Raw genomic sequence first — 115,343 nt, 5'->3', positions numbered from 1 at the left:
AGCGCGGCGGCGCCAACGGCGCCCGGATCCGCCTGGAGCCCCAGCGCAGCTGGGAGGTCAACCAGCCCGAGCAGCTCGCCCCGGTCCTCGAGAAGCTCGAGGGCATCCAGCGGGAGTTCAACGAGGCCGGCGGCGCGAAGATCTCGCTCGCCGACCTGATCGTGCTGGCAGGCTCGGCCGCCGTCGAGAAGGCGGCGCGCGACGCCGGCGTCGAGGTGACCGTGCCGTTCCACCCCGGCCGCACCGACGCCAGCCAGGAGCAGACCGACGTCGAGTCGTTCCGGGTACTGGAGCCACGCGCCGACGGGTTCCGCAACTACCTGCGTGCCGGGGAGAAGCTCCAGCCGGAGGTGCTGCTCGTCGACCGTGCCTACATGCTCGACCTGACCGCACCCGAGATGACCGTCCTCGTCGGCGGCCTGCGCTCCCTCGGAGCCAACTTCGGCGGCACCCGGCACGGCGTCCTCACCGACCGGCCCGGCGTGCTCACCAACGACTTCTTCACCAACCTGCTCGCCCCGGGCACCAGGTGGAAGGCGTCGGAGTCCGAGGAGAACGTGTACGAGATCCGCGACTCGGCCACCGACGAGCTGAAGTGGACGGCCACCGCGGTCGACCTCATCTTCGGCTCCAACTCCCAGCTGCGGGCCCTCGCGGAGGTGTACGCCAGCGCCGACGCTCGCGAGAAGTTCGTGGGCGACTTCGTCGCGGCCTGGACCAAGGTCATGGAGCTCGACCGCTTCGACCTCGCCTGATCCAGTCCGCACCGGCGAGCCCGGCCGATCCACCGTCGATCGGCCGGGCTCGCCGCGTCCCATCGCAAAGCCGCGCCGCGACGGACCTCAGTCACCGGCCGGTGGCGCCACCTCCTTGCGGAGTTGCCGTTTCACGAGCTTGCCGGTCGGCGTGCGGGGAAGCGTGTCCACGAACTGGAAATGGCGAGGCAGCTTGAACCGCGCGATCCGCTGTTCCAGATATCCGCGCAGCTCCTCGGCCAGTTCGTCGCCGGGCGTGGTCCCGGCCGCGGGTTGCACCACCGCCATGACCGCCTCGCCCATTTCCGGATCGGGCACCCCGATCACCGCGATGTCGTCCACCGCCGGGTGCAGCGCCAGACCGTCCTCGATCTCCTGCGGATAGATGTTCACGCCACCGGAGATGATGACGAACTCCTGCCGGTCAGCCAGATACAGGTAGCCGTCCTCGTCGACGCGACCCAGATCGCCGGTGGTGGACCAGTTCGGGTGCTTCGGGTGTTGCGCGGCGCGGGTCCTTTCCGGGTCGTTCAGGTACTCGAACGGCATCTCGTCGCGCTCGAAGTACACCACTCCGACCTCACCGGCCGGCAGTTCGGTGCCCTCCGAGTCGCAGATGTGGATGACGCCGAGCGCGGCGCGGCCCACCGAACCCGGCCGCTGCAACCAGCTTCGCGGGTCGATGACGGTCAGGCCGTGTGCCTCCGTCGCACCGTAGTACTCGTGCACGATCGGACCCCACCAGTCGATCATGGCCTGCTTCACCTCGACCGGGCACGGCGCCGCCGCGTGCACCGCCACCCGGTGACTGGACAGGTCGTACTGGTCGCGCACCTGCTCGCCGAGCTTGAGCATGCGCACGAACATGGTCGGCACCCACTGGCTGTGCGTCACCCGATACCTCTCGATCGCGGCCAGCGCCTCACGTGGGTCGAACCGCTCCATCAGCACCACGGTGCCGCCGAGCGACTGGACCACGGCGCAGAACCGCAGCGGCGCCGCGTGGTACACGGGTGCCGGGGACAGGTACACGGTGTCCTCACCGAACCCGTACAGCGGGCCGAACGCGGCGACCAGCGGGTCGCCCGGCTCGCTCACCTGCCGATCCGGCAGCGGCGGCTTGATGCCTTTCGGACGCCCCGTGGTCCCGGAGGAGTACAGCAGGTCCGAGCCGCGCGGCTGATCGTCGAGCGGGGCGTCGGACACCCCGTCCAGCGCGGTGGACAGCGCGGTGAACCCATCCGGTGCCCGGCCCTGGTGCAGCGAGAGGCGCAGCGGGACGGCGGCGTCCGCCGCCGCGTCCGCGGCGAGCTGTACCACCGTGTCCCGGCCACCGGTCACGATCACCTTTGCGCCGGAATCGGTGAGGATGTAGCTGACGTCCGCGACGGTGAGATTGTGGTTGATCGCGGTGATGTACAGGCCGGACCGCTGCGCGGCCCAGTAGACGATGAACACCTCGGCGAGGTTCGTGGCGACCAGCGCGACCACGTCACCGCGGCGCAGCCCCTGCTCGTGCCAGTAGCGCGCCAGCCGTGCGGAGGAACGGTCCAGCTCGCCGTAGCTGAGTGCGGCCCCGGTCCCGCTCATGATGACGGCGGCCCGGTCCGGCGCGCTGCGCGCATGGGTTCCGGGAAACATTGCGACCTCCTCGGGTCGGTAGGAAAATCAGCGTCCGAACTGGCCGTCGTCGACCTTGATCACCGTTCCGGTCACGGCCTCCGACGCCGGTGAGGTGAGATACAGCAGCGTGCTGTCCAGCAGGCTCGGTTCCGGCAACCGGCCGCGGGGCAGTTGGTCGGACGGGTCGCCGACCCGCGAGATCATCCCGGCCATCATCTCGGAGTGGAACATCCCCGGGGCCATACCCACGACGTTGATGCGATTGCGCGCCCATTCCACCGCGAGCACCTCGGTCATCCGTGCCAACGCCGCCTTGGTGACCGAGTACAGCGCCGCCGTCGGAGTGCCCGAGTAGTGGAACGCGGTCATCGACGACACGTTCACGATCCGCCCTGGCCTGCCGTCGGCGATCATCCGGCCGCCCACCTCGCAACTGAGCAGGAACGGCCCGCGCAGATTGGTGCCGATGACCAGGTCGGCGTCCGCGGCCGACACCTTGTGTGGCCGCACCCCGTACGGAACGCCTGCGTTGTTCACCAGGGTCGTGACCGGGCCCAGCTTGTCCTGTGCCTCGTCGACGGTCGCGGCGAACGTCTCGGGCTTTGTCAGGTCGAGGCGAACGCCCACGGCGGTACCGCCGGCCGCGGTGATGTCGGCGCACACCGCTTCGATGCGGTCGGTGCGGCGCGCCGCGAGCGCCACTTTGGCGCCCGCGGCGGCCAGTACCCGCGCGAACCGCTCGCCGAGTCCTGACGATGCCCCCGTGACCAGCGCTACCTGGCCTTCGAGCAGGTGAGGGTCGCGCTGGCGCACGCTCTGTCGCTCGGTCACCAGTCGAAGTTGTCGAAGTCGGGCACGCAGCCTTCCAGGCCCGCGGCCATGTTGCCGAACATGGCGCCGAAGATCGTCGGCTCGTCCAGGCCTTCCACCGGAATCACGGCGCGCACCTCCGCGATCGCCTCACGCGGCGGAATGCCCTCAACGGCCACGTTCTCGATCTCCGCCCACTTCTGCGTGAAGTTGCGGAACATCGGGGTGACCGTGTTGGGCGGGATCACGTTGGCCGGGTCGGCCATCGCCTCCTCCAGCGTCACGAACTCCACGCCGAGCTCCTTCAGGCCGGCGAGGACGCGGTCCGCGGCGTCCCCGGTCACCGGCGTGCCATGCAGAAGTCCGATGTGGACCTGCTGGCGCCCGAGGGCCTGGTAGGACAGGTTCACCTGGCGTTTGAACTGATCGATCGCGGTTTCCACGAACTTGTCCAGGATCCAGTTGCGGACACCCTCGTCCTTGTTGTGCAGCGCGCGCAGGTACGGCACGGCGAACTGGGCGTCGTAGAACCAGTAGGACAGCGGGGCCGCCAGGTAACCGGCCTTGGCGAGCCACGCCTGCACCTGCGCGGTCTTCTCGGGCGAGTTGCCCCACATGTCCATGCAGTAGCGGAAGTACTTGCTGGGCGCGCGCTCGATGTAAGAGCCGATGACATCCTCGCTGCGCTTGATGTCGTCGATGTACACGCTTGGTTTCACCCAGTTCAAGCTGGCGTGGTAGTGCGTGTGGTTGCCGACGTGGTGGCCTGCGTCCACCCACTGGTCGAAGACCTCGGCGAACGCGGGCTCGTCGTCCACCGGCGCGGTGGACGAGAACGAGTACACCGGTGGGTGGCCGTGGTTGGCGAACGCGTCGATCAGCAACTGCGCGGTGCGGGCGGGTGGGTGGCTTTCCGGGTATGGCATGCCCTTCCACTGGAAGAGGTCGTCCACACTCATCGCGACCTTGACGGGCTCGCCCGACGGGGACAGCACGGTCATGAGCACAGCTCCTTTGCTGGCGGAAACTCAGCTGGTGCTGTCACGCTAGGAAAGGCGGTCCTACTCGGGGTATGTCCGCGCCGCCCACAGTGCGATGGGCGCACTGCACATATGGCCATCGCCGCACCTGTGACTACCATGTGACCATGGTCACGGTCGGCGGAGAGTTGTCGGAACTGGAGTCCGCCCTGGCAACGCGATTTCGTGCGGATTCGGCGCGCATGCTGGCCGAAGTCGCCGACGCGATCATCGCACGGTTCCCACGGCTCGCCGATGACACAGTGGTGCCGACGGGCTTTCTGCACACCACGTTGGCTTCGCACGCCGCTACCTTCGCGCAGCTGCTGGAACGCAGTCCTGCCGTTGCGCCACCCGAGGTGAGCGAGCTCGGCAGGACGCTCGCGGCGATCAGGGAACCGATCACCACCCTGACCCGGGTCTTCGAGATCGGCCACGAGACCTTCTGGCAGCTGCTGGTGACGATGATCTCGGAGTCCGAGAACCTGCGCGGCAGCGAGGTCGAACTGTTGCGGTTGCTGACCGTGCGGCTGTTCGACTACATGCAGGTCAACACATCGGCCGCGCTGCGCGCGTACATTCAGCGCGACGGCGAGGAGACCAAGGCCACGCAACGCCGAAGGCTGGCCGTAGTGCGCGGCAGCCTGCGCGGTGAGGTGGCCGACCAGGAGCTGGAAGGCGTGCTGGGGTACCGGTTGTTGTCCCAGCACGTGGCCTACGCGGCGCGCGGTACGGCGCTCGAGGCCGACGAGCTGAACACCGTCATCGAGCAGCTGCGGCGCGGTGTGCGGCCGATTCAACATGTGACGCTGTACGACGACGACGTGTTGTACGGCTGGTTCACCCCCCGCGATGCGACCTGGCATGACCGGCTGGCTGAGCTGTCCGTGCCGAAGGCGGTGACGGTGGCGTGCGGGGCTGCCCGGCATGGCCCGGAGGGGTTCCGGCAGTCTCATCGCGATGCGCTCGAGGTGCTGCGCGTCGCCGACGCACTGGACGCGAGCGGGGTCCGGCACTACGAGGAGTCCGCCGTGCTGGCGCTGGCCACGCACGATCCCAGTGCCGCCAAGGCGTTCGTGGACCACCAGCTCGGTCCTCTGGCTGAGCCGTCCGAGCAGACCCAGCACCTGCTGCGCACCCTGCAGGTGTATCTGGCCGAGAACGGCAGTCCGACGCGTGCTGGCCGGCGGCTGCACACGCATCGCAACACCGTGATCCAACGGATGGAACGCGTGGAAGCCCTGCTCGGCCGGCGGCTGGATCCGTCGAGCCTTGCTCTGCGGGTGGCCGCGGAGCTCTCCACGATCACGGCCTCGAGGTGTTCGGCACCCCGCGCCGACACCGCGTCCGAGCCCAGAAGCGCACGCTGCTGAGCGGCCGCTGATCGCCGCACCCCTGTGCGGGTCAGGCGGCTGCGCAGCGGGGCGCCGCCGTGTTCGACCAACGCAGTGAAGGCCACCATGCCTGCGTTGAGCGCAGTGAAGGCCACCTTGCCTGCGCGCACCCGTCTCGCGCCACCGCCGGATCGGCCATGATCGCGTGCGTGTTCATCGCCACCGGACATCTCGTTCCACGCCTAGCGGCGTCTGGGCCCGGCCCGCCTCGAACTCAGCGCGACCCCTGTGCGGGTCAGGCGGCTGCGCAGCGGGGACAGTTCGGTTCCGACGCCGGAACCAGGTGGTGGCACGCCGGGTCATAGTGGCTCCTCGAGACCCACCGGATCGGCCCGACGGCACCGAGCACCAGCGCGAGCAGCCCGAACAACACCCATCCGGCCACGAGCAGGCCCACGCCCACGACGGCGGCGGCCAGGATGGCCAGCGTCAGGAACGTCGACGTGGAGTCCTCCGGCGGGGTCATCCGGCGCAGCCACTTGTCGAGCCGGGGATCGTCGGCGCGAAGGCCGTGTTCGAGTTCGGCCAGCGCGTGTTGTTCCTGCTCACTCAGCGGCATGGCCTGCCACCCTGGAATGGTGCGCTGAATTGCACAAGAGACCTTTTCTCCTTCGGGGCACAGGAGGTCGTAGCGGGGGCTACCTCCGTCGGAGACATCGTGGTCAGCCCTGGATCTGGCCGCAATGACGGTGGTCACAAACGCCACAAAGAATGAGAAGCGATAATTGCAAGCTCGCGCATTGGATAATGATCGACACTTTTCGTCAGCACCGGTTTCACCCGGGGCTCACGCGGGGACCGCCGAGCACCCACGGCTCCGCCGGTGCTCGCCCCGCACCGCGCGAGCCGCGCCCGGTGCGACCGAGGATCCGCGCCTCGGACGCTGAAGGGCGGCGGCGAAGTTCCTGGGTGACCGTTGACGTCCGGCGAGCGGGACGACCGAGCGACTCCCGGCCCACCGCGCGAGGGACTTTCGCCCCTGCCGGGGAGGGCGGCGCGGCGCGCACGCTGTGGCCCGTGATGCTCGTCATCCTCCTCTGCTTGCTCGCCGCGGCGGCCAACGCCGCGGGTTCGGTGCTGCAGCGGCTCGGGGTGCGCACCGTGCCCCACGGCATGCGGATGTCGGTACCCGTGCTGCGCATGCTCGTCCGCCGGCCGGTCTGGGTGCTGGGTGTGGCGGCGATGCTCGCGGGGCTGGCTTTGCAGGCCGCGGCGCTCGCGTTCGGCCCGATCGTGCTGATCCAGCCCCTTCTGATCAGCGAACTCGGCTTCGCACTGGTGCTGTCGGGGGTGGCCTTCGGCAGCAGGCTCCGCCCTCGGGAGTGGGCGGCGGTGCTGAGCACGGCGGGCAGTGTCGCCCTGCTGCTCGTCGCACTGGCGCCCGCCGGTGGCGACCCGAGCCGCGCCTCGGCAGATTCCTGGCTGCTCGGGTGTGTGCTCACCGTTGGCGCGGTCGCGGCTCTGGTGACGCTGGGCCACCGCAACCGGCACGCACACCGCGCGGTGTACCTCGGGATGGCGGCGGGTGTCTGGTTCGCGTTCACCGCGGCATTGGTGGCGGCGATGACCGACGCGCTCGGTGACGGCGGTGTCGCCGCGCTGGTGTCGGCCTGGCAGACCTACGCCATGGTGCTCGCCGGGCCCGCTGGCTTCCTGCTGTTGCAGAGCATGCTGCGCGCCGGAAGGCTGGAGGCCTCACAGCCCGCGCTGGTGCTGTCGAACCCGCTGGCGGCACTCGGCTGGGGCGTCGTGGTTTTCGGGGAGACGGTCCGTGGCGAGGCATGGATCACCGTCGAGGTGCTCGCCGCCGTCATCATCGCCGTGTCCACGGCGATGCTCGCGCGTTCCTCACTGCTCACGGACGACCGCGCCCCGGCACCCGGACGGGGAAGCGACAGCGACCAGCAGCAGCCGCGGTTCTCCGCTCACCGGGCGGCGACGACATAGGCGGTGCCCAGGCACCGTCGTGCGCCGCGGCTCACCGTGGTCTCCGGGTGCTCCCGCCACCGGCGAGACCACCTCCGCACGAGGCGGTCGAAAGGCGGCAGAAGCGGTGTCACGTCGTAGTAGGCGATGTCGACCGGACGCAGCCCGAGGTCGCCGAGCAGACGGCACAGTCGTCGCCGCGACAAGGCGCGGATACCGGTCCTGCTGGCCGCATGCCTGCGCTCTGGCGGCGTACCCGCCCACCGCTCGACACGGCCCAGCAGGCGGACCGCCGGCCAGTAGACGGACCACTCGAACAACCGGTACGGGCTGCGCGGGTTGAGCATGGTGACCACGACGAGGCCGCCGGGACGGAGCACCCGCGCCAGTTCACGCAACGCGCGCCGTGCATCCGTGTACTCGAGCACTCCCATCGCGACGACCACGTCGAAACTCCCTTCTGGAAACGGCAGCTTCTCGATGTCCGCCACCGTCAAGCGGAGATCCGCCGCGTCGGCGAGTCTCTCGCGAGCAACTTTGATCATCGCCGCTGACTGGTCACACCCGGTCATCCGGAAGTCAGCCGGGCGCGTATCGACAAGATGGCGCAACAACACACCGGGGCCACAGCCCGCGTCGAGGAGATCACCACCACGACTGTCGCGCAGGACCTCGTCGACAATGTGCAACCGCGAGTGAAGATATCGTGCACCGGGGCCCCAGCCTTGGTGCGACGCGGCGTACCGTCGTGCGTCCGTCAGAGTTTCGTATTGGGCGGCGGCAACGGTTTCGGCGCGCTCGCGTCGTCCGGTGAAGCCGCCTCGCCGGGATCGGATGACGGGCACATCTGCCTCCATCGGTTTGACCTTCCTGCCGATAGCCGGAGATGCCGGTGATCAGTGCTGGCCCGCCACGAGACGACGAGCAATAGTCAGGAAGTCGCAGCCCAGGACCTGCCGTTACGGCTACGACAGAACAGTGGAGTTGAAGCCGGCAACCGCGGATTCCGATCGCATTCGGGTAGCCACCTTCCGTTCGCCCGACGTTCCCACTGGAGACCACTTTGGACCGATCCCGGTGTTCGTGGCGTTGGAGAAGCTCACGGATGTCACCTTCCCGTGGTGCTCCGTCGAGGCAGGATGACCCGGGGCGCGACCCCGCTGTCGGCGTTGACCACGAGCAGGGCGACGAGGCCCAGCGCGGCCAGCAGGGCCATCGGCCCGGTCATCGATCCGGTCACCGGCCCTGGCTACGGAAGCGCGTAGGGCGCCGCGATGGCGCGGCCGGTCGCGCCCCTGGGACTCCGGGTACGCAACACCAGGTCGACCACGGGCTCACCCTCGGACGGCCGCTCCACGGCCAGCGCGACGACGACGAGTGCGCACGCCGCGGTCACGCTGAACGCCGCCCACTGCCCACGTATGCCGTGCCGCACCAGCCCGCCCGCCACCGCGATGCCGAGCACGACGAGCATCCAGACCGGGGACCACGTCGACGATCCGCCTGCGCACCACCGCCTGCCGGCTCCCCGGCCTGACCGGGCGAACGCGAGCAGCTCACCGAGCCACCCGCCGAACAGAACGGTGGCGACGACCGACCACAACGAGCTCCCGTCGTTCCCCTCAGCCACCCGCATCGATCTGCCAGCCGGAGCGAGCCAGCGCGCGGCGCGCCCGCTCCAGGCAGACCGAGTGCGCACCCCTCCGGGCGACCTCGTTCTCCGTGGAATCCGCGTTCTCCCGATCGTCCTTCAGCGCCAACCCGCACCCTGTCGATGAGGTGTGGGGGCCGTCGATCTGCTCACTCACCGCCACCGAAACACCCTTCGACTCGTCAGCCGGTCGTACGCGCCATGACCGCGTTCCCGCGGAGACGGCCGATCTGTCGCAGGCTCGCCTCGATCAGCTCCGCGGCAGCGCACTGGTGTTCCACCAGCCCCACGGTCACCGCCGTCCTCGCGCAGTAGGACACGCCGCTCCGGGGTGAGGGCTGGAGGAATCCCCCGGACATCACCCGGACGTCGGCGGCCTCGGCCAGCAGGTAGCCGGCGCCCACCGCGTCGCCGTTGACGGCGGCCACGACGGGGAGTGGATGGGCTCGCAGCTCGCGCAGCACGCGCCACAGGTAGGTCCGTGCCCGCGTTCGGCCGGGGCCGATCATCGGGTCCAGGTCGGGGGCGAACACGCCATCGGCACCCGTGAGGACGATCGGATGGACCGCTCCGACGTAGGTGATGGCCGCGCTCAAGCCTTCGAGCACCTCGCCGGTGAGAACCGGCCCTGTCCGGGTTCGGATCACGATCGTTCCCGCCTGGTACTCCAGGTCGATCATTCGCGGCCTCCTGTCGTGCTCGGGGCCTGCCGCGCCTGGCGCCGCCGTGATCGGGGGGCACCAGGCGCGGGTCGGCCTAGTAGATGTTCGACGGCCGCACCATGCCTTCGGCGAGGTCGCCGAAACCGGGATCCACGATCGCGCCGGGGTTGACCAGCACCTCCTCGACAATCGCGGTCTCGGTGGTGATCAGGAGCGCCGCAATGGATGCCGCGCTCTCCAGCGCCGAACGGGTCACCTTGAGCGGATCGACGACACCGGCGGCGAATAGGTCGCGGTACTCGCCGGTGAGCGCGTCGAACCCGCCACCGTTGTCCATGGCGGACACGTGGTCCACGACCTCGTCGCCGTCATAGCCCGCGTTGGACGCGATCCACCGCAGTGGCTCCCCGAGCGCCCTGCGCACGATCTCCCTGCCCTGCGCCGCGTCGCCGTCGAGACCGACCAGGTCCACCCAGCGCGCGGCCTGCGCCAGGGGGGCACCGCCGCCGGCCACGACTCCCTCCTCCAGCGCCGCACGCGCCGCCGCGAGCGAGTCCTCGACCCTCAGCATCCGCTCCTTGAGCTCGACGCTGGTCGCCCCGCCGACGCGCACGACGGCGATCCGGCCCGACAGCCTGGCGATGCGCAGCTTCAAGCTGTCCTGGTCATGCTCGATCCGGGCTCGCTGGAGCTGCTTGTCGAGCTGGCCGATCCGGGCCCGCACGGTCGCCTCGTCACCGGCGCCACCGATGATCGTCGTCGTCTCCTCGGTGACCGTGATGTGTTCACAGCGCCCGAGATCGCGCTCGGTGACCTCGGTCAGGGTGACACCGGAGTCCTCGCTGACCACGCGTCCGCCCAGCGCGGCGGCGAGATCCTCAAGCTCGGCCACTCGCCGGTGACCGAAGCCGGGGGCGCGCACCACGACAGCCGGGCAGGTGCCGTGCACGTTGCCGCTGACGATCATCTGCAGGGCCGGGCCGTCGACGTTCTCCGCGAGAATCACCAGCGGCCGGTCGAGACGGCGGGCCGCCTCCACGGTCGGCATCAGCTCCTGCACCTGGCTGATCTTCTTGTTCGTCAGCAGGATGACCGGGTCGTCGTAGGAGGCTTCCATCCGCTCCCGGTCGGTGACCATGTAGGGCGAGGTGTAGCCGTGGTCGAACTCGATCCCGTCGACCAGCTCGACGCTCAGGCCGGTCTGCTCGGACTCCTCCACCTCGACGACACCCTCACGTCCCACCGCGGCCAGCGCCTGCGCGATCACTCGGCCGATCCGCTCGTCGTCGCTCGCCGCCAGTGTCGCGATCCGCTCCAGCTCCGTCTCTCCCGCGACCTGGGTCGCCGACTTGCGAAGCCACTCGACGACGGCCTCGACCGTCTCCTCGATGCCGCGGCGCACCCGCATGGGGTTGGCCCCCTCACCGAGCGCGGCCATGCCCTCCCGCACCATGGCCTGTGCGAGCACGGTCGCGGTGGTGGTGCCGTCGCCGACGGCGCCGTTGGTCTTCATCGCGACTTCCTTGACCAGCTGAGCCCCCATGTTGGCGAACGGCTCCCGCAGTTGCACCTCCCTGGCGATGGTCACGCCGTCGTTGGTGATGGTCGGCGGTCCCGTCAGCTTCTCCAGCACGGCGTTGCGCCCCTTGGGCCCCAGGGTGACCTTCACCCCGTCGGCCAGCGTGTTGACACCGAGCTCGAGCTGGCGCCGCGCATCGACACTGAACCGCAGCTCCTTCGCCATGGTTGCTTCCTTTCCTGATCAGGGGATGAGAATCGCGCGGCCACGAACCTTGCCCGCGTTCAGGTCGTCGATCGCCCGCTGGCACTCGTCCAGCCCGTACCGGGCTGTGTGCAGCTTCACCTTGCCCTGGGCGGCGAGCACCATCAGGTCCTGCAGATCGGTGTACGAGCCCACCAGGTTGCCGATGAAGTTGATCTCCGTCGAGATGATGTCGATGGTCGGCACGTCGATGTTCTCGCCGTACCCGATCACGTAGTAGTTGCCCGCGCGGCGCAGCATCCGCACGCCTTCGGAGGTGGTGCCGCCTTCGCCGACGAAATCGAGTACCGCCTCCGCACCGTGGCCGCCGGTGTACTCGAGGACCTGCTCGACGTGGGTACCGTCGGCGACGACCGTGACGTCGGCGCCGACCTGCCCGGCAAGCTCGAGCGCCTCGGGGTTGCGGTCGACCACGATGAGGGTGGCCGCGCTCATCGCCTTCATGCACTGGATGCCGATGTGGCCGAGGCCGCCGGCTCCGATGATCACGCAGGCGTCGCCGGGACGGAGGGCACTGGCAGCCTTGGCGGCCGCGTGCTGGGCGGTCAGCCCTGCGTCGGCCAGCGCGGCGACGTCGGCGGGTTCGAGGCTGTCGTCCAGCTTCACGCATGACCGGGCCGACGTGAGCAGGTACTCGGCGTAGCCGCCGTGGGTGTCGATGCCGGGGAACCGCGAGCTCTCGCAGTGCACGTCGTCGCCGAGGCGGCAGGCCCGGCACAGGCCGCACGTCATCAGCGGGTGCAGAATCACCTTGTCGCCCACCGTCACGTTCGTCACGGCGTCACCGACCGCTTCCACCCAGCCGGCGTTCTCGTGCCCGATCGTGTAAGGCAGGGTGACGCCCGACTTCTCCGCCCACTGGCCCTCAAGAATGTGGATGTCGGTGCGGCACACCCCGGCTGCGCCGACCTTCACCACGACGTCCAACGGCCCGGTGATCTTGGGCTCGTCGACGTCCCGCAGTTCGAGATTCTGGTGGTACCCGGTTACCTGTGCGGCTTTCATGCGTGGCTCCTGGAGTTGGTGACGACCGGGGCCGCCTGGTCGGCGTCGGCGTACCGGGTTGCGAGCAGGCCCCGGCAGAAGTGGGCGTTGCCCTCGATGGACACGCGGGTGGTGGCCGCCAGCCGCAATCGCAGCGCCACGTCGGTGGTCGCGATCGGCGTGCCGTCGTGGTCGACCAGCACGCGTGCGTGCGGATGGTTGGGCAACCCGATGGCCTCACGCCGTCGCAGCAACGCCGACTTGAGCGGGTTCACGGGCAGATCGAACAACTCCAGCAGCGGCAGCTCTTCGATCGTCCAGGCGCCGCTGGCCAGCAGCGACCGGCAGCACCGTTCCATCGCGGCCAGATGTGCCTTGCGCCGGAAGGTGCGGCGGAGCTCGTCGAGACTGTCCTCCGCCTCCACCCCGAAGGTTCCGACGTACCCGAGCCCGGCGGCGGTACCCTGGTTGATCTTGTCGGAGTCATGGTGGTCGTCGAGCAGCACCCGCACCCGGCCTGCTTCCGGCACCGCCGCCAGGGCGTCGTAGGCATCGGCGACCATCAGGTAGGCGAAGTTGGGCGCACAGAACGAGGTGGGCAGCCGCAAGTGCACCTCGACGCCGCGGTCGTCGATGGTCACGGACCGGACGAACCCCAGTTCCGTCACAGGTTCGTCCAGCTCCGGGTCGATCACCGTCGCCAGCGCCGCGAGAACCTCGGCCTCCACGGACCGGACCGTTCTCGTCATCACACACCCGCCCCCGTGACCTCACCGGGCAGCCGGGACTGCCGGGGCACGTCGAGGTCGTACAACGCGGCCGCGTTGAGCCCGAGGATCTTCCTCTTCTGTTCCGGGGTGATCGCGGGATACTCCGTCATGTCCTCGGGGATCTGGAAGTCGACGAACTTCTCGACGAGCCACTTCGGCGTCCACAGGGCGTAGTCGCTGCCGAACAGGATCCTGTCCTCGCCGATCCAGTAGAGCAGCTCCCCGATGATCTGGGCGAAGTACCGCGGCCGGGTGTGGATGAAGGGCATCGCGACCGCGAGTCCACCGTAGACGTTCGACTCCTGCGTCGCGATCCAGCAGAAGTCCTCCAGCCGGGGCAGGCCGACGTGCTCGACGACGAAGTTCAGGTCGAGGTAGTCGGTGGCGACCCTGTCGATGTCGGCGACGTCGAACGCGTCCCGGTCGAGCGGGCGGATCGTCGGTCCCTTGTGGACGTGGATGTTCCTGATTCCGAGCTCGAGGCACTCCTCGAGGTAACGACGCGACCACGGCTCATCGAGCTTGTAGCCTCGCGAGTCGCCGTGCCACTCGGCGGTGTAGAGCTTGACGCCCCGCAGGTTCATCCGCTCGGCGTCACGGCGCAGCTGCTCCAGGCCGGCCTCACCGTTGCGCGGGTCGTAGGCGTGGTTGTAGGTCAGCTTGTCGGGGTACCGCTGGGTGAGTGCGAGCGCCTCCTCGGTCTGGCCGAAGCCGTTCTTGTAGAAGTCGCTGAGCAGCGTCGCCTGGAAGATGGCGTGGTCGACGTAGCCCTCCTGAAAGAGGTCCTTCATGAACCTTTCGGCTCCGTAGTAGGTGTAGGTGTCGTAGTCCCAGACGACCTCTTCGGGGCTGAGGTTCCTGTGGTAGTCGTAAAAGCAGTCGATGAACTGCTTGCCGTGCACGTTCTTGTGGTTCGACGCCCGGCCATCCCAGATGTGGACGTGCCCGTCGACGACGTAGTACCGCTCGCCATCCTTCTCGTACATCGAAGCTCCTCACCCTGTGCTGTGCTCGTGTGCTGTGGAACGGTGGTGGCGGGACTCCCCCTTGCGAAGGTCCCGCCACCACCCGGATCGGTCTGCCCGGCGTCAGCCGTGTGCGAGCAGGTCGAAGCCGATGTACTCGGCGGCGTCCTCGGGGTTGGCGAACAGCAGTGTGCGGTCGTCCAGGTGCACCATGCGGCCGTAGTGCGTCGAGCTGATCTCCTCGAAGATCGAACCGTCGAAGGACTCGCCGAGTGCCTCGGTCAGCTCGTCGTAGTCGAACTCCAGTAGCCTGGTGCCGTCCACCCGGATCATGGAGGGGTACTCCACGAGCGAGACGCCCTCCTTGGTCGCCATCACGTCGGCGACCACCCGCCCCACCGGGGTGTTCATCAGGGTGACGCCGCACATGTTCGACGACCCGGCCTGGGAGCCGAACTGCATGCTGTCGCTCACTTCTCCAACTCCTTTGGTACGTCGAGCCCGATCTCCTCGAGCAGCTGGCTGAACTTTTCCTTGGTCGCGCCGAGCGAGTCGGCGAACGTGAGTGTCTTCTCCGCCGGCTGCGACCAGATCGGCTGTAACGCGTGGGCGGCGTCCAGGCACGGCGGCACCCACTTCGCCAGCCACTGCCCGAACAGTTCCCGGTTGCTCTCGCCGAACTGCTCGTCACGCGTGAGCAGCCGGAACAACGCCCGCGTGTAGCCGAGGTCCCGGCTGTAGTCGTGCTCCCCGGTGCCGACGATGGTCGGCGTGATGTAGTCGCCGTTCTTGGCGGCGATCTGCATGACCAGCTCGGACCGGAAGAGCTGACCGACGAGCTGCTCGAAGACGACGTTGGTGCCGAACAGCAGCTCGGCCCAGTCGCCGACGGCCGTGAGCTCCTCGACGACCTTGCGGGTCGGCTGCCATTCCTCGGCCGAGGCCCACACCTGCTTGTGCACCGATCCGTCGAAGGTGTCGAGCGACTCGGACAGGTCCAGGTTGAACAGCGCGAGGTCCTGGGCGAAGCGCATCTTGTGCGCCGCGTTGACGGCCACCGCGGTGTTGATCATGTTGGTCGGGCCGGAGCGCTGGATCGAGGTGAACACGTGCAGCGCCATGCCGTTCTCCGCGTGCATCCAGGCGCCCAGGTTGCTCGCGATGAACTTCTGCCACGCCGTGTTCCAGTTGCCGTAGGCGCCGGCGCGCTTGGCGTTCTCGAGGCACAGGGAGACCTGGCGCACCACCGCGGAGTTGTTGCGGTAGATGGTCTGCTCCCACTCCTCGTTGGGGTCGAGGAACGCGTGCCAGTCGGACGATTTCGCCGCCGTCCACTCCTGCGGGTAGCCGCCGGGGCCGTCACCGAAGCCGTAGATCCACCCCTGGCTGAGGTGCCGCTCAGGATCGGGCTGCACGTCGACGGTCACGTCCTCGTACACGGTCGCCCGCAGCTTGGCGGGCTTGAAGTAGTTGTAGGTGCGGCTCTTCGAGCTCGGGAACTCGAGGGCACCCGCCTCGGAGTCGGTGAACTCCACCTTCGGGAAGCTGCGCACCTTCGGCGCAGACGTTGCGCTGTTCGCCATGTGACATCTCCTCTGATATCTACTCGTCACGAACCGACGTGGTGAACTTGTCGTAGAACACCTGGTCGTCCGGCACTCCCTGCCGGGAGGCCAGCGCCAGCGCGGCGTCCACCATGGGCGGCGGCCCGCACAGGTAGACTTCGGCCCGGTGCAGCTCGGGCTCCCGCGCCTCGACCACGTCGGTGACCATCCCGCGCTCGGCGGTGATGCCGAGTCCCTCGACGCCGTCACCCGACTCCGAAAGGGCGACGACGAACTCGAAGTCGTCCAGCCGTTCACCCAGCGCGCGGATCTCGTCCAGATAGAACAGGTCCGCAGGGGTGCGGGCGCCGTAGTAGAAGCGGATCCGGCGGGCGTCCCCGGTCGCGCTCAGGTGCCGCAGCAGGCCGAGGACGGGTGCCATGCCCGCTCCGCCCGCCATCAGTACCAGGGGCAGTACGTGCCCGTTCTTGAGGGTGAAGTTGCCGTACGGTCCCGTCAGGTCGATCGTGTCACCGACCTCGATGCCCTCGTCCAGCAACGAGGAGAACCGGCCACCCGGGTACTTCTTGATGACGAACTCGATGTGGTCGCTTGTGGACGGTGTCGTCGCCATCGAGAAGGAGCGGCGCTCGTCCGTGCCCGGGATTGTCAGGTCGGCGTACTGACCGGGCTTGAACTCGTACGCGGCCGGGTCGACCGGCTTGAGCTTGAGGCCCACGATGTCGTGCGTGTGCGGAACGATCTCCACGACCTCGGTCCGGATCTCCTGCAGCGGGGCGGAGTTGAGCAGCTCCTCCTCGTCGAAGTTGAGCAGCTCGATCGTGCAGTCGCTGAAGGCGTGTGCCCGGCACAGCAGCACGTAGCCCTCCTCGACCTCGGCATCGTTGCAGGCGAACGTCGAGTAGCGCTCCATCTGGATCTCGCCGTCCAGTACGTAGGACTTGCACGCCGAGCACTGACCCTCGCGGCAGCCGTGCATGAGGTGGATGCCCTGGCGGAACGCGGCATCGAGGATCTTCTCGTCCTCGCGGACCTCCATCTCGATGTCGACCGGTTCGAAGGAGATGCGATGTTTGTCGGCCATTGGTCTCTCGATTCTCGGGAGCGGACGGCGGCGGCGCCTCGGGCCGGCGGCCACCGCCGTCCGCTGGTCCTCCTGGAGGCCGTCAGGCGGGGCACACGTTGGGGTTGGCGCGGTAGGCCGCCGCCCACTCCTCGCGCTCGGAGTCGGTCATCTCGTTGAGGGTCACGTTCGGGCTGGCGAACCGGATGCCGCGGAGGTCGTCCAGCGTCCACAGCTTCTTCTGGTCGTCCAGGTCCAGGTGCGGCTGCGGAATGAGGGTCTTGCCGTCGTCGCGGACGTATCCCAGGTCCTTCACGATGTCGGCGAGGTCCCGGTCGTGGTGCAGCGTCTCCCACTCACGCTGCCCGGTGAGCCTGCCCATGTTCGGGGTCTCGCGGCCCTCGTACTCTGGGCGGAAGGCGACCTTGTCGGTCCAGGCGCAGGTCTCCGAGCAGTAGGTCCGCCACTGCTCGTCGACCTTGTCGACCACCAGGTCCTCCCGGACGAGACAGGGCACCATGCAGGTCCAGCAGCGGTGCGGGTACTCGTACCCGACCTCCTCGAAGGCGATCGGCTTGTTCCGGCCCGGATACCGCAGCCGGTTGTAGGACTCCCACCACTTGCCGAACTGGTTGTACCAGCCCGGGTACTTGTCCTCGAACCATTCGAAGTCGGCGTCGGTCATGCCGTCGATGCGCCAGTAGTTCACCGGCCAGCCGGTGGCGAAGAACTGCGCCACGCGGTGCACGTAGAACTTGTTCGTGATGCGGTTCCACGCCTCCTCGACGAGGTCGTGCGGGATCACCAGCCCGTACTTCTCCAGCGGGAGCAGGTAGCTGCGGTAGTAGTCGTCGTAGATCCAGCGGCGCCACATCTCGGCGTAGGACTCGCGGTCCTTGCGACGGTCCTTGGTTCCGTACTCGATGAAGGTGCCGATGGCGGCGTCCACCACGCAGTGGTTGTTCCACCAGGCGTAGCGCAGGTCGCGTTCCAGCAGCGGGCGGTTGCGCTCGTCGGCCAGCGCCATCAGGAGGATGGAGTAGCCGTTGCTGATGTGACGGGACTCGTCGGACTGCACCGAGTGGAAGACCGTGGGCAGCAGGTAGTCGCCGTTGGCGGCGGCCTCGTCGGGCATGGCCACGAACAGCGTGTTGGTGAACGCGGTCTCCGCGACGACCGTCAGATAGATGTTGGCCGCGGTGATCGCGTCACCGGTGATGAACCCTTCGCCGAACTGGCGGCCGATGGTGCCCGCGTAGTTGTTCGCGAACGCCTTCTCCGTGATGTCGAACCCGGCCGGGTCGATGTAGTTGTTCATGTAGAGCTTCTTGAGGTTCATCTGGATCGTCGAGTGCCGGACCTCGTCGATCATCTGCACCGCGAGTCCGTTGTGGATCTCCGGGTTCGGCACCGCGTCGATGGCCATCGGCATCGCCCGCGCCGCGGAGATCTCCGGAAACGGGATGATGGACAGGAACAACTTCTGCCACTCCAGCCAGCGCTGCTGCACCTGCCGGAACATGTTCCCGCGAATCGCGCCGTCCATGGCCCCGAAGACGCGGTTGTCCTTCTCCTCCTCCATCGGGAAGTACGACCGCATGATCTGCTTGAGCGGGTCCTTCTTCGGTGCCTTCTCGAACGTGTAATCGGTGCCGAAGCGAGTCGCCGGTGTCGCGAACGTCGGCTCCCAGGACAGCTCCGTGATCTTGTTGTGCGCCTTGGTGAGACTCTGCCTGCTCAATTCAGCCTCCTCGAGAACCGGGGTCAAATTGCCCGGCGGTCGTCACTGACGGAGGAGAGTGTGTTGCGCATCGCAGGTACGTTCTGTCTCAATGTGAGACTGCGCGCCCAACGGGTGCCCGCCACGATGGCTGTGTAGGTCGGGGCGGGCCCCAGCACGCAACGTCAAAGGAGACGGTGGTGACGACGCACGGACACAGGTCGGACTCGCAGGTCAGCGTCCTGCGGGAGAAGTTCCTCGAACGTCCTCTGCCCGAGCTTCCCGGCGTGCGGGACATCATCTCCGCCTCCTGGCGGCGCGCGCTCGAACACCAGGTCGACGCCGAGGAGCCGGACCCGGTGTTCGTCGCCGACCGCGACGAGGAAAGCATGCTGGTCCGCAGTGCCACGCCGATCCTGGACAACCTGTGCACCGAACTCGCCGCACACCCGGTCGCCGTCCTGCTCACTGATGCCGACGGCCTGGTCGTGCACCGGTCCAGCGTGGACCGGTCGCTCGACTCCGGCCTCGATCGCATCTCGCTCGCACCCGGCTACAGCTACGCGGAGGAGTCGATCGGGACCAATGGGATCGGCACCACGCTCGAATGCCAGCAACCGGTGCTCGTGTCGGGATTCGAGCACTTCAACAGCCGCCTGGCGGACTTCGAGTGTGCCGGAGCACCGATATACCACCCCGTGCGCGGACAGCTGGTCGGCGTACTCGATCTGACCTCCTGGGCGGGCACACCGGGTCCCCTGCTCCTGACGCTGGCGCGCCGGACGGCCAAGCAGATCGAGGAAGCCATGCTCGCCGGCACGGGCGCCCGCGAGCTGGCGCTGTTCCGCGAGTACCTCGTGTCCTGCCGCCGGGGCTCGGGCGCGATCCTCGCCGTCAACGAGGACGTGGTCATGGTCAACAACCACGCCCGGGAGCTGTACGACGCGGCCGACCGGGCGGCTCTGATCACCCACAGTGCCGACGTCGCCGGATCGTCCACACCAGTCACCGTTCTGGCCGATCTCCCATCCGGCGTGGTCGCCCGGCTGGAGTACCGGCCCGTGTACAGCGGCTCGGTGCTCGCGGGCGGGGTGTTCCGCGTCAAGAGCCAGGCAGCCTCGCGACGCACGGCCGGCCACGCCGATCCGCGGTTGACCGGAGTGGTCGGCGGCAGCCCGGCCTGGCGGCAGGCGTGCTCCGCCGCGCAGACGAGCTTCACCAGCGGCAACTGGCTGGTGCTGATCGGTGAACGCGGCACTGGGAAGGCAGCGCTCGCGCAGGCCGTCGCCCGCCATCACGCACCGGGTGGGCACCTGATCGTCCGCGACTGTGAGGGCGTGGACGACTTCGAGGCATGGGCGGCGGCACTGGCCGACGAGGTGATCGGAGGAAACTCACCGGCGGTGGTCCTGCAGCACGCCGACACACTCGGCACTGAAGGCATGCGGCGCCTCACCGACGTGTTCACGACCTGGCAGGCCGCTGCCCCGGCCGAGGCTCCCCAGTGGGTCGCCGTCACGCTCAGCGACGCACCACGCGACCCCGATGCCGCCGGATGGCTGATGCCCTTCTTCGCGCACACCGTCGAGGTGCCACCGCTGCGTCACCGCACCGAGGACCTGCGCCGCCTCGTGCCGCACCTCCTGGCGCGCCACGCGAAAGGGCGCCACCTGATGCCCTCGGACGCATGCCTGCGCCAGCTCATGCGCCTGCCGTGGCCGGGGAACGTCCGGCAGCTGGACCGCGTACTGGCCGAGGTCTCCCGGCACCACCGCTCCGGCACGATCGAAGTCACCGACCTTCCCGCAGAATGCCGCACCGTCACACGACGCCAGCTGACCCAGCTCGAGTCGATCGAACGGGACGCCATCGTCCGCAGCCTCGCGGCCAACCACGGCAACAAGGAGCGCGCGGCGGCCGACCTCGGCATGTCGAGGGCCACCATCTACCGCAAGATCCGCTCGTTCGGCATCGTGCCCGGCCACTGACCGGAGCCCCTCACACGGGTGAGACCTGCCGCTCGAACGGCGGATCAGACGTACGGTCGGAGGTTCGTTGTCGCCGAACGAGCACAGGCAGTCGTGGAGCGAGACGCCCCTGGGGAGATCTCGTCCTACGTGGCCGGATTGGACTTTGCCATGGCGGAACACAACCGAGAGCCGTGCGCTGCCGAGCCTGGTTCGAGTGCGCTTTCTGTCGAGGTCGTCCGCCGTGAAGCCTGCTGTGTCGTGACCCTGGCGGGCGAGATCGACATGGCCACCGTTGACCAGGTTCAACGCGCGGTGGGCGACGAGCCCGCCGGAGCGACCGAAGCACTGATCGTCGATTTCTCCCTCGTGACCTTCTGCGGCTCCAGCGCCGTGAGCTACCTGCTCCAGCTCGCCGAGCGCACTCGCGCGCGCGATGCCCAGCTCGCCATCATCCCGTGCCGCTACCTGAACCGGGTGCTCGAGATCGTGGGCCTCCAACGAGCAATGCCGACATACGACACATGCGCGGATGCGATCGCGGCCACCGGCTGCGCGCGACACGGCGTCGCGTAGGGGCCCTCAACGTTCCGCCGGGTCGGCCGCCCCGACGTGGAGCGACAGCGCTGGCGGTGCCGCCACCGGGGCGAGCGGATCATCGGCCGGAGGAGCCTTCTCGACGATGGACGGTGCGCCGCGTACCGCACTCGCGGGAACGCCCTCCGGCAACGACCGCGGTACCTCGTCCGGCCCCGGCCCAGCGCCGGGGACGGAGAGCAACGGGTCAGCCGCTCCGGGCGGGGAGGGCGTGTCCGCGGGAGGATCCGGGTGCCTCACCCGGTACGCGCAACACGCGGTCCGGCGAGCAGGGTCGTCTCCCGCCCGCGACGCCACCGATCGCTCGGCCGCTGTCGCTCCCTCGAACTGGTACGGCAGAGCAGTTGTCTGCGGTGCGACGACCGCGGTCACGCCGAGTGTGATTCCGACCGCGATCTTTCCGCCGCCGGAGGCGACAGCTGCCACGACGGAGGAGTGCGAGGCCACGGCGCTGGGCGCGACGGAGACGGACGGGCTCACCGGCGATGCCACGGCCGGCGCCGCGCCACACAACACGGGGACGAACACGCCGGGGAGCGCGTTGTTGACTTCCTTCAGCGCCGTGGCCACGTCACGGCATGCCGGGCAGTTGTCGAGGTGCCTGGTCAGGACCCGAGAACGCCCGCCGCGCAGTTTGCCGCGCACCCAGGTGCCGAGGTCAGCGCGGAAACGCTCACAGTCGGAGTCCACCGCATACGGCACGTGCGCCTGCAGGAAGGCCTGCCGAAGCCCCTCACGCGCGCGGACAGCCAGAGCCGCCGCGGCGTTGGGCTTGATCCCCAGCATCTTGCCCACTGTCGCCGCCTTGCGGCCTTCGACCTCCGAGTACCACAGCACTGCCCGCCAGCGCGCGGGCAGGCTGGCGAAGGCGGTCCGTGCGAGCTCCGCAGCCCGGCGGTCCTCGGCCCGCTCGTCGGCTCCGGCGGCGAGCATCACCTCCGGCACGTCGGCATGCAGCTCCACCCGCCTGCCGCGGCGTCGCGCGGTGGCCACCACGTTACGTAACGTGGCCAGGAGATACGCGCGGAATCGCTCATCGGGACCGCCACCCTGACGGATCGCCGAGAACACGCGTGCGAACGCGTCGGCGACGAAATCCTCGCGGTCCAGAGCGCCTGCCTCCAGCAGGCTCGCCACTCCCAGCGCCGCACCGACGTGACGCTCGACCAACTCCGCGTAGGCATCGACGCGGCCATCGCGTACCGCGGCAATCAACGCAGCATCGTCAGCTGCCTCATCGTCGCAGGTCATGGGAGCCTCCGGTCCGTCGTGGCGAGCCATCGACGGAGGGACGGCACAACTGCCTGGCCATGACGGTAAACCCGTGCACACCATGCCGCACATGCCACCTCGCCACATCGACAAGTGCGCAGCACAGCGCGTCGAACCCGGGCCGCCGGACCGCTACTGCCGCACCGGCTCCGCCTGCGTCGCGGCAGCGGCGGATGCCGCCACCTCGCCCGGCTCGTCCACCTCACCCGCGACGGCGTCCGGGTCGGACTCGTCAGCGAGCGGCCATCCGTGCCGGCCGACGATCTGATCGAACAGAGGCGTCGACTCCCCTTCGCCGCCGTGTCCCGAGCCCGCCGCATGATCGCCACTCATGGCGCCCCCTCTACATCGACAATCCGTTCCGCCTTCACCCAGCTCGGTTCGCGATCCGCGGCTGAATCAGGCGCCTTCACCGGAACCCACCACGTGGTCGTGTACTGATCGAAAACCGGCTCGGCCACCACTGTCGCCCTGCGGCAAACACGACTCCAATCGCGACGATGGGCAGCCAGATACGTCACTCGATCACCGATCCGCCAACGGCCGTGACCGTGCCCGGTCATGTCCCCTCCCACACAAGCTCGCTCCGACAACCAGCGGGAAACGGCCACGCGAGACTAACAGCTCCGGGCTACGACGGAAAACGAGTCACTTGCCCGGGGGATAACGGGCGATCGGTTAACGGCGCGAAACGAGAACGACAGGCGAACGAGGAAAAGAGCAAATCGGACAACGGATTCGAGCTTCAGCCATGCCCGTCGCTGTCACCTCACCGTGAATCATTGTGGCGAAATCACTCCCGCGTCATTGTCTGCTTGGTCGATGAACCACTACCGGAGACCTCACTCACCTCACGATCACGACGAGCTCGTCGAACCCGTCCGCAGTGAAGGCCACCCTGCCTGCGTTGAACGCAGTGATGGTGGCCTTCACTGCAGAAGGCGGAGCGATGAAACGGGCCGTTGCCGGGCATGGTTCTCGTCAGCCGACCGCGGCCGTCCTCGGGGTCGGCGCCATGATGCGGGCGATGTTGTCCGGCGCGAAGAACTCGGCCGGTGAGATCGTTCCCGCGGTGACGCTCACGAAGTCGGCCATGGCCTCCTCGTCGCCCGCGAGAGCGCCGAACAGCTGTCGCATCTCGGGTGGCGGTGGCTCCATGGTCGCCAGCTGCGTGGCGAACTCATAGATCGGCAGTCCGCGTTCGTCACGTACTCGCTGGTAGCCCGCCATCGCCACGTCGTAGGTTCGGAGGCCGCGCAAGTACTCGTCCAGCGCGTCGGCGCACAGTTCGGCGCTCGCGAACGCGTCGCTGATGCCCTTCGGGACGACCGGGTCCTTGTTGTAGCCTGCGTCGCCGACCAGCGCCCACCCAGGACCGTACGGCTTGCGGAAGTAGTTCCACACCCCGCCGCCGAGGAACGGTTCCACCCGGGCGGCGGCACGGACGCGCTCGGCGAAGGCCGGCGCCAGCTGGGCCGTCTGCCAGAAGCCGGCCTCGGGGTCGGATTTGAGCGCCCGCATTTCCGCGACCGGCCAGCCGAAGACGACGAGCGTCAGATCGTCGTTGGTGGGAATCGCGCCCATCGCGCGGCCGGGCCGGATGATGAACTGCACGCCGTCCACCGGCAGGTCGCGGAAGAAGGTGTAGTAGCCGTACTGCAGCCTGGGTTTCTCGTTGTACTGCTCCGCGCCCACCCACTTGGCGACGTGTGAGGTACGCCCATCGGCCCCGATCACCACGCGAGCCCGCTCGACCACCGGGTGGCCGTCCGCGCCGTGGCCACGGATACCGACGACGCGACCGCCCGACACCAGCAGCTCGTCTACGTTGAAGTGCTCGCGGACCTCGGCGCCCGCGTGAGCCGCCGCGTCGACGAGGATCTTGTCCAGAATGCCGCGGCGCGGCGCGTACGCGGTGCTGACGCCCTCCACGGGGCGCGGCGTTCCGCCCAGTACCACTTCCCCGAAGTCCAGCAGCCATGACCGAAGCGGCGGGCACCCTGAGGCGACCACCCGCCCGAGCAGTCCCCATCGCTCGAGGGCGGCCACTCCTGGCGGCTGAATGATCAGCGTTGACAGCGTGTCGCTCGGGAACGTGGCCCGGTCCACCAGCAGCACGCGGTGACCCGCGCGCGCCAGCAGCATGGCGGTTGGCGATCCGGCGCATCGGGCGCCCACGACGATCGCGTCGTACTCAGCGGCCATGGCGTCCTCCTCGTGCATCGACGTCGACCACCAGCGTGGTCACGAGGGCGTTCCGCGAACGTTCCGTCACGTGCTGGCAGGGTGCTGCCTGGCGAGGAACTTCGCCCGCAGACGTTCGGCCTCCGGCCGCCAGATCACCGAGCTGGTCAGCGTGCTGAGCTCGTCGGCGACCTGCAGGCCGGTGTCCGGGTCGCCGGCCACGTCGCACGCGGCCAGCAGGATGCGCAGCAGGGCCGACCGCAGTCCGGGCGCGGCCTGCTCCCGCACTCGCGCGGCCGCCACGATCCGCCGGATCCGCGCGATTCCCTCGGCCGGCCGGCCGTCGACGACCTCGAGGTAGGCGGCGAGAGCCGCGATGGCCGCGTCGATCTGCTCCCCCGCCACGGGCGGTGCCACTGCCTTGCCCCGCTGCACGAACCGCCGAAGCGCCGGCACCTCGCCCATGTCCAGCGCCAGCAGCGAGGCGAAGAGCAGCGTCGTCATCAGGCTGTACGGGTGCGCGATCTCCTCGGCGCGGGCCAGTCCCCGGTCGCGAGCTCGGATCGCGGCCTGCTCGTCGCCCAGGAACCAGTAGGTCAGCGCCAGCCGGGTCAGGCAGATCACCAGGGGGTCCTGCCCGTAGCGGAGCAGGTGCTCGCGACGGTTCTCGTCACGATAGGTCGCCACCGCGCGTTCCAGGTGCATTCGGGCGGCCGTCAGCTCGCCTGCCCAGAACGCGGTGACGCCGAGCACGTAGTCGCCCTCCACGCGCAGGACATCGTCGTCCTCGCGCTGCCCGCGATCGCGTAGTGCGGTGCCGTGCTCCCGTGCGGCGGCGAAGTCGCCGAGCGCCAGGCTGCCCAAGCCGAGGGATCGCAGCAGCGGCGGCGACGGCTCGGCGCCCAGGGAACGGCACAGCTTCAGCGCGCGCCGGTGTGTCTCGTGAATCCTCGCCGAGGCGTAGCCCTCGCTCGCCACCAGTGGAGCGAGCAACGCGTTCGACAGGTCGAGCTCACAGGTCCAGCGCCGTCTCGACTCGGGCAGGGAACGCACGAGCTCCAGCGCACGGGTCAGATGGCGGGCCGACTCGGCATGCGCGTAGAGCTGCTGGGCCACCTCGGCGGCGTGAGCGTACGCGGCGACCGCCTGCTCGATCCGCTCCGCCTCCTCGTAGTGCCGCGCCAGCCGGCCGCTGACACTGCCAGGGTCCTGCTCGTAAGCGGCCTCCAGCGCTCGCGCGACCCGTCCATGCAGATAGCGACGTCGCACCGGGCTCAGCTCCGCATACACCGCCTCGCGAATCGTGTCGTGGCTGAAGTCGTAGGCCCTCGTGTCGTGCTCACGGATGATCCGGCGCCGCCACAACTCGTCCAGCCCTCGGATGACGACGTCCTCGCTCACCTGCCCGGCCAGGGCGAGTACCTCGGCGGTGAACTCGCGGCCGACGGTCGCAGCGACATCCACCAGCTCACGCGCCGCTGCGGAAAGCTGCGCCACCCGCGCCTGGACCACCGCCTGCACCTTCGGCGTGAGCACGTCGCCCGCACGCAACGCCTCGACGATGAACAGCGGGTTGCCCTCGGTCTGCCGGTAGAGCGCCGCTATGTCCGCGTCGGCGAACCGTTTCCCGGACAGCTGCTCGGCCAGTACTGCCGTCTCGGACCGGTTGAGCCGATCGAGATCGATCTCGGTCACTCTCTCGGCCAGCCGCAGGGCGTTGAGCAGCTCGCCGACCGGGGTCGCGGTCTCGATGTCCTCACGCCGTGCCGTGGCGACCACCAACAGCGGGGCCGATGGCCGGGTCCGCACCACATAGTGCAGCAGTCGCAGTGCTTCACGGTCCCACCACTGCACGTCATCGGCCACGAGCAAGACCGGAGCACCGGACGCCAGCAGAGCCTGGACCACAGCGTCGTACAACCGCTGCCTCTGCTCGCTCTCCGGTAACCGCAGTGGGCGCGGCACCGTGGCCAGCAGCTCCGGCAGGAGGCGTGCCAGCTCGGTGAGATACGGCGCGGCCAGGGCCCGCAGACCCGCGTTGAGCCGCTCCGACCGAAGCCACGCCACCACGGGGCCGTACGCCAGCGCACCCTCGCCGGGATACGCGCGGGCCACTGCCGTGACAGCGCCGCGATGGGCACACCACGCCCGGAACTCCTCCGCCAGCCGGGTCTTGCCGATTCCGGGCTCGCCGGCGAGCAACACCACTTGAGCCGCTGTGCGCGCCTGGCGCCATCGGGCCGTCAACGTCGCGCGTTCCGCGGACCTGCCGACGAACGACGTCCCGCCCACCCGCGAGATCTGCTGGACGTCGTCCTGCGACAGCAGCGCGTCGTAAACCGCACGCGTCACCGCCGCAGGCTCGATGCCGAGTTCCCGCTCCAGCGTCGCCGCGCACTCGTGGTACACCCTGACGGCGCTCGTCCGATCACCCTGGGCATCGTGCAATCGCATCAGCAGCCGATAGGTCTCCTCGCGCATCGGCTGCTCCCGCAGGAGCCGCTCGGCATACCGCACCGCGCCGGTCAGGTCGCCGCGCTCGTGAGCCGTCGCGACCAGCCGCTCCAGCGCCTCGACGAAGGCGTGTCGCAGCCGAGCCCGCTCTCCCTCCACCCACTCGTCCGCGCGGCCCACCAGTAGGTCGCCGGTGTACAGGCGGACGGCAACGTCCCAGGACTCTCTGCTCAGCGCCGCCTCGAACTCGGCCACGTCCAGGCGGTACGGCGGGTCCGGCCGCCAGCTCAACGTCCGCTGTGTCACCTCGAGATGCCGGTCGATCTCCGGCCACGAACGGCGCAGGTTGTGCAACACATGCCGCAGGTTGGTCAGCGCCTGCGCTTCAGTGGAGTCTGGCCACAGAGCGAATGCCAGCCGCTGCCGTTGCAGCGACTGGTGCCGGTGCAACAGCAGGAAGGCCAGCAGCGACTCGCCGCGAGCGGAATCCAGGTGCATCGGGGCCCCGCCTCGGTGCACCTGAAACTGTCCGAACAACCGGATCGCGAGCGGCGGATCCGTCACAGTTCCGGACCGTAGGATCCTCGGCCGCGTCTGTCTACGGGCGCACGAACCCATATCTGTGTTCCGAGCAGACCGACACCATTTCCCGCGCTCGACATGGCGCTGGCTTTCGAACGGCGAGCACGGCTGGGCGTTGGCCGTGGAGGCACGCTGCCGCGACGAACTGGTGGTGCTTTCCTCCCGGACACTGATCAGTCCGAACTCCGCCGAACGGCTCGACGACGATCTCGTCGACACCACCGACGGAGGAACGCCGGTGGTGTCCTGCCGCCACCGCGCCGAGGTCCTCGGCGAGACCGCAGTGGCGGCGGCCGAACTCGCATTCGCCCACGAGGGTCCTGCCACCTCGGCCGGACCACAGATCATCGCCAACGCGGCCTGCTGCATCGACCGGCCGTCCACCTGACCGCGGGCGAAGCCGGTGTCGCAAGGGGCATTTATGTCCACCCTGGGCTTGACAGAAGCTCCAGTATGCGCTATAGAAATTAGCAGAAGCGGTACATGACCTGGTGTCCATGAACGAGGTGCCGGGGAGTGATCGACGATGCAGGACACCACGCGCCATGCGGCGACCAGTGACTTCACGGAGCTGGTCTGCGCTGATCCGGCGTGGCTGGACGCGGAGTTCGACGCGATCGTGGCCGCCAACTTCGCTGACGTTCCCCCTGTTCCCCCGACGCGGCCCGGATCCGCGGGCCCCCGACGGCCGGGGCGCACGCCGCGGCTTCCGGCCGTGGCCCGGATGAGCGGTGGTGTGGTGACCGGGGCGGTGGAGGGACGACACCGGCAACGATCCCCTCCGCGAGAACCCGCCTTCGCGTCCACGAAAGCAGAACGGTGAACTCGGAAGGCAGGTGATGCCGCGGTTCATACCCCTCGCACCAACCGGTCTGTTGTGGTGGGCTGTCCGCTCCACCCGGCCGGCGAGACCCGATGGTTCCCGGCCCGCGCCTCGCGACGCAACCCGGCGGCAGCCCACCCGCCTCCGGTCGGCGGGTGCGAACCGCACCCTTGCATTTCTCGCACAATCCTTGCGACAGCTTCCCTTCGACACCGGCCCGGCCCCGCCAGGGCTGCGGCGGGGCCGGGCCAGCCTCGGCAGTGCGCAGAACGCCATCGCCGGATCGGCGAGGCCGAGCAGATCAGCGCCTGAGCCCGCGCACCGCGACGGCCACGACACCCGAGCACACGTGGGAAGGAACCGCCATGCTGGACCACGCCAACAGCCACGACGTCGCCGACCAGCAGCGCCCGGCCCATCCCGCGGTCGCCGAACCCGGGGATGGTCCCGAGGCCGCCGGGTCGCTCGACGCCGACCCGGCCGACCTCGCCGACCAGCGTCACGAGGTGCCGATGCTCGACGAGCCCGAACCCTGGCTCTGACACTCCGCAACCGTGTGCCATCCCGGCATCACGACATCCGTGGGTGAGCAACGATGGGCAGAACCCGAGTGGCCACGATCGCCACCACGTTGGCCGGCACGTCCCGGGCGATCCACCGCGCGATCCGCGCCACCGACCCCGCCAGGGCGGCGAGCCTGACGCAGTTGCGGGACACCGGCTGGGAACTCACCCAGCTCACCGCGGAACTGACCGACCTGGTCGCGCTGCTGGCCGATTACACCGGCCGACACACGGACCAGCCCGAGCGGGTGCGTCGAGCCGACGGCGGCCCCGCCGGTGAGGACCTCGCCCACGCGAGCCGGCACCTGACCTCGCTGCGCCGATCCCTCGACATCGCCCACACCGAGGCCCGCGACTACTACACCGCGCTCAGCCACCTCAACCCAGCACAGCTACCGCCATGAGCAGCATCCCGTCCGACCCGCACACCGTGCTCGGCCTTGAGCCGGGCGCCGGCACCGCCGAGATCACCACGGCCTACCGGCGGGCCGTGCGCGCCTGCCATCCCGACGGACCCCAGCCCGACCCCGAGCGACTCGCCGCCGTCCTCGCCGCCTACCGTCTGCTGCGCGACCGGAACACCCGACGCCAACGCGAGCACCAGCGCACCGGCCATGGGCAGGAGATCCCCGTCCGCGTCCACCCGCACGTCACACCATCGGGGCCGGCACTGCGCGCCGGGCCGGTCCGCCATCACCGGCGGGGAACCGCGGTGACATGACCCGCTTCGGACTGCTGGTGACGAGGGCTCAACGGCCAAGGACCCGGAAGTCCTCGAAGCCGTCGTCATCCAGCGGCCGCGGACGACGGGCGGCCGCACGGGGGCGTGGCCTGCCGTCTTGAACGACGGCAACGGCCGACGGCGCCCGCGGGCCCGGATCGACCGGCCGCTGGTCGCCGAACATGCGCGCGTTCTCGGCCAGCACCTCGTCCAGTAACTCGGTGTCGCCGAGAACCCGGCGCACCATCTCCGCCTGAGCCCGTGCGGCCGCGGCCCGAGCCTGCGCGATCGTGTGCAGGAGGCCGGCGGACAGTTCCGCGGGCTGCACCGCGCGGACCTGGCCGGAGAAGGTGATCTCCTTGACCGAGCCATCCGGCCCGGCGACCACGGTCACGACACCATCCGGCGAGGTCGCGGTGCCCGTGGCCGCGTCGAGCTCCTCGGTCATCCGCCGGTAGGCCTCCGCACGCGTCCGGTTCTCCGCGGCGGCGGTGTCGATCGCCTCGATCCGCCGCAGCAGCCGCTTGGCCGTTTCGCTCATGGCATCCCTCCCGGTGCTGTCGTGCGCTGTTGCGGCCTGATGGTCTCGATGAACCGCTGGTAGTCGTCGATCACCTGCGGGAACTGCTCCAACCGCGAGGTCAGCACGATCCGCAGAACGGCCCGTCCCCCGGCGCCCGCGAAGGCCATGAAGACCTGGTACTGCACCAGGTGCTGCCGCTGGCCGGACAGATCCACGGCCAGGCGGACGGCCTGGGTGTAGACGGGGTTCCACGCCGTGCCACGCTCGCTGGTGCGGCCGACCTTCACCTCGTGCGCTCCGGATCGCAGCCGTTCGATGGACTCCTCGGCGATCCGGGACAGTGGAACGTCGGCGTCCCGCAGTTCACCGGCGATCGTGATGTTCGGTGTGAACCCGCCGCCCCCGGCCCCAGGGTGCAACGCGACGAACGCGACCTCCGGAGTGCCGATCTCGTCCGGGTCGACCGATCTCCAGCCCTCCGGCAGGGAGAACTCGATCGGAACGGGAAGCATCGTGGTCATCTGTTCACCTCTCTCGTCGCTCGCCGGCGGACGGGGTCAGAAGCCGAGGACGGCACCGACGGCGCCACGCATGTCGCTCGGGGCACCACCGACCGTCTCGCGGACATCGGAGGCGACGCCACCGACCGCACCGGCCGCCTCATTGACCGCCTCGGCAACCCCGCCCGGATCGATGGTCACGTCGAAGCCGACCCTGCCACCCACCCCGAACGCGGCGCCGGCCGAGGCACCAACGTGGAACTGGCCATCGTCGCCCATGCCGAACTGCGCGCTGCCCTCGACGCCGACACCTGCCCATGCCTCGCCGTTCACACCGGCACCGACGCCCGCCACCTCTGCGCCGACCTCGCCGCTGGCCCGGGCACCGGCGAACGCCTCACCGCTGACTTCGGCGCCGCTTAGGCCGACGCTGCCCCGCGCGGACGCCTCAGCGCCGGCCATCGCCTCGCCGCTCGCTGACACTCCGGCGTGAGGGCCCAGGTTCAGCTCGCCGGCCGCTTCGGCACGTGCCCCGACGAACGCCTCCGCATTGCCCTGCGCGCCAAAGGCGTCCACGTTGCCCTCGGCGCCGGCGGAAGCGCCGACCATGCCGGCGGCGGAACCGGCCGCGTCGACCCCGTGGCCGAGGTCGACCTCACCCTCGACGCTACCCCTCGCCAAGTACGCCTCGGCGTTGGCGCCCGCGGTGACCCCGTTCTCGGTGACCTCGTTGTAGGCACCGGCATTGGCGCCGAGTAGCGAACCCTCCGCGCTGCCCCGGCCGGAGATCCCGCCGGCCGCAAAGGATCGCTCGGCCTCGCCACCGACCCACTCCGTGGCGGCTCCGGTTTCGGATCTGCGCACATTCAGGCCCAGCGCGTCCGCGAACGGCACCTCGATGCCGAACTCGGCGAGCGTCCGGCGGATACTGTCGTGCATCAGGCCGTCGGCCTGGCTGCCCCACTCACGCCGGTAGCTGCGGCCGTGATCGTTCTCCTGCCAGCCACCGGGGTCCTGTTCGACCCACCGGCCCGTTGCCGGGTCCCAGTGGCGCTCCATCTCCCGCCGCCCCGCGCCCCACTCGTTCTGGCCGAACGTCCGGGTGTAGCCGCCTTCGCCGTCCGGTTCGAACCCGAGCGCACTGGCCACCTCACCGCCGGCCTGCTCAACCTGCTGTCGTGCGGCGTTCAGGATGGCCTGTGCCTCCTGTGCGGCGGCCACACCGGGATCCTGGAAAGGTCCGAGGGTCTGCCCACCTGCCTTGGCGGACTGCGCCAGTGCGTCGTACCGTGCGGCGGCGGCGCGGCTCGCGGCCTGCGCCTGGTGGTACAACTCGATCGCCCGCTGAGCCTCACCCTGGCCCCAGGTCAGCACGTCGGCGAAGTCGCACAGTGCCTGTCCGCCCCGGCCGGCGGCCTCGACCACGTGCGCCCACTTCGGCGGCTCGTCGCCGAAAGCGGACCGGAACGCCTCACTCGCCTCACCGACCCACTGCACCGGATCGATCCGGCCGAGCCTGGCGCTGATCTCGTCGGCCGTGGTGATCGTGCCGACCAGTTCCCGCAGATCACTGGAGATCGTCGCCGGATCGCCCGGTATCAGGTCACTGGGATCGTCCGTCTGCCCCAGCTCAGCCACTAGCGCACCGGCCCTTCGCCGACACCGGCCACGGCGGACGTGCCTGCGTCGTCACCGTTCAGGACATCGCTGATGCCGCCGCCCACCGCGCGGAGGGCGCCGCCGAGCACACCGCCGTCGTTCTCCAGCACGTCCCCGAACGTGCCCAGCGTGCCGCCGGCCTCGGTTTCGGAGTCGAGGTACCTGCCAGCGGCCTCACCGAGCCGCACGCCGAAGTCCTCCGCCTTGTCCCGCAGCGCCTCGACCTGGCGCCTCAGGTGGTCGACGTACTGTTCCCAGCCGGCCTGCACCCCCGGATGGCCGTAGTCGCCACTCGGTCCTCGCCAGACCATGCCGGCCACGCCGGCGACGGCGTCGCCGATCATGCCCGCCGTCTCCCGCAGCTCATCGGGAACCGCACCGAAACCCGCCACCTGCCCAAGCCCCCTGTCAAATCACCGCAACGGACGATTGCGCTTACCCTGCCGGGTCACCGTCGCCCGCTGTGTCTGCCGGGCACCACCGCCCGAGACACCGGGCCGTTGAAGCTGTCCCCGAGTACGACGGCGCTCACGCCGGTAACCGATTCGAGCCTGTCAGGAGACGTTCGCGGTGGACCACACCTGTTGGGACCGGCGAGATACCCTCAGGGTATGGCCGTGGATCTCCGGATCAAGCGAGCTGGCGGGGCAACCCGGTGCACGTGGTCCATACCGGTACCGGCTCCGGGCCACCCTTGCGGCGATACCGGGTTCCGCGAGAGCCGGGGCGCGGTACTGGCTGGCGTCTCCCGGCTGTCCAGCGGCGGATCGACGTGACAGCGGAGACCGGCGCGCTGGACACGAACGTACCGCGAGCGGCCCGCTCCCGGTACGCGGATTCGCGGTACGGACGCGGATGACGAGCAGGGCCCTGGCGCCTCGCGCCCTCCGTGCTACCCCGGCGAGCCGGGTGAGCAGCCCGTCGCTACCGGAAGCCGGACCGACACCGGTGATTCTCCGGTTGACCGGGCGGCCGGGCGACGCCACCGACCGTCCACACCGGACTCGCGGGGAACGTCCGTCAACTCACGACGAGAGCGCCGCCAGCCCCGCCAGCTCCGTCGTCACGGCCGGCCATGCCGCACTGAGGGGGTCGATGACCTCGAAGTGCGCGGCATCCGGCACCACGACGAGCTTCGCGACCGGATGGGTATCCACATAGGATTCACTGACCGCCACCGGCAACCCGTCCTCGGCTCCGTGCACGAGCACGACCGGTCGCTCCGGCGCTGCCATCCGCACCGGGTCGAGGTCGGCACGTTCGTCCGGCGGCCCGCCCAGGAACGCGGCCACCGCGCCGTCCCCGAGCCCGAGCCGATGCGCGAGCATCAGGTCGGCGACGGGGGCGAGCGCCAGCGTGCCGAGCAGGCCGGGAGGCGGGCAGACCGACGATGCCCAGAGGGCGAGATGCCCGCCCGCGGAGTGCCCGGCGAGCACCACCTCGCGCGCGCCGAGCTGCCCCGGCAGCTCGGCCAGCGCGGCCCGGACGTCGGCGACCAGGTCGTCCGGCTTGCCCGGCACCCGGCGGTACTCGATGGACACCACCGGCCAGCCGTCCTCGCGCAGGGCCGTCGCGAGCGGGCGCGTGTGCGTGCGGTCGTACTCCGGAGTCCAGTACCCGCCGTGGATGAACACCAGCAGCGGGTGCCGTGCGGCACCGGGCAGCCAGGCGTCGGCGACGTGTTCGGGCGCGTCGCCGTAGCGCAACGTGCGGTCGGGCTCCGGAGCGGAGCGCGTGAGCACGGAACGGTCCATCACGGCCTCCCACACTGCGTCGTCGTGACCATCGTCGTCATCCCCGCCCCGCCGACCGGTCGAGCGCGGGCAGCACCCTGTTCCCGATCAGCTCGATCCCGCGCTGGGTGTCGAGCCCCTGCGGGGTGCCGAACTCGACGCGGGCGGCGCCCGCGTCGATGAGCCGCTGTGCCTGCGCGGCGACCTGGTCGGGCGTGCCGGAGAAGGCGAACAGATCCAGCAGCTCGTCGGGGATCAGGGATCCGGCGCCGTCGTGATCGCCGGCAGCGACGCGCGCCTTGATCTCGGCGAGCAGTTCGTGCGGTACGTCGACCGTGGGATCGAGGTCACCGACGACACCGAGGTACATGGCGACCTCCCGGCGCGCGCGGCGTCGCGCCGCCGCGCCGTCGAGGTCAACGACCGTGACCGCGCCGACGACAATGCGCACCTCGCCCGGTTCTCGTCCCGCCGCCCGCTCTCCCGGTCGGAGCCGCGCCCGCATCACCGGCAGCATCGCGGGGTTCGCGGTGCCGCCGATCTTGATCTCGTGGGCGAGCGAGCCCGCCATCGCGACGGCACGCGGGCCCCACGCGCCGATCAACAACGGCGGGTCGGCCCGCTGGGTCTCGTACCGCAGGGCGACGCCGGGGGTCAGCTCGAAGACCTCCCCCCGGAATCCGGCACCGTCGCCGGCGAGCAGCCGGTAGATGAACTCCACCGCCTCGCGCAGGTGGGCGAGCGGCCGCGGCTGGGTGAGCCCGATGTCACCCAGCCAGGTTCCCCGCGCCAGGCCGAGATACGCGCGCCCGTCGGACGCGGCGTCGAGCGCCGCGAGCTGGCCGGCGATCTCGTACGGGTGCATCGAGTACGGGTTCCAGCAGGCGGCGCCGAGACGCACCCGGTCGGTGACCCTCGCCATCTCCAGCAGCGCGGGCAGCGGCGGCTGGAACAGCAGATCCGCGAACACGCTGAGCACGTCGATGCCGTGGGCCTCGGCGGCCGTCGCGAGCCGCGCGTACTCAGCGAACGAGAGGTTGCTCTGCAGGCCGAGCCCGATCTCCACGTCCCTCATGTCAGGTCGCCGGAGTTCAGGGCGCACCGCCGTGTCCGGTCGACGCGCATGACGAGCCGCTCCTCGGGGTCCGGGCAGGCGACGTGACAGTCCCGTTCAAGCCAGTCACCCTCGGGCAGATCGCGCTGTTTCGCGGGCAGCAACGGCAGCGCGGCCTGCAGAGCGTAGACGCAGAAGTGCTTGCCCTCGGGGATGCGCAGCTCCGCGCTGTTGGTCAGCTCGAAGTAGTCGCCGACCTCCATCCCGCACACCGAGCGCCCCTCGATGCGTTCGACGGTCACCCGCAGGTCCCACAAGCTCATGTCCGGTTGTGTCATGCTGCCCTTCCCGTGTCGTCGGCCTCCAGCCAGCAGGCGACCGTGTGGTCCTCGCCCGCGAGTTCCGGTTCCTCGGCGCAGGCGGCGAACGCCTGCGGGCACCGGGCCCGGAACCGGCACCCGGTGCGCACGGCGGCGGGGTCGCCGACCTCACCCGCGAGCGCGCGCGGCAGCCCGGCGTCCGGGTCCGCGCTGGGGATCGCGTCGATCAGCGCCCGCGTGTACGGATGCTTCGGCTCCCGCCACAGCCGCTCGGTCGGCCCGGTCTCGACGATCCGGCCGAGGTACATCACGGCGGTCACGTCGGCGAGCCTGCGCACCAGCGCGAGGTCGTGCGAGATGAACAGCATCCCGACGTCCAGCCCGCGCACCAGCTGGGAGAGCACGTCCACCACCTGTGCCTGCGACGACACGTCGAGCGCGGTCACCGGCTCGTCCGCGATGAGCACGTGCGGGCGGGCCGCCAGCGCGCGGGCGATCGCGATGCGCTGCAGCTGCCCTCCCGAGAACTGGTGCGGGAACCGGGTCGCGGCCGACTCGTCGAGCCCGACGCGGGTGAGCTGGTCGAGCGCGTACCGCTCCCGCTCCGGCCCGCGCCCGACGTCTGGTGGCACGCCGTCCAGCAGCTGGCTCAGCACCGTGCGCCGCGGGTTGAGCGACGAGTACGGGTTCTGGAACACCATCTGCAGACCGATCTCGGCACGCCTTCGCCTGCGCCTGCCCAGTGGCGTGACGTGCTCGCCGCGCAGCCGCACGTCGCCGCCCGCTGGCGCGGACAGTCCCGCCGCGACCCTCGCGAGCGAGGACTTGCCGCACCCCGACTCGCCCACCAGACCGACGATCTCGCCGGACCGGACGTCCAGCGACACACCGTCGACGGCGCGGACCCGCCCGCGGCCCGGCGCACGGTGCTCGACGGCGATGTCGGTCAGCTCCAGCAGGGTCATCGCGGCACCTCCGCCGTCTCGGAGCGCGCCGCGAGCAGCGCGCGGGTGTAGGGGTGCCCGGGCGAGCGCAGCAGCTGCGCGGTCGGCGCCGACTCGACGACCCGGCCGTTCTGGAACACGCACGTGTGTGTCGCGAGCGAGGCCAGCACGCCGAGGTCGTGGGTGATGAACAGGACGCTCAGCTCGAACTCGGAGCGCAGGGAGTCCAGCAGCGCGAGGATCCCCGCCTGCACCGTGACGTCGAGCGCGGTCGTCGGCTCGTCCGCGATCAGCAGCCTCGGCCGGGCGGCGAGCGCGGAGGCGATGGCGATGCGCTGCAACTGCCCGCCGGAGAACTGGTGCGGGTACGACCGCAGCGCGCGCACGGGGTCTGGCAGGCGCACCTGCTCCAGCAGCTCGACGGCCCGCGCCTTCGCCTGCGTGCGGGTGAGGCCCAGGTGCACGCGCGTGTGCTCGGTGAGCTGCCTGCCGATGCTGAGCATCGGATGCAGTGCGGCGGTGGGGTCCTGGAACACCATCGCGATGCCGTGCCCGCGCAGCGCGTGCATCGCCTTGCGGTCTCGGTGGTCGAGCTCGGCACCGTCGAACCGCAGCGTGCCGGACACCTCGGCTCCGGCGGGCAGCAGGTCGAGCAAGGTACGGGCGGTCATGCTCTTACCCGAGCCGCTCTCCCCCGCGATGCCGACGATCTGTCCGCGCCGGACGGTCAGCGAGACGTCGTTGAGCACCGGCACCGGGCCGTCCGGTCCGGGCAGGCTCACCGCGAGGTGTTCGACGGCGAGCAGTTCGTCGCTCATGTCAGCGCCCTCCCACGAGGTTGGAGTCGAACCGGTCGCGGATGGCGTCGCCCAGGATGTTGCACGCCAGCACGACGGTCAGGATCGCCAGGCCGGGGAACACGCTGACCCACCACATGCTGATGTCGTTGGAGCCGAGCGCCACCATCGCTCCCCACTCCGGCGCCGGCGGGCGCGGGCCGAGACCGAGGAACGACAGCCCGGCGAGGAGCAACACCGCGTTGCCAAGCTCGAGCGTGGCGAGCACGATGGCGGGCCCGACACTGTTCGGGATGACGTCGCGGCGGAGCACCGTCACCGGCCCGACGCCGAGCATCCGGGCGGCGGACAGGTAGTTCTCGCCGCGGATGCTCAGCACGGCGCCGCGGATGACCCGCGCGTACACCGGCCACGACACGATCACCAGCGCCAGCACGGCGTTGGTCGCGCTAGGTCCGAACGCGGCTGTGACCGCCATCGCGAGGATGATCTGCGGGAACGCGAACACCAGGTCGGTGACGCGCATGATGATCTCGTCGGCGACCCGGCCGAGGTAACCGGCGATGAGGCCGAGCAGGCCGCCCACCAGCAGCGCTCCGGCGACGATCGCGAGCGCGAGCGGGATGGACAACCGGGCGCCGTGCAGCACGCGGCTGAGCACGTCACGGCCAAGCTCGTCGGTGCCGAACGGGTGTGCCGCCGACGGCGGTGCGTAGATGTCGGCGCTCTGCGCGAGCGGGTCGTAGGGGCTGAGCCAGCCCGCCAGTACGGCCACCGCGAGCCACGTGGCGAGCACGACGAGTGCGGTGACCACGACGGGCTGGCGCCATACGCGGTGCCGCCGGGTTCGGCCCCCGATCCGGGGCAGGACGGTCGCTGTCATGAGAGGCGGATCCTCGGGTCGGCGAGGCCGTAGAGCAGATCCACGGCGAGGTTGATCAGGATGTAGGTCGCGGCGACGAACAGGGTCACGCCGAGGATCGCGGGCCGGTCGAGCGCGCTGGCGCTGGTGTAGGCGTAGTTGCCGAGGCCAGGCCAGGCGAAGACGCTCTCGATCAGCACCGTGCCGGCGAGCATCGAGGCGAATGTCAGCCCGGCCATCGTCATGATCTGCACGAGGCCGGCGCGCAGCAGGTGCCGGAACAGCACGGTGCGCGACGGCAGGCCCTTGGCGTGTGCGGCCGTGATGTAGTCCTTGCGGAGCACCTCCAGCAGTGCCGAGCGGACGAACCGGACGAGCGTCGCCGTGGTGACGAGGGTCAGCACGAGCACCGGCAGCGCCGCGTGCTGCACGGCGTCCCAGGCCAGCATCAGGTCACCGGCGAGCAGGGCGTCCACGGGATAGAGCCCGGTGACCGAGGGCGGCGGGGAGAACTCGGGACTGAGCCGACCGCCGCCCGGCGACAGGCCGAGCACGAAGAAGAACAGGTACAGCGCCAGCAGGGACAGCCAGAACGGCGGCGTCGACAGCCCCAGCAGCGAGCCGACCCGCACCGCCTGGTCGGCCGCCTTGCCGTGGCGCAGCGCGGCGAACATGCCGATGCCGATGCCGAGCAGGACCGACAGCACGATCGCGGGCAGTGCGATCTCGAGCGTCGCGGGGATGTGGTCGAGGAGGTCTTCGAGCACGGGCCTGCCGGTGTGCTGCGAGGTGCCGAGATCACCCTGCACGAGGTTCCCGAGGTAGGTCAGGTACTGCACGGGCAGCGGCTCGTCGAGGCCCCACCGCTCCTCGAACGCCGCCACCGCCGCCGGGTCGCCGAGCGCCTCGTCGGACAGGTTGGCTGCCACGGGGTCGCCCGGCACGGCCTGCACCAGCAGGAAACCGATCAGCGTCGAACCGAACAGGAGGCCCACGGCGATCGCGAGCCGTCGCGCGAGGTAGCGCACGATCGGTGGGACACGCGGGCGCCGCGCGGGCGGCGCGTTCGTCTCCAGTGTGGTCACGGGTTCTCCTCCCGGGTCGGCGCGCTCATGCGGCGGGCCGGACGGCGGCCAGGTCGACGATCCAGCCTGCCGGCGTGTACTCGGCTCCGGTGACCTCGGGCGTGCTCACGACCGTGCCCGAGTTGTTGCCGAGCAACACGTACGGCGCGTCGCGGTACATCGCGTGTTGCCAGCGCACGACGGCGGCGTTGCGTTGCTCTTCGGTGGTGGCTGCGAGGAAGTCCTCCGTCGCGGACAGCACGTCGGGGGACGCGTTGTCCTCGGTCCAGTTCATGCGCTCGGCGTTGACGCCGCCCGGCGACATCACGCGGACCATCGAGTCGGCCCTCGGGTAGGTCAGCGCCTGCGGGGTCATGCCCATCTGGGCCTTGCCGCCGCGGTACTGCTCCAGGAACGAGTTCAGCGGCAGCGGCCTGAGGTCGATGGTGATGCCCGCCTTGGCCGCGTCGCCCTGGACCTTGGTGGCGATCGTGCCGAGGTCGACGCCGCGGTAGGTGATGGCCGGGTAGATGAACTCGATGGCCGGGTTGGTGATGCCCGCATCGCGCAGCAGCTTCCTGGCCAGGGGCAGGTCCTGCCGGAGCGTTTCCTCCTTCGGCAGCGTGCCGGGGTACGCGGGCGCGATGAGCCCGCGCGCGGGCCCGCTGCGGCTGCCGAACAGCTCGGCGAGTCCCTGGTAGTCCAGCGCCGCGCGGACCGCTCTGACGAACTCCGGTCGCGAGCCCACCGGCGAGACCGCGGGATCGGTGTTCACGAACGAGAAGTACGCCGTGTCGGGCTGCTGCGAGACCTTCAGCGAGGGCGGCAGCCCCTCGAGCAGCGTGCCGGCGATGTCGAGCGCGATCTCCGGGCTCGACGATCGGGTCAGCGTCAGCTTCTGGTTCTGTGCCTCCATGTTGCGGATGACCACCCGGGAGTAGCCGGGCTTGTCACCCCAGTAGTTCTCGTTGGCTGTGAGCACCAGCTGCTCACCGGGCTGGTTCCGCTCGAGCACGTAGGGTCCGCTGCCTGCGGTCTCACGGTCCAGATAGGACTGTGCGCGGTCGTTGCTCGCGGCGCTGGCGTCGGAACGTCCACCGTGCTCGGCGACCACGTCCGCGTTCACGATGGAGGCGGCGGGCATCGCCATGAGCACGGGCACGTTCGGGTTCGGTGTCGGCGAGGTGACCACCACCGTACGGTCGTCGGGAGCGCTGATCTCCAGTCCGGCGAAGTACGCGGACGCGCTGCCTTTGAGGTTCACGAGGCGGTTCAGGGAGAACTCGACGTCCTCCGAGGTGACGGGCGTGCCGTCGGAGAACGTTGCGTTCTCGCGCAGGGTGAAGGTGAATCGGGTGGCGTCCCGCGAAGCCTCGTACGACTCCGCGAGGCCCGGCTTCGGCTCGGTCACGTCGCCGCCCTCGAAAGTGAGCAGGGACTCGTAGAGGGCGTGCACGGCGAGGTAGCCGGTCTGCTCGTACACCAGCCCGGGGTCGAGTGTCTTGTACACAAAGGACGTGTCGACGACGAGCGTGTTGTCTCTCGCCGCCGAACCGGCCCGGCCTGCCGTGCACGCGCTCAGCACGCAGGTGACGACGGCGGCAAGGGACACGGCGGCGAGCAGGAGACGGCGCCGGGCGGGGACTCGGAACCGACGGGGCATGTTTCCTCCGGAAGAGTTCGCCGAGCGGAGATACCGGAGTCAAACCCGCCACGGAAGTATAGTCAAGATGTACTGTTGTTTATCTTCAGTAAACTAGCGTCGAAAGCTCCGCGGTTCCCTCCGAATAGGGCACTATCGGACAATCGCACCAGCGAAAGGACGGCGAACACGTGCTCGGCAACCGGATCCGGGATCTGCGCAAGGAGCGCGGGCTGACGCTGCGGCAACTGGCGGCGCGCATCGAGGTCACTCCCGGCCTGCTGAGCCAGATCGAGAACGGCGCCACCGACCCGAGCCTGACCACGATCCGCAAGCTCGCCGGCGCCTTCGGTACGTCGCTGGCGGAGATGTTCTCCGACGACGCGCCCGCCGTGCACGTCACGCGGCCCGGCCACCGGCCACAGCTGCGCCGGTCCAACGGCCACCTCCTCTACGACCGGCTCACCCCGGGGCGCGGTGACCTGGAGGTGCTACTCGGCCAGCTCGCCCCCGGTGAGGCGACCTGCGACGAGCCGTGGGGCCACGCGTCGACGGAGTGCGCGCTCGTGCTGGAGGGCACGATCACGGTCGAGGTCGGCGGCGGCACGTACACGCTGGACAAAGGCGAGAGCGTCACGTTCGACTCCCGGCTGCCCCACCGCTACGTCAATACGGGAAACCGGCCCGCCGAGTTCGTCGTGTCCGTGACGCCGCCGAATCCGTGACTACCCGAGTGCGGCGGGCTCCCTTCGCGCCGCCACCGCACGGGCCCGGTCGTCCCGGACCACCTCGCCTCCCTTGAGGACCATCGAGATCGACCGGAACGCCGAGGTGTCCGCGAGCGGGTCCTGTTCCAGGACGAGCAGGTCCGCGTACTTGCCCTCGGTGACCGAGCCCAGCACGTCGTCGGCGTCCAGCCAGCGCGCGGGCGCGATCGTCGCCGCGCGCAGCGCCTCGCGGGCCCCGAGCCCTCCGTAAGCCATGTACTCCAGTTCCCGCACGGCGGCGCTGGTGCCCTCGAACCGCCAGAACGGCGGCATGTCACTGCCGAGCAGCACCTCGACCCCGGCCTCCAGCGCCCACCCGTAACTCTGCAGGTGCCGCTCCCCCGCACCGAGGGAACGCTGCTGCATCCACTCCGGAACGCCGAGCTCGTCGAAGAACTCCTTGCACCGTGTCACCACGAGCGTCGGGACGTAGGCGCAGCCGCGCTCGGCCATGAGGCCGGTCAGTTCCCTGGTCAGCTCGTAGCCGTGCTCGACGCAGTCCAGCCCGAGCTCCACCGCTTCCCGGATCACCGGCCACGGACCCGCGTGGGCCGTCACCTTCCGGCCCCACTCGTGGGCGGTGGCTATGACGGCGGACAGCTCGTCCGTGGTCACCTGCCGGGTGTCGATGGCCTCGTGCCTGCCCGAGATGCCGCCGGAGATCATCACCTTGATCAGGTCGGCGCCGGCCTTGATCTGCGTGCGCACGCCCCGGCGGAACTCCGTGGCGCCGTCACACTCGAACGCGCCCGACGACCCGTGACCGTGCCCGCCGGTACAGGTCAGCGCCCGGCCCGCGGTGAAGATGCGCGGACCCGGGACGAATCCGGAATCGACCGCCGTGCGCAGCGCGAAGTCGGCGTGGTCCTTCTCGCCGACACACCGCACCGTCGTGACTCCACTGTGGAGGGTACGCCGAGCGCCGTCGGCCATGTAGAGCGCGAGGTCATGCGGGCCCATGCGCTTGACGCGTTCCCCGAGCGCGCCGGGCAGGGACAGCGAGAAATGCGTGTGCATGTTGATCAGGCCTGGCGTGACATACGCCCCGGCAAGGTCCAGCTCCACGCAGCCCGCCGATCGGGCTCGGGCGCCGAGATCGGGGTCCGTGCCCACCTCCTTGATCCGGTCGCCCTCGACCCACACGGCGGCGTTCTGGAGGGGAGCCTCGGCGAGCGAGTCGACGACCGTGCAGTCTCGCAACAGGTATCCGGGCGCCGTTTCAGCCATGGGCAGCTCCTTGTCGTGTCGTTCCGTCGGTGTCCCCGCGAGACACCGAGTCAGTCGTGGTCCATCCACACGGGACGCCCGCCGACGGCGACGAGCGCGGGCCGCAGCGACGGCCAGCCCTCCGGCGCGCAGCCGAGCGGGTTCTCCGGCCACACCACGAAGTCGGCGACGGCCCCCGGCGCGAGCACCCCGACGTCCCGCAGCCCGATGTGGTGCCCGGCCTCGCGGGTGTAGAGCGAGAGCGCCTGGTGCGGTGTGAGCGCCTCGTGCTCGCCGAGGCTCGAACCGTCCCACGCCTTGCGGGTGACCGCGATGGCCGCGCCCGTGAGCGGGTCGCACGGGTGGGTGTCGGATCCGCCCGCGAACCGCGCGCCATGGCGCGCCATGGTGCCGAAGGGCACGGCCTGCTCGGCCAGCGGGCCCCACACCGCGCGCATCTCCCGGACGTAGGTGTAGGCGAGCGCGGGCTGCACCGAGATCCCGATGCCGAGCTCGGCGCAGGCGTCGAGATCGCGCTCGGTGATGAGGAAGGCGTGCGCGATCGACACCTGGCCGGGCGTGAACGCCGCGCCCTCGGCACGCAGCTCGCGCACGGCCGCGGTGACGGCGGCGATCGCCCCGCCGCCCATGGCGTGCACGCAGGCCGGCCAGCCCCGTTCGGCACACAGGCGCAGGACGGTGCGCAGTTCGCCCGGCGAGTAACGGGCGTTGCGGTCGCTGCCGGGTTCCTCGGCCGGGCGTAGCCACGCGCCGGTGAACTCACCGTCGAGGACCAGCTTGAGCGCCCACGCACGGAGCCGGTCGTCGCCGTCCCCCGGCAGCGCCGTGCTGTGCAGGACACGGTTCAGCTCGGCGTCGAACTCGCCGCGCCAGTCGAAGCGGTTCATCAGCAGGACGCGCTGGGCGAGCACGTCTCGGTCGGCGGCCGCGCGGTACAGCTGCCAGGCGGCGTCGAATCCCGCGGGGAGGCCCGGATCGACGACGGTCGTCACGCCCATCTCGAGCAGCCGCCGGGAGGCGCGGGCCAGCAGGTCGAGTTGCTGCTCGCGCTCGTGCACGCCGGGCCGGTACAGCGCGTCGTTGACCAGCCGCACGCGTGGCCCGTACAGGTGGCCCGTGTCCGGCTGCCACTCACCGTCGCCCGCGTCCGCGAGCAGTCCGGCAAGTGCCGTCGCGGCAGCGGTGTTCAGGGCACCGTGGTCGGGCCTGCGGTACAGAAACACCGGATGGTCCCCTGCGGCGGCGTCCAGCTCGGCGCGCGTCGGGAGTCGGCCCTCGGCGAGGTTGCTTTCGTGCCAGCCCCCGGCGTCACCGAGGCAGCGGATCCATGCGCCCGGCGCGGCGTCTGCCGCCCGCTCGCGCACGCGCTCGCACACGTCGGCGATGTCGCGGGCGTCGCCGAGCGCGAGCATCGAGAGCTCGTGGGAGACCTTCTCGAGGTGCATGTGGGTGTCGCAGAAGCCCGGCAACACGGCCGCCCCGCCGAGCCGGGTGCGGCGGGTGCCGGGTCCGGCGAGTGGTGCCAGCTCGTCGTCGGAGCCCAGTGCCACGACCCGCCCTGCGGTGACGGCCAGCGCCGATGAGGCAGGGGTCGCCGGATCGAAGGAGACGATCTCCCCGCCGGTGAGCAGCCAGTCGACGGACACGCGATCACCCTCCATTTCGGACCCGTGGCGAGCGGCGGGCTCGCGACTGGCCCATTAGAGCCGGGTACCGAGCGTATAGTCAAGATGCACAGTATTTAGTCCAGGTAAAACCGTGCGCGAGGGGACAGCCCGACCTACTTGTCCTGGACGCTCACGACGCGGGTGTGCTTGACCGGCGTCGAGAGCACCATCGTGCTCGACGGCCTTCCGTAGACCGCCAGCCGGTCGATCAGCGCTTCGAAGGCCGTCATCGACTCGGCCGCCACCTTGAGGATGCTGCACATGTCGCCGGTGACGCGGTGGATCTCACGCACCTCCGGCCACTCCGCCACCTCGGGATCCCGCAGCACGCAGCGCGGGCCGTAACAGGACATGTGGATGAAGGCCGACACCGTCCAGCCGGCACTGCTGAGATCGACGTGCGTGTGGTAGCCGGTGATCACCCCGGTCTCCTCGAGCCTCCGCACACGCTCGGTGACCGCCGGCGCCGAGAGGTGCACCCGGCGGGACAGCTCGCTGAACGACAGCCGAGCGTTGTCCTGCAACTCCCGCAGGATCTCCCAGTCCATCCCGTCCACCCGTCGATCCTCTCGTTCGTTAAGTGATCGGGAGGATATGCCAGGAAATCGACGGTGAAAAGCCCGGATCGCCCTCGAGACCGCCTTCCGTCGGCGCGTCCGGCAGACGAAGATATCCACCATGATGTTCACGACCGAGGCGCCCGCCGGCCCGAAGTCCGGCTCCTCCTGCGAACCGCGACCCTGACCGGCGCACCACCGGTGGGAGCTCGCTGAAGGAAAGGCCGTGCATCCGATCTGAAAGTGACCCGTGCCCACAACCTTGGAACCGCAAGCACGGCCACTGATGAGCCTTGAGAAGACCATTCAACGCCCGTGCTCACCTTGAGAGCATGAGAACCCAGCAGAGAGGAGGAGATCCGTGCGACACACCTCGGAGACCCCGGCCGTCACGGCGTCGAACGAGTCGGAGCGCACCCGCCGCACGGCGGCCAACGGCGGCGACCCCACGCTCGACTTCGAGCGCGTCCCGTACGACGACTACGTGCACGCCAGCACGCTGCACCGCCTGCAGCGGACACTGAGCGACGACCCGGGCGAGATGTCGTTCCTGATGATCAGCCAGGTCATGGAACTCTACTTCGGACTCGTCCACTTCGAACTCGGCGTGGCCCAGGAGCGGCTGCGCGCCGACGACGTGTGGGAGTCGTTGCTCCCGCTGCGCCGCGCCGCCCTGCACCTGGAGGGGCTCAACGCCGGCTGGCAGACCTTGCGCTGGATGACGCCGGGCGACTTCAACCGGTTCCGCGACCTTCTCGGCGAGGGGTCCGGGTTCCAGTCGGCGATGTACCGGAAGCTGGAGTTCCGGCTGGGACTCAAGACGGCGTCGCTGATCCGGCCGTTCCGCAACGACCCCGCCGTCCACGGCGACCTGGAGAACGCACTCGCGGCGCCGAGCCTGTGGGACGACGTGATCCGGGTGCTCGCCCGCCACGGCCACGACGTCCCGGGCTCCGTGCTCAGCCGGGACCTCGCCGAGGAGCACACGCCGGACCCCGCCGTGGAGTCCGCCTGGGTACGGATCTACGACGACCCCGGACCCGGCAACCACCTGAGGATGCTCGGCGAGGCCCTGACCGAGGTGGCCGAGCAGTTCGGCGACTGGCGCTACCGCCACCTCCAGGCGGTGCAGCGCTCGATGGGTGCCCGCGTCGGCACGGGCGGCTCTAGCGGCCTGGCGTGGCTGCGGCGCAGCATGGAGCGGGTGGTGTTTCCCGAGCTGTTCTCGGCCAGGACGGTGATGAACTGATGGACACGACCGAAGCCGGGGCCCGCGAGCTGGACCTCGGTGACCCGGGGTACCGAGATCGGTTCGCGATCCCGCCCGCGGACGGCGGCGGCTACGCCGAGACGGCCTACTTCGCCGGGAACTCGCTGGGGTTGCAGCCGCATGCGGTGCGGGCGGAGCTGCTGGAGGACCTCGACGACTGGGCGCGGCTCGGCGTCGAGGGGCATCTGGAGGCTCGGCGGCCGTGGCTGCCCTACCACTCGCTGCTTACCGAGACCGCGGCGCGGCTCGTGGGTGCGCTGCCGAGCGAGACCGTGGTGATGAACTCGCTGACGGTGAACCTGCACCTGCTGATGGTGTCGTTCTACCGGCCGCGTGGACGGCGCACCAAGATCCTCATCGAGGACTCGACGTTCCCCTCCGACAGCTACGCGGTGCGCAGCCAGGCGCGGTTCCACGGCCTGGACCCGGACACCACGGTCGTCCGCCTCGGCACCGGCGAGGTGCTGGACTTCCTCGCGCGTGAGGGCGACACGGTCGCGCTGGTGCTGCTCGGCGGGGTCAACTACCTGACCGGTGAGCTGCTGGACATCCCCGCGATCACCGCCGCCGGGCACGCCGCGGGCGCGGTCGTGGGCTGGGACCTCGCGCACGCCGCGGGCAACGTCCCGCTGCGGCTGCACGACTGGGGCCCGGACTTCGCGGCCTGGTGCTCGTACAAGTACCTCAACTCCGGTCCCGGCGCGGTCGCCGGGGCGTTCGTCCACGAGCGGCATCACGGCGATCCGGGGCTGCCGCGGTTCGAGGGCTGGTGGAGCACCGAGGAGACCACCCGATTCGAGATGGCGCCGGTGTCTCGCCCACCGTCCACTGTGGAGGCATGGCAGATCTCCAACCCGCCGATCCTGGCGATGAGCCCGGTCCGCACGTCACTGCGCATCTTCGACGAGATCGGCATGGACGCCCTCCGGGCGCGCAGCCTCCGCCTCACCGGCTACCTGGAGACGCTGCTGGACGAAACCGTCGCGAACGGACCGGTCACCCTGCTCACCCCGCGCGAGGCCGACCGGCGCGGGTGCCAGCTGTCACTGCGCGTCGACGACGCCGCCACGATCGCCCGCCGCCTGCGCGCCGAGCACGGCGTCTGCGCCGACGTGCGCAACCCGGACGTGGTGCGGATCGCGCCGGTCCCCCTCTACTCGACCTACCACGACTGCTGGCGAGCCGCGACCGCGCTCGCCGCCGTGATCGGAGACCGGCCATGAGCGAGATCGCCGTCGTCGGCGGAGGCCTCGCCGGCAGCCTGCTGGCCTGTGTGCTCGCCCAGCGCGGCGAGCACGTCGTCCTGTACGAGCGGCGGCCCGACCCGCGTGGCGGCGTTGCCGAGCGGGGCCGCTCGATCAACCTGGCGCTGTCCGAGCGCGGCCTGGCCGCACTGCGCGTGGTCGGGCTGGACAAGCAGGTACTGGCCGACGCGCTGCCCATGTACGGGCGCATGATCCACCCGGTCACCGGAGAGCTGGACTTCCAGCCCTACAGCGCCGACGGCGAGCGCGCGATCAACTCGATCAGCCGGGGCGCCCTCAACAACATCCTGCTGGATGCAGCCGAGTCCGGTGTGGACATCCGGTTCGAACATCGGCTGTCCGGCCTGGACCCGGTGACCGGCGAGCTGACGTTCGCCACACCGGCGGGCGAGGTACGCGCCCGGGCGGACGTGATCCTCGGGGCCGACGGGGCGGGCTCCGCCGTCCGCGGTCAGCTGGTCGCGCACGGCGTGACCACCGAGACGCTCGACTTCCTCGACTACGGCTACAAGGAGCTGACGATCCCGCCCCGCGACGGGGATTTCGCGCTCGACCCGCGGGCCCTGCACATCTGGCCACGCGGACGGTCGATGATGATCGCACTGCCCAACCCCGACAAGTCGTTCACCTGCACGCTGTTCTGGCCCACCAGCGGCACCTCCGCGTTCGCCTCCCTGTCCAGCCCGGCGGCGATCGAGCGGTTCTTCGCCGAGCACTACCCCGACGTGCCGCGACTGGCGCCCGGACTCGTGGACGACTACCAGCACAACCCGGTCGGCCTGCTCGGCACCGTGCGATGCGCGCCGTGGCAGTCCGGGCGGGTCTGTCTCATCGGCGACGCCGCCCACGCGATCGTCCCCTTCTACGGGCAGGGCGCGAACTGCGCCTTCGAGGACGTCGTGGTGCTCGGCCAGTGCCTCGACCGCACCGGCGGGAACTGGGCGCGAGCCCTGCCGATGTTCGAGTCGTCGCGGCGCGCCGACACCGAGGCGATCGCCCAGATGGCCCTGGCGAACTTCGTCGAGATGCGCGACAAGGTCGCGTCTCCGCTGTTCCGGCTCGGCAAGCGCATCGAGCACACGCTCGAACGGCTGGCGCCCGGCCGCTATGTCTCGCGGTACGAGTTGGTGTCGTTCTCCACCACCCCCTACGACCGCGTGCGGCGGCGCGTCCGCGCCCAGCACCGCGTGCTCGCGGCCGCCGGGCTCGGGCTCGCCGCGGCGATCGCGGGCGGGGTCGTCCAGGCCAGGAGGAAACCGTGACCGTTCGCAACCACATCGACGGCGAGTTCACCCTTTCCGCCCGTACCTTCGCCAACACCAGCCCGGTCACCGGGAAGATCCTCGGTGAGGTCTCCGAAGCAGGCCGCGACGACGTCGACGCCGCGGTCGCCGCCGCGAGGGCAGCCCTGAACGGGCCATGGGGCCGCACGAGCGAGCTGGACCGCGCGGCCGTGCTTCGCCGGGTGGCCGACGAGATCGAGCGGCGCTTCGACGACCTGGTCGCGGCCGAGGTCGCCGACACCGGCAAGCCGGTGAGCCAGGCCCGCACACTCGACATCCCCCGGGGCGCGGCGAACTTCCGGGCGTTCGCCGACATGGTGAGCACCGTGCCCGGCGAGTCGTTCCTCACCCCGGCTCCCGGTGGCGGGAAGGCGCTCAACTACGCCGTCCGCAAGCCCGTGGGCGTGGTCGCCGTGATCGTGCCGTGGAACCTGCCGTTCCTGCTGCTGACCTGGAAGGTCGCGCCGGCGCTCGCCTGCGGCAACGCGGTGGTGGTCAAGCCGTCGGAGGAAACGCCGTCGTCGGCCACGCTCCTGGCGGAGATCATGGCCGCCGCCGGGGTGCCCCGCGGCGTCTACAACGTCGTGCACGGGTTCGGTCCGGACTCCGCGGGCGAGTTCCTCACCACCCACCCCGGCGTGGACGCCATCACCTTCACCGGCGAGTCCGGCACCGGCCGCACGATCATGAAGGCGGCCGCGGACGGCGTGAAGGCGGTGTCGTTCGAGCTGGGCGGCAAGAACGCGGGCATCGTGTTCGCCGACGCCGATCTGGACGCCGCTGTGGCGGGCGCCGCGCGGTCGTCGTTCACCAACGGCGGGCAGGTGTGCCTGTGCACCGAGCGGCTCTACGTGCAGCGGCCGGTGTTCGAGGAGTTCACCGCGCGGCTCGCGGCGCACGCGTCCGAGCTGCGGTTCGGTCTGCCCGCCGACGACGGCGTGACCACCATGCCGCTCATCTCGCGGGCCCACCGCGACAAGGTGCTCGGCTACTACGAGCTCGCCAAGGCCGAGGGCGCCACGGTGCATGCCGGCGGCGGACTGCCGGTGTTCGGCGACGAACGCGACGGCGGTGCCTACGTGCAGCCAACCGTGCTGACCGGGCTGCCGCCGGGGGCGCGCACGAATCGCGAGGAGATCTTCGGCCCGGTCTGCCACGTCGCGCCCTTCGACGACGAAGAGGAGGCCTACGCGCTGGCCAACGACAGCGACTACGGGCTGGCGGCCGCCGTCTGGACCCGCGACGTCGGCCGCGCGCACCGTGCCGGAGCCGCTCTGGACGTGGGGCTGGTGTGGGTCAACACCTGGTTCCTCCGGGACCTGCGCAGCCCCTTCGGCGGGATGAAGGCCTCCGGGATCGGCCGTGAGGGCGGGCACCGCTCACTGGACTTCTACACCGAGACCACCAACGTGTGCGTCGACTTCCAAGGAGGACGGCCGTGAGCCAGGCCAGAACCGTCGCGGGCAAGGCGACACCACGGGGCAGGTTCCCCCACGTCAAGGTGTCCGGCGGGTTCGCCTACGTGTCCGGTACCAGCAGCCGCAGGCCCGACAACACGATCGAAGGCGCGAGCGTCGACGAGCTGGGCACCACGACGCTCGACATCCGGGTACAGACGCGGGCGGTGCTCGAGAACATCCGCGACCTCCTCGCCGAGGTGGGCGCCGACCTCGGCGACCTGGTGTCGGTGACGACGTATCTGGTGTCGATGAACGATTTCGGCGGCTACAACGAGGTCTACGGCCGGTTCTTCGACGAGAACGGTCCGGCCCGCACGACCGTCGCCGTGCACCAGCTCCCCCACCCGCACCTGCTGATCGAGATCTCCGCCATCGCACGGATCCCCGAGGAGGAACGATGACACCGAAGACGGCACGCGAGCATCGCATGTCCCCCAGTGCCCGAGGAACGCTGCGGGAAGGAGCCGAGCGATGACACAGCTCACCGAGCCGATCGACTTTCCGGGCTGGCTCAAGGAGAACGAGTCCCACCTGCGCCCGCCCGTGAACAACAAGCAGATGTTCCCGGCCGGTCAGGACTTCATCGTGCAGGTGGTGGGAGGGCCCAACCAGCGCACCGACTTCCACGTCGACCCCTACGAGGAGTACTTCTACCAGGTCAAGGGCAACATGCACGTCAACGTCGTCACCGAGGACAAGGGCGTGCAAACGGTGCACATTCGAGAGGGCCAGATGTGGCTCCTGCCCGGCAACCTCCCCCACTCCCCGCAACGACCCGAACCCGGCTCGATCGGCGTGGTCATCGAGCGGGTCCGCGAGGAGGGCACCCTCGAGAAGTTCCAGTGGTACTGCCCGGACTGCTCCGCGCTGCTGCACGAGGTCGAGCTACAGGTCCGCGACATCGTGGCCGACCTGCCGCCGGTGTTCGAGAAGTTCTATGCCGACGAACGAGCTCGCACCTGCGACGCGTGCGGCGCCCTGCACCCGGGGAAGGGCTAGTCCGGCATGGCGGACAGTGTCGTTGAGGTCGTTGACGTCCACACCCATCTGGTGCCCCACGGCTGGCCCGACCTCGGGCCGGGCTGGCCGTGGCTGCGGATCGACTCCGAGCGGGACGCGATGATCATGGTCGGAGAGACCGAGTTCCGGCCCGCGGGTCCGCAGGCGTGGGACCCCTCGACCCGGCTCGTGGACATGGACCACGACGGGGTGAGTTTGCAGGTCGTGTCGCCCACGCCGGTCTTCTTCGGCTACGACCGGCCCGCGGCGGAAGCGGTCAAGGCGGCACGGATCCTCAACGACGTCACGCTGGAGACCCTCGCCGGGCACGATCGGTTCGTCCCGTTCTGCCAGGTGCCGCTGCAGGACCCGGACGCGGCGTGCGAGGAGCTGGACCGGTGCCTGGCCGCAGGGCACGCCGGGGTCGAGATCGGCAACCACGTGGGGGACAAGGACCTCGACGACGCGGGAATCGTCACGTTCCTCCAGCACTGCGCCTCCATCGGAGCGCCGGTGTTCGTGCACCCATGGGACATGCCCGGCGGGCCCCGGCTGGACCGCTGGATGGCTCGGTGGCTGACGGGAATGCCTGCGGAGACGCACCTGTCGGTGCTCGCGATGATCCTCGGCGGCGTCTTCGACCGCGTCCCGGACACGCTGCGGCTGTGCTTCGCACACGGCGCCGGGAGCTTCCCGTTCTGGCTCGGCCGCGCCGACAACGCCTGGCACCGCCGGGGCGATCTCGTGCGGGGCCGGTCCGAGCGGCCGCCGAGCGAGTACACACACCGGTTCTTCGCCGACTCGGTCGTGTTCGACCCGGCGGCGCTGCGCCTGCTCGTGGACACCCTCGGCGACGATCAGGTCCTCCTCGGCAGCGACTACCCGTACCCACTCGGCGAACGTCCGGTGGGGAAGGTCGTGCACGAAGCCGGGTTCCTCACCGAAAGGCAGCGGGGGAAACTGCTGGCGGGCAACGCCATGCGGTTCCTCGGACGGGGCTGATGGACCGTTCTGCCCACCTGGACGCCGCCGCGCGGCTCGTCATTCTCGCTGGCGTACAGCACCTCGAACCCGTATACCCCACCGGCACCGCGTGGACCGGCGTCCTCGCGGAAGTGAAAGGGCTAAGCCGTTGACGCTCTGGACCGTCGACCACGCCGCACACGTCCTCGCCGAAGCCGAGCGAGCGCGCACCGAGCGGCCACCCATCACCAGTGAATGGCCGGAACTGGATCTGCGCACGGCCTACCAGGTCCAGCACCGGCTCATCGACCACAAGACCGAGAACGGAGAGCAGGTCGTCGGAGTCAAGCTCGGTCTCACCTCCCGCGCGAAGCAGCGACGCATGAACATCGACTCGCCGCTCACCGCGTGGCTCACGGACCGGATGTCACTCCCCGCCGGCCAACCCCTCGACACGGCGGCCCTGATCCACCCCAGGGTCGAACCAGAGATCGTATTCGTGCTCGGCCACCGGCTCGCCGGCCCCGGCGTGACCGCCACCCAGGCGCTGGCAGCCGTCTCGGAGGTCCGTGCCGGACTGGAGGTCATCGACAGCCGCTACACCGACTACAAGTTCACCCTCCCCGACGTCGTCGCCGACAACGCCTCCTCCGCGGGTTTCCTCGTCGGCGCGCAGGCACGCCGGCCGGAGGAGCTCGCCCTCGAACTGGAAGGCTGTGTCCTCGACGTCGACGGCGAGATCGTCGACACCGCGACCGGCGCGGCAGTCCAGGGACACCCCGCGGAGGCCCTGGCACTCGCGGCCAACTCGCTGTGGGAGCGAGGTGTCGCGCTCGAACCTGGCTGGATCGTGCTGACCGGCGGCCTCACCGATGCCGTGCCCGCACGACCCGGCTCGTCGATCACAGCGCGATTCGCCCACCTCGGTACGGTCACACTCGGCTGTAGCTAGGCCGCGCCCGGCGGAGCACGCGAGGCGAAACGACCACGCCTCAATAGCCGCCGACCAGCAGCCACACGGCTCCCGCAGCGCAGGCGATCGCGACGAGGACCAGCATGAGCATGCCCACGCCGCGTTTGGACACCTTCATCCCCGAGCTCCGTTTCACCGGCTTGCCGGCCCAGTGTCGGCGTCGGCGTGCGGCCGCGCAACCGCACGCTCGTGGAGGCCGTCGGGCAATGGGGCGGTGGCGCTCAGGTCCCCCAAGGCCACCTTTGTTGCGTTCAACGCAACAAAGGTGGCCTTGGGGGGCAGTGTGCTCGTTTCCAGGCCGCCGAGCGCAGCAGCCGCAGCCCGTTGAGACCGACGATCACGGTGGAGCCTTCGTGCCCGGCCACCCCCAGCGGCAGTGGCAACGTGCCGAGGATGTCCCACAGGGCCAGCACCGCGATGAAGCTGCCCGCGATGACCAGGTTGGCGACCACCACGCGACGGGCGCGGCGGGACAGTGCGATCACGGCGGGGATCGTGGTCAGGTCGTCGCGCACGACGATGGCGTCGGCGGTCTGCAGGGTGAGGTCGGACCCGGCGCCACCCATGGCGATACCGGTGTGCGCGGCCGCCAGGGCCGGCGCGTCGTTGATGCCATCGCCGACCACAGCCACCCGCTGCCCCCGCGCCTGCAGTTCGCGGACCGCCGTGACCTTGTCGTCCGGCAGCAGCTCCGCCCGCACGTCCGTGATGCCGACCTGGCTCGCCAACCTGGCGGCGGTCACCTGATTGTCGCCCGTGACCAGCACGGGAGCGGCGCCGGTCAGCTCTGTGACGGCGGCGACCGCCGGTTCGGCTTCCTCGCGGACCTGGTCGGTGATGCCCAGCACGCCCACCGGCCGGTGCTCCCACAGCACGACCACAGCGGTGTGGCCACGCGCCTGGATGCCGTCGACGACCTCCCGCGCGGTGTCCCCCGCGGACCCCGGATCGAGCAGCGCGGCCGGTGAACCCACCTGGACCAGGGAGCCGTCGACGCGCGCGGACACGCCCCTGCCCGGCCGGGCGAGGAACTCGCCAACGGGCGGCAGGTCGAGGCGTCGGGCCCGGGCGGCGCGCACGATCGCCGCGGCCAGCGGATGCTCACTGGGATGTTCAGCGGCCGCGGCATAGCGGAGCACCTGCTCGGCGGTGAGCTCCCCACCGGGTAGCACTCGGACGTCGGCGAGTTCGGGCGTGCCGCGCGTCAGCGTGCCGGTCTTGTCGAACGCGACCCGGGTGGTCGTGCCCAGCTGTTCCATCACCACCGCGGACTTGACCAGAACCCCGTGCCGGCCGGCGTTGGCGATCGCCGCCAGCAGCGGCGGCATGGTCGCCAGCACGACCGCGCACGGTGAGGCAACGATCATGAACGTCATCGCCCGCAGCAAGGACTCTCGCAGCGGCTCCCCCAACCACAGCGGGATGACAAACAGGGCGACGGTGGCGATCACCATGCCGATCGAGTAGCGCTGCTCCACCTTCTCGATGAACAGTTGAGTACGAGCCTTGGTCCTACTGGCCTGCTCGACCAGCCCGGCGATGCGGGCCACAACCGAGTCCTCGGCACGCCGGTCGACCCGCACCCGCAACACCCCGGTGCCGTTGAGCGTGCCCGCGAACACCTCGTCCCCGGCCGCCTTGTCCACGGGCAGCGGTTCACCCGTGATGGTCGCCTGGTCCACCTCGCTGGCCCCGGCCACGACCGTGCCGTCGGCGGGCACCTGCTCCCCCGGCCGCACCAGCACCGCATCACCGACAACCAGGTCAGCGGCCCGCACGGTCTCCTCCGTGCCCCCTTCGGTCACGCGAACCGCGGTGTCGGGGGCCAGGTCCAGCAAGCCGCGCACCGAGTCCTCCGTGCGCGCGGTCGCCAGCGCTTCCAGGGCACCTGAGGTGGCGAAGATGACGATCAGCAACCCGCCGTCCATCACCTGGCCGATCGACGCCGCCCCGATCGCCGCCGCGACCATCAGCAAGTCCACGTCGAGGGTCTTGTCCCGCAGCGCCCGCAAGCCCGCCAAGGCGGGCTCCCAGCCTCCGGTCACGTAGCAGGCCAGATACAACGCCCACGACAGCCCGGACGGGCCGCCCAGAAGCTGGACAGCCAGCCCGGCCAGGAACAACGCGAGCGCAGCCGCAGCCCAGCGCACCTCGGGCAAGGCCCACAGTCGAGTCCTACGCACGGGCGGCAGGGCCGGACGAGCGGACGCCGAGCGAGTCAGCGTGGCACTGGGCGACGTGGCCACGAGTCACCTCCGGGGACGACGGACGACTCCCCGACGATAACAGAACACATGAAGACGTCTTCATTTATGGGCAAACAGCGGCCCCTCACCGTGTGACCCGCACCACTGCAGCGCGATCGAAAGCGCTGATCGCCCTCCCCTGTGCCGGCCGTCGTCGCACCTGGCCGATCGAACCCACCCGAGCCCGGTCGCGACGACCGCGCGCGGGATCGCCGACCTCGTGCGCGCCAGCCTGGGTCTGGATCCGCGGGCGTCCGCGACCGTGCGGCAGCTCGCCCGCGCCGAGCCCGGGTGTCCGCCGATCGAGGCCAAGGTCATGGTGCTCGGCGCGGAGTCAGGTCGGTGGACGATCCACGCCGCGGTGTCCGAAGTGGACGACCAGCACGTCCGCCCCGGCGCCACGCACGGCCCGTCAGGCTCCACCGGCAGCCGGGCCCGGCGCGGATGCCGCTGCTCGCGTTCCAGAGCAAGACAGGCCGGCCAAGCCATCGACCTGGTGGCTGACGATCTCACACCGGCTCGCAGCACCTCCCTCGATGAGTTCGGTGGGTCGGCGCGCGTGGCCCGTCATCACCGCCGGGACGCGACCTGGCCCGGTCGTGCCAGCAGATCGGCTCGACGGCAGTCGCAGCCGGGTGTCCCAAGTGGATGATGATCTGGGTCATCACCCAGAGCCTTCGGCGGGTCGGCGCGCCTCCGGTACTCGACAAGGTCGGCGATCGTGACCAACTTCAGGTCGTGGTCCTTCGCGAAGACGGCCAGCTCGTCGAGGCGAGCCATGCCGCGGTCGTCGGCCGGTGAGACGATGCGGCTCAACGCCGCCACCGGCGCCCACCCCGCCAACCCGGCCAGGTCGACCGCTGCTTCCGTATGCCCGGGCCTGCGCAGCACCCCGCCAGGGCAGGCACGCAGTGGTACGACGTGGCCAGGACGGGCGAACGAGTGCGGCGACGCGCCGGGGTCGGCCAGCAACCTGATCGTGCGAGCCCGGTCCCGGGCGGAGATCCCCGTGGTCACCCCGTCACGCGCGTCCACCGTGACCGCGTGGGCCGTTCCGCGAACGTTCTGGTTGATGGCCGTCATCGGCGGGAGCCGCATCCGGTCCGCGGCCTGGGCGGGCAGTGCGGTGCAGACGAACCCGGACGTGTGCCGGACCGCGAACGCGACGAGCTCCGGGGTCGCCGCGGCCGCCGCGAACACCAGATCACCCTCGTCGTCCCGATCGCCATCGGCAACGACGACGACCGGTCGGCCCTTCGTGATGTCCGAGATCGCCTGCTCAATGCCGTCGCCACGGAACATCATCTCCTCCTCCAGCGGGGTGCGACCCCGCCTATCCGCGCGTGTACAGCCCATGCAGGATGACCTCCAGCAGCTGGTCGGCCACCTCGCGCGGGCTCAGTTTCCCGTCAGCGACGTACCAGGACGGCGCCCAGTTCAACGTGGACAGCAGCACCCGCGCACCCAACTGGGGGTCGGCGTCGAATGCCTTGCTTTCGACACCGTCGGCGATCGCCAGGCGGAAGCCGTCCTCGTAACGTTCCCGGAGCCGGATCACCTCCGCCTGGTTGGCGTCCCCGAGTTTGCGCCATTCGTCGAAGTAGACCCGCACGGCCGGACGACGATCCCGGATCATCTCCAGATGCGACCGGCACCGGGCCCGCAGCCGCTCCTCGGGGTCGTGCACGCCTTCCGTCGCTCGGTCGGCCCGCTCGAGGAAGTCGTCGGCGACGTCCAGGATGATCTTGTAGAGAACATCCTCCTTGCTGGAGATGTGGGAGTAGAGGCTGCCACTCTTGATCCCCATCCGGTCCGCGATCAAGCGGACGGTGGTCTGCTCGTAGCCGATCTCGCTGATGAGCTCCGTCGCGATCTCGATGAGATCGCGACGGCGAGGGGTATCGCGCTGTCCTCGTTCCGATCGCATTATGGTCGTTCACATTTCCGTTCGGCTCGGCGGTGCGGCGAATCCGGGCACCTGGCGGGACTCATGATATTGCACGAAGAACCAGCCGCTCGGACGCTTCCGCAGCAGGTAGGTCTGGCGAATCTGCCCGTCCATGGGCTCGTCGTCGGGCCGTTCGATGCGGCACCAGAACCGAACGTAGGCGTGCGCGAACTCCCCGCACACTTCGAGTTTGCGGTCCACGACCCGCGTGTCGTACAGGCCGCGGATGACGTTGGGAAGGTTCCGGATGTAGCTGTGCAGCGCATCGCGGCTGTAGATCGCGTGGTGCAGCTCCTCGGGCTGGTACACGATCGTCTCGGCCTCCGGATCCCACAAGGAGACCATCAGGTCCGCGTCGAACGTGCCGACCGCTCGCGAGAAACTCCGCATCACGGCGGTGACGGCCTCTTCTTCGCTGCCTGGGATGGGCTTCGTCGCTGTCATCATCACTCCTCGGTATGTTTGTCGTGTCAACGAAGGGGGTTGGCCGGACGCCGGCTCGTCCAGGTCAGGACGCTCTTGCTCTCGAGGTATTCGGAGAGCGTCTCCAGCGCGAACTCGCGGCCGAACCCGGATTGCTTGAATCCGCCGAACGGCACGCCCGGGAACGTGGTGTAGGGGTGGTTGATCCCGACCGTGCCCGCCCTGACGCCCGCCGCGACGCGCTGGGCCCGGCCGGGGTCACCAGTCCAGACCGTCGCGAACAACCCGTACTTGGTGTCGTTGGCGAGGGCGACCGCCTCCTCCTCGTCGCGGAACCGCTGGACGGTCACGACCGGACCGAAGACCTCGTCCCGCACGATCTCGGCGTCCCGCGGCGCGAGGACCACCGTGGGTGGGTAGAATGCACCCGGCCCAGCCGGGACCACACCGCCGAGCAGGACCTGGGCGCCGGCGGCGCGGGCCCGTTCGACGAAACCGTGCACCCGCTCTCGATGGGCGGTGGAGATCAGTGAGCCCACCACCGTGTCCGGATCGAGGGGATCGCCCACACGCAGGGTTCGCGACTGGTCGAGGAAACGCTCCAGAAACCGGTCGAACACCTCGTCCTCGACGAGCACGCGCGACCGGGCTTCGCAGCTCTGTCCCGCACAGGTGAAAGCGCCCCAGACCGCGCCCGGCACCGCGTCGTCGAGGTCCGCGTCGGCGAACACGACCGTGGGGCTCTTGCCGCCGAGCTCGAGCGAGAGCCGCTTGACCGGATCAGCGGCAAGCCTCATGATCTCGCCGCCGGTCGCCGTCGAGCCGGTGAACGCCACCCTGTCGACACCGGCGTGGCGGACCAGATGGGAGCCCACCCGCGGCCCGTCGGCAGGTACCACGTTCAGCACTCCGGGTGGGATGCCGGCGTCAAGTGCCAGCTCGGCGAGCCGTAGCGCGGTCAACGGTGTCGCCGGATCCGGTTTGAGCACCACCGTGCAGCCCGAGGCCAGCGCCGGCGCCACCTTCCAGGCGGCCATCAGGAGCGGGTAGTTCCACGGCACGATCTGGGCCACCACGCCCACCGGTTCGCGGAATGACTGGAACGCCAGTGCGCCGTTGGGTCGCGACGACTTCCCCTCGATGGCCGCGGTGGCCGCCGCGAAGTAGCGGAACGTGTCGACGGCGTGCGAAACCTCGGCTCGTACCGAGGTGATCGCCTTGCCCACGTTGCGCGCTTCGAGCATCGACAGCGCGTCGTGCTGGGCCTCCAGCTCGTCGGCGAGCCTGTGCAGCAACCGGGAGCGGGTCACGGGCGACGTGCGCCGCCACGGACCGTCCAGCGCGCGACGCGCAGCCAGCACCGCCGAGTCCACGCACGCTTCATCGGCGGTCAGGAGCCGGCCGAGCGGCTCGCCGGTCGCGGGTTCGCGCAACGCGGTGTGCACCCCGCTCCCGGGCTCGACGGCGCGCCCTTCGACGAAGGGCAGCGACGGCGGATATGTCGTGGTCATCAGCTCACCTGCCATGCGGTCGCTGGCATCGCCCCGGCGCTCGGCTCCCGGTCGACCCACCGCCGCTCGGTGACCTGTTCGAGCAGTTCGGCTGCGTCGACGAGGACTCCCTCCTGGTGCCACGGAGCGTGGAACATCAGCCCGACGGGCAGCCCATCGCGGTCCAGTCCACAGGGGACGGTGATCGCCGGTACGCCCGTGAGGTTGGCGAGCCCGGTCGTCCGCATCGCGGCCAGGTCGGCGGACACCGTGCCGGAGGGCAGCGCGGCCCGCGGACGGTCGAGCAACGGCGGGGGCGTGGGGACGGTGGGCCAGGCGACGAGGTCCACGCTCTCGAACGTTGCCTCGAGCTCGTCACGTGCGGCCTGCCGGGCAGCCCTGGCGCGCCCGACCTCGTGTTCGGGCACACCCCGCGAGGCTTCCAAGGCCCGCTGGATCGTCGGGTGGAGTGTGGGAAGCACGGTCCTCCTCCAATGGGGCGTCATTCGGGCCAGCCGTTCCGCGCCGAGCACGGTCGCGGCGGTTCGTGCGACGTCGACGGATCCGGACAGGGTGATTTCGACGATCTCGCAGCCGGCTTCGCCGAGGTCCTCGATCGCGCGGCGACAGGCGGCCAGCACACCCGGCTCGACGTCGCTCCAGTAGGCATCCACGGGCAGCCCGATGCGCGGCCGACGGTTTCCCGGTGGCAGCGACTTCGACAGCAGCACCTCGGTCGCGAGACGGCAGTCGGCGGCGTCCCTGGTGATGGGGCCGATCGCCATCATCGACGACGCACCGGCGCAGCCGTCCGAGGGCACTGTCCCCCAGGTCGGCTTGAGCCCGGTCACGCCGCAGTACGACGCGGGGATGCGGACCGAGCCGACCGCGTCGGTGCCGATCGCGAGCGGCACGAGCCGGCCGGCCACGGCCGCCGCCGATCCGCTGGACGACCCACCGGGACAGCGCGTGACGTCCCAAGGGTTACGGCACGGGCCGTACGCCGAGACGTGTCCCGTCGTTCCGAAGCCCAGCTGGTGCATGTTGGTCGCGAAGGCGACCGTGCAACCGGCGTCGCGCAGCCGCCGGAACACTCCGCTGGCGCCCGCGCCTGGCCGCCGGTATGCCACGGGGGTCGCGTCCTTCGGCGCGTACCAGGGCAGTGCGAAAGTGTCCTTCACCGCCACCGGCACCCCCGCCAGCCTGCCTCCCGAGCCCGCATCCGCGCGGGCTTCCGCGTCGAACGTCGCGCAGGCTGCGTTCAACAGGGGATTCACCCGCCGCACCCGATCCACTGTGGCCGCGGCCAGCGACCGCGCCCCCACCTCCCCGCGCGTGAGGGCGCCGATCTGCTCGCGCAGGCCGAGACGCGTGAAGTGCTCCGTCACGGCGACGTCCCCAGTGCGCAGGCGGGTTGCCGGACCACGTGGGCGGCCACCTCGCCCGACGCGGGGTGGAGCCAGCCCTTGGTCTCGGCGTACCGGAGCATGCGTGCCAGGTTCTCCGCCCGCGGACCGGTGCGGTAAGCACCAGCGTCGCGAAGCCAGCCCGGATCCACCCAGGCGTGGTTGCTGCCGTCGAAACGTACTTCTGGCACCTCCTGGTCCGCCCGCGCCGGGTCGACGTCGTCGGCGAGGACGACGGCGAAAGCGCTGAAATCGTCCGCGTCGAGCAGTCGCAGCCGCAACGACCCCTGGTGCTCGTCGATCACCACGCGCATCAGGACTCCTTCCCCTGGAACGCCGGCAGGACCTCCTCGGCGAACAGCTGCAGCATTTCGAGGCTGACCTCGGAGCCGTGCGGGGCCGGGAAGTAATCGGTCAGGATGAACTCGCTGACCCCCAGCTCGCTGTGGAGCCGGCCGATCTGGTCGACGATCTGGGCCGGAGTGCCGTTGAACGCCATCGGGTGCGGAAGGTTGTAGGGCGGCACGCTGTACACCAGGGAATCCCACTCGGACATCACGTCGGCCCGCTTGCGGGCGGTCGCCTCGTCGGCAGCGATGGACAGCGTGCCGCCGGCGATGATCCCTTCCCCGCGCCGCGGTGTCCGCCCGGCCTGGTGCGCCTCGTCGGCGTAGACCTCGAGCATGCCCTTGACAAGATCTTCCCGGGGAGTCAGGCACATGATCGTCGCACCCTCGCGGGCCCAGAACCGCACGGTCGCGGACCGGCCCGACATCGGAGCGAACACTCGCGGGTGCGGCGTCTGGTACGGCCCGGGGGCGATGCTGACGCCGAGCAGGTTGTCGTCCTCGTCGACCCCGGCGCCCCAGGTCTTGGTGTGCGGGTAGGGCCATTTCGTACCGGGCACGGGGAACTTCCAGAACTCGCCGTCGAAGCTGAACACGTCCTGCGTCCAGGCCAGTTTGATGATCTGCCAGCATTCCTGAAGGGCCCGCAGGTTGCGTTCGTCGGCCTCCGACTTGTCCGAGCGAGTGGCGCGCATCGGGATGTGCTGGCCGTACTGGTCTGCCCAACGCGGGGTGTTCCCACGGGAGAAACCGGCGAGCGCGCGTCCGCCCGTCAGCTGGTCCAGCTGGGCGATCTGGTCGGCCACCAACAGGGGGTTGGACACCGGGAGGGTCATCCCGAGCTGGCCGACCTTGAGCCGTTCGGTCCGGGAGGCGACGAAGAGGTCCAGGAGCACCGGGTTCGCGGTGACCTCCGGGATGCCTTCGATGTTCCCGTGCTGTTCGCTGAAGAAGACGCCTTCGAAACCGGCGCGGTCGGCGAGTTCGGCGTGAGCCGCGAGCTGCTCCAGCATGTGCTGGTAGCGGTCGGTTCGCCGGCCTCCGAGTTTGATGGGCTTGTCCATCCGTTCCCAGCTGAACGGGTTGAACATCAGGTAGAACTTGATCACGAGCTGCTCCTCGTCTTCGCGGGTCGTCGTCCGATCGCCTTGTCGCTAGGCCACGGTGGTGGATCCGGGGGATCCGCCGATGCCCCAGCGACGAGCGGGTATTTCTTCGAGGACCACCCACGTCTGCGCGCGGACCGAGTCCCCCAGCACGCCGGTGATCGCGTCGGTCAGGGAGTCGATCAACCGGGATTCGGTATCCTCCGAGAGCCGTCCCTCGAAAAGCTTGACCTCGATCAAGGGCACTGTGTCACCTTCCTTCCTGGCGAGTCAGATCGCCTTCCCGGGCTTCGTGGTCCGTGGACAATGGACCTTCCGGCATCGAGTTCCGGATGTGGCGGTGGCGAACGGCTGCCACGCAGCCGAGGCTGACGAGCGTCGTCGCGGTCAGGTACACCGTGATCGGCAGCGACGAACGCCAGCTGGCGTAAAGGCTGGACGCGACGGTCGGCGCGAGGCCGCCGCCGAGCAGCGCGCCGATCTGGTAGGCCAGCGACGCGCCGCTGTAGCGGACCCGCACCGGGAACAGTTCTGTGTACAACGCCGCCAGCGGGCCGTAGACCGTCCCCATCGCGACTCCGGTGACGAGCAGAGCGATCAGGATGACCACGGAACTGCCGGTGTCGACGAGGGGGAACAGGGCCGCCGCCGCGGCGGTGAGACCGATCGAACCGTAGAGGAGCACCTTCCGCCTGCCGTACCGGTCGGACATCACCGACGCCGTGGGAACCGTGACCAGCCAGGCGCACGAGCCCAGCAGGATGAAGGTGAGAACCAGGCTCCGGTCGAGGTTCAGCGCCTCGTCCGAGTACGCCAGCAGGTAGGCCATGTAGATGTACCCGACGGCGTTGATCCCGATGAAGGCACCGGCTCCCAGCGCGACCGCTCCGGCGTTGTGCCGGAGCACGGCGACGATCGGCAGGCGTTCGGTGCCGCTGGACTCCTTCTCCCGCTCGAAGTCGGGGCTCTCGGTGATGGTGAAGCGGATGACCACGCCGACGACCACCAGCACGGCGCTGAAGAGGAACGGCACCCGCCAGCCCCAGGTCAGGAACGCGCTGTCGCTGACGCCCGCGGTCACCCCCAGAAAGGCGACGTTGGCGAGGATCAGGCCGGCCGGCACGCCCATCTGGGCGAAGCTGCCGTAGAAACCCTTCCGGTTCGGCGGTGCGTGTTCGACCGCCATCAGCACCGCGCCACCCCATTCGCCACCGACCCCCAGGCCCTGGATCAGCCGGAGCGTCACCAGGAGTACGGGAGCCCAGGCGCCGATCGCCTCATAGGTGGGCAGCAGACCGACGCCGACCGTGGCGATGCCCATCATCAGCAGCGAGGTCACCAGCATGGACTTGCGGCCGATCCGGTCGCCGAAGTGGCCCATGACGATCCCGCCCAGCGGCCGCGCGATGAACCCGACCGAGAAGGTCGCGAAGGCGGCCAGTGTTCCGGTGACCGAGGAGAAGGCCGGGAAGAACAACGGGCCGAAGACCATCGCAGCGGCCAGACCGTAGACGAAGTAGTCGTACCATTCGATCGCGGTGCCGATCAGGCTCGCAATCGCGACCTTCATCGGCCGGACCGGGCCGGGGGCTGTCCCGGACGAAGTAGCGTTCATCGGTACTCCAGGGCGGTCGTGGGCGTTGCGCGCCGGTCGACAACGCGCTGGATCTTTCCGGCCGAGCGGCCGAGGGTGTCGGGTTCGGTGACGTCGACGTCGACGGTGACGCCGATTCCGTCCTTGACGCGGGCGGCGAGTGTGGTCGCCGCGGCGCGGCGGTGCTCGGTGGAGGTCCCCGCTCGCGCCTCGACACGCACGGTCATGCGGTCGAGCCGGCCCTCGGTGGTGAGCACGAGCTGGAAATGCGGGGAGAGGTTGTCGGTGCGGAGCACGATCTCCTCCACCTGGCTCGGGAAGACGTTGACTCCCCGGAGGATGATCAGGTCATCGGTGCGCCCGGTGACCTTCTCCATCCGGCGCAGGCCGGGCCGCGCCGTTCCGGGCAGCAGCCTGGTGAGATCCCGGGTGCGGTACCGGATGACCGGGAACGCCTCTTTCGTGAGCGAGGTGACCACCAGCTCACCCGGTTCCCCCTCGGTCAGCACCCGCCCGTCGACGGGGTCGATGACCTCCGGGTAGAAGTGGTCCTCCCAGATGTGGAGGCCGTCCTTGGTCTCAACGCATTCCTGTGCCACGCCGGGGCCGATCACCTCGGAAAGGCCGTAGATGTCGACCGCGTCGATGCCCATGCGTTCCTCGATCTCGCGGCGCATCTGCTCGGTCCACGGCTCGGCGCCGAAGATGCCAACCTCGAGTGAGCTCGATCGCGGGTCGATGCCTTGCCGCTCGAACTCGTCGAGCAGGGTCAGCATGTACGACGGGGTCACCATGATCACCTCCGGGCGGAGGTCGGTGATGACCTGAACCTGTCGAGCCGTCATGCCGCCCGAGGCCGGGATCACGGTGCAGCCGAGCTTTTCGGCGCCGTAGTGCGCGCCGAGTCCACCCGTGAACAGGCCGTAGCCGTAGGCGATGTGCACCTTGTGCCCCGGTCGGCCGCCCGCCGCCCGGATCGACCTGGCGACCAGGCCGGCCCAGGTGTCGATGTCGCGGGCGGTGTAGCCGACCACGGTCGGCCGACCGGTGGTGCCGCTGGAGGCGTGGATGCGGCTGAGCCGGTCCACGGGTACCGCGAACATGCCGAACGGGTAGTTGTCCCGCAGGTCCGACTTCATGGTGAACGGGAACTGCGCGAGATCTTGAAGGGTTCGCAGGTCTTCCGGGCGCACGCCTGCTTCGTCGAACTTCCGGGTGCAGGCGGGGACGTTGGTGTAGGCGTGGTCGAGTGTCCATCGCAGACGCTGGAGCTGCAGGGCCCGCAACTCTTCTACGCCAAGGCGTTCGCCCGGATCCAGGGCTCGGTCGATCGTCGTCATGGTTTCTCCTCGCCGTCCACTAGGGGCGTCCAGGTGCCGAAGCTGCGCTGGAAGTACACGAGTGGCTCGTGGGCAGGGGGCGACACATCTCCTTCTCGCACCTCCGCGATGAGCACGACGTGGTCACCCACGGGAACCGCTTCCAGAAGGGAACAGTCAGCCCAGGCCAGGGAATCTTCTGTGAGGATCGGCAGTCCGCCCGGACTCGGATGCCAGCGGACCGCGCTGAACTTGTCCGCCTTCTTCGAGGCGAACAGGATTGAGGTGGCGCATCCGGAGTTCCGTAGGAAATTGACCACGAATTCCTTGCGGGACAACAGCGACGGGAGTGTCCGGCTGCCGCGGTCGACGCACACCAGCAGTGCCGGTGGGTCCGCGGACACGCTGCACAACGCGGTGGTGGTGAGCCCCACCGGCTGCGCGTTTTCGTTGAGTGTGGTGATGACTGCTATTCCGGCTGGAAAGGCACTCATGATCGACAAGAACGTGGCGGGATCGATTCGATCGTCCTGACGCGTCACATCCATGGCGCAGTGCTCCCTGCTGTGCGGTGGACCTGCCTCGCTCGCCGGCCGACGACGCCTGGTCCAAGGCGTCCGATCCGGAACCGGTGGCTGGGTGGATCTGTTGTTGTCTCCCCGCGGAACGACTCCTGATCGGCCTACGGGGAGGAAGCTAGCGACCGCTAGTGTGGAGACTAGCGCTTGCTAGCCTCTCGTGTCCAGACCCGGATGAAGACGACTCCCCCACGAGCGGAAACGTGCCCAGGCCGGCTCGCGCCAGATCGCGACGGTGATCAGCTCGTGGACCGCCTCGCGGGGCGTCAAGGATCGTCCGACGTCGGAGCCATCGCCGACATCGAGCTCCAGGACCAGCTGGCCCATCTCCGCATCGAGGGGTCACCCTGCATGGCGCCACCTGATCGCCAGGGCCTCTCCTCGACCGAGTCAGCGGCCGGGCGGCTCGACTTGCGCGCCCCATCGAGAACGGCCGCTAGGATCGTCCTACTCAGCCGCGAGCGACAGCACTGACACTGGCCCAGAGGGAGAGGTGGGTTCCTTGGAGAACGAGCGCCATTCCCTCATCGCGCCCCTTTCGTCCTCGGGGCGCGCCGACGAGATCGCTGTGCGTATCACGGAGGCGATCCAGCTGGGTTTGCTACATGACGGCGAGCGGTTGCCGTCAGAATCGGAGTTCGCGGCGCAGTTCGGCGTTTCGCCGGTCACCCTACGCGAGGCCATCGCCGATCTGCGTGATCGGGGCCTCCTCGAAACGAGGCGCGGACGCTGGGGTGGCACGTTCGTCAAGCGGTCTCTGGAACCCGACGAGGGGCCGGACATGGACCGGCTGAGGAGCAGCGGAGCAGCAGCCCTGCGGGACATTGCCGATGAGCAGGCCGCCATCTCGGGTCTCGCTGCCCGTCTGGCTGCCGAGCGCGGATCCTCGTCCAATGTAGAGCGCATCTTGATGCTGGCCGAGCAACTGGCGACGGCAGCAAGTAGAGGCGCGCGGATGAAGGCGGACAGCAGGTTCCACATCGAGGTTGCGATCGCGACCCGCTCGGAACGTCTCACGCGCCGTGAAGTCGCCTTGCAGGCTGAGACCACCGGAATGCTGTGGGGCTCCCATCTGGCGGAGGTGGAGGTGGAGGCCATAGCCGCCGAACATCGTGAGATCGCCGCGGCGATCGCAGACGAGGACGGGACCAAGGCGGGATTCCTAGCCGAGAGGCATGTGCGTAACAACCTGCGCCGGCTTACGTCCGGCCATCTCGCCCTCGCCGCCGCCGGCAAAAGGCCACCACAACGATCGCGGAGGGCCAAATGAAGGAACTGCGAAAAGGCGCGGATCAAGTTCGGCGTGAGCTCGACGAGCAGATCAACGCCTGGCAGCGCCCCGTGGCAGACCTTGCCGACGCCGTGAGACAGCTCATTGGCCGGAACGAGCAACAGGGCGGACAGGCGACGCTAACCGAGAAGAGCATCGTCTCTCTCGTGCCGCGCGTGGAACAACTGATCAGTTCGGAAATCGGAGCAATCGGCGCTGGCTTCATAGCCGCACCAAGTGTGGTCGAGGGACGCAGACGCTACATGCTCTGGCTGCAGGAACGGGATGGCGTTCCCAGGCACTTGCGCTTGAACTTCGATACCGAAGACCTCGACGCGTACGACTACGAGCGAATGGACTGGTATACCGCTCCCCGAAATAGTCGCACCGCACGCCTGACCGGCCCTTTCCTCGACTACTCCGGTTCCGACCATCTGGTCGTGACTCTGACGGTGCCCGCGTGCAGCGGGGGCGACTTCCTGGGTGTGGCCGGAATCGATCTCAGCGCGCACGCCGTCGAGGATGTCCTCGTGGACCACCTACGCGTCCTTGACGATGCCGCGGTCGTCTTCAATGAGGAGCGGCTGGTGATCGCGGCGAACTCGACGCGATGGATGCCGGGTGAGCGGATCGCGAATTTCGGCACCGCCACGCCGAATCCGGATCCCCAGCTCACTGTTCCGCTCGTGGAGTGGTCAGGTTGGACGATAGGCATCAGGCAGACCGTGGACGCATGATCAGGTGCGGCAAGCGTCGTTTCGGCTGCATGCTGTGCGTCTTGCTGGTGGCGTAGTCCGTCGGCATCGCGCCGGGGAACACCAGCGCCCCAGTCTTTGAGCCGAGGTGGCTGGAACCAGGACGTCGACCCGGCCGAACCAGACCAACGCGGTGCCGACCAGGCCCTGGCGATTCGGTTGGCGCGCGACGTCCGTGGTCAGCGCCGCCGCGCGGATGGCCGAGGTACGCGACCAGCTTCCGCGTGCTGCGGGCGCTCGCCGCGGCGTGCGCCCGCAGCACGGCGGCACCCGCGTCCGCCAGCGCGACAGCGACGCCGAACCCGAACCCGATCGGACCCGGACCCGGACCCGGACCCGGACCCGGACCCGGGCGACGCTCCCCTTCGTCGGTCCTGCGGCCAGACCGAAGCCGTCTCGGCGCACGCCGCCGATCCGTCCAGCCGTCGCCCTTCAGCACACGTGGAAGTCGACACACCGATGTTCTCACAGGCCTAGACTTCATACCTACAGATCTGTATGTTTGGAGCCGTCCAACAAAGGTCTCGTCAGAGGGCAGGGCAATGTCGCTCAAGCACATGACGGAGGAGTGGTCGCGGCCGGGCGCACGCTCGCTCGCCGGCCGGCGTCCGGGTCAAGTCGATCAGGAGGTCGAGTCCGCCCCTTCGCGGCACCTGCCACAAGCGCGGTGGATCCGGCACCAGGGCCGGAGATTCGGCGCGACCGACAGCTCCCGTCCGGGCGCTCTGTACGAGACCTGCGGCTCCAGCATCCTTGTCGGATCACTTCATCGCTCACCGCGGCCGCCGGCGCCGTTGGCGGTCGCCGAAGCCGGAGATCGCTGACCGCTAAGCAGCGCTACCCAGTTCGGCCTACGTGGCTCGCGTGTCGCGGTCTCCCTCCGCCTCGACGTGAGCGCATCAGCTAGCCATTCGGTCGCCGATGGCGTTTTACACAGCTACTGAATCCGCATTTGCACAGGTAGATCTTTCAATCCGACAACTCTAACTATTTGACCAGCGAGGAAGCCGAGCTGCGGTAGCTCTCGATCAGCTAAGGAGGAGCGTCATTGTGGCGGTCACACGAGTGGCACTGGTCGGCCTAGGGGCCACGGGGTGCGCGATCGGTACCCTGCTGGCGGCCCGGGAGGACTGTGTACTGGTCGGTGCTGTCGATCAGCGCCCCGACACGATCGGCAGGGATCTCAGCGAGTTCCTAGGTCTTGGTCGGCTGGGCATCGCGGTCACCAGCGATCTCGGCGCCCTTCCCGCGACTGATCTCGCGGTGGTCGCGACGACATCGGACCTCGATCGCGTCGCGCAGACAGTGATCCCACTGCTGGAGCGCTCGATCAATGTCGTGAGCATCTGCGAGCAGCTGGCGTACCCATGGGAGAGCCACCCCCAAATCGCCAAGCAGCTGGATGCGGTAGCGCGTGAGCACGGGGTGACGGTGGTCGGCACGGGTGCCAACCCGGGAGTCCTGATGGACACGCTTCCCATGCTGATGAGCGTGCTGACTCGACAGGTCAACCGGGTGGTCATACGTCGGCGCACCAACATGTCGCGCTACGGCGCGATCTTGTCGAAGTTCGGGCTCGGGCTGGAGCCCACCGCCTTTGCCGCTGCGCGCAACAGCGGGCAGGTGATCGGCCACGTCGGTTTCGAGCAGGCGATCGGTGCGCTGGCCGCCGGCCTCGGATGGGAGCTGGACACCATCGTCGTCGATGACGTCGAGCCGAGTGTGGTGAGCGATCGCAGGCGTCAGGGGGCCCACACGGTCATCGAGCCCGGTGCGATCGCAGCGGTCACCCACCGAGCCCGAGGGCTGCGGTCCGGGGACGCGGTGATCGATCTGGAGATCGTCTTTGGGTTCTTCGACGCCGAGGACGAGGTCCAGCCGGGCGATGAGTACCTCATAGAAGGTGACGACCAGCTCATCACGCTGGCGTCAAACCACGGTTTCGAGTCGTTCCTGAGCACGGTGGCAGCTGCCGCCAACGTGGCGACCGCGGTGGTCGACGCCCCGGCGGGCCTGCACTCGATGGGTGAGCTTCCGGTGCTCGCGATGGCATCCAAGGGAGCGCGGATCCGTCAGGCGGTGCATCGGTGAAGCACAGTTTCCAAGCGCTCTCCCCCGCACGGTTCCTGTCCCGTGCCGCGGCGGTGTACGGCGACCGGGTGGCCGTCGTCGATGGTCGTGACCGCTTCACCTACGCGGACCTCTACCGGCGCGCCCGCCAGCTGGCCGGGGCGCTGATCGGTCTGGACCTACGGCCTGGCGACCGCGTCGCGGTTCTGTCGGCGAACAGGCATGAGGTGCTGGAGGCGCACTACGGCGTCCCCTTCGCCGACGGCGTCCTCGTCACGGTCAACTCGCGGCTCGGTGCCGCTGAGATCGCCCACATCCTGAGGCACTCCGGAGCGGGCATCCTCATCTGCTCGCCCTCGCTGGGACAGCTCGCCGAGAAGGCCGCCGCCGAGTCGCGCCGCGATATCACGGTCGTGCACATCGGCGACGAGTACGAGCGTCTGCTCGAGCAGGCAACCCTCTACGAGGCGGTGGTCAGCGACGAGCTTGCAGCGGTCGCCGTCAACTACACGAGCGGAACGACCGGTGCACCGAAGGGTGTGATCTACAGCCACCGGGGCGCTTACCTGCAGGCGTTGGCCATGGCCTTCCACGCCGGCCTGACCGCCGACTCGACCTACTTGTGGACACTGCCGATGTTCCATTGCAACGGCTGGTGTTTCACCTGGGCGGTGACCGCCGCGGCCGGCACACACGTCTGTCTGGAGACGGTCGGCAAGGACGCCGTGTGGTCGGAGATCGAGGCGCACGACGTGACCCACCTTTGTGCCGCCCCCACCGTGTTGTCGATGATCGCGCCCGGGGACGAGGACCCGGACCATGGTCACGGCCGTTCGATCTGGGTGGGCGTGGGAGGTGCGCCCCCGGCACCTGCCGTCCTGGCCCGCGCCAGGGCGCGTGGCCTGCGCGTCACTCACCTGTACGGAATGACCGAGACCTACGGCCCGGTCGTCATCAACGAGTGGCAGTCGCGGTGGGACGAGCTGCCGGAGGAGCAGCGCGACCGCCTGGCAGCGCGGCAGGGCGTCGGCAACATCGTGTCCGAGCCGGTGCGCGTCGTGAACGAGGCCGGTATCGATATTCCTGCCGACGCCGTCACGATCGGCGAGATCGCGTTGCGGGGCAACAACATCACGCCGGGCTATCTCAACGACTCGGCGGCGACGGAGTCCGCGGTTCCCGACGGCTGGCTCCGCACGGGCGACCTGGCGGTCCGCCATCCGGACGGCTACATCGAGATCCGCGACCGGGCAAAGGACGTGATCATCTCCGGCGGGGAGAACCTGACCTCGGTCGAGATCGAGCAAGCGCTGCTCGCGCATCCCGCAGTCGCCGAGGCGGCGGTGGTGGCTCGGCCCGACGAGCAGTGGGGCGAACGTCCGGTCGCGTTCATCGAGCCCGTCGGCCAGACGCCGGTGACTGCGGACGAGCTCCGAACACACCTTTTGGAGCGCATCGCCCGATTCAAGGTCCCGGACGCCTTCGAGTTCGGTCGGCTTCCCAGGACAGCCACGGGAAAGGTTCAGAAATTCGCACTCAAGCAACGTCTCCACGCGCCGCACGGCGGCCGGCCCGCTTGACCGGCTCGCGAGGTCCGAGCCAACGGGCGAGGTCGATCCGGACGCGTGACCGGACAGGTCGTTGAGACCTCGCACTTCCACCACGATCAAGGAACGTGACATGACTGATGTAGACATCCACACCCGCAACCTCGTCGACGGCGAGCTGCTCGGCGCCCGCAGCGGCCGGGAGCTCGACGTGATCGATCCGGCGACCGAGGAGGTGATCGCGCGAGTTCCCGCGAGCGACGCCGACGACGTCGATGCGGCCGTCTCGGCCGCGGAGCGGGCGTTCAAGACATGGAGGCGCACGACACCCGGCGAGCGCGCCGAGAGGCTGCTCGCCCTCGCCGACGCCGTCGCGAAGGACGCGGAGCACCTCGCTCAGCTCGAGTCGCGCAACGTCGGCAAGCCGTTACCGGTCGCTCGGGAGGAGATCGGCTTCGTCGCCGACAACCTCCGGTTCTTCGCCGGTGCCGCACGCTGTCTCGAAGGGCGTGCCGGCGGCGAATACCTGTCCGGCTACGAGTCCTACGTGCGACGAGAGCCCATCGGCGTGGTCGCAGGGATCGCCCCGTGGAACTACCCGCTGCTGATGGCGGCCTGGAAGTTCGCTCCCGCTCTGGCGGCCGGGAACTGCAGCATTCTCAAGCCCTCCCGCCAGACCCCGCTGTCGGCTCTGCACCTGGCTCACCTGGCCAAGGACATCCTGCCCGCCGGTGTTCTCAGCGTCCTCGCCGGCAGTGCCGGCGACTTCGGTGACTCGCTGGTGAGCGACAGGCGTATCGGCATGGTGTCGGTCACCGGCGACACGAGCACTGGCAGGCACATCGCTCGTACCGCAGCCGATCATGTCGCCAGGTCCCACCTCGAGCTTGGCGGCAAGGCGCCGGTCGTGGTGCTCGACGACGCCGACATCGACGATGTCGTCGCGGGAATCACGGTGGCGGGCTTCGTCAACTCCGGCCAGGACTGCACCGCGGCTTGTCGGGTGATCGCCACGCCGGGCGTCTATGACAAGCTCGTCGAGCAGCTCGTCCCGGCGGTCGGATCCCTGAGGATGGGCGACCCCAACGAGAGCGAGGAACTGGACCTCGGCCCAGTCATCTCGGGCGCGCACCGGGACTCCATCCTCGCCGCGCTCGAGCGGACGAACGGCAAGGTCGCCGTCGGCGGGCGCGCTCGCGGCGACAAGGGCTTCTTCGTCGAGCCGACCGTGGTGGTGGATCCGACGCAGGACGACATAGTCGTGCAGAAGGAACTGTTCGGGCCGGTCGTGTCCGTCCAGCGCGCGCGCGACGACGACCAGGCGTTCGAGTGGGCCAACGACGTCGACTTCGGCCTGGCTTCCTCCGTCTGGACCCGCGACGTGAACGCGGCGGTCCGGGCTGCCCGCGAACTCGACTTCGGCTGCGTGTGGGTCAACGACCACATCCCCGTCGTGTCCGAGATGCCCCACGGCGGCTTCAAGCAGTCCGGCTACGGCAAGGACATGTCGGTGTACGGCCTCGAGGAGTACACGCGGATCAAGCACGTCATGACCAAGAGCGCTTGAGAGGTACACGCACGTGAGCGACAAGCAGGTGACACGGGCCGCGGCGCGGTCCGAAGCGACCACGACCACCGATCCCGAGCCCACGCCGTCCACATCGGGCGACGACACCACCCCGGGACGCGCCCCCGACGACCACGGACCCCACGGCTCCAATGGCGATGACCGCGCGGTCGACCTGGCGATGCCCCACCTCGGCCAGATCGAGCAGGCCTTCGTCGAGCGCTGGCACGAGAACGCCACCGGGTGCTTCTCGTCCGGTCACAAGTTCTGCCGCGAGGTCTGCCCGGTCACCCAGGTGACCCGCAACGAGAACCACACCCCGACAGCGTTCCACGCCAACGTCATCGGCCTCGAGAAGGGCCACCTGAGCGTGGAGGACGTCGCCGACGACTACGTGCACTGCACGCAATGCGGCGGCTGCGAGGTGCGCTGTCCCAACACCCTCATGGTCGGTGACTTCTACCGCGCCCGCACCGAAACGGTGAAGGTCGTGCGTGCCATGCGGGCGATGCTCGTCGACAAGGGCCTCGACCGCGAGAAGTGGAAGGTCTGGAACAGGCTCACCGACGAGCTCAAGAACGAGCCGGTGTTGGGAGTCGAGGGCGAGCAGCCGAACGGCCAGGCACAGGTGCGTGACTGGGCCGCGGGCCTGGACATCCCCATCGGCGGCGACACGATCATGTTCGTCGACTGCGAGGCCGCCTACTACCGGACTTCGGTACCGCGTGCCACCGCGCAGATCCTGCGGAAGGCCGGCGTGGAGTTCGGCCTGATGAACGAGCAGTGGTGCTGTGGGGGCCCCGCGGCGGAGATGGGTTACGTCGAGCAGTCCATGCGCTTCGCCCGCCACAACGTCGATGACTGGCGCCGCTCCGGGGTAAAGCGGATCATCGCCATCGAGCCGCACGATTACGTTCACTTCACCGAGGATTACCCGGCCTACTTCGGTGACGAGTTCGACTTCGAGGTCGTCCAGATCATCGACCTGGTGGCCGAGCTGATCCGCGACGGGCGCCTCGAGCTGGTGAAGCCCATCGAGCGGGTCGCGACCTACCACGACCCGTGCCGGCTCAACAAGCGCAAGGGCATCCACGAGGCGCCTCGCGAGATCCTGCGCGCGATCCCTGGCCTGGAGTTCCGCGACGTCGACCGGGTCACCCAGTGGTCCTACTGCTCCGGCGGCGGGGGTGGGCTGCCCATCGAGAAGCCCGAGATCACCGCCGAGATCAGCCGTCGCCGCCTGGAGAAGGCTTCCGAGCTGGACGTCGACCTGCTCGTCAGCGCCTGTGTCTGGTCCGAGCGCCCACTCACCGCGGCCGGGGACGAGGCCGGTATCGAGGTGCGCGACATCATCGAGCTCGTCGCCGAGTCCGCTGGCATCGAGGTCGGCGGGAGGACCCGGGCATGACCGTCACCGCCAGCCTCGGCAACGAGGTCGTTGACAGGCTCAACGAGATCCTGGACGAGCCCGGAGCAGTCCTGACGAGCCGCTCGAGCCGGTTCAACCGCGCCCGGGTCCCGGCGCCCTTCCCGGTGCACCGTTGGGAGGAGTTCCTGCCCGACGTCGTCGTGCTACCGCGCACGACCGAACAGGTCTCGCGCATCGTCAAGCTCGCCAACGAGCTCAAGGTGCCGATCGTGCCGCGTGCGGGCGGCACCGGCCTGGCCGACGGCGCGGTCCCCATGCGCGGCGGCATCCTGGTCGACGTCAAGCGCATGGACGAGGTCAAGGAGATCGACCTGGTCAACAACACCGTTACCGTCGGCCCCGGCATCAACATGCAGACCCTCAACCGGCATCTCAGGCCTCACGGGGTCATCTACCCCGACGACCCCGCCTCCTACGCGTGCGCCCTGGTCGGCGGCCGCATCGGGACGTCCGGGCTATCGCTGCTGGGAGCTCGCTACGGCCACACCCGCGACCTGGTGATCTCCTTCGAGATGGTGCTGCCCACTGGGGAGGTCATCGAGGTCGGGGACGGCGGGGGTCGCAAGGTCCGCAAGTCCTCGACCGGCTATCAGCTCAAGCACCTGTTCATGGGCCATCAGGGCACCCTCGGCATCGTCACCGAGGCCACCCTCGAGCTCGTGCCGCGCGCGGAGACCGAGTTCGCCGCGTTCTTCCTCTTCGAGGACTACGACACCGCATACCGCACCTTCTCCAAGCTCGCGAAAAGCGGGCTGGCCACGCTGGCCGGGGTCATGCTCTTCGATCCCGAGAAGGTCGACTACCTGCGCCGCGACGACGAGGCCTACATCGTCCAGCCTGCGTGGGTGAAGGCGGTCTGCGCGGTGTCGCTGCTCGGCACCAGGGTCGAGGTCGAGCCGGCCCGCGACGTGGTCATGAAGCTTGGCCGTAGCCTGGGCGGGCGCTACATCGGCGATGAGATCGCCTCGGGTGATTGGGCCGCGCGGCACGACCGCTACGCCAATCCCCTGCACGGTCGCGACAAGAACGGCAAGGTCATCCCGATGTCGTGGCACTGCGAGGACGCGGCGATCCCCTACAGCGAGGTGCCCGAGGTTCTGCGGAAGTGGCATGCGATCGCCCGCCGCTACTGCGAGCAGTACGAGATCTTCGACGACTGGGGCGCGTTCGCCTACACCAATGCCGCACACAAGCCCTGGGGGGACATCCTCCTGGAGATCGACATGGGCCTCTGGGAGGACCGCATGGACGAGTCCTCCTGGCAGGCCTTCGTGTCCCTGAAGAAAGAGATCGCCCAGGTCGCCATCGACCACGGTGGCTCCATGTCGTCCTGCCACGGGGCCACGCGCGCCGGCGACGCCGAGCTGGTCCCGACCGAGATGGGGGCGTCCTGGGAGGTCATGAAGGCGATCAAGCGAGCGCTCGACCCACACAACATCATGAATCCCGGGAAACAGAGCCTCGACGAGGCCTACTCGGACGGACACCGGTCATGAGCGGCGACGACTACCGGTTCGGCCGCTACGTGCCCGCCGAGCAGGTGCCGCCTGCACCGAAACGCGTCACCGACCAGGTCGTGCAGCGCTTCGAGCACGTCTTCGAGGTCGATCCGGAGCGAATGACCCGGTTCCAGCAGCAGAAGATGCCGACCTGGGACACGCGCCGCATCGTCGCCGCGAGGTGGGACCACCTCGATGCGGTGCACCGGGAGTTCGCAGACGAGGTGCTGCTCGCGGGCGAGGGGCCCGACCCCGGCCCGGAGTCCACTCAGGACGAAGGAAAAGGAGCGAACGAATGAGTATCAAGGCAGTCGTCTACGGTGTCGGGGCGATGAACACCATCGCCACCCGCATGCTGCTCGAGAAGGGGGTCACTATCGTCGGTGCGATCTCCCGTAGTGAGAGCAAGGTCGGCAAGGACCTCGGCGAGCTCACCGGTCTCGGCAGGCGTCTCGACGTCCAGGTCAGCAACGACCCGCACGAGGTGTTCGAGCGCACCCGTCCCGACATCGCCGTGATCGCGGTCAACAGCTACATGGCCGACGCCGTCGAGCAGCTGCGGACGTGTGCCGAGCACGGCGTCAACGCCGTCACCCTGTCAGAGGAGGCGCTGCACCCTTGGGCGACCTCGCCGGAAATCACGCGCGAGCTCGACGAGATCGCCAAGGGCACCGGCGCCACCCTGACCGGCACCGGCCATCAGGACACCTACTGGGTCAACATCGTGGCCATGATGATGGGCACGGCGCACCGGATCGATTCGGTGGTCGGCCACGCGAGCTGGAACGTCGACGACTACGGCCCCGAGGTCGCCGGTGACCAGCAGGTCGGCAAGACCGTCGAGGAGTTCCACGCCTGGCTCGACGGCGCCACTCGCCCGCCGAGCTTCGGCCGCAACGTCCTCGACGCACTGGTCGCCGACGTCGGCCTGACCGTCAAGTCCGTTACGACGACCACGCGCCCCGACGTTGCCCAGCAGACCATGTTCTCCAAAGCCCTACAGCGGGAGATCCCGGCCGGCCAGGTCATCGGTTTCACCGACGTCGACGAGATTCTCACCGCCGAGGGCCCGGCGTTCAACTTCGAGATGTCCGGGCGGGTCTACGGCCCCGACGACGGCGACATCAACGAGTGGGAGATCAAGGGCGAGCCCGACCTCGTGCTCTCGAATGGCACGGTCCCGACCCAGGTCACCACCTGCACCCAGCTGGTGAACCGGATCCCGGACGTCATCTCCGCCCCGGCGGGCTTCGTGACGGTCGAGACGCTGCCGCGACTGCGCTACCGGGCGTTCCCGCTGCACACCTACCTGAAGGGGTGAGAAGATGACTCCCACCACGGTGCTGGCGGCGGCGTTCCCGGACCAGGTAGACAGCGACGCACTGACCCAGAACCTGCTCTACATCCTGTCCTCGACCGCCATCATCCTCGCGCTACTGGGCCTGATCCTGATCGACTCCGGCCTCGTCCGGCGGCAGAACGTGCTCTCCACCAGTGTCCAGAAGCTCGTCGGGTTCACCATCGGAACCCTCGCCTTCATGGTCGGCGGCTTCGCTCTGTGGAACTACCAGTACTACGTTGCCCTCGGTGTGGAAGGCAGCCTCGTGCAGGCCTTCAAGGACTGGTGGTTCGGCGGCGCGCTGCTGCGGAACTACGCTCACAACATCGACCCTGCCGTCGCCCCCGGCGTGGGCAACTCACAGATCTTCTTCGCCTTCCTCGCCCTCTATGGCGGTTTCGTGTGCGCGCTGCTGCACACCAGCGCATCCGAACGGATCCGAAGCGCCCCCTACTACGTGATCTGCGCCGTGGTCGGCGGTGTGCTCTACCCCGTCCTGCTGTGGCTGACCTGGGGCTCCACCAGCCCGCTCACCAACGCCGGTCTGCACGACTTCGTCGGGGCGTACACCTCCTACATCTTCGCCGGGATCTTCGGGCTCGTACTCACCATCAGACTCCGACCACGCGTCGGGCTCTTCCCCAAGCCCGGCCAGCAGACCACCTGGGCACCCAACAGCATCCCGCTGGCCGCGCTGGGGATCGTGGTCCTGCTGTTCGCCGCTCCCCTGATCGTGATGGGCTGTGGGTTCATCGTCCCGGGCGAAGCCTTCTACGGCGTCTCCATGACCACCTCGGGACTCGGACTCGTCTACGCGAACGTCATCATCTCGATGGTCGGAGGAGGGGTCGTCGGCGCCGTCATCGCCCACTCCACCCGCAACCCGACTCACGCCCTGCTCGGGCCCCTGGCCGGCTACGTCGCGAACACCACGGGTTTCGACGTCTTCCAACCGTGGGAGACACTGCTGGTCTCCGCTACCGGGCCGCTCGTGGTCCTGGTGGTCTACAACTTCGTCAACCGCCGGGGGATCGACGACGCCAAGGTCTTCCCACTCGCCTGCGCCACAATCGTCGGCGGCCTGCTGGTGGGCCTGCTCGCCTGGGGCACACCCACCGGCGGCTACTTCGGCCTCGACGGAGCCTACGGGTTCCAGCACGCCCAGATCACCCTCTGGTGGCAGCTCATCGGAGTCGTCGTCACCGTCGCGGTCGCCGCTCTGTCCGCTTTCGCCTTGGTATCCCTGCTCGGCACCGTCATGAAACTGCGTGTGGACGAGGACGACGAGGTCGCCGGCATCGACCGGATCGGGTGGAACCCCGCGGCCAAGAGCGTCGACGCGGCACCGCAGGTGGGCACATCGAGCTGACCGGACCTTCTTCGCCATCCAGCCGAGCTGATAGCCGATCCGGGTGGCCCGAAGGAGGGAGGGGCTGGTCGAAGGCGTTCGACCAGCCCCTCCTCCGATCGCGTTCGTGTCACCGGAGCTCGAGTCCCGCCACGAGTGCCTCACGCGCTCGAGACTGGCGAGCACGACTCTGGACGACATCGCCCGCTGCTCGAACAGGTGAGCCGGATGCTCCCCGTGCGCACAGAACACGCGAGCACCTCAGTGTCACACCGCAACGGGACCGGCTCACCGGGAGCTGTTCGGGTGCAGCCGCGAGGCCGTCGCCCGGGGGGACGGTGACTACCGCTGCGAAACCTCGCCCGAGCGCTCGGGCGACGTGGGCTTCGCCCGCGCAGCACCGGCGAGGGTGGTGGCCGCCCGGTTGCGCGGGGCGAGGCGGGCGATGCCGGACGCGACGAGAGCCCCCACGAGCAGGGAGAAACCCAAGACGTAGAGCCCACTCGCGGCGTGTCCTTCGGTGGCTACGAATCCCACGATCACCGGGCCGACAACACCACCGAGACTGCCCATCAGGTTGATCATCCCACTGGCCTGGCCCGCCAGTTCGGGCGCGATGTACTGCAGCGCCCACGCCCACCACGGTCCGAACGCCGCGTACACACCGATTCCGGTGACGACCAGCAGCGTCAGCTGAACGCCCAGCGTGGCGGGCAGGAGCTGCTGCAGCAACAGTGCGATGCCACCGACGACCAGTGGCGGAATGACGAACCAGGATTTCGGGCGCGCCGAACGATCGGCGGCCCGCGAGTTCAGCAGCATGGCCACACCCGCGACGGCGAACGGGATGACGGACAGGAGCCCGACGGCGCCGATCCCGCGGGAAGACAGCTGCCCGACCACGGTGGGCAACCACAGTCCGAAACTGTAGAAACCCGTCAACCACAGGAAGTACACGACACAGCAGGCCCACACGGCCGGTGACTTCAGCACCGTCCAGAACGAGGCGGCCTCGGCCCCGGTCGCGCGCTCGGCGCGGGTCGCGAGGATGTGGTCTCGTTCCACTTCGGACAGCCTGGCGTCCTGCTCGGGCGAGTCCTTCAGGTAGCGCAACACGACGAACGCCAGCACGAACGCGGGCAGGCCCTGCACCACGAACATGACGCGCCAATCCCAGGTCTCGATCAGCCAGCCCGCCGACGGGACCATGACGATCGACGACGCGGGGAGCGCGAAGAGTGAGAGGCCTGCCGCACGAGCTCGCTCGCGCAGCGGGAACCAGACGACGAACATGACCGCGAACGCGGGCCAGACCACACCCTCGGACAGGCCCATCAGAAACCGCCAGACGATCATCGCCGTGGTGGAATCCGAGAGTGCCTGGCCGATCGACACCACACCCCAGCAGAGCAGTGCGCCGGCGATGACCTTGGACGGACCGATCTTGTTGGCGAGCCAGCCGCCGGGCACCTGAGTGAGGATGTAGCCCCAGAAGAACGCCGAAAGCACCACACCGGTCGCGGTCGCGGCGAGGTGGAGGTCGGCGCTCATCGCGGGTGCGGCGACGCTGATGTTCGCCCGTTCCGCGAAGGCGACCAGATAGACGAGGAAGAGCAGCAGGCCTGTTCGCCGCCAGCGAGCGGCCGGCAGTGTCGTCGACGTTGACGAATTGCTCACGGAAACCTCTTTTCGCGTGTTGCGGGCGTGCGCCTCCGCCCAGCGGCCGCTCGTGGCTGCCGGCGGGACGAGGTCGGTTTGGTGGGAATGCTCAGTCGGGCGCGGTCCAGCCTGCGGCGAAGAGCTGATCGCGAATGGTGCGCTTGACGATCTTTCCGTAGCCGGACTTGGGCAACTCCGGCCAGCGGATGAACTGGCGGGGCAGCTTGTACCGGGCCAGCCTGGGCTCGAGCCAGTCGCGCAGCCCGGCGTCGTCGGTGTCGTGATCGGGCTCGCGCACCCAGACCGCGACCCCGATCTCGCCCCATTTCGCGTGTGGCATGCCGAGCACGGCGACCTCGGCGACCGCGGGGTGAGCGACGAGCTTCTCCTCGATGTCGCGTGGGTGCACATTGGACCCGCCGGAGATGTACATGTCCGATGCGCGCCCGGTGATGTAGAGGTAGCCGTGCTCGTCGACGGCACCGAGGTCGCCGGTGTGGAACCAGCCGCCGTCGAACGCGGCCGCCGTCGCCTCCTCGTTACGCAGATAGCCCGTGCACACGGCGGGGCCTGCCACACAGACCTCGCCGATCTCCCCCGGCCCGAGCTCGGTCCCGGCGTCGTCGAGGATGGCGATCTGCATGCCGGTCCGTGGCCTGCCACAGGTGCCGAGCTCGAACTCGGGTGGTTGTGGCCGGCCGTGGTCGGCGGGGGTGAGGACAGTGATGTTGCCGGTGACCTCTCCCAGGCCGTAGTACTGCACGAGGACGGGTCCGAGGACGTCCAGCGCGTGGTCGCGGTCGGCGTTGAGCATCGGGGCGCCCGCGTAGATCACGTGCCGCAGCGAGGAGTGGTCGAACTTGTCGACCGCGGGGTCCTCGGCGAGCATCTTCAGAATGGTCGGGACGGTGAACATGTTGGTCACCCGCTCCCGCTCGACCAGCTCCCACACCTCCTCGGGCCGCAGCCCCGGCCCCTCCGGAATGATCGTCGCCGCGCCGCGGGCGACCTGGGGCAGCAGATGCACGCCCGCGCCGTGCGAGAGCGGAGCGACAGCGAGCGAGACATCGGTCTCGGACAGGCCGGGCATGAGGTCCGCGGCGTGGTTCGTGGTGACGAACCCGAGCTGGTCGTGGGTCAGAATCGAGGCCTTTGGCGACCCGCTGGTGCCAGACGTGAAGAAGTACCACGCATGGTCGCCCACGTAGACCGTCTCCGGCTCGGGTGACGCGGCAGGCAGCGCGGCGACGGTGTCGCAGGAGGCGTCGTCACCGAGCCACAGCACGCCGCCCGGCAATCCCGTCACGTCGCGCACCGCCTCCACGTGCGCTTCCGAGCCCCCGGCGGCGATCATGGCCACCGGCCGGCAGACGCCTGCGATCACCGCGACATCCGCCGGGGTGAGCCTGACGTTGGTCGGCGCCACCGCCGCGCCGGCTCGCCAGATTCCGTACAGGGACTGGATGTACTCGGGGTGGTTGTGGCCGTGAAGCAGGACGCAGTCTCCGCGGCTCACGCTCCGGCGCCGCAGCTCGGCACATACCCGGTCGGCGGCCTGGTCGAGCATGCGCCAGGTCCACCGGGTCTGGCCGTGTACCACGGCGGTTGCCTCGGGCGACCTGCGCGCGGTCTGTGCGAGCATCTCCGCCACGTTGACGGCACGGACCTGGGTTCTCATCGACTGGCCTCCAGGACGGTCGCGTAGTTGGTGACGGCGGCGCCGCCCATGTTGAACACCGCGGCTCGTTCGGCCAGGGGCAGCTGCATCCCGCCCGCCTCACCGACGAGCTGCATCGCGGCGATCACGTGCTGGGACACCCCGGTCGCCCCGATGGGATGCCCCTTGGCCTTGAGCCCACCGGACACGTTCACCGGGAACGCGCCGTCACGGTCGGTGCGACCCTCGGAGGACAGCAGGCTTCCCTTGCCGGGTTCGGCGAGTCCGAATGCCTCGTACTGCAGGAGCTCGGCGAGGGTGAAACAGTCGTGTGTCTCGAGCAGGTCGAGATCGGCCAGAACGACACCCGCTTCGTCCAGCGCACCGCGGAAGGCGGTGGCGGCCGCGCCGAACGCGAGCGGATCCGGCCGCGACGCGAGCGGCATCGGATCGTTGGCCTGTGCCCGCCCCCGCACGACCACTGAGCGGCGGGCGGCGCGCGCCACGTCGGCGCTGGCCACGACGACGGCGGCGGCGCCGTCGGAGACCATGGAGCAGTCGGTGCGCAGGAGCGGATGGGCGACGACCGGGTTGCGGTCGGAGACGGTCACGCAGAACTCGTAGCCGAGATCGCGCCGCATGTGGGCGTAGGGATTGTCCACGCCGTTGCGGTGATTCTTGGCGGCGATGCGGGCAAGCGCGTCACGGGGGTCGCCGTATCGCCTGGCGTACTGGCGGGCCAGCCAGGCGAACACGGCGGGGAAGCTGCCATGCTTGCCTTCGGTCGGCAGGTAGGCGGCGCCGAGGAGGACGTCGGTGACCGTGGCGGCGGGTGCGCGGGTCATCTTCTCGGCCCCGACGACGAGTACCGCGCGAGCCCGCCCGGCCTCGACCATGTCGAGCGCGGCGTAGAGCGCGGCGCTGCCCGTGGCGCAGGCGTTCTCAGAACGCACGGCGGGGACACCGGCAAGCTCAGGCGCGCCGGTGCCGACGAGTGCGGCCTCGAACCGCTGGTTGCTGGTGTCGGTGCCGTAGACCCCGACGGAGATGGCATCGATGTCAGCGGGCATGAGCCCGGAGTCCTCGACGGCGGTGGCGCTGACCTCGGCCATCAGCGACTCCACGTCCGGTTGATCGGACCTGCCGAACCGCGTGTGCGCCCAGCCGGTCAGATGCGGGTGCTGTGTCATGGAAACCTCCAGGTGGGGCGGGTCAGAGCCGGATTCCGCCGTTGACATCGAGCACGGCACCGGTCATGAACGACGAGGCCGGCGACCACAGGTACAGCGCCGCCTCGGCGATGTCCTCAGGGCTGGCCAGCCTGCCGACCAGGGAGCGTTCGACGAACATCGCGTGGACGTCCGGGTCGTCGCCGATCATGCCGGTGGCGGTGGTTCCCGGGGCCACGCAGTTGACCCGGACCTTGCGCGGTGCGAGCTCCCGCGCGGCACCCTTGGTCAGGCTGATGACGGCGGCTTTGGACGCGCCGTAGACCGGTCCGCCGATGTAGCCGCCGCCGGTGTAGGCGGCCACCGACGCGCAGAGCACGACCGAGGCGTCCGGAGCGAGGTGGGGCGCCGCCGCCTGGATCGTGTTGACCGCCCCCAGGACGTTGATCATGAGGCAGCGCTGCGCGTCCGCCTGGCTCACCTGCAGCAGCGGTGCTGGCAGCGTGATGCCCGCCGGGACGAAGACGCTCGTCACCGGCCCGCTTCCGGCGGCGAGGGCGAAGCCCTTCTCCAGGCTCGCGGGATCCAGCACGTCGGCGCGCTGGTACCGCGCGCCCGGAAAGGCTTCACTGACCTGCGGAGCCTCCTCGGGCAGGTCGAGCACGGTCATCGCGGCGACGCGGGAAGCGGCGAGGCGTACGGCGGCGAGCCCGATGCCCCTGGCTCCACCCACGATCACGGCCGAGCCGGTCGGCGTGCTCGTCTGGTCACTCATGTCAGCGGACTCCTTCGTGCAGTGGTTCTGCGATCTCCGGACGGGGTCACAGGTCGAGGACGAGGCGCGGGGTGAGTGACCGCGAGCAGCAGGGGGTCATCACTTCGTTGGTCGCGCGTTCCTGTGGACTCAGATAGGAGTCGCGGTGGTCGGGAACGCCGTCGAGGACGACCGTCTCGCACGTGCCGCAGGTCCCCTCGCGACACGAGGTCGGGACCTCGATGCCCGCCTCGGCGAGTGCGTCGACGATCGTCTGCCCGGCGGGCACGCCGACGACCATGTCCGAGTAGTCGCAGACGACCTCGAAGGCGGTGTTCTCCCCGTCGAGCACGTTCTCGGCGGCACGGAACCGCTCGACGTGCAGCGTCCCGTCCGGCCAGGCGGTGCAATGCTCCTCGACGGCGGCGATCAGTGGAGCGGGTCCGCAGCAGTAGATCGCGACGCCGTCCCGCGGCTCCCCCAGTGCCGCCGCGAGATCGATGTGCCCGTGCTCGTCCTGCGCGCGGACGGCGACCCGATCGCCATAGCCGGCAAGCTCGTCGAGGAACGCCATCGAGCCACGGTTGCGACCGCCGTACACGAGGCTCCACGGACGGTCCCGCGCGGTGCAATGCGCGATCATCGGCAGGATCGGTGTGATGCCGATGCCGCCAGCGAGGAAGACGTACTCGGACGCGGTGACGAGCGGGAAGTTGTTGCGTGGTCCCCGGCAGCGGATCTTGTCGCCGACCTCGACCCGGTCGTGAACATGGATGGAGCCACCCCGCCCGCCGGCCTCCCGGAGAACGCCGATACGCCACGAGCCGGGCTTATCCGGGTCACCGCACAGCGAGTACTGGCGGACGAGATCCGGCTCCAGCACGAGATCGAGATGAGCACCGGGTGTCCATGCGGGTAGCCGCTCCCCTTTCGCCGGCTCGAGTTCCACGACGGCGACGTTGTCGGCGACGATGTCCTTCGCGGTGACGACAGTGACGAATTCACCCGGCTCGCCGGTGGACCGGGTTGGATTGGCGATCATGGATCCTCCGCTGAGGTCGGTCAGGCGGTGGCCGCCGGACGGCGTCTTTCGGCCTGGTCGCGGGTGCGCCCCGGCCGCCGACGACTCGTGTCGACGACAACGACGTCCCCTTCGACCGAGACGGCGTAGCCCTCGAGAACCAGCGGACCGTCCTGACGGCCGCCGTCCGGGTCGACGACGTCCTCGGGAGAGCCGGGGACGACCTCGACCTCGTACTTGCGCACCCGGGCGTTGCGAGGGTCGTAGAACGACACGCCGGTCCGGATGTCGAACTCCCACGCGTGCCAGGGACAGCGCAGCGAACGCTGCCGCTCGTAGTCGATCGGCGCGTCCGGGCCATCGGCCGACGCGACTCCGAAGACGGTCCCGTGCTCGCAGAGCGGCGCGCCGGCGTGCGGGCACCTGTTCAACAGGGCGTAGTACTCGCCGTCGAGGTTGAAGATGCCCACCGAGCGGCCCTCCAGCTCGACGATCTTCCGCTCACCCTGCGCGATGTCCGTGGTGTTGGCGACGATGTAGCGAGTCACGCGCCGTCCTCCAGACCGAAGAAGCGCACGGCGTTGCCGCGCAGGATCTTGTCCTTCAGCTCCGCCGGGAACGAGGGTGGGAAGATCGCGTCCGGCGCGTCGAAGTCGAAGTGCGGATAGTCGGAGGCGAACAGCACGTTGTCGGCGCCGAACTCCTCGATGTACTCCACCAGGTGGGCGGGCTTGTCGGGCTCGTCGATCGGCTGGGTCGAGACCCAGATGTGGTCGGCGAGGTACTCAGAGGGCTTACGCAGCAGGTCGGGCACCTCGCTGCGCAGCGTCTCCCAGTGGTAGTCCAGGCGCTGCATCAACGGCACGAAATGCGCGACATTGCCCTCCACGAACATGATCCGCAGGTCCGGGTAGCGGTCGAACGTCCCGGACAGCACCAGGCTGAGAATCTGCGACTGGAAGCTCTGCACCTGTCCCACGTGGTACTCGGTGTGGTACGACGCCCAGCCGGTGCCGGTGCTCGGGTTCCCGCCGCCCTGGGAGAGATGGATCTGCATCGGGAGCCCGTTGGCGATCATCGCCTCGTAGATCGGCCAGTATCTCCGGCTGCCGAGCGGGTCGCGGGTCTTGCTCAGCCCCAGGACCGCGACCACCCCGAGATGCGAACCCAGCCGGTCGATCTCCGCTGTCGCGAGGTCGGGACTTTCGAAGGCGACCGAGATCGCGGCCCGCAGCCGGGGCTCCGGCCGGACGAGGTGCTCGAGCTGCCAGTCGTTCACCGCGCGGGTGAGGGCATCGGCGAGCTCGGGACGCAGTGCCTGGGAAGCGGGATTCAGGGCCTGCCCTCCGGGCGAAATGCACTGCAGCACACCGAGTTGCACGTCGTAGAGGTCCAGCAGCTGCTTGCGGATCAGGTCGAGGTCCGAGCCGGGGAAACCGGTCTCGGGCCACGTGTCGGCCCGCATCGCGCCGCCGTAAAGCTGCGGATACTCGCCGAGGTTGAACAGACCGTTGGTGGTGCGGACCCCGTACTCGCGCACGATCTCCCGCCAGCGACGGGGCAGGTACGCGGTCAGCGCGTCCGCCGGCGGCACCGGGTGGATGTCGACGTCGGCGATGCCGGTGGTCACCTTCGGGGCCGGCAGGTCCAGCACGCGCGGCCGCTCCTGGATTGTGGTCATCGTGGTCTCACTTCCGTCGATTCAGAGGTCCGAGTGGACGCTCAGGCCGTAGATGTCGAAGGCGTTGGTCCGCCGGATCCGGTCGATCAGCGCGGGATCCGAGCTGCCGTTCTCGATCTCGCGCGGCGCGGAGTGGTGGCGGTGCGGGTAGTCGCTGGAATAGACGAGCATGTCCTCGGAGCCCAGCCGGTCGACGAGGCGGTCGAGCGCCCCCGGCCGCTCGAAGCCGTCGGAGGGTGCGGTGGTGAAGCGAACGTGACGGCGGATGAGGTCCGACGGCCGCTCGGTCAGCCACGGCACATCGGGTCGATAGCTCTTCCAGAGCTTGTCGAACTTCCACAGGAACGGCGGAACCCAGCCGAACCCGAGCTCGCTGACCACGATCCGGGTCGACGGGTACTTCTGCAGCACCCCCTCGGAGACGATCGAGGCGAGCTGCGCTTCGAGGTTCGACTGCTGCCCGACGTACCACTCCAGGTAGGTTCCGGGCCAGCCGACCGAGGTCGGCGCTTGCCGGAACACCCCACCGATGTGCAGGGCGACCGGCAGGCCGTGGCGCTCGGCGGCTTCCCAGATCGGCCAGTTGATCTGCCTGCCATAGGGCAGTTCCGACTGGCCGAGCAACAACACCTGGGCGAACCTGCCATCGGCCGCGCACCGGTCGATCTCCTCGGCCGCCGCGTCGGGGGTGCCCTGGGGTACGACGATCGAGGCCCGGAGCCGGTCGTCAGCGTCCAGCCATTCCCTGGCGATCCAGTCGTTGAGGGCCCGGGCGTGGGCGATCTCCCGGCGCGGCTGGTGGATCTGCTGAACGCCGTAAAGACAGTTCAGTACGGCGAAGTCGGGCCCGCCGTCGCTGAAGACGTCCGCGACGAGTGCGTCGACGGCGGTGCCGGCACGCCCGTCCGGACCGGGCGTGACCTCGGGCCGCTCCGCGATCGGTGAGGAGGGCGGGTGGTAGCCGGGCTCGTAGTACGGAGCCAGCTGCGCGACCAGTTGATCAGCCCAGTAGTCGTCGAGGTAGGGCAGCAGACTCCTGGCCGAGGGAAGGACGGCGTGGACATCGCAGTCCACGACGGCCGCCCTCCGGCCCTCCGGCACCGGACGGTTCGCCCCCGTGCCGCCGGTCGTCATGGTGGGAGCACCCATGGAGGCCTCCGTTCGTCGTTGAAGCAGCTCCTCAGTGCCACCGACGGTGCGAGGCCGCGACGAAACCCGTCAATCAACCGATGCGTATGCCCAGTTCGGTGTTCCATAATGTGGAGGTTGACAGTTCGATGGCTTCACTTTTAGCTTCTGCCTGTGACAATGGGACATAAGCCGTTCCATAACATGGAACGGCAGGGTCGCCGGGCAGGTGCGGAAGCGCTGCAGGGATCGCAGAGCGTGCGGCGTGCACTCGATCTGCTCTCGCTCATCGCCGCCTGGGAGCGACGCGGCGGATTGTCGGTGGCCGCCGTGGCCGAGGAGACGGGCCTCGCCAAGTCCACCACTCATCGGTTGCTCTCCGAACTGCTGCGAGCCGGCTACCTCGAGCAAGGTCCCGACCGGCGTTACCGGATCGGCCCCGAGGCCTACGTCGTGGGCGTCGCCGCCGAACCGCGCTACGGCGTCCAGCAACAGTCACTCGCGGCCGCCACGCGGTTGGCGGCGGTCTCGGAAGACGTCGCCTTCGTCTCGATCCGCCGCAGGCACCATCACGTCTGCGTCTATCGCGAGGAGGGCCGATGGCCGATCCGCAGCCACGTGCTCCAGGTCGGCGACCGGCTGCCGCTGGGAGTCGGAGCCGCCGGCCTGGCCTTCCTGGCAGCGATGGAACCGGACGAGGCCGCCGCGATCGTCGAGACCAACGAAGCCGAAATCGAACAGGGATACCGGCCACTGTCCGCCTCGGTGATCCTGGAGCTCGTCGCGGACGCCCGCGAACACGGCGGCGTCGCGATCAACCGCGGGATGGTCGTCGACGACTCCGTCGGCATCAGCAGGGCGGTGCCGGCTCGCACTGGTCAGCCGGTCGTGGCACTGGGCATCGCGACCATCGCATCGCGGATGGAACCCGAACGGGAGAGATGGCTGGAGTCCTTGCTACGCCGGGAAACCGACCACCTCGCCGGACGAAAGAGGAGCCGATGACCCCGACCACCGAGAGCGGGCCTCAGACGCTGGCGTGGCTGCGCGGCGCGGTACGCGATGAGGCCGCGGTCCGCGACCGGCTGACCGACCGCCTCGCCTACGCCCACGACGCGTCACATTTCCGCCTGACACCCCGCGCGGTCGTCATGGCCTCGACCGCCGAAGAAGTGGGCCGCGTGTTCGCCGCGGCCGGCAAGGCCGGTGCACCCGTGGCCTTTCGCTCCGGCGGGACGAGTCTGTCCGGACAGGCGGGAACCGACGGCATTCTCATCGACACGCGGCGGCATTTCCGCGACATCGAGGTGCTCGACGACGGTGCCCGCGTCCGGGTCGGCCCCGGCGCCACCGTCCGCCAGGTCAACGCGCGGCTGGCCCGGTGGGGCCGCAAACTGGGTCCGGACCCGGCCAGTGAGGTGGCCTGCACGATCGGCGGCGTCGTCGCCAACAACTCCAGCGGGATGGCGTGCGGCACCTGGGCGAACAGCTACGCCACCCTGGAATCCCTCAGTCTGGTGCTACCCAGCGGCACGGAGTTGGACACCGGGGCGCCCGACGCCGACGAACAGCTGCGGGCCGGAGAACCTGAGCTTCACGCCGGCCTGCTGCGGCTCCGTGATCGGCTTCGCGGCGACTCCGTGCTCCGAGACCGGGTCACGCGGCAGTTCTCCATGAAGAACACGATGGGCTACGGGCTGAACTCCTTCCTCGACCACGACAGCGCGAGCGACATCCTCGCCCACCTGGTGGTCGGCAGCGAAGGGACGCTCGCGTTCGTGTCGTCGATCGTCCTTCGCACGGTCCCCCTGCTCGGGCACGCCCGAACCGGGCTGCTCGTGTTCGACGACCTGGCTGCCGCCACCGCGGCGTTGCCCGAACTCGTGGCGACCGGGCCGGCCACCGTCGAACTGCTCGACGCCACCTCTCTCCGCGTCGGCCAGAACGCCGACCGCGCCGACGCGACGCTCAAGGCCCTCGCGGTCGAGCGGCACGCGGCCCTGCTCGTCGAGGACCAGGCTGATACGGCCGCCGAAGCCGACGGTCTCGTCGACGCCGCCGGGCGAACGCTAGAGCTGATCCCGACCGTCGTGCCGGCGGCCCTGTCGGCCGACCCCGCACAACGCGCTGCGCACTGGCACGTACGCAAGGGGCTCTACGCGATGGTGGCCGAAGCGCGGCCCGCCGGGACGACCGCACTGCTGGAGGACATCGTCGTGCCGGTCCCCGAGCTCCTGCCGACCTGTGAGGCGCTGACCGCGTTGTTCGACCGGCACGGATACCGCGACAGCGTGATCTTCGGGCACGCGAAGGACGGCAACATCCACTTCATGCTGACCGAGCGGCTGGGCGACGGCGTTCCGCTCGACCGGTTCGCCCGGTTCACCGACGACATGGTCGACCTCGTTCTCGGACGAGGTGGCTCGCTGAAGGCCGAGCACGGGACGGGACGCATGATGGCGCCGTTCGTCCGCCGCCAGTACGGCGACGAGCTCTACGACATGATGCGCGAGGTCAAGCGCCTGTGCGATCCGCGAGGGCTGCTCAACCCAGGTGTCGTGCTCTCCGACGACGCCGGCGCACACCTGCGGGCACTGAAGTCGTCGCCGCCCGTTGAGGAGGAAGTCGACCGGTGCGTCGAATGCGGGTTCTGCGAACCCGTCTGCCCCAGCCGTGACCTGACCACCACGCCGCGCCAGCGCATCGTGCTGCGCCGCGAGATCGAGAGCGCCCGCCGCGAAGGCGACCGGGCGATGTACGAGTCGCTGGTGGCCGAGTACGACTACGACGCGACACAGACCTGCGCCGTGGACGGGATGTGTCAGACCACCTGCCCCGTCACGATCAACACCGGCGACCTCGTCCGACGGTTGCGCGCCGAGCAGACCGGGCGAGTCGCGGACACCGCTTGGTCCGTGGCGGCTCGTCACTGGGACCTCGCCACACGGACGGCCGCCCGAGCACTCGACGCCGCGGCCCGCCTGCCCCTGCCCCTGGTCACCAAGGCCAACCACGCCGCCCGTGTCCTCGCCGGAACCGACACGGTGCCGCTGTGGTCGCCCGAACTGCCCGAGGGCGGCCAACGCCGTCGCGTCGAGCGTGACCGGGGCCGATCGCCATCGGCCATCCTGTTCTCCTCGTGCACCGGCACGATGTTCGGCACCACCGGGCTCGGCTCGGCCGAGGCGCTGCGACGCCTGTGCGAACGCGCCGGGATCACCGTCGGCACCCCGCACGACCTGCCCGCACTGTGCTGCGGCACCCCATGGAAATCGAAGGGACTCACGCGCGGCTACGACACGATGGCCGACAAGGTGCTCCCCGCACTCTGGGACGCGACACGGCAGGGCGAGCTTCCCGTTGTGTCCGATGCCGCGTCCTGCACCGAAGGCCTGCGCCACATGATCGGCACCGGCGACGAGCCATACCGGCGACTTCGGGTCGTCGACGCCGTCGAGTTCACCGCCACCACGCTCATGCCCCTCCTCACCGTCACGGCCAAGGCCGACTCCGTCGCACTGCACCCCACCTGCTCGGCGACGAGGCTGGGCATCGACACCCACCTGTACTCAGTCGCCGCCGCGGTGTCCGGAAACGTCGTCGTGCCGGACGAGTGGAACTGCTGCGGCTTCGCTGGCGACCGGGGACTACTCCATCCCGAACTCACAGCGTCGGCGACCGCCCGGCAGGCGGCGGAACTGACGAGCAACGCCGAGCAGTCCGGCGGTCACGACGCCCACGTCTCCTGTAACCGAACCTGCGAGCTCGGCATGACCCGCGCCACCGGCCACACCTACGAACACCTCGTCGAACTCGTCGAGCGAGCCACCCGACCCCGACCGCAGTGAAGGTGGCCTTCACTGCAGTTGGGCGACGGGCTCACCAGCCTCCACGGAGGACGAGGAGCCGCACCTGCAACTCGAGGGTGAATCGCTGGACGGCGTCGTCGAGGTCGACTCCGCAGAGCTGCTCGATGCGCTGCAGCCGATAGCGGAACGTGTTCCGGTGCACGCGCAGGGCAGCGGCCGCGCGCGTGGCGTCACAACCGGCGTCGAACCAGCTCAGCAGTGTGTCCAGGTACTCGGCACTACGGGGCGACTCGTCGCGGCGTAGCACATCGAGCGCGCCGTTCAGCAGCCCCGGATACTCGGTGGCCAGGCCGGCCAGCTCGGCGATCACCACATGTGGCCGCAGTCCCGACAGGTCGGCGGTGACCGCCGACGGACGCGCGGCGAGCACCGCCACCGCTTGCTTGAGCAGCCGGCATTCGGCACGGGCGTCATCGCCGGTGGCCAATGCCTGGCTGACACAGGCCACCAGCGGCGCCCCGACCGGCGTCGCGGCGCGCTGACGCAGTCGCTCCGCGAACACGGAAGGGCCAGCCGCTGGCGAATGTGGGACCAGCACGTAGGCCACGGTGTCGAGGACCGCGGTGGCCGCACTGGGATCCAGCATCCGCGCGCAGCGCGCCAGCAACCGTTCGACGTCAGGGGTGAGGCCGCGAGCCGGGCTCGTTGCCCTTGTCTCGCCGTCGCCGTGCGCACCCAGGCTTATCAGACACCAGCGTGCGGCGGCGGGCCGACCGAGTCGCTCGGTCAGCGCCTCCAGCGAGCCCCGTCCGGTCAGCAGTCCGCGCAGCAGCTCGGCCCGGACCAGGTCCTCGTCGTCAGGCCCGGCCTGCTCGTCGAGGAACCACGCGGCCGCGGCAGCCGCCACCTCGCCGACCACGCGCGGGGCGCAGTCGGGAGTGTCGGGGCCTGGCGTCACGACCACGTGGCCGGCGACGAGGTCGCCGACCAGGATCGGCGCGACCAGCCGGGGACCTGCCCCTGCCACCTCGATTCGCGAGACGTTCCGCCCGCTCCCAGCGAGGACGAGCCGCTCCCTCAGCACTTTCGGGGCGCGCCGGGCCAGGATCGTCTCGCTGGTCAGATCGTCCACTGTGTCCCCGCAGGCGAACGCGAGCACGCGCAGTCCGGCGTCGGTGAGCACGACCGCGCCGTCGAGCGCGAGCGCCGCGCCCTCGGCGAGCTCGTAGAGTCCGCTGGCGGTGGGTGTCGCGCCCCGCACGCCGAACCCGGCGGCGGACACGAGGGAACGGGCAAGCGCCCCGATCTCCTCCCAGCTGACCCCATCGGCGACCGCCAGCACCGGCGCCCCCGCCCGGCCCGCCGCCAGTTCGACGTCGAACTCTCGCGGAAGGCAGCCGCTCCGCACCACGACCGCGGCGGACTCAGCCGCGCTCGCCTCCGCCAGAACCTCGGCGAGCTCGTCGCCGGTCGGGTGGGACGAGACCACCAGCAGCAGCTGATGCCGGCCCGGCGCCCTGGCCGGGTCCCAGATCGTGACCCCGGCCAGCGGCCGATCGATTCCCGTGGCCGGGGCCACCACCATGAGCCAGCCACGGCGGGCCCCGATGAGCTGCCTCAGCCGCACCGACCCCTTCGCACCGGCCAGATACGGCGGAGGGCCCTCGGCGACAGCCGGTTCGCTCGCCACGTTGTCCACGACCGTCATCGAGCCACCTCACCTTCCCTGCGGCAGGACCGGAAACCGCGATGGAGCAAGGGTAGGTACCGCATCCGACGACGTCAGTGGGCGCAGAGCACCGTGACGATGTCTCGACCGTGCGCTGAGCAACGGGTGAACGGTGCCGTAACAGCTCGCGACGACACCGGTCGTGGTTCAGCCGAGGGCTCGCAGCCGGGGCAGCAGGTCCTTCCCGGCCAGTTCCAGGAACCGGGCCTGGTCACCGCCGGGGGCATGCAGCACCAGGTCGGTGAAACCGGCGTTCACATAAGGACGAACCCGCTCGACGACCTCCTCCGGATCGGTGGAGACGATCCACCGGCCGGCAACCTGCTCGATCGGCAGCTCGTCGGCAACGTTCTCCATGTCGACGGGGTCGGAGATACCGTGCTTCTGTTCGGGGGTCAACGACAGCGGGGCCCAGAACCTCGTGTTCTCGGTGGCGGCCCGCGGATCGGTGTCATAGGACAGCTTGATCTCGATCGAGCGCACCACGTCACCGGGCTTGCGGCCGGCCTGCCCGGCACCGGAGTCCACCGCGGGCTGCAGCTTCTCCGTGTAGAGGTCCATGCCCTTGCCGCTGGTGCAGATGAAGCCGTCAGCCACCCTCCCCGCGTACTTCGCCACGAGCGGTCCACCCGCCGCCACGTAGATCGGGACGGGCAGTGGCGGCCGGTCGTAGACCGTCGCGTTCTCGGTGCGGTAGTAGTCCCCTTCGAAGGTCACCCGTTCCTCCGTCCACAACCGACGGATCAGCTCGACGGCCTCGCGCAGCCGCGCGAACCGTTCCCGAAACTCCGGCCACTCGAGCCTGGCGACCGCGACCTCGTTGAGCGCCTCGCCCGTGCCGAGGCCCAGCACGACTCGCCCCGGATACAGGGCGCCGAGTGTGCCGAAGGCCTGAGCCACCACGGCGGGGTTGTAGCGGAACGTCGCGGTCAGCACGCTGGTGCCCAGCCGGACCCGCTGTGTGCGCTCCCCCACCGCGGCGAGCCAGGCCATCGAGAACGGCGCGTGCCCGCCCCGGTGCCGCCACGGCTGGTAATGGTCGCTGACCATGACCGAGTCGAACCCTCGTTGTTCGGCCAGCACGGCCAGCTCGACCAGCTCGCGCGGGCCGAACTGCTCCGCCGATGCCTTGTAGCCCACCGTGATGTGCGCGTTGGCGCCGTCTGTCGTGTTCATATCCGCGAGTCAACCGGCCGGCTGGGGCCGGGTCATCGTGCTCGGTGGCCGAAAGCGAGCCGCGCGCGCTGTGCGCCTCGTCAGGCCGGGTCCTCCCATTGGACGTCGACGGCACGCGCCGCCAGGTGCACGGCAAGCCGGTCGTCGGGGTCGTCGAGGTCCGCGGGCAGCAGCTGGGTGACGCGGTCCATGCGCTGCATCACGGTGTTGCGATGGACCCCGAGCAGGTCCCCCGCGGCTTTGGCCGAGGACTGGCAGTCCAGGTAGCACCGCAGAGTCCGCACGAGCTCCCCGGACGGATCGGCCTCCTGGAGCGGAGCGAGCAGGTCGGCCGCGGCGCCGCGCAACGGGGCCGAGCCGTACCAGCCCGCGAGCAGCCTCCTGGCGCTGACGGCGTCGATGTGCTCGACGGCGGCGGGGCGGCGGGTCGTGCGAGCGAGCAGCACAGCCTGCCGCGCCTGGTCGGCGGACCGGCCGATACCCGCCGTACCCGCGTGGGCACCGCCGACCCCGGCGCACAGCCGCAGCCCTGGATGCTCGGCCTCCACCGCGGCGAGCGCCGTGTTGACTCGCTTGGTCAACGGTCCCGGGTCCGCGGCGTCGGCCTCCGCCTCGGCCGTGGACCAGAACACCCACCCCTCGGCGCGTTCCACGAGGGTCACGGTCACGCCGCGCTCGGCAAGTTGTTCCTCCAGCTCGGCTCCGAGCGCCGAGAGCCGGACCGCGGAGGGAGCGTGGGAGACCTGCACCTGCACGGCGGTGTGCCAGCCGGCAAGGCGCCAGCCAAGGGCGGTGGCCCGCTCGACCGTGCGGCGGCCAGGGTCGTCGGGTTGTTCGAGGATCTCGTTGAGCAACAGTGACCGCCGCCGGTGCTCCCTTTCCACCCTCACGGCGTCCCCCGCCACATGAACGGCGAAGGACAGTGCCGCGATCGCCACCGCCCGCCGGATCGGTTCGAGCAGCACCCCCGCCGCAGAACCGGGCAGGCGCACCGCGATCCAGTAGACCGCGAGCCCCGCGGGGTCGACCTGCACCGGTTGCAGCAGCACGTCCGCTTCGCCCGCGCGGACCGTCACGGCGACCGGGTGCGGACCGCCCAGCTCCTCAGCGGTCGGGCACGTTCCGAGCAGTGCGTGCACCTCCGGATCGCCCGCCACGAACCGGGATTCCGCGTCGATGAGCGCGACGGGCTCTCCGAGCGTCGCCGAAAGCGAGGAGGTGAGCGCGTTCGCGTTGGCGGGCGGGCGCTGGAACCGGCGGGCCGCGTCGCCCAGCACCCTCAGTCCCGCGATCTCCGGCGCCCGGACGTACGGATCGAAAGCGGCCACCACGCCGGCCGGGGCGATGTCGTCGACTCCGATGAGTGGCAGGGCGAACCGGTCCGCGAGGCGGCGGGTGACCAGCGGAACCTGACGCGGGGTCCTGGCTGCGATGATGCCCGACAGCCCCGCGCTGCCGGCCAGCCGGATCGCGATGTCCATCGCCAGATCGTCGAGGGTGAGCTGCTCGCGGCCGAACACCACGACGCTGCCCGCGGCGAGCTCGGAGATCTCGTGGATGGTGGAGCCGACGACGACCACCCGGACGGGCCGCCGCAGCCCAGCCTCACCACCGAGCACCTCGTAGCGCTTCAGCAGGCCGAGATCCAGTAGTTGCCCGAGGTTGACGGACGGCGATGCCATCACGGCTCCACCGCCGCCACGTCGGCCGATTCCAGCAACGGTCCGACGGCTGTCACCTGTAGGCGCGCGGCCGGCACCGGAACGTACGTCATCAGCGCCTCCCTCACCGGCGTCTCCCGCAGCTTCCGTGGATCCGCGCCCGCGCGCAACGCGGCGTCCAACGCCAGCATGCGTGCGCGGGTCACCGAGTCCTGCCCACCACCCGTTCCCTGCCAGAAGATCCGGTCGACGGAGCCCGCCGCCTCCGCGACCGCGGCGCCGACCGCGGCGGCGAGATCGCCGTCCCCGGGTCTGATCGCCGCGATGCCCGAGGGGTCGGGGACCTCGTCCGCGCGCTCGCCGACGATCACGACCGGCAGTTCGTCCCGCCCTCCTCGCGCACGGGCGACGGCCGCGAGCACCTTTCCGGTGAACCCGGCGTCGCGCCTGTGGATCACGGTCAGCCTGGGCGCCCGCAGGCCGGTCCGGATGCCGTCGATCTCCCGCTGTAGTCCCGAATCCTGCAGCAGGCCGCCGAGTGTGGTCCCGACCACCGCCCGGTCGGCAGTCGCCTCGACGACGATCGCCGACGGCACTCCTGCCAGCCGCGCCGCCCCGTGGAGCAGCCCGCCGAGCGCGGCCCCCCGCCATGCCGTCGCGTGCCGGTACGCGTCGAGCGAGGGCAGGACCGTGCCATCCCCTCGGACGAGGTACAACGCCGCGTCAGGGGCGTGAACCCGGACCGCCGCGCTCAGCTCGTCGATGCGCACGCGGGCGGCGCTGACCAGTGCCGCGTCCAGTACCGCGGTGTTCTCTCGCTCCAGCAGCCCGAGCGCCTCCGTCTCGGCGCCGCGCATCACGGGAACGTCCGGCCCGAGTTCATCGGCGATCACCGCAGCGGCCAGCTGCTCGTGCTCGGGATTCTCCAGCGCGTTGACTCCCGTGAGCGCGATCGCGTCGACCTTTCCCGCGCACGTCCGCGCGAACTCCGCCACCGCGGGCACATCCAGCGGCGCCGAGACCCGGCCGTCGTACTCGTGTCCACCACGCACCATCGCCACCGGTCCGGCGAGAGCTGCCCGCTCCGCCGTCCAACCGGCCAGCGGCGGCACAGCGGTCGCGGCGGGTGCGCCGACGCGCAAGACGCCGACACGTGCCCGTTGGGCCGACTCGGCGAGCGTGAGGTCCGGCAGGACCGCCACCACCCGGTCCGTTGGCGCCATGCCGGGACCGCGGCGAAACAACGCGTCGAGCACGCGCGCGGGCGGGTCGCCTCGCCGCCCGCGGTGGACGGCGACGAGCCGGCCTTCCGAGTCGACGGCCACCGCGCGAGCTCGGACTCCGTCGACACCCACCCGCAGCCTGGTTCTCGCCGGGGTCGTCATCGTGGACCAGCCGCGGTCAGGTCGCCCGTGCCGTCGAACCGAACCGGATCGACGGCGTAGCCGAACGCGCGCGGTCCCACCATGTCCAGGCCCTCCGGCGTGTGCCAGCGGTCGTCGACGGGGCCTGCGATGACATGGACCTCTTGACCGAGTGCGAGATCGGTGGTCTGCAACAGGCTGCCCGTCTCGGCGTCCGCCAGGGAGATCAGGTCCGGCACGGTCGCCAGCACCGTGCCAGACCTGCTGACGATCAGGTTCTCGTTCTGGAAGTCGATCCGCGCGAAGCCTGCAGGCGTGTTCAGGGAGACGACACCACGCGGCCAGCCGTCGGTGGAATGCTGCACGAGCTCAGCCACCGTTGCCGTGCACAGCATGCGGCCGCCGCAGGCGCGCAGGAACGGGGCATACCCAGCTTCGCTTCCCGGCGAGACGGCGCCGAGCGCGGCCCCGATCCTGGCGCAGTCACTGATGGATCCGTCGACTCCCAGACGCGCGCAGACCCCCGCTGTCACCTCGTAGGCGCTGGCCAGCGCCACCAGCCCGAGGCCGGGCATGACAGCCCGAAGCAGCTCGCCGAGCACGGCGCCGTCACCGCTGCTGAACTCCACCAGGGCACCGGTACAGCCGACGAGGGTGATCGGCGGCACCGGATGCCCCGACAATCTCAGTAGCGTCATGTCGATCGAGGGAAGCGTCCGCCGCATCAGGTCGGCGTCCAGGCAGGGCAGACCGAGCCGGGCCGCGACCGCCAGCGGGACGGCCACGTTGGCGCTGCCGAGCTGCACCGGAAGTACCGCGGCGCATTCCCGCCCGGCCCTGGCCTCCACCGCCGCACGCAGAGCCTCCGCCTCGTGGACGCCGTGCGCCTTCTCCAGCAGGGCGTACGGCGCGCCCGCGGACACCACGGGCAGCACGAGAGCGTCGGGGGCGAGCGATCCGGCCTGCACGAGCGGGACGGGCCCGTACTGGCGGACGGCAGCCGTCAGCAACTGCCGGCCCAGGTGCGGTTCACCGCCGCCCCCGCTGCCGAAATGCACGGCCCCGCGCACGATGTCGTCGATCGCGCTCTCGGCCACCTGCTCCATCCGGGAACCCTAACCGCCCCCGCGGAAGGTCGCGTACAACCTGGCGAAGGTGCGCGCCGCGGTGGCCAGCTCGGCGACCGAGACGTGCTCGTCGGCGGCGTGTGCCACGGTCATCGAGCCGGGCCCGTACACGACGGCCGGGATGCCGAGCTGGTTGCGGAGGAACCGCGCGTCCGTCCCCAGGTACAACCCGCGGACCGGGGCCTGACCTGCCGCCTTCCGCACCTCGGACACGAACGGGTGCCCCGCGTCCAGCTCCGACCCCTCGGCGAACGCGAGCACCTCGATGTCGTAGTCGAAGTCGCCCGCGGTGTCGATCGCCTCTGTCAGGGTTCGCAACGCTTCCTCGCGCGTCTGGCCGGGCAGGACCCGGCGATCCACCCGCAGCCGGCACTCGGAGGCCACGATGTTCGCCGCGGTTCCGCCGCGAACGGTCCCGACGTTGCAGGTGGGCGCGCCGAGCAGCGGATGCGCCGGTGCGCCGAAGTCGACCAGGTGCAACGCGGAAACGATCCGCGCCGCGTCGGCCACCGCGGAGTGCCCGGCGGCGGGATCACTGCCGTGCGCGGCCCTCCCGCGCACGACGATCTCCACGAGCAGCGAGCCCCGCTCGGCCACACACACCCGCAGCTCGCTGGGCTCGGGAACCACGGCGGCATCGGCACGCACGAGCCCCGCGGCCACCAGTGCCTCGGTCCCCACCCGGCTGCCGGTCTCCTCGTCGGCGACGAGGTGGAACACGAGGCTCGACGGGGGAACCACCCCGGCGTCACGACAGGCCCGCACGCCCTCCAACGCCGCGGCGATCCCCCCTTTCATGTCGCAGGCTCCCCTGCCGTAGAGCAGCCCATCGCGCACCTGCCCGGCGAACGGCGGCACCGACCACTCCGACTCGACCACGGGAACCACGTCGACATGACCGTTGACCAGCAGAGTGGGGCCATCGCCGGAACCGATGCGGGCCAGCACGGACGGCCTGCCCGGCTCCGGTTCCACGACCTCGACCTCGGCGCCCAGCTCCCGCAGCACCGCCCGCAGCGGCTCGACGACCGGCCGTTCGTCCCCCGGCGGATTGCGGGTGTCGCACCGGATGAGCTCGGCCGCCAGCTCGGTCACCCGGCCACCGTCGACGGCCCCCGCGGCTGCCGCGGCCGCCGAGGCGCTCATGCCCGATCCCCGGCACCGGAGGTGAGCCCCGCCAGCGCCTTGTCGTCGAGGAAGCCCAGCGGCGCGAGCCCCTCGGCGAAGCGCAGCAGCGCGGGCCGGAACGCGACGACCTCGGCGAAAAGGGCGGCAGCCTCCTCGAACCGCCCGGCGCGGGCCAGCAGCACCGCGCGCCAGAAGTCGGCTTCGCGGTTCTCCGGTCCGATGACCTCGGCCGCGTGCGCGAGCTCGCGCAGCCGGTCCTCCAGCTCGTCCGGTCCGACCCCCTCGAAGGGGCCGAGTGCCAGGCCCCGCGCGAACATCACCCCGCCGACGGCGTCGAACGCGCGCGCACGGGGCAGCAGCCGGGACAGCTCGGCGAGCGGGTCCGCGTGGTCGTCGACCCGCAGATCCACGAGCACCTCGTTCCACGGCGTCGGGCTGCGCCTGCCCGACACCACCAGCAACGCTGCCGACTGCGAACCGCGCACGTCACCTCCCCGGGCCTCCGCGGCGTGCAGCCCGGCCAGTATCCGGTCGGCGAGGTCACCCTCCGCGGACTCGAACGCCGCCAGCGCGGCACGGCACACCTCCGGGCCGGCGAGCATGTTGCCCTGCACGGTCACCTGCTCGCCCTGGGCGCTGCCGACATGCGGCGCACAGGAAGCGCCCGTGTGGACGCCGACCCGGCCCCGCGCGTCGACCACACCGAGCTGGCGATAGGCCGAGTCCGGGTCTCCCTCCACCAGAACGTCCACAGTGGTGGGAGCGGAAGCCCCCGCCCGCAACAGCTCCAGCCCATGCGGCCCGTGACCCACGTTCACGAAGGCCTGGGTGGCGACCGCGCCGACACCCGCCTCCGCCCAGGGCAGCAATGCGCCGACACCGAAGAAGTGGGTCTGCGTGCCGACGCCGAGCGCCCCGGTGGCGGGGTCCCGAGCGACGATCGAGTAGGTCACGGGGCCGCTCCCGCGACCGCCGCGATGTTCCCTCGCAGGATCTCCACCACGCGGGCTGGCTCCTCCAACATCGGCAGATGACCGACCCCCACCAGCGTCGTCACGGTGCCGCCGGTGGTCTCGGCCAGCTCTCGCGACATCTCCGGTGGACAGGTGACGTCCTCGGTGCCCGCCACCGCGACCACGGGGATACCGGTGGCGGCGACCTTGCCGGCGAGATGCCGGATGTCGGCCCCGAAGGCTCCATGGAGGATCTCGGCGACCACCGCTTCCGAACGAGTTCCGACCGCCTCCTCCATCACCTCCCGCACCCGAGCGGACCCCCGGTGAGCGGAGCCCACGACCTGCGGGACGAGGTCGGCGAAGTAGCCGGCGGTTCCCTTGGCCCGCAGCTCGGCGACCATCGTGTCGATCTGCTCGGCGGGCACCCCGGTGCCGAGCGTCGAGCCGAACGTCGTCACGCTGAGCACCCGCTGCGGGTACAGCGCGGCCAGCGCCACGGAGATCGTGCCGCCGAGCGAACCGCCGCCCAGATGCACCCGGTCCAGCCCGAGGCCGTCGAGCACCGCGAGTACGTCCGGCACGTACCCCTCCTCGACGGTGAACGGTCCCTCCGCCACCGAGCCGCCGTGCCCGCGAAGGTCGAGGGCCACGACGGGCCGATCGATGCGAGCGGCGACATCGGTCCAGACCACTGCGGCGGAGTTGATGGGATGGATGAGGACGAGCGGATCGCCGTGCCGGGCGTCGGTGGTGCGCAACACCGAGAGCCGGCCCGCCTGCCCGTCGACGCTGAGGCTTTCCAGCGCCATCGTCATTCGGTCCCGTACTTCGGCATCACCTTGTCGGCGACGCTGGCGTGCATGTGCCAGATCCGCCACTCCGGCTTCCCGTTGCCGTCGTCGCGCCGGTAGAACTCGGTCGCCCGGAACGGCGTCTGGGCCGGCTCCGACAGCCCGCCATCGGGGGTCGGCAGCACCATCTCCGCCACACCCTCGGCCGTCAGCAGCGCCACGTCGCCGAAGATCTGCACGTCGGGGTCGGCGACGTCCTTGATCGCGGTGATGTTCACGCCCAGCTTCTGCGCGTTCACCCACAGCCGGTGCTTGTCCATCACACCGTGGTAGGTGTGGCCGTTGGTGTTGAACTGGTGGTAGCCGTCCCCGGACGGGAAGTACGGCAACATCGCGTCGGCGACCAGCCCGACGTTCGACTCGTACCAGCCCCGGTGAACGGCAAGGATCTGTTCGAGGTCAGTGCTCATGTCGTGCCCTTTCAGTAGATGAACTCACTGGTCAGCTCGCCGACGGCGGCGAGGGTCTCGTCCGCTCCCTCGGCGACCACGGTGGCGATGGAGACGTTGTCCGCACCGGCGTCGAGGTACTCCTTGAGGCGGGACCGCGCCGCCTCCTGGTCACCGACGACGCCGAAGATGTCGAGCCACTCGTCCGGCATCTCAGCGGCGACGACCTCTGGGCCGCCGCGGGAGAGCATGTCCGCGAGCTGCTCGTTGGCTCCGACGGCGCCGAACAACGGCGTGGGGCCGGTCGCGGCGAGATAGAAGGCCAGCACCGGCCTGAGCGCGTCCCTCGCGGCGGCCACCTGGCTCGGGTCCCTCGTGACGTTGGCGGCGGCCAGCACGCTGATCGTGATGCGTTCGGTGCGCCCGGCGGCAGCGGCGGCGGCGTCCAGTTTCTGCCGCGCGGCACGCACGTACTCCACCGGCGCGAGCGCGCTGACCAGCAGTCCGTCCGCGAGGCGTCCGGTCAGCTCCAGGCCCTTGTCCCCGAGCACGCCCGTGAACAGCGGCACGGGCTCGGGGACCGGGTGCGTGAGCGCGACCTGCCGGAAGGTGGCGAACCGCCCGGTTTCGTCCACCGTCTCCCCCTTGAGCAGCGCTCTGACACCGGTCAGCGTTTCGCGCAGGGCGCTCATCGGGGACTTCTGGGTCAGCCCCATCTGCGCCGTCCACCCGGGAACACCGTGTCCGATGCCGGGGATCAGCCTGCCGGGGTAGGCGCGCGCAAGCGTCCCGATCTCCATGGCGAGCAGGGCCGGATGCCGGACCACCGAGGAGACGACTCCGATACCCACCGGAATCCGCGTCGTGGCGCCGAGAGCGATCGCGGCGCCGGCGACCCCGCCAAGGAAGAAGTAGTCCTCCGGGAGCCACAACTCGCCGTACCCGGCGGACTCCGCGTCCGCGGCGAGCTTGCCGATCTGTTCTGGCGGGGTGGTGCTGCCTAGCAACACTCCCAGCCGGCTGCGGAGGGGGTAGGTCATGAGAAAGACTCCTGTCGTGTGGGCGGCCTGCCGGGTCCTCTCGTCGGGCCTGCCCCAACGTTAGGAACCAGCCCCGTTCCTTCGCTTCGGCCACGACGACGAACCCGCGAACAGACCACTGTGCACGGTGCACGCGTGGCAGATCCGGCACGAGATGCGGCGCGGAACACCGGTCGGCGCCGTCCGGCACGCCGCGACGCCGGGACGACCGCGTGGGAAGGCTCCGGTGAGAATGGGGAGTTCGATGGACCGACGGCCGCCGTCGTGGCACCGAGCCGACGTCGGTGCCGAACAGGGCGAGCGCGGCGCTGAGGTCGCGGGCCGCTACGCCGCCTTGCGCAAGCGTCGCTCGGCGATCCGGAGCGCGGCCTGGCCGGGCGTGACGGCGTCCGCGGCCGCCGTCCGGAGGATCTCGTCCACGAACCCGGTCAGCTTCCCGATACGCGTCCGGGCCTGGCCGAGCGTGCCGCCGGCGCGCTCGACGGCAACCTGGACAAGGCCTCCGGCATTCGCCACGTAGTCGGGAACCCAGACGATGCCGCGAGCGGCCAACCGGAACACGACGCCGGGGTCGGCGAGCTGGTTGTTCGCGGCGCCGCAGACGATCCGTGCGGTGATGGCCTCGGCAGAGCTGGGCGACAGCGTGGCTCCGAGCGCGCACGGCGCGTACACGTCGACGTCCGCGTCGAGCACGGACTCGGTGTGCGTGATCCCGGGGTGCCTCTCGAGCAGCCGCGTCCGTACCACGCCGTTCGGTTCGCTGAACAGCACGGAGGCACCGTCGTCGAGCAGGAGGCCGATCAGGTGTGAACCGACCTTGCCCGCTCCCTCGACACCGACGCGGACGCCGCCGAGATCGTCTTGTCCCGTCGAGTACGCGACGGCCGCGCGCAGGCTCGCGAAAACGCCGTACGCGGTGGAGTATCCGCTGTCCCCCAGCCCGCCCGCCGTCTCGGTGCGGGCGACGACATGCCGGGTGGTCCCGCTGATCACGTCCATGTCCTGCGACGTCGTCCCGACATCACACGCCGTGATGTAGCGGCCGCCGAGGGAGTCGACGAACCGGCCGTAGGCCTCGAGCAGCCGAGGGGTCTTGACGGTCGCTGGATCGCCGATGATGACCGCCTTGCCGCCGCCAAGGTCGAGGCCTGCCACCGCCGCCTTGTACGTCATCCCCTCGCTGAGCCTGCGAGCGTCCTCCAGTGCGCTCTCTACGTCGGGATAGGACCGGAACCGGGTCCCGCCCAGTGCCGGGCCGAGCGTGGTGTCGTGGATGGCGACGATGGCGCGCAGCCCCGTCCGCTGGTCGTGGCAGTAGCGGATCTCCTCGTGGCTGGCGGACTCGATCGACGTGATCGACATGCCTTCGTGGGATGTCGTGGCTGTCATGAAGGTCTCCGTGGGTGCTCTCAGGGCTGTTCCCGTTCGGTTCCGGCGGGTGTGCCGGCCGCGATCCGGCTCAGCAGGGCCGCCGCGCGTTCACGGAACACGGCGACGTTGCGCAGCTTGATCTCCTCGTAGCCGCGGACGACATCGGGCAGCTCCGCGAGTTCGACGACGAGGTCGATGTTGTGTTCGTCGAGATAGGACAGTGCCTGGCCCATCAGCTGCCGGTACTCCTCGATCAGGCGGCGCTCCACCCGGCGGACACGGGCGTAGCCGAACGGGTCCAGCCGCGTGCCGCGAAGCCTGCGACCGGCGCGCAGCGCGCGGAACGCGGGGCCGGACGTGCGGGTGAGACGGATCTTGCGGTTGACGCCGAGTGCGCGCAGAACCGGCGGGTGCAGGAGCACCGAGACCTTGGCGTCGGGACCGAACTCGGCATCGCGGCGCGCTTTCTCCACGCCGTCGAGATGCAGCCGGGCGACCTCGTACTCGTCCTTGTACGCCAGCAACTTGTGCAGGCCCCGCGCGTAGGCCAGGCCGATCCGCTCTCCGGCCTGTGGTCCGGCCACCCGCGTCGCCTGCTTCAGGACCCGGTCCACCTCGTCGGCATAGCGGCGGGCGAGGGCACGGTCCTGATAACCGGTCAGGTCGGCGACCCGGCTCGCGAGGGCGTCCGCCAGCTCGCCGCGTGCCGCCGTCGTGTGCTCGACGATCGCCTTCGAGGCGGCGTCGACCTCGACGGTCGCCCGCGCTGACGGCGTGAGGGCGGCGGCCACCGCCTCGGCGTCGAGGACTGCGGCCCGGCCCCAGCGGAAGGCCGCGAGCGCTTTCTCCACCCCGGCGCCGTTGAGGCGGATGGCCTGCTCGATCGCCTCGGCGGCGATCGGGATGCACCCGTGCTGATAGGCGGCGCCGATGAGCAACATGTTCGTGGGCATGTGGTCTCCGAACAGGAGTTCCGCCAGCCGCTGTGCGTCCAGGTAAAGGTTCCGCTCGTGACGGGTCGCTTCGGCGATGCGCTGCACGGCGTCGTCCGGTGAGCCGGGCAGCGCCACCCGGTTGGTGACCATCGCCGCCGTCGGCACCAGCGACGTGCTCACCACCGCGATCGTGCGGTCCGGGCACGCGGTGGCGAGGTTGCTCTCGTCGGCGACGCCGAGCAGGTCCAGTCCCAGCAGGACGTCGACCGTGCCGCGGGCCGCGCGAACGGACCCGCGAATGGGTTCCTTGGCGATCCGCACGTCCGACACCACCGGTCCGCCCTTCTGCGCCAGGCCGGTCTGGTCGAGCCCGGCGGCGAACTGGCCGTCGAGGTGGGCCGCCATCTGCAGGATCTGGGACACCGTCACCACACCGGTGCCGCCGATTCCGGGCATGCGAATCAGCACGCCTTCCCCGCCGAACCGCTGCTCGGGCTCGACGAGACGTATCGGCAGCTCGGGCACCGCGCGCGACACGGGACTCCGGGGCTCGACGAGCAGGAACGAGGGGCAGTCGCCTTTCAGGCAGGAGAAGTCGGAGTTGCACGAGGCTTGATGAATGCGGGTCTTGCGGCCGAACTCGGTCTCGACGGGCTGGACCGACAGGCAGGTCGACACGTCGCCGCAGTCACCGCAGCCCTCGCAGACCCGTTCGTTGATCACCACCTTCTCCGCGGGCGTGGGCAGCTGGCCGCGTTTGCGCAGCCGCCGTTCCTCCGCCGCGCACCGGTCGTCGTGGATCAGCACGGTGACACCGTCGACGTCGGCGAGCTCACGTTCGGCGGCGGCGAAGTCGTCGCGGTGGCGGACGGTAGCGATGGGGTCGAGCCGGACGCCGCGGTAGCGGGCGGGGTCGTCTGTCGTCACCACTACGCGGCGTACCCCCTCCGCGGCCAGCAACCGGGTGAGCTCGGGAACGGCGAGCCTGCCCTCGGCGCGCTGGCCGCCGGTCATCGCGACGGCATCGTTGTAGAGCAGCTTGTAGGTGATCGTGACTCCGGCCGCGACCGCCGCGCGGATCGCCAGGGAACCCGAGTGGTGGAACGTGCCGTCACCGAGATTCTGCACGAAATGCCGGTCGTCGGTGAACGGCGCCAGCCCGATCCACTGCGCGCCCTCACCGCCCATCTGGGTCAACCCGATCTGGTGGCCACGTCCACTCTGGTCGAGGGCGATCATCGTGTGGCAGCCGATGCCGACGCCGACCAGCGTGTCATCGTCGGTGCGCGTGGACGTGTTGTGCGGGCAGCCCGAACAGAAGTAGGGCGTGCGCGCCGTCGAGACGGTCGGCAGCGCGATGCGCGCGCGTCGCCGGCGCATCGCGGCCAGGCGGGACTGTGCACTCGGGGGGAGCCCGTCCGGTCCCGCGACGGTGGTGATGCGCGTGCTCAAGGCCCGTGCCACGTCCTCGGCGCCGAGGGTTCCCCGCGCGGACAGCAGGGGCCGGTCACGCTCGTCACGGCGCCCGACGACGCGCGGCGCGTCCGGCCGCCGGTACAACGCGTCCTTGAGATGACCTTCCAGGAACGGCGTCTTGTCCTCGACGACCAGCACCTCCTCCAGCCCGGAGGTCAGCTCGGCCAGCGCGCCGGCGTCGACCGGGAACGGCATCGCCAGCCGGATCAGCCGCACACCGAGCGCCTCCAGCTCGGCCTCGCCCAGCCCCAGGTCGTCGAGGGCACGCTGGACGACGGCGTATCCCGTGCCCGAGGCCAGAATCCCAAGGCGGGCTCGCCGCGCGGAGAACGTGACCTGGTTGAGCCCCGTTTCCCTGGCGTACGCCCGGGCGAGGTCGAGCCGGCGGGTGAGCATGTCGTGCTCCGCGTCCAACGATGCGGGGCCCACCAGCGTCGGTGGGGCACCCCGGTCGGCTTGCGGCGGGTGAGGAATTCCGTGCCGCAGTGCGTCGGCGCTGATGGTGGCGGACGCGTCGGCGACATCGGCGACGATCTTCAGTCCGCTCCACAGGCCGGTCGCACGCGACATCGCGACGGCATGCAGGCCCAGCTCGATGATCTCCGGGACCGTACCCGGCGCCAGCAGAGGCATGGAAAGGCTCTGCGCCATCGGCTCGCACGAGCTCGGCACGGTCGAGGACTTGCTCGCCGGGTCGTCGCCGATCCACGCCACCGCACCACCGAACGCGGCCGTGCCGGCGACGTTGCCATGCCGGATGGCATCAGCCGCGCGGTCGAGGCCCGGGTTCTTGCCGTACCAGAAACCGGTGACGCCGTCATGCCGCCGACCGGGCAGCTGCCCGAGAAGCTGGGTTCCGGCAACGGCGGTCGCGGCGAGTTCCTCGTTGACCCCTGGACGGAACACGACACCGGCCGGCTCCAGGAACCGCTTCGCGCGTCCCATTTCCAGGTCTACTCCGCCCAGAGGTGACCCCTGGTATCCGGAAACGAACACACGAGTGTTCAGGCCACGCGCCTCGTCGAGCCGTCGTTGTTCGAGTGTCAGCCGGATCAGGGCCTGGACCCCGGAGAGCAGGACCCGGCCGTCGTCGGCGACGTACTTGTCGTCGAGGCTCACATCAGTGCGCGCAGTGCTCACTTCGGGCTCCGTCCTCACGCCGTGGTGGTGGTCGACCGATCACACCCGGAGGAGCCGCGTGACACAAGCAATCAGCCATTGATCAGGCACAGGACGCAAAGAAATTGACCAGAAGCGACTTATCGCCGAGACTCTTTGCATGGCTGGCGGCAAGATGAGCGACGCGATGGTCGAGGTGGACGACGCCGACCGGCAGCTACTGAAGCTGCTGCAGGAGGACGGGCGCCGGAGCTACTCCGAGATGGCGCCGATGCTGGGGCTGTCGGTCGCCGCCGTCAAGCGGCGCGTCGACCGGCTCCGCGAGAACGGCGTCATCACGGGCTTCACGGTGCAGATCGACCACGCCAAGCTCGGCATGGGCGTGGAGGCGTTCACCGAGGTGCGCTATGTCGGCACGACCAAGGTCACCGAGATCGTCGCGACCACGGCGAAGATGCCCGAGGTGCAAGCCATTCACACCATCGCCGGTGATCCTGACGCCCTGATCCAGGTCCGTGTGCGCGACATCGCGCACCTGCAGGAGGTGATCGACACCTTGCGCCGCACAGGGACCGTCACCGGCACGAAGACCTTGATGGTCCTTGGCTCCTGGGTGAGGCGGGGCTGAGCGCTCACCCAGTCGCGAGGAGCACTAGTACAGGTGATGCTTGTAGTGCTCGTCGATGACGTCGTAAAGGCCGCCGGCGACGAGGTCGCCGAGGTTCTCCGCCATCTTCCGGGCGTTCTCTGCGATGGTCAGGGTGTAGAAGTCCCCGCCCAACGTCACCGCGTCGGCCAGTCCCCGCTGGTCACCTTCCCAGAGCTTCGACCGGATGACCGCCTTGCCGCATTGGCCGAACACCTCGCGAATGCGGACGACCGTCGCCAGCACAGCTGGTTTCCCGTCCGCGCCGAGCATGTCGAGCAGGTCCGGGTCATCGGTGATGAACGCGTCACCGTTCACCCGGATCACCTCTCGGAGACCCGGAACGAAGAACACGAGGCCGACCGCTGGATTGTGGGTGATGTTCTCGAAGGTCTCGGCAAGCTTGTTTCCGGGCCGATCAGGTATCGCGAGCGTCCACTCGTCCAGAATCCTGACCGAGCCGGGAGGATCCCCCTTCGGGCTCGCATCGAGCCACCCGTCGGCTCCCACAGTGGCCATGCAGAAGAACGGGCTGTGGGCGATGAACCGAGCCGTGAACTCACCCAGCTTCGGTTCCTTCTTTTCCGCGATGAACCGCTCCGGATACCCGATCACCTCGCGGACTCGCTCCATGGTGATCGGCGAATACGAGTCAGCCGCGGTACGGGCCGGACTCGGCGGGCCCTGAGGGATGTGGACTGTCTTCATCTCTGTTCTCCTCGCACTGCTCCGATTGGCGAGAGCAAAATGGACAAGAGCATCCAGTGTCCTCCGCCGGAAGTCTGTTGCTTGAGTCGGTGGATCCAGGTTTCCGCTGGCAAGGCGCCAGTTCGTCCTGGCGAACTTCCGGCGGGGGGCACTAGAGGTCGAGCACGAGCCGCGGTGTCCGTGCACGGGACACACAGATGAACATCCGATCACCGGCGGCGCGATCGCTCTCGGAAAGAATCTCGTCGCGATGATCGGGCACGCCGTCGAGCACGGCGGTATCGCAGGAGCCACAGAGCCCGGATCGGCACGAGGCCGCCGACCGGATTCCCGCCTCCTCCAGAGCATTGAGGATGCTCCGGCCGGCCGGCACCTCGACAGTCCTGCCCGAGGCCGCACACACCACCTCGAAGGGCGTGTCCTCCGAGCGCACGCGCGGACGTGACTTGAAGCGTTCGACGTGCACGGAGCCCGCGGGCCAATGCGCGGTGGCCTCGTTCAGAGCGGAGATCAGCGACTCGGGGCCGCAGGCGAAGATCTCCAGCTCCGGCCGGACCTGCGCGACAACCTCGGTCAGTGGAATGCGACCCACCGTGTCCGCAGGAAAGACGCGCACACGTGGACCGTACTCACGAAGTTCTTCCAGGAAGGGCATCGAGTCCGCGGTATGACCGCCGTACAGCAGTTGCCAATCCGCGCCCCAGGACTGGGCTTGACGCACCATGGGCAGAATAGGCGTGATCCCGATACCGCCGGCGATGAACAGATACGACCCGGCTCGCCGGAAGCCGAAGTTGCTCCGTGGCCCTTTGAGCAGTAGCGGCTGACCTGGGCGCAGGAAAGCGTGCACGTACTCCGATCCACCGCGACTGGTTCGTTCTCGCCGGACACCCAGCTGATAGCAGGATGGGTCATCGACTGGGCCGCACAAGGAATACTGCCGCTCGATCCCCGTCGGCAGAATGAGATCGACGTGCGCTCCCGGTTCCCACCGGGGAAGCCGCTCCCCCGTTCGCGACCGGAGCTGCAGTGAGACCACGCCTTCCGCCTCCCACCGGAGCTGGGAAGCCACAACTTCCAGCGGGGAGGAGGCCGACGATTGCCGCTTGGGTGTTCCAGCTGTCAGTTCGCTGAGCTGCGTCATTAGAGGCTCGCTTCGTTAACAGTGTTACTGGATAGGCCGGGAAGTGTAGTGATAACATCGTTAACGTGTCAACGGAGGCAACGCGCCGCGCGCGAGACGGGGTGGCCGCGATTCGTGCGGACCAGGTCGTGCAGGAGGCCCTGGAGCTCGTCGACGCTGGCGGCCTGGAGTCACTCACGATGCGCCGACTGGCCACCAGCCTCGGCGCGCACCTTCCGACGATCTATCGGCTTTTCGACAACAAGGACGCACTCATCGATGAGATGGCCGAGGCGATCCTCGGAAGGGCCTTGTCGAATGCCCACACTGACAACTCCGATTGGATGAGCAGGGTCAGAAGCCTCGCCGCAGGACTTCGGGCGGCCTTGCTCTCGCAGCGCGACGGTGCTCGCATCGTCGGAGGCAACTACGCCGCAAAGCGAAACAACCTGACGTACATCGACACCCTCGTCGGTTGTATGCAGGACGCCGGTTTCGCTCGCGAACGCGCACTGTGGGCCACGAGTTCGGTCTTCTGCTTCGTACTGGGCGAGGCTCTCGAACAGCAGGGGGCCTCCGGTGGTGAGGTAGGTACCCTCGCGGAGGTCCTCCGCGCTGATGAACATCCGCATCTCCAGGCCAGCCCGGCTGAGCGCCTGCTCGACTTCGACGGGCGATTCGCCTTCGGACTGGAGCTCCTGCTCGAGGGCATGCGCTCACAGCTGAAGGCTGAAGGCGTGTCGAGGAAGAAAACCGCGGGCGCCAGGGACCGCGGGCGGGTGCGCACGCGGCGATAGTCCACCTTGGAGCGCCGGTGCCCGAGTGAGGCCCCGCGCTCGGTGGAGCGTCCTTCTTCGCCTCGGCTGCCCTGACCTGTCCGGTGCCGGACGATCAGGAGTGGTCGATGGATCATCCCGGCCGGGAGCCACCGCGTGTGCTCGGTGCACAAAAGCGGGTCCTCGCGGTTTGGCGAATCGGTCGATGCGCGATCAGTCTCGCAGGCCATATGTTCACAACCGCGCCGGCATCGCATGGACAGGTTGACAGACGGACCCCGGGCCGGGCCAATGCAGTCGCACCAGCACGGAATCAAGGTCGGATTCTCGCCCTTCTCGAAGATGTGACCCGGGCCCGGGTCCGGTGCGTGGCGGGAATTCCGGTGCTGAACCCAGCGTGTTTCAAGCCAACGGAGGCGAGCACATGCGACCCGATCCCCCGACGAGCGAGAAGCTCGATCCGCCCTCGTCCGCAGAGAAAACCGCTTCGCTTGAACGCGGCGCGATCGGCGCGACGGGTGTGGCGATCATGGTGCTGGCGGGCGCAGCGCCGCTCACCAGCCTCAGCTCCAATATCGCGCTGAGCCTCGGCTTTGGCGTCGGCCAGAGCACCGTACTCGTGATCGTTCTCATCGCCGTGGTGTTGACGCTCTTCGCCACCGCGTACACCGCGCTCAGCCGAACCGTGGTCAATGCGGGAGCGTTGTATGCCTATATCGCGCACGGACTCGGTCGTACGATCGGGGCGAGTGGTGCCATTATCGCCACCATCCTGTACAACGTCGCCGCCGCCGCATTCGCCGCCCTCGGCGGGCACTTCCTCGGGATCGGCCTTGCGACATACGCAGGCATCGACCTGCCGTGGTGGATCTACACTCTGCTCATCCTGATGTTGGTCGCGGCGCTCTCCCTTCGCGGGATCGCCAGCCTGGCCCGATTCACCAGTATCATCTGCACCGCGCAGTTCGCTCTCTTCGCCGTACTGGTGGTGGCGGTTCTCGTGCAGAATCCTGGCGGGTTCTCGTTCGACGTTCTGTCACCCGCGGCCCTCTCGAACGACGGGGTCTATCTCTCCATTGCCCTTCTGGTCCTGATCTTCACCGGCTTCGAGTCAGCGGCGGCGTACGGGGAGGAAGGGAAGAAGCCACGGCAGATGGTGTCCCGAGCGACCTACCTCGTGCTCTTCGCCCTCACGTTCGCCTACGCCGCGGGCACCTGGGCCGTCACAGCCGCGGTCGACGATGTCGGGGCTGCCGCTCGCGCCAACCCCGACACGCTCCTCGGCACGGTATTCGTGACCTACCTCGGAGACTGGTCAGGTCCGGTTCTCTACTTCGTTGTCACGGCGAGTCTCGTCGGTGCGGCGATTTCCATGCACGCCGTCGCGACACGGTACCTGTTCTCGCTCGGCCGCTCTTCCCTGCTTCCGGATTCCCTGTCTCGGGCCTACGGACCGAGAAACCTGCCTCGCGTGAGCATCTGCACGCAGATCGCATTGACCATGTTGGTCCTCGCGCCGTTCGCACTGACCGGCACGTCGGTGTTCGCGGGGCTTCTGCCCGCGGTCGCCGGGCACAACTCTCTCGGCATCGTGCTGCTGATGACAGCGGTCTGCGTCAGCGTGATCGTCGCCGCTGCCAGGGGACGACTGAACGGCTCGTTGTGGGCGACCCGGATCGCACCAGCGATAGCCGGCTTGGCACTGGCAGGCTGCGAGGTACTGATCATTCTCAATTTCAGCAGCGTTACGGGAACCGAAGACCCATGGATCAACTTCCTGCCGCTTCTGCTCGTCGCCGGAGCGGCCTACGGCGCCTGGAAACAGCGCACTCTCGGGAAAGCCGCCGATGCAGCACCATCGAGGTGACGGCATGTGGAACGTGGTCGTACCGCTTAAGGAGCTGAACAGCGCGAAAAGCCGGTTGCGCCGAGGTGGACTCGACGCGAGGACCTACGCGCGGGCCTTCGCGCTCGACACGGTGGCCGCCATCAGGGGATGCGCGAGCGTCGGCGAGATCGTCGTCGTCACCGACGACAGGGAGATACGGCGCGCGCTCCGCCGGTTCGGCTGTCACTTCTGCGCTCAAGGTCCCCTTCCGGGTCTCAACACAGCGATTCGCGTCGGCCGGGACCATCTTCGACGCCTGTTCGGCGCCGATCCGTGCGCCGCACTCGTGGGCGATCTGCCCGCATTGCGATCAGCGGAGCTCGACGACGCACTTCGCATCGCCGTAGACACCGGCGGACAAGCTTTCGTCACCGACACGTCCGGAACCGGGACGACCCTCCTCGCCGCAGCGGACCCCGTCCTGCTGAACCCCTCCTTTGGATGGGGTTCAGCAGGGCTGCACGAGAAGGCTGGCGCGGTGCGGCTGGCCGGCGAGTACCCGACGCTCAGCCTCGACGTCGACACTCCCGCCGGGCTCGAGTCGGCCGCGGCGTACGGCCTGGGCGTGCACACCAGCCGACTGCGGCAGCGAACGCCCGCCACCCCACGATGAGCACGGCACACCCACCCTCTTGACGACGCGAAAGGTCCACTTCGTGCGCACCGCACCGCAGGGCAGCCCGTGCCCGAGCCCGAAACCGTCAGCCTCCGCGCTGCGTCGCGCGCTCAAGCGTGCCGTGGATGGTGTTGCTCTTGATGTGACCGAGTCGGCGGTGTTGTTGCATGCTCGGGGGGAGGATCTGGAGGGGTTGTTGGCCGCGGCGGGCCGGGTGCGTGCGGCGCATCTGGCCGATCAGGGCCGGGTGGGGGTGGTGACTTACAGTCGCAAGGTTTTCGTTCCGTTGACCCGGTTGTGCCGGGATCGGTGTCATTACTGCACGTTCGTGACCGTTCCGGGCAAGGTGCATTCGTTGTATCTGGAGCGGGAGGAGGTGCTGGAGATCGCGCGTGCGGGGGCGGCGGCGGGCTGTAAGGAGGCGTTGTTCACGCTGGGTGATCGGCCGGAGGATCGGTGGCCGCAGGCGCGGCAGTGGCTGGACGAGCGTGGTTATGGCTCCACTGTGGACTACGTGCGGGCGTGCGCGATCGCGGTGCTGGAGGAGACCGGTTTGCTGCCGCATCTCAATCCGGGGGTGCTGAGCTGGGAGGAGTTGCAGCGGCTCAAGCCCGTCGCGCCGAGCATGGGGATGATGCTGGAGACCACGGCGCGGCGGTTGTGGTCGGAGAAGGGCATGCCGCACTACGGCAGCCCGGACAAGGAGCCGGCGGTGCGGCTGCGGGTGCTGGATGACGCCGGTCGGGTGGGGGTGCCGTTCACCACGGGCATCCTGGTGGGTATCGGGGAGACGCTCACCGAGCGGGCCGAGTCGCTGCACGCCCTGCGCCGGTGCGCGCGGCAGTACCGCAACATCCAGGAGATCATCGTCCAGAACTTCCGCGCCAAGCCGGACACGGCCATGCGTTCGGCGCCGGACGCCGACCTGGAGGGGCTGGCCGCCACGATCGCCGTGGCCCGGCTGCTGATGCCGCCGGGGGTGAGCGTGCAGGCGCCGCCGAACCTGGTCGGTGACCAGCACGCGCTGGTGCTGCGCGCGGGCATCGACGACTGGGGCGGGGTGTCCCCGGTGACCCCGGATCATGTCAACCCCGAGCGCCCGTGGCCGCGGATCGACGAGCTGGCCGGGTGGACGCGGCAGGCCGGGTTCACGCTGCGCGAGAGGCTGACCGTCTACCCGAAGTACGTGCGCGGCGCGGAGAAGTGGATCGACGTCCGGCTGCACCCGCACGTCACCGCGCTGGCCACCGCCGACGGGCTCGCCGAGCCCGGCGCCGTGGTGCGGGGCCGCGACTGGCAGGAGCCCGACGGCGGCCTGGCCACCGTCGGCCGCGCCGACCTGCACACCGCGATCGACACCGAGGGCCGCACCGCCGACCGGCGCGGCGACTTCGACAGCGTCTACGGCGACTGGGACCTCCTGCGCGAACAGGTGCCCGGCGCGCCCACGCACACCCTGCCGCCGACGCGCCGGTCAGACCCCGCGCCGCAGCGGCTGGACACCGACGTGCGCGCGGGGCTGCGGCTGGCCGCGGACTACCCGGGGGCGCTGCTGGAGCCGGCCCACACCGCCGCGGCGATGGCGCTGCTCACCGCCGAGGGCCCGGCGCTGGACACCCTGACCCGGCTGGCCGACGAACTCCGCGCCGACGTGGTGGGCGACGACATCACCTACGTGGTCAACCGCAACATCAACTTCTCCAACGTCTGCTACGTGGGCTGC

At 69.6% G+C, this 115,343-nt stretch carries 104 protein-coding genes and 1 pseudogene (1 of these 105 running past the window's edge); 35 read left to right on the top strand and 70 right to left on the bottom strand.

Annotated elements, in window-relative coordinates:
• A protein-coding gene (gene katG, locus DI005_RS22985; RefSeq protein WP_113643490.1) for a catalase/peroxidase HPI crosses the window boundary here: on the top strand, positions 1–755 show its 3' portion. It extends 1,522 nt beyond the left edge of the window; only the last 755 of its 2,277 coding nucleotides appear in the window; its start codon lies beyond the left edge, outside the window; the stop codon is at positions 753–755.
• 87 nt (positions 756–842) lie between these two features.
• Here katG and DI005_RS22980 read toward each other — a convergent pair whose 3' ends face one another.
• Genes DI005_RS22980 through DI005_RS22970 form a run of 3 tightly spaced genes read right to left on the bottom strand, consistent with a single transcriptional unit; the run spans position 843 to position 4,189 of the window.
• Entirely contained in the window at positions 843–2,396 is a 1,554-nt protein-coding gene (locus DI005_RS22980) for an acyl-CoA synthetase (protein ID WP_112273406.1), read from the bottom strand.
• A 27-nt stretch (positions 2,397–2,423) separates the two neighbouring features.
• Entirely contained in the window at positions 2,424–3,209 is a 786-nt protein-coding gene (locus tag DI005_RS22975) for an SDR family NAD(P)-dependent oxidoreductase (RefSeq protein WP_199543140.1), read from the bottom strand.
• Positions 3,206–4,189 carry a polysaccharide deacetylase family protein gene (locus DI005_RS22970; RefSeq protein WP_112273408.1) on the bottom strand — a complete coding sequence of 328 codons (984 nt, stop codon included), beginning with the start codon at positions 4,187–4,189 and terminating at the stop codon, positions 3,206–3,208. The genes DI005_RS22975 and DI005_RS22970 overlap by 4 nt, the downstream gene beginning before the upstream one ends.
• 146 nt (positions 4,190–4,335) lie before the next feature.
• On the opposite strand from DI005_RS22970, the gene DI005_RS22965 reads away from it, so the two are divergent.
• On the top strand, positions 4,336–5,580 hold the full coding sequence (locus tag DI005_RS22965; protein WP_158559880.1) for a CdaR family transcriptional regulator: 1,245 nt from the start codon (positions 4,336–4,338) through the stop codon (positions 5,578–5,580).
• 256 nt (positions 5,581–5,836) lie between these two features.
• Here DI005_RS22965 and DI005_RS22960 read toward each other — a convergent pair whose 3' ends face one another.
• Positions 5,837–6,160: a DUF3040 domain-containing protein gene (locus DI005_RS22960; RefSeq protein WP_112273412.1), complete on the bottom strand. Its 324-nt coding sequence runs from the start codon at positions 6,158–6,160 to the stop codon at positions 5,837–5,839.
• A gap of 350 nt (positions 6,161–6,510) precedes the next feature.
• On the opposite strand from DI005_RS22960, the gene DI005_RS22955 reads away from it, so the two are divergent.
• Positions 6,511–7,548: a DMT family transporter gene (locus tag DI005_RS22955; protein WP_233520283.1), complete on the top strand. Its 1,038-nt coding sequence runs from the start codon at positions 6,511–6,513 to the stop codon at positions 7,546–7,548.
• Here DI005_RS22955 and DI005_RS22950 read toward each other — a convergent pair.
• The 13 genes from DI005_RS22950 to DI005_RS22895 all read right to left on the bottom strand — a co-directional run bounded on the left by DI005_RS22950 (position 7,527) and on the right by DI005_RS22895 (position 18,711).
• The gene (locus DI005_RS22950; protein WP_112273414.1) at positions 7,527–8,384 is read right to left on the bottom strand and encodes a class I SAM-dependent methyltransferase; all 858 of its coding nucleotides are present in this window, start codon (positions 8,382–8,384) and stop codon (positions 7,527–7,529) included. The two genes, DI005_RS22955 and DI005_RS22950, sit on opposite strands and share 22 nt — an antisense overlap.
• Before the next feature lie 251 nt (positions 8,385–8,635).
• Entirely contained in the window at positions 8,636–8,767 is a 132-nt protein-coding gene (locus DI005_RS39505; protein WP_255565742.1) for a hypothetical protein, read from the bottom strand.
• 9 nt (positions 8,768–8,776) lie between these two features.
• Positions 8,777–9,157 (bottom strand): hypothetical protein, encoded by a 381-nt coding sequence (locus tag DI005_RS22945; RefSeq protein WP_113643488.1) that lies wholly within the window; start codon positions 9,155–9,157, stop codon positions 8,777–8,779.
• Entirely contained in the window at positions 9,150–9,335 is a 186-nt protein-coding gene (locus tag DI005_RS22940; protein WP_137093445.1) for a hypothetical protein, read from the bottom strand. The genes DI005_RS22945 and DI005_RS22940 overlap by 8 nt, the downstream gene beginning before the upstream one ends.
• A gap of 25 nt (positions 9,336–9,360) precedes the next feature.
• A complete protein-coding gene (locus tag DI005_RS22935) occupies positions 9,361–9,858 on the bottom strand; it encodes an enoyl-CoA hydratase/isomerase family protein (protein ID WP_113643487.1) in 498 nt (165 codons plus the stop codon).
• Between the two features lie 76 nt (positions 9,859–9,934).
• Positions 9,935–11,584, bottom strand: coding sequence for a chaperonin GroEL (gene groL / locus DI005_RS22930; protein WP_113643486.1), 1,650 nt, complete (start codon positions 11,582–11,584; stop codon positions 9,935–9,937).
• A gap of 18 nt (positions 11,585–11,602) precedes the next feature.
• Positions 11,603–12,628, bottom strand: coding sequence for an NAD(P)-dependent alcohol dehydrogenase (locus tag DI005_RS22925; protein ID WP_113643485.1), 1,026 nt, complete (start codon positions 12,626–12,628; stop codon positions 11,603–11,605).
• Positions 12,625–13,356, bottom strand: a complete 732-nt coding sequence (locus tag DI005_RS22920; RefSeq protein ID WP_112273425.1) for an iron-sulfur cluster assembly protein — start codon at positions 13,354–13,356, stop codon at positions 12,625–12,627. Before DI005_RS22920 ends, DI005_RS22925 begins: the two co-directional genes overlap by 4 nt.
• Positions 13,356–14,363 (bottom strand): amidohydrolase family protein, encoded by a 1,008-nt coding sequence (locus tag DI005_RS22915; RefSeq protein ID WP_113643484.1) that lies wholly within the window; start codon positions 14,361–14,363, stop codon positions 13,356–13,358. Before DI005_RS22915 ends, DI005_RS22920 begins: the two co-directional genes overlap by 1 nt.
• Before the next feature lie 102 nt (positions 14,364–14,465).
• Positions 14,466–14,804, bottom strand: coding sequence for a propane 2-monooxygenase effector subunit MimD (gene mimD / locus DI005_RS22910; protein ID WP_110343514.1), 339 nt, complete (start codon positions 14,802–14,804; stop codon positions 14,466–14,468).
• Between the two features lie 8 nt (positions 14,805–14,812).
• Positions 14,813–15,925, bottom strand: coding sequence for an aromatic/alkene monooxygenase hydroxylase subunit beta (locus tag DI005_RS22905; RefSeq protein WP_113643483.1), 1,113 nt, complete (start codon positions 15,923–15,925; stop codon positions 14,813–14,815).
• A gap of 19 nt (positions 15,926–15,944) precedes the next feature.
• Positions 15,945–16,991 carry an FAD-binding oxidoreductase gene (locus tag DI005_RS22900; protein WP_112273431.1) on the bottom strand — a complete coding sequence of 349 codons (1,047 nt, stop codon included), beginning with the start codon at positions 16,989–16,991 and terminating at the stop codon, positions 15,945–15,947.
• Positions 16,992–17,073: 82 nt separating this feature from the next.
• Positions 17,074–18,711: a methane monooxygenase gene (locus DI005_RS22895; protein WP_112273433.1), complete on the bottom strand. Its 1,638-nt coding sequence runs from the start codon at positions 18,709–18,711 to the stop codon at positions 17,074–17,076.
• A 179-nt stretch (positions 18,712–18,890) separates the two neighbouring features.
• Between DI005_RS22895 and DI005_RS22890 the strand changes: the two genes are divergently transcribed.
• Both DI005_RS22890 and DI005_RS22885 read left to right on the top strand, forming a co-directional pair.
• Entirely contained in the window at positions 18,891–20,678 is a 1,788-nt protein-coding gene (locus tag DI005_RS22890) for a sigma-54-dependent Fis family transcriptional regulator (protein WP_233520282.1), read from the top strand.
• Positions 20,679–20,771: 93 nt separating this feature from the next.
• A complete protein-coding gene (locus DI005_RS22885) occupies positions 20,772–21,233 on the top strand; it encodes an STAS domain-containing protein (protein ID WP_112273435.1) in 462 nt (153 codons plus the stop codon).
• Positions 21,234–21,239: 6 nt separating this feature from the next.
• On the opposite strand, the gene DI005_RS22880 is transcribed toward DI005_RS22885, so the two are convergent.
• The 4 genes from DI005_RS22880 to DI005_RS22865 all read right to left on the bottom strand — a co-directional run bounded on the left by DI005_RS22880 (position 21,240) and on the right by DI005_RS22865 (position 27,662).
• Positions 21,240–22,535 carry a sigma-70 family RNA polymerase sigma factor gene (locus DI005_RS22880; protein WP_233520281.1) on the bottom strand — a complete coding sequence of 432 codons (1,296 nt, stop codon included), beginning with the start codon at positions 22,533–22,535 and terminating at the stop codon, positions 21,240–21,242.
• A 123-nt stretch (positions 22,536–22,658) separates the two neighbouring features.
• Entirely contained in the window at positions 22,659–22,859 is a 201-nt protein-coding gene (locus DI005_RS22875) for a hypothetical protein (RefSeq protein ID WP_113643481.1), read from the bottom strand.
• A gap of 648 nt (positions 22,860–23,507) precedes the next feature.
• A complete protein-coding gene (locus DI005_RS22870; protein ID WP_113643563.1) occupies positions 23,508–24,731 on the bottom strand; it encodes an NAD(P)/FAD-dependent oxidoreductase in 1,224 nt (407 codons plus the stop codon).
• Positions 24,732–24,797: 66 nt separating this feature from the next.
• Positions 24,798–27,662 carry a BTAD domain-containing putative transcriptional regulator gene (locus DI005_RS22865; RefSeq protein ID WP_158559878.1) on the bottom strand — a complete coding sequence of 955 codons (2,865 nt, stop codon included), beginning with the start codon at positions 27,660–27,662 and terminating at the stop codon, positions 24,798–24,800.
• Positions 27,663–27,786: 124 nt separating this feature from the next.
• On the opposite strand from DI005_RS22865, the gene DI005_RS22860 reads away from it, so the two are divergent.
• From DI005_RS22860 to DI005_RS22850, 4 genes are all read left to right on the top strand, one after another.
• Positions 27,787–28,134 carry a hypothetical protein gene (locus tag DI005_RS22860; RefSeq protein WP_113643479.1) on the top strand — a complete coding sequence of 116 codons (348 nt, stop codon included), beginning with the start codon at positions 27,787–27,789 and terminating at the stop codon, positions 28,132–28,134.
• A gap of 800 nt (positions 28,135–28,934) precedes the next feature.
• The gene (locus DI005_RS38300) at positions 28,935–29,111 is read left to right on the top strand and encodes a hypothetical protein (RefSeq protein ID WP_158559877.1); all 177 of its coding nucleotides are present in this window, start codon (positions 28,935–28,937) and stop codon (positions 29,109–29,111) included.
• Between the two features lie 53 nt (positions 29,112–29,164).
• Positions 29,165–29,536: a hypothetical protein gene (locus tag DI005_RS22855; protein ID WP_137093431.1), complete on the top strand. Its 372-nt coding sequence runs from the start codon at positions 29,165–29,167 to the stop codon at positions 29,534–29,536.
• On the top strand, positions 29,533–29,853 hold the full coding sequence (locus DI005_RS22850; RefSeq protein ID WP_112273445.1) for a DnaJ domain-containing protein: 321 nt from the start codon (positions 29,533–29,535) through the stop codon (positions 29,851–29,853). The genes DI005_RS22855 and DI005_RS22850 overlap by 4 nt, the downstream gene beginning before the upstream one ends.
• A gap of 28 nt (positions 29,854–29,881) precedes the next feature.
• On the opposite strand, the gene DI005_RS22845 is transcribed toward DI005_RS22850, so the two are convergent.
• From DI005_RS22845 to DI005_RS22790, 12 genes are all read right to left on the bottom strand, one after another.
• Positions 29,882–30,394, bottom strand: coding sequence for a YbaB/EbfC family nucleoid-associated protein (locus DI005_RS22845; protein ID WP_112273447.1), 513 nt, complete (start codon positions 30,392–30,394; stop codon positions 29,882–29,884).
• Positions 30,391–30,897, bottom strand: a complete 507-nt coding sequence (locus DI005_RS22840; RefSeq protein ID WP_112273449.1) for a hypothetical protein — start codon at positions 30,895–30,897, stop codon at positions 30,391–30,393. Before DI005_RS22840 ends, DI005_RS22845 begins: the two co-directional genes overlap by 4 nt.
• Before the next feature lie 36 nt (positions 30,898–30,933).
• Complete coding sequence (locus DI005_RS22835) at positions 30,934–32,514, bottom strand: putative T7SS-secreted protein (protein WP_113643478.1); 1,581 nt, start codon at positions 32,512–32,514, stop codon at positions 30,934–30,936.
• The gene (locus DI005_RS22830) at positions 32,514–32,927 is read right to left on the bottom strand and encodes a hypothetical protein (protein WP_113643477.1); all 414 of its coding nucleotides are present in this window, start codon (positions 32,925–32,927) and stop codon (positions 32,514–32,516) included. The genes DI005_RS22835 and DI005_RS22830 overlap by 1 nt, the downstream gene beginning before the upstream one ends.
• 633 nt (positions 32,928–33,560) lie before the next feature.
• Positions 33,561–34,289: an alpha/beta hydrolase gene (locus DI005_RS22825; protein WP_112274785.1), complete on the bottom strand. Its 729-nt coding sequence runs from the start codon at positions 34,287–34,289 to the stop codon at positions 33,561–33,563.
• A gap of 37 nt (positions 34,290–34,326) precedes the next feature.
• Positions 34,327–35,343 (bottom strand): LLM class flavin-dependent oxidoreductase, encoded by a 1,017-nt coding sequence (locus tag DI005_RS22820; RefSeq protein ID WP_112273456.1) that lies wholly within the window; start codon positions 35,341–35,343, stop codon positions 34,327–34,329.
• Positions 35,340–35,660, bottom strand: a complete 321-nt coding sequence (locus DI005_RS22815) for a TIGR04076 family protein (RefSeq protein ID WP_112273458.1) — start codon at positions 35,658–35,660, stop codon at positions 35,340–35,342. The genes DI005_RS22820 and DI005_RS22815 overlap by 4 nt, the downstream gene beginning before the upstream one ends.
• A complete protein-coding gene (locus DI005_RS22810; protein WP_113643476.1) occupies positions 35,657–36,607 on the bottom strand; it encodes an ABC transporter ATP-binding protein in 951 nt (316 codons plus the stop codon). Before DI005_RS22810 ends, DI005_RS22815 begins: the two co-directional genes overlap by 4 nt.
• On the bottom strand, positions 36,604–37,404 hold the full coding sequence (locus tag DI005_RS22805) for an ABC transporter ATP-binding protein (RefSeq protein ID WP_113643475.1): 801 nt from the start codon (positions 37,402–37,404) through the stop codon (positions 36,604–36,606). Before DI005_RS22805 ends, DI005_RS22810 begins: the two co-directional genes overlap by 4 nt.
• Position 37,405: 1 nt before the next feature.
• Complete coding sequence (locus tag DI005_RS22800; RefSeq protein ID WP_112273463.1) at positions 37,406–38,266, bottom strand: ABC transporter permease; 861 nt, start codon at positions 38,264–38,266, stop codon at positions 37,406–37,408.
• On the bottom strand, positions 38,263–39,330 hold the full coding sequence (locus DI005_RS22795) for an ABC transporter permease (protein ID WP_199543136.1): 1,068 nt from the start codon (positions 39,328–39,330) through the stop codon (positions 38,263–38,265). The genes DI005_RS22800 and DI005_RS22795 overlap by 4 nt, the downstream gene beginning before the upstream one ends.
• 25 nt (positions 39,331–39,355) lie before the next feature.
• Positions 39,356–40,972, bottom strand: coding sequence for an ABC transporter substrate-binding protein (locus tag DI005_RS22790; RefSeq protein ID WP_113643474.1), 1,617 nt, complete (start codon positions 40,970–40,972; stop codon positions 39,356–39,358).
• Between the two features lie 170 nt (positions 40,973–41,142).
• On the opposite strand from DI005_RS22790, the gene DI005_RS22785 reads away from it, so the two are divergent.
• The gene (locus DI005_RS22785; RefSeq protein ID WP_112273467.1) at positions 41,143–41,676 is read left to right on the top strand and encodes a cupin domain-containing protein; all 534 of its coding nucleotides are present in this window, start codon (positions 41,143–41,145) and stop codon (positions 41,674–41,676) included.
• On the opposite strand, the gene DI005_RS22780 is transcribed toward DI005_RS22785, so the two are convergent.
• The 3 genes from DI005_RS22780 to DI005_RS22770 form a co-directional block, all read right to left on the bottom strand.
• Positions 41,677–42,945: an amidohydrolase family protein gene (locus DI005_RS22780; protein ID WP_113643473.1), complete on the bottom strand. Its 1,269-nt coding sequence runs from the start codon at positions 42,943–42,945 to the stop codon at positions 41,677–41,679.
• A 50-nt stretch (positions 42,946–42,995) separates the two neighbouring features.
• Positions 42,996–44,591, bottom strand: coding sequence for an amidohydrolase (locus tag DI005_RS22775; RefSeq protein WP_158559876.1), 1,596 nt, complete (start codon positions 44,589–44,591; stop codon positions 42,996–42,998).
• Positions 44,592–44,725: 134 nt separating this feature from the next.
• Positions 44,726–45,160, bottom strand: coding sequence for an Lrp/AsnC family transcriptional regulator (locus DI005_RS22770; RefSeq protein WP_228713708.1), 435 nt, complete (start codon positions 45,158–45,160; stop codon positions 44,726–44,728).
• Positions 45,161–45,530: 370 nt separating this feature from the next.
• Between DI005_RS22770 and DI005_RS22765 the strand changes: the two genes are divergently transcribed.
• The 8 genes from DI005_RS22765 (at position 45,531) to DI005_RS22730 (ending at position 53,361) form a co-directional block, all read left to right on the top strand.
• Positions 45,531–46,418 (top strand): tryptophan 2,3-dioxygenase, encoded by an 888-nt coding sequence (locus DI005_RS22765; protein WP_112273475.1) that lies wholly within the window; start codon positions 45,531–45,533, stop codon positions 46,416–46,418.
• Positions 46,418–47,662, top strand: a complete 1,245-nt coding sequence (gene kynU / locus DI005_RS22760; protein ID WP_112273477.1) for a kynureninase — start codon at positions 46,418–46,420, stop codon at positions 47,660–47,662. Before DI005_RS22765 ends, kynU begins: the two co-directional genes overlap by 1 nt.
• Positions 47,659–48,966 (top strand): NAD(P)/FAD-dependent oxidoreductase, encoded by a 1,308-nt coding sequence (locus DI005_RS22755; RefSeq protein WP_112273479.1) that lies wholly within the window; start codon positions 47,659–47,661, stop codon positions 48,964–48,966. Before kynU ends, DI005_RS22755 begins: the two co-directional genes overlap by 4 nt.
• The gene (locus tag DI005_RS22750) at positions 48,963–50,429 is read left to right on the top strand and encodes a 2-hydroxymuconic semialdehyde dehydrogenase (protein WP_113643472.1); all 1,467 of its coding nucleotides are present in this window, start codon (positions 48,963–48,965) and stop codon (positions 50,427–50,429) included. The genes DI005_RS22755 and DI005_RS22750 overlap by 4 nt, the downstream gene beginning before the upstream one ends.
• A complete protein-coding gene (locus DI005_RS22745; RefSeq protein ID WP_112273483.1) occupies positions 50,426–50,848 on the top strand; it encodes a RidA family protein in 423 nt (140 codons plus the stop codon). The genes DI005_RS22750 and DI005_RS22745 overlap by 4 nt, the downstream gene beginning before the upstream one ends.
• 70 nt (positions 50,849–50,918) lie before the next feature.
• Positions 50,919–51,446 carry a 3-hydroxyanthranilate 3,4-dioxygenase gene (locus tag DI005_RS22740; RefSeq protein ID WP_113643471.1) on the top strand — a complete coding sequence of 176 codons (528 nt, stop codon included), beginning with the start codon at positions 50,919–50,921 and terminating at the stop codon, positions 51,444–51,446.
• Positions 51,447–51,452: 6 nt separating this feature from the next.
• Positions 51,453–52,448, top strand: coding sequence for an amidohydrolase family protein (locus DI005_RS22735; RefSeq protein WP_113643470.1), 996 nt, complete (start codon positions 51,453–51,455; stop codon positions 52,446–52,448).
• Between the two features lie 130 nt (positions 52,449–52,578).
• Positions 52,579–53,361: a 2-keto-4-pentenoate hydratase gene (locus DI005_RS22730; RefSeq protein WP_112273489.1), complete on the top strand. Its 783-nt coding sequence runs from the start codon at positions 52,579–52,581 to the stop codon at positions 53,359–53,361.
• Between the two features lie 272 nt (positions 53,362–53,633).
• Here DI005_RS22730 and DI005_RS22725 read toward each other — a convergent pair whose 3' ends face one another.
• From DI005_RS22725 to DI005_RS22675, 12 genes and pseudogenes are all read right to left on the bottom strand, one after another.
• The gene (locus tag DI005_RS22725) at positions 53,634–55,550 is read right to left on the bottom strand and encodes a heavy metal translocating P-type ATPase (RefSeq protein WP_369973614.1); all 1,917 of its coding nucleotides are present in this window, start codon (positions 55,548–55,550) and stop codon (positions 53,634–53,636) included.
• A 762-nt stretch (positions 55,551–56,312) separates the two neighbouring features.
• Positions 56,313–56,933, bottom strand: a pseudogene (ribB, locus tag DI005_RS22720) (3,4-dihydroxy-2-butanone-4-phosphate synthase); the annotation flags it as partial.
• Positions 56,934–56,961: 28 nt separating this feature from the next.
• Positions 56,962–57,555 carry a TetR/AcrR family transcriptional regulator gene (locus DI005_RS22715; protein WP_112273497.1) on the bottom strand — a complete coding sequence of 198 codons (594 nt, stop codon included), beginning with the start codon at positions 57,553–57,555 and terminating at the stop codon, positions 56,962–56,964.
• Between the two features lie 9 nt (positions 57,556–57,564).
• The gene (locus DI005_RS22710) at positions 57,565–58,020 is read right to left on the bottom strand and encodes a nuclear transport factor 2 family protein (protein ID WP_158303039.1); all 456 of its coding nucleotides are present in this window, start codon (positions 58,018–58,020) and stop codon (positions 57,565–57,567) included.
• 26 nt (positions 58,021–58,046) lie between these two features.
• Complete coding sequence (locus DI005_RS22705; RefSeq protein WP_158559875.1) at positions 58,047–59,510, bottom strand: aldehyde dehydrogenase; 1,464 nt, start codon at positions 59,508–59,510, stop codon at positions 58,047–58,049.
• Complete coding sequence (locus DI005_RS22700) at positions 59,510–60,877, bottom strand: amidase (RefSeq protein ID WP_158303037.1); 1,368 nt, start codon at positions 60,875–60,877, stop codon at positions 59,510–59,512. Before DI005_RS22700 ends, DI005_RS22705 begins: the two co-directional genes overlap by 1 nt.
• Positions 60,874–61,209, bottom strand: a complete 336-nt coding sequence (locus DI005_RS38295; RefSeq protein ID WP_158303036.1) for a hypothetical protein — start codon at positions 61,207–61,209, stop codon at positions 60,874–60,876. Before DI005_RS38295 ends, DI005_RS22700 begins: the two co-directional genes overlap by 4 nt.
• A complete protein-coding gene (locus tag DI005_RS22695) occupies positions 61,209–62,351 on the bottom strand; it encodes an LLM class flavin-dependent oxidoreductase (protein WP_113643467.1) in 1,143 nt (380 codons plus the stop codon). The genes DI005_RS38295 and DI005_RS22695 overlap by 1 nt, the downstream gene beginning before the upstream one ends.
• A gap of 45 nt (positions 62,352–62,396) precedes the next feature.
• Positions 62,397–62,594: a 4-oxalocrotonate tautomerase family protein gene (locus tag DI005_RS22690; protein WP_113643466.1), complete on the bottom strand. Its 198-nt coding sequence runs from the start codon at positions 62,592–62,594 to the stop codon at positions 62,397–62,399.
• Between the two features lie 4 nt (positions 62,595–62,598).
• Positions 62,599–63,918: an MFS transporter gene (locus DI005_RS22685; RefSeq protein WP_233520280.1), complete on the bottom strand. Its 1,320-nt coding sequence runs from the start codon at positions 63,916–63,918 to the stop codon at positions 62,599–62,601.
• Between the two features lie 41 nt (positions 63,919–63,959).
• On the bottom strand, positions 63,960–65,282 hold the full coding sequence (gene paaK / locus DI005_RS22680; protein ID WP_113643464.1) for a phenylacetate--CoA ligase PaaK: 1,323 nt from the start codon (positions 65,280–65,282) through the stop codon (positions 63,960–63,962).
• Positions 65,279–65,809, bottom strand: a complete 531-nt coding sequence (locus DI005_RS22675) for a flavin reductase family protein (RefSeq protein ID WP_113643463.1) — start codon at positions 65,807–65,809, stop codon at positions 65,279–65,281. Before DI005_RS22675 ends, paaK begins: the two co-directional genes overlap by 4 nt.
• A gap of 532 nt (positions 65,810–66,341) precedes the next feature.
• On the opposite strand from DI005_RS22675, the gene DI005_RS22665 reads away from it, so the two are divergent.
• The 10 genes from DI005_RS22665 to DI005_RS22620 all read left to right on the top strand — a co-directional run bounded on the left by DI005_RS22665 (position 66,342) and on the right by DI005_RS22620 (position 78,684).
• Entirely contained in the window at positions 66,342–67,109 is a 768-nt protein-coding gene (locus tag DI005_RS22665) for a FadR/GntR family transcriptional regulator (RefSeq protein WP_112274789.1), read from the top strand.
• Positions 67,106–67,846, top strand: a complete 741-nt coding sequence (locus DI005_RS22660) for a cache domain-containing protein (protein ID WP_112273517.1) — start codon at positions 67,106–67,108, stop codon at positions 67,844–67,846. Before DI005_RS22665 ends, DI005_RS22660 begins: the two co-directional genes overlap by 4 nt.
• Positions 67,847–68,929: 1,083 nt before the next feature.
• Complete coding sequence (locus DI005_RS22655) at positions 68,930–69,955, top strand: dihydrodipicolinate reductase (RefSeq protein ID WP_112273519.1); 1,026 nt, start codon at positions 68,930–68,932, stop codon at positions 69,953–69,955.
• A complete protein-coding gene (locus DI005_RS22650) occupies positions 69,952–71,514 on the top strand; it encodes an AMP-binding protein (protein ID WP_113643461.1) in 1,563 nt (520 codons plus the stop codon). Before DI005_RS22655 ends, DI005_RS22650 begins: the two co-directional genes overlap by 4 nt.
• Positions 71,515–71,614: 100 nt before the next feature.
• Positions 71,615–73,048, top strand: coding sequence for an aminobutyraldehyde dehydrogenase (locus DI005_RS22645; RefSeq protein WP_199543130.1), 1,434 nt, complete (start codon positions 71,615–71,617; stop codon positions 73,046–73,048).
• Positions 73,049–73,061: 13 nt separating this feature from the next.
• Positions 73,062–74,456 carry a (Fe-S)-binding protein gene (locus DI005_RS22640; RefSeq protein ID WP_199543127.1) on the top strand — a complete coding sequence of 465 codons (1,395 nt, stop codon included), beginning with the start codon at positions 73,062–73,064 and terminating at the stop codon, positions 74,454–74,456.
• A complete protein-coding gene (locus DI005_RS22635) occupies positions 74,453–75,973 on the top strand; it encodes an FAD-binding oxidoreductase (RefSeq protein WP_113643460.1) in 1,521 nt (506 codons plus the stop codon). The genes DI005_RS22640 and DI005_RS22635 overlap by 4 nt, the downstream gene beginning before the upstream one ends.
• Entirely contained in the window at positions 75,970–76,275 is a 306-nt protein-coding gene (locus DI005_RS22630) for a hypothetical protein (RefSeq protein ID WP_199543124.1), read from the top strand. Before DI005_RS22635 ends, DI005_RS22630 begins: the two co-directional genes overlap by 4 nt.
• Positions 76,272–77,297, top strand: coding sequence for a dihydrodipicolinate reductase (locus tag DI005_RS22625; RefSeq protein WP_112273523.1), 1,026 nt, complete (start codon positions 76,272–76,274; stop codon positions 77,295–77,297). The genes DI005_RS22630 and DI005_RS22625 overlap by 4 nt, the downstream gene beginning before the upstream one ends.
• A gap of 4 nt (positions 77,298–77,301) precedes the next feature.
• A complete protein-coding gene (locus DI005_RS22620; RefSeq protein ID WP_112273525.1) occupies positions 77,302–78,684 on the top strand; it encodes a hypothetical protein in 1,383 nt (460 codons plus the stop codon).
• 321 nt (positions 78,685–79,005) lie between these two features.
• On the opposite strand, the gene DI005_RS22615 is transcribed toward DI005_RS22620, so the two are convergent.
• The 8 genes from DI005_RS22615 to DI005_RS22580 all read right to left on the bottom strand — a co-directional run bounded on the left by DI005_RS22615 (position 79,006) and on the right by DI005_RS22580 (position 87,753).
• Entirely contained in the window at positions 79,006–80,340 is a 1,335-nt protein-coding gene (locus DI005_RS22615) for an MFS transporter (protein WP_158559874.1), read from the bottom strand.
• 91 nt (positions 80,341–80,431) lie between these two features.
• The gene (locus DI005_RS22610) at positions 80,432–82,000 is read right to left on the bottom strand and encodes an AMP-binding protein (RefSeq protein ID WP_113643458.1); all 1,569 of its coding nucleotides are present in this window, start codon (positions 81,998–82,000) and stop codon (positions 80,432–80,434) included.
• The gene (locus tag DI005_RS22605; protein ID WP_112273530.1) at positions 81,997–83,169 is read right to left on the bottom strand and encodes a thiolase domain-containing protein; all 1,173 of its coding nucleotides are present in this window, start codon (positions 83,167–83,169) and stop codon (positions 81,997–81,999) included. Before DI005_RS22605 ends, DI005_RS22610 begins: the two co-directional genes overlap by 4 nt.
• Before the next feature lie 22 nt (positions 83,170–83,191).
• The gene (locus tag DI005_RS22600; RefSeq protein ID WP_112273532.1) at positions 83,192–83,923 is read right to left on the bottom strand and encodes an SDR family NAD(P)-dependent oxidoreductase; all 732 of its coding nucleotides are present in this window, start codon (positions 83,921–83,923) and stop codon (positions 83,192–83,194) included.
• Positions 83,924–83,969: 46 nt separating this feature from the next.
• The gene (locus DI005_RS22595; protein ID WP_113643457.1) at positions 83,970–84,944 is read right to left on the bottom strand and encodes a PDR/VanB family oxidoreductase; all 975 of its coding nucleotides are present in this window, start codon (positions 84,942–84,944) and stop codon (positions 83,970–83,972) included.
• A 20-nt stretch (positions 84,945–84,964) separates the two neighbouring features.
• On the bottom strand, positions 84,965–85,471 hold the full coding sequence (locus DI005_RS22590) for a Rieske (2Fe-2S) protein (protein ID WP_112273536.1): 507 nt from the start codon (positions 85,469–85,471) through the stop codon (positions 84,965–84,967).
• The gene (locus DI005_RS22585; RefSeq protein ID WP_113643456.1) at positions 85,468–86,604 is read right to left on the bottom strand and encodes an amidohydrolase family protein; all 1,137 of its coding nucleotides are present in this window, start codon (positions 86,602–86,604) and stop codon (positions 85,468–85,470) included. The genes DI005_RS22590 and DI005_RS22585 overlap by 4 nt, the downstream gene beginning before the upstream one ends.
• A 21-nt stretch (positions 86,605–86,625) precedes the next feature.
• The gene (locus tag DI005_RS22580; protein ID WP_228713640.1) at positions 86,626–87,753 is read right to left on the bottom strand and encodes an amidohydrolase family protein; all 1,128 of its coding nucleotides are present in this window, start codon (positions 87,751–87,753) and stop codon (positions 86,626–86,628) included.
• A gap of 237 nt (positions 87,754–87,990) precedes the next feature.
• Between DI005_RS22580 and DI005_RS22575 the strand changes: the two genes are divergently transcribed.
• Complete coding sequence (locus DI005_RS22575) at positions 87,991–88,737, top strand: IclR family transcriptional regulator (protein ID WP_199543122.1); 747 nt, start codon at positions 87,991–87,993, stop codon at positions 88,735–88,737.
• Complete coding sequence (locus tag DI005_RS22570; RefSeq protein ID WP_113643455.1) at positions 88,734–91,580, top strand: FAD-binding and (Fe-S)-binding domain-containing protein; 2,847 nt, start codon at positions 88,734–88,736, stop codon at positions 91,578–91,580. Before DI005_RS22575 ends, DI005_RS22570 begins: the two co-directional genes overlap by 4 nt.
• Before the next feature lie 31 nt (positions 91,581–91,611).
• Here DI005_RS22570 and DI005_RS22565 read toward each other — a convergent pair whose 3' ends face one another.
• The 12 genes from DI005_RS22565 to DI005_RS22510 all read right to left on the bottom strand — a co-directional run bounded on the left by DI005_RS22565 (position 91,612) and on the right by DI005_RS22510 (position 107,884).
• Entirely contained in the window at positions 91,612–93,249 is a 1,638-nt protein-coding gene (locus DI005_RS22565) for a CdaR family transcriptional regulator (RefSeq protein WP_113643454.1), read from the bottom strand.
• A 168-nt stretch (positions 93,250–93,417) separates the two neighbouring features.
• On the bottom strand, positions 93,418–94,446 hold the full coding sequence (gene fgd, locus DI005_RS22560; RefSeq protein ID WP_112273544.1) for a glucose-6-phosphate dehydrogenase (coenzyme-F420): 1,029 nt from the start codon (positions 94,444–94,446) through the stop codon (positions 93,418–93,420).
• An 80-nt stretch (positions 94,447–94,526) separates the two neighbouring features.
• Positions 94,527–96,128 (bottom strand): CdaR family transcriptional regulator, encoded by a 1,602-nt coding sequence (locus tag DI005_RS22555; RefSeq protein WP_113643453.1) that lies wholly within the window; start codon positions 96,126–96,128, stop codon positions 94,527–94,529.
• Entirely contained in the window at positions 96,128–97,432 is a 1,305-nt protein-coding gene (locus DI005_RS22550) for a hydantoinase/oxoprolinase N-terminal domain-containing protein (protein WP_233520279.1), read from the bottom strand. Before DI005_RS22550 ends, DI005_RS22555 begins: the two co-directional genes overlap by 1 nt.
• A 56-nt stretch (positions 97,433–97,488) precedes the next feature.
• The gene (locus DI005_RS22545; protein ID WP_113643451.1) at positions 97,489–98,577 is read right to left on the bottom strand and encodes a DUF917 domain-containing protein; all 1,089 of its coding nucleotides are present in this window, start codon (positions 98,575–98,577) and stop codon (positions 97,489–97,491) included.
• Between the two features lie 9 nt (positions 98,578–98,586).
• Positions 98,587–99,744: a M20 family metallopeptidase gene (locus DI005_RS22540; RefSeq protein ID WP_113643450.1), complete on the bottom strand. Its 1,158-nt coding sequence runs from the start codon at positions 99,742–99,744 to the stop codon at positions 98,587–98,589.
• Positions 99,741–100,679 carry a DUF1028 domain-containing protein gene (locus DI005_RS22535; protein ID WP_113643449.1) on the bottom strand — a complete coding sequence of 313 codons (939 nt, stop codon included), beginning with the start codon at positions 100,677–100,679 and terminating at the stop codon, positions 99,741–99,743. The genes DI005_RS22540 and DI005_RS22535 overlap by 4 nt, the downstream gene beginning before the upstream one ends.
• Positions 100,676–101,491: an alpha/beta fold hydrolase gene (locus tag DI005_RS22530; RefSeq protein WP_233520278.1), complete on the bottom strand. Its 816-nt coding sequence runs from the start codon at positions 101,489–101,491 to the stop codon at positions 100,676–100,678. Before DI005_RS22530 ends, DI005_RS22535 begins: the two co-directional genes overlap by 4 nt.
• A 2-nt stretch (positions 101,492–101,493) precedes the next feature.
• Entirely contained in the window at positions 101,494–101,943 is a 450-nt protein-coding gene (locus DI005_RS22525; protein WP_112273558.1) for a nuclear transport factor 2 family protein, read from the bottom strand.
• 11 nt (positions 101,944–101,954) lie between these two features.
• Entirely contained in the window at positions 101,955–102,962 is a 1,008-nt protein-coding gene (locus DI005_RS22520; protein WP_112273560.1) for an LLM class flavin-dependent oxidoreductase, read from the bottom strand.
• Positions 102,963–103,286: 324 nt separating this feature from the next.
• The gene (locus tag DI005_RS22515; RefSeq protein WP_113643447.1) at positions 103,287–104,351 is read right to left on the bottom strand and encodes a Glu/Leu/Phe/Val dehydrogenase; all 1,065 of its coding nucleotides are present in this window, start codon (positions 104,349–104,351) and stop codon (positions 103,287–103,289) included.
• A gap of 20 nt (positions 104,352–104,371) precedes the next feature.
• A complete protein-coding gene (locus DI005_RS22510; RefSeq protein ID WP_113643446.1) occupies positions 104,372–107,884 on the bottom strand; it encodes an indolepyruvate ferredoxin oxidoreductase family protein in 3,513 nt (1,170 codons plus the stop codon).
• Between the two features lie 139 nt (positions 107,885–108,023).
• Here DI005_RS22510 and DI005_RS22505 point away from each other — a divergent pair, with 139 nt between their 5' ends.
• The gene (locus DI005_RS22505; RefSeq protein ID WP_369973613.1) at positions 108,024–108,491 is read left to right on the top strand and encodes an Lrp/AsnC family transcriptional regulator; all 468 of its coding nucleotides are present in this window, start codon (positions 108,024–108,026) and stop codon (positions 108,489–108,491) included.
• Between the two features lie 24 nt (positions 108,492–108,515).
• On the opposite strand, the gene DI005_RS22500 is transcribed toward DI005_RS22505, so the two are convergent.
• Together DI005_RS22500 and DI005_RS22495 are read right to left on the bottom strand one after the other, a co-directional pair.
• Positions 108,516–109,217: an MSMEG_1061 family FMN-dependent PPOX-type flavoprotein gene (locus tag DI005_RS22500; RefSeq protein ID WP_113643445.1), complete on the bottom strand. Its 702-nt coding sequence runs from the start codon at positions 109,215–109,217 to the stop codon at positions 108,516–108,518.
• Between the two features lie 151 nt (positions 109,218–109,368).
• The gene (locus tag DI005_RS22495) at positions 109,369–110,067 is read right to left on the bottom strand and encodes a PDR/VanB family oxidoreductase (RefSeq protein ID WP_228713638.1); all 699 of its coding nucleotides are present in this window, start codon (positions 110,065–110,067) and stop codon (positions 109,369–109,371) included.
• Between the two features lie 359 nt (positions 110,068–110,426).
• Between DI005_RS22495 and DI005_RS22490 the strand changes: the two genes are divergently transcribed.
• The 4 genes from DI005_RS22490 to cofG all read left to right on the top strand — a co-directional run.
• Positions 110,427–111,137 carry a TetR/AcrR family transcriptional regulator C-terminal domain-containing protein gene (locus tag DI005_RS22490; RefSeq protein ID WP_233520277.1) on the top strand — a complete coding sequence of 237 codons (711 nt, stop codon included), beginning with the start codon at positions 110,427–110,429 and terminating at the stop codon, positions 111,135–111,137.
• Positions 111,138–111,540: 403 nt separating this feature from the next.
• Positions 111,541–112,983, top strand: coding sequence for an APC family permease (locus DI005_RS22485; protein ID WP_113643444.1), 1,443 nt, complete (start codon positions 111,541–111,543; stop codon positions 112,981–112,983).
• A gap of 4 nt (positions 112,984–112,987) precedes the next feature.
• The gene (cofC, locus tag DI005_RS22480) at positions 112,988–113,617 is read left to right on the top strand and encodes a 2-phospho-L-lactate guanylyltransferase (RefSeq protein WP_158559873.1); all 630 of its coding nucleotides are present in this window, start codon (positions 112,988–112,990) and stop codon (positions 113,615–113,617) included.
• 43 nt (positions 113,618–113,660) lie between these two features.
• A partial coding sequence (cofG, locus tag DI005_RS22475) for a 7,8-didemethyl-8-hydroxy-5-deazariboflavin synthase CofG (protein ID WP_233520276.1) occupies positions 113,661–115,343 on the top strand: 1,683 nt, incomplete at its 3' end.

This window comes from Prauserella sp. PE36 (genome assembly GCF_003311655.1).
GTDB lineage: Bacteria > Actinomycetota > Actinomycetes > Mycobacteriales > Pseudonocardiaceae > Prauserella_A > Prauserella_A endophytica.
The sequence above is the reverse complement of the archived record's forward strand: the minus strand, read 5'-3'. Positions and strand labels throughout refer to the sequence as shown.

Excerpts from the sequence above, each read along its gene's own strand:
- DI005_RS22515 (WP_113643447.1), bottom strand. The coding sequence starts at position 104,351 with ATGACAGCCACGACATCCCACGAAGGCATGTCGATCACGTCGATCGAG.
- cofC (WP_158559873.1), top strand. The coding sequence starts at position 112,988 with ATGTGGAACGTGGTCGTACCGCTTAAGGAGCTGAACAGCGCGAAAAGC.
- DI005_RS22850 (WP_112273445.1), top strand. The coding sequence starts at position 29,533 with ATGAGCAGCATCCCGTCCGACCCGCACACCGTGCTCGGCCTTGAGCCG.
- DI005_RS22790 (WP_113643474.1), bottom strand. The coding sequence starts at position 40,972 with ATGCCCCGTCGGTTCCGAGTCCCCGCCCGGCGCCGTCTCCTGCTCGCC.
- DI005_RS22880 (WP_233520281.1), bottom strand. The coding sequence starts at position 22,535 with ATGGCTCGCCACGACGGACCGGAGGCTCCCATGACCTGCGACGATGAG.
- DI005_RS22935 (WP_113643487.1), bottom strand. The coding sequence starts at position 9,858 with ATGATCGACCTGGAGTACCAGGCGGGAACGATCGTGATCCGAACCCGG.
- DI005_RS22565 (WP_113643454.1), bottom strand. The coding sequence starts at position 93,249 with ATGACGGTCGTGGACAACGTGGCGAGCGAACCGGCTGTCGCCGAGGGC.
- DI005_RS22950 (WP_112273414.1), bottom strand. The coding sequence starts at position 8,384 with ATGGAGGCAGATGTGCCCGTCATCCGATCCCGGCGAGGCGGCTTCACC.
- DI005_RS22905 (WP_113643483.1), bottom strand. The coding sequence starts at position 15,925 with ATGGCGAACAGCGCAACGTCTGCGCCGAAGGTGCGCAGCTTCCCGAAG.
- DI005_RS22635 (WP_113643460.1), top strand. The coding sequence starts at position 74,453 with ATGACCGTCACCGCCAGCCTCGGCAACGAGGTCGTTGACAGGCTCAAC.
- DI005_RS22660 (WP_112273517.1), top strand. The coding sequence starts at position 67,106 with ATGAAGGAACTGCGAAAAGGCGCGGATCAAGTTCGGCGTGAGCTCGAC.
- DI005_RS22920 (WP_112273425.1), bottom strand. The coding sequence starts at position 13,356 with ATGACGAGAACGGTCCGGTCCGTGGAGGCCGAGGTTCTCGCGGCGCTG.
- DI005_RS22735 (WP_113643470.1), top strand. The coding sequence starts at position 51,453 with ATGGCGGACAGTGTCGTTGAGGTCGTTGACGTCCACACCCATCTGGTG.
- DI005_RS22620 (WP_112273525.1), top strand. The coding sequence starts at position 77,302 with ATGACTCCCACCACGGTGCTGGCGGCGGCGTTCCCGGACCAGGTAGAC.
- DI005_RS38300 (WP_158559877.1), top strand. The coding sequence starts at position 28,935 with ATGCTGGACCACGCCAACAGCCACGACGTCGCCGACCAGCAGCGCCCG.
- DI005_RS22800 (WP_112273463.1), bottom strand. The coding sequence starts at position 38,266 with ATGACAGCGACCGTCCTGCCCCGGATCGGGGGCCGAACCCGGCGGCAC.
- DI005_RS22815 (WP_112273458.1), bottom strand. The coding sequence starts at position 35,660 with ATGACACAACCGGACATGAGCTTGTGGGACCTGCGGGTGACCGTCGAA.
- DI005_RS22545 (WP_113643451.1), bottom strand. The coding sequence starts at position 98,577 with ATGGAGCAGGTGGCCGAGAGCGCGATCGACGACATCGTGCGCGGGGCC.
- DI005_RS22900 (WP_112273431.1), bottom strand. The coding sequence starts at position 16,991 with ATGGCCGACAAACATCGCATCTCCTTCGAACCGGTCGACATCGAGATG.
- groL (WP_113643486.1), bottom strand. The coding sequence starts at position 11,584 with ATGGCGAAGGAGCTGCGGTTCAGTGTCGATGCGCGGCGCCAGCTCGAG.
- DI005_RS22980 (WP_112273406.1), bottom strand. The coding sequence starts at position 2,396 with ATGTTTCCCGGAACCCATGCGCGCAGCGCGCCGGACCGGGCCGCCGTC.
- DI005_RS22485 (WP_113643444.1), top strand. The coding sequence starts at position 111,541 with ATGCGACCCGATCCCCCGACGAGCGAGAAGCTCGATCCGCCCTCGTCC.
- DI005_RS22610 (WP_113643458.1), bottom strand. The coding sequence starts at position 82,000 with ATGAGAACCCAGGTCCGTGCCGTCAACGTGGCGGAGATGCTCGCACAG.
- DI005_RS22595 (WP_113643457.1), bottom strand. The coding sequence starts at position 84,944 with ATGATCGCCAATCCAACCCGGTCCACCGGCGAGCCGGGTGAATTCGTC.
- paaK (WP_113643464.1), bottom strand. The coding sequence starts at position 65,282 with ATGACGACGATCGACCGAGCCCTGGATCCGGGCGAACGCCTTGGCGTA.
- DI005_RS22710 (WP_158303039.1), bottom strand. The coding sequence starts at position 58,020 with ATGACAGCGACGAAGCCCATCCCAGGCAGCGAAGAAGAGGCCGTCACC.
- DI005_RS22810 (WP_113643476.1), bottom strand. The coding sequence starts at position 36,607 with ATGACCCTGCTGGAGCTGACCGACATCGCCGTCGAGCACCGTGCGCCG.
- DI005_RS22525 (WP_112273558.1), bottom strand. The coding sequence starts at position 101,943 with ATGAGCACTGACCTCGAACAGATCCTTGCCGTTCACCGGGGCTGGTAC.
- DI005_RS22605 (WP_112273530.1), bottom strand. The coding sequence starts at position 83,169 with ATGACACAGCACCCGCATCTGACCGGCTGGGCGCACACGCGGTTCGGC.
- DI005_RS22875 (WP_113643481.1), bottom strand. The coding sequence starts at position 22,859 with ATGAGTGGCGATCATGCGGCGGGCTCGGGACACGGCGGCGAAGGGGAG.
- DI005_RS22845 (WP_112273447.1), bottom strand. The coding sequence starts at position 30,394 with ATGAGCGAAACGGCCAAGCGGCTGCTGCGGCGGATCGAGGCGATCGAC.
- mimD (WP_110343514.1), bottom strand. The coding sequence starts at position 14,804 with ATGCAGTTCGGCTCCCAGGCCGGGTCGTCGAACATGTGCGGCGTCACC.
- DI005_RS22740 (WP_113643471.1), top strand. The coding sequence starts at position 50,919 with ATGACACAGCTCACCGAGCCGATCGACTTTCCGGGCTGGCTCAAGGAG.
- DI005_RS22870 (WP_113643563.1), bottom strand. The coding sequence starts at position 24,731 with ATGGCCGCTGAGTACGACGCGATCGTCGTGGGCGCCCGATGCGCCGGA.
- DI005_RS22500 (WP_113643445.1), bottom strand. The coding sequence starts at position 109,217 with ATGAAGACAGTCCACATCCCTCAGGGCCCGCCGAGTCCGGCCCGTACC.
- DI005_RS22705 (WP_158559875.1), bottom strand. The coding sequence starts at position 59,510 with ATGACCACGACATATCCGCCGTCGCTGCCCTTCGTCGAAGGGCGCGCC.
- kynU (WP_112273477.1), top strand. The coding sequence starts at position 46,418 with ATGGACACGACCGAAGCCGGGGCCCGCGAGCTGGACCTCGGTGACCCG.
- DI005_RS22805 (WP_113643475.1), bottom strand. The coding sequence starts at position 37,404 with ATGAGCGACGAACTGCTCGCCGTCGAACACCTCGCGGTGAGCCTGCCC.
- DI005_RS22965 (WP_158559880.1), top strand. The coding sequence starts at position 4,336 with ATGGTCACGGTCGGCGGAGAGTTGTCGGAACTGGAGTCCGCCCTGGCA.
- DI005_RS22820 (WP_112273456.1), bottom strand. The coding sequence starts at position 35,343 with ATGAGGGACGTGGAGATCGGGCTCGGCCTGCAGAGCAACCTCTCGTTC.
- DI005_RS22770 (WP_228713708.1), bottom strand. The coding sequence starts at position 45,160 with ATGGACTGGGAGATCCTGCGGGAGTTGCAGGACAACGCTCGGCTGTCG.
- DI005_RS22530 (WP_233520278.1), bottom strand. The coding sequence starts at position 101,491 with ATGGCGCTGGAAAGCCTCAGCGTCGACGGGCAGGCGGGCCGGCTCTCG.
- DI005_RS22570 (WP_113643455.1), top strand. The coding sequence starts at position 88,734 with ATGACCCCGACCACCGAGAGCGGGCCTCAGACGCTGGCGTGGCTGCGC.
- DI005_RS22715 (WP_112273497.1), bottom strand. The coding sequence starts at position 57,555 with ATGCGATCGGAACGAGGACAGCGCGATACCCCTCGCCGTCGCGATCTC.
- DI005_RS22960 (WP_112273412.1), bottom strand. The coding sequence starts at position 6,160 with ATGCCGCTGAGTGAGCAGGAACAACACGCGCTGGCCGAACTCGAACAC.
- DI005_RS22625 (WP_112273523.1), top strand. The coding sequence starts at position 76,272 with ATGAGTATCAAGGCAGTCGTCTACGGTGTCGGGGCGATGAACACCATC.
- DI005_RS22675 (WP_113643463.1), bottom strand. The coding sequence starts at position 65,809 with ATGGATGTGACGCGTCAGGACGATCGAATCGATCCCGCCACGTTCTTG.
- DI005_RS22825 (WP_112274785.1), bottom strand. The coding sequence starts at position 34,289 with ATGGACCGTTCCGTGCTCACGCGCTCCGCTCCGGAGCCCGACCGCACG.
- DI005_RS22915 (WP_113643484.1), bottom strand. The coding sequence starts at position 14,363 with ATGTACGAGAAGGATGGCGAGCGGTACTACGTCGTCGACGGGCACGTC.
- DI005_RS22925 (WP_113643485.1), bottom strand. The coding sequence starts at position 12,628 with ATGAAAGCCGCACAGGTAACCGGGTACCACCAGAATCTCGAACTGCGG.
- DI005_RS38295 (WP_158303036.1), bottom strand. The coding sequence starts at position 61,209 with ATGCGCGTGGTGATCGACGAGCACCAGGGGTCGTTGCGGCTGCGACTG.
- DI005_RS22555 (WP_113643453.1), bottom strand. The coding sequence starts at position 96,128 with ATGGCATCGCCGTCCGTCAACCTCGGGCAACTACTGGATCTCGGCCTG.
- DI005_RS22540 (WP_113643450.1), bottom strand. The coding sequence starts at position 99,744 with ATGAGCGCCTCGGCGGCCGCGGCAGCCGCGGGGGCCGTCGACGGTGGC.
- DI005_RS22755 (WP_112273479.1), top strand. The coding sequence starts at position 47,659 with ATGAGCGAGATCGCCGTCGTCGGCGGAGGCCTCGCCGGCAGCCTGCTG.
- DI005_RS22580 (WP_228713640.1), bottom strand. The coding sequence starts at position 87,753 with ATGGGTGCTCCCACCATGACGACCGGCGGCACGGGGGCGAACCGTCCG.
- DI005_RS22865 (WP_158559878.1), bottom strand. The coding sequence starts at position 27,662 with ATGCACCTGGATTCCGCTCGCGGCGAGTCGCTGCTGGCCTTCCTGCTG.
- DI005_RS22505 (WP_369973613.1), top strand. The coding sequence starts at position 108,024 with ATGGCTGGCGGCAAGATGAGCGACGCGATGGTCGAGGTGGACGACGCC.
- DI005_RS22685 (WP_233520280.1), bottom strand. The coding sequence starts at position 63,918 with ATGAAGGTCGCGATTGCGAGCCTGATCGGCACCGCGATCGAATGGTAC.
- DI005_RS22520 (WP_112273560.1), bottom strand. The coding sequence starts at position 102,962 with ATGACCTACCCCCTCCGCAGCCGGCTGGGAGTGTTGCTAGGCAGCACC.
- DI005_RS22630 (WP_199543124.1), top strand. The coding sequence starts at position 75,970 with ATGAGCGGCGACGACTACCGGTTCGGCCGCTACGTGCCCGCCGAGCAG.
- fgd (WP_112273544.1), bottom strand. The coding sequence starts at position 94,446 with ATGAACACGACAGACGGCGCCAACGCGCACATCACGGTGGGCTACAAG.
- DI005_RS22780 (WP_113643473.1), bottom strand. The coding sequence starts at position 42,945 with ATGGCTGAAACGGCGCCCGGATACCTGTTGCGAGACTGCACGGTCGTC.
- DI005_RS22840 (WP_112273449.1), bottom strand. The coding sequence starts at position 30,897 with ATGACCACGATGCTTCCCGTTCCGATCGAGTTCTCCCTGCCGGAGGGC.
- DI005_RS22600 (WP_112273532.1), bottom strand. The coding sequence starts at position 83,923 with ATGAGTGACCAGACGAGCACGCCGACCGGCTCGGCCGTGATCGTGGGT.
- DI005_RS22970 (WP_112273408.1), bottom strand. The coding sequence starts at position 4,189 with ATGACCGTGCTGTCCCCGTCGGGCGAGCCCGTCAAGGTCGCGATGAGT.
- DI005_RS22585 (WP_113643456.1), bottom strand. The coding sequence starts at position 86,604 with ATGACCACAATCCAGGAGCGGCCGCGCGTGCTGGACCTGCCGGCCCCG.
- DI005_RS22645 (WP_199543130.1), top strand. The coding sequence starts at position 71,615 with ATGACTGATGTAGACATCCACACCCGCAACCTCGTCGACGGCGAGCTG.
- DI005_RS22855 (WP_137093431.1), top strand. The coding sequence starts at position 29,165 with ATGGGCAGAACCCGAGTGGCCACGATCGCCACCACGTTGGCCGGCACG.